This is a genomic window from Plantibacter flavus, from assembly GCF_900177615.1.
Lineage (GTDB): Bacteria > Actinomycetota > Actinomycetes > Actinomycetales > Microbacteriaceae > Plantibacter > Plantibacter flavus.
In genome coordinates this window covers 113,241-228,583 of record NZ_FXAP01000005.1, presented here as the reverse complement: position 1 = coordinate 228,583, position 115,343 = coordinate 113,241, and the positions used below count along the sequence as shown (strand labels likewise).

Below are 115,343 nucleotides of genomic sequence, written 5' to 3'. Positions count from 1 at the left end.
GCGGCCTGATCGTCGCCCCGCCGAAGGCCGGGAAGACCATCGTCCTGCAGCAGATCGCCAACGCGATCTCGATCAACAACCCTGAGGTCCACCTCATGGTCGTGCTGGTAGACGAGCGTCCCGAAGAGGTCACCGACATGCAGCGCACGGTGAAGGGTGAGGTCATCGCCTCTACCTTCGACCGTCCGGCCGAGGACCACACGACGGTCGCCGAACTCGCGATCGAGCGCGCCAAGCGTCTCGTCGAACTCGGCCACGACGTCGTCGTGCTGCTCGACTCGATCACGCGTCTCGGTCGTGCCTACAACCTGGCCGCACCCGCATCGGGTCGGATCCTCTCCGGTGGTGTCGACGCCGCGGCGCTGTACCCGCCGAAGCGCTTCTTCGGTGCCGCTCGCAACATCGAGAACGGCGGATCCCTCACGATCCTCGCGACCGCGCTCGTCGAGACCGGTTCCAAGATGGACGAGGTCATCTTCGAGGAGTTCAAGGGCACCGGCAACTCGGAGCTCCGGCTCTCGCGCCAGCTCGCCGACAAGCGGATCTTCCCGGCCGTGGACGTCAACGCGTCCTCGACCCGCCGCGAGGAGATGCTGCTCGCCCCCGACGAGGTCAAGGTCACCTGGAAGCTGCGTCGTGCCCTCGCCGGCCTCGACCAGCAGCAGGCCCTCGAGGTCGTCCTCGGCAAGCTGAAGGAGACCACGTCCAACGTGGAGTTCCTCGTCCAGATGCAGAAGTCGATGCCCGCACCGACCTCGCACAGCCACGGACACGAGAACAACCACCGCTAGCGGTCCCGACCGACCCCATCCGTACCCGCGCCGCACCGGCATCGGGAACGGGTGGGGTCGGTCCTGTTTCGCCCCCGGTGCCGCATGATGGTGATGAAGGAAGAGAACGATGTTCGAATCAGTTGAGACGCTCGTCGCCGAGCACAAGGATCTCCAGGATCAGCTCGCCGACCCGGCTGTCCACGCCGACCCCGCGCGGTCGAAGAAGATCAACCGCCGCTACGCCGAGCTGTCGAAGATCATCGCGGCCTACCACACCTGGCAGGCGACGCAGGAGGACCTCGACGCCGCTCGCGAGCTCGCCAAGGAGGACGAGGCGTTCGCGGAGGAGGTGCCGGTGCTCGAAGAGCTGCTGGTGACCAACCAGGAGAAGCTCCGCCGGCTGCTCATCCCGCGCGACCCCGACGACGGCCGCGACGTCATCATGGAGATCAAGGGTGGCGAGGGTGGCGCCGAGAGCGCGCTCTTCGCCGCCGACCTGCTCCGGATGTACTTGCACTACGCGGAGTCCAAGGGGTGGAAGACCGAGCTCCTCGAACGCACCGAGAGCGACCTCGGCGGCTACAAGGACGTCCAGGTGGCGATCAAGTCGAACGCGACCGACCCGTCGCAGGGTGTCTGGGCGCACCTCAAGTACGAGGGCGGCGTGCACCGCGTGCAGCGCGTCCCGGCCACCGAGTCCCAGGGCCGCATCCACACCTCCACCACGGGTGTCCTCGTCTTCCCCGAGGTCGATGAGCCGGAGGAGGTCGAGATCAGCCAGAACGACCTGAAGATCGACGTCTACCGGTCGAGCGGCCCCGGCGGTCAGTCGGTCAACACCACGGACTCCGCGGTGCGCATCACCCACATGCCGACCGGCATCGTGGTGTCGATGCAGAACGAGAAGAGCCAGCTGCAGAACCGCGAGGCCGGTATGCGCGTGCTCCGCGCCCGCATCCTCGCGCGTCAGCAGGAGGAGCAGGCCGCTCTCGACAGCGCTGCCCGCAAGACGCAGATCCGTACGATGGACCGTTCCGAGCGCATCCGCACCTACAACTTCCCCGAGAACCGCATCGCCGACCACCGGACCGGGTACAAGGCCTACAACCTCGACGGCGTCATGAACGGCGCGCTCGGCCCGATCATCGAGTCGGCGATCACCGCCGATGAGGAGGCGCGCCTGGCCGACATCGGCGACCAGGACTAGGACTCGAGAGCGCAGTCGTGGTCGTCATTCCTCTCGGATGACGACCACGACTGCGCTTTCGTCGTTCAGCCGATGCGCAGTCGCTTCGTCGCGACCTTGTCGGCGAAGAACCGGTCGTGGCTGACCACGACGATGGCGCCGGGGAAGTGCACGAGTGCGCGCTCCATCACCTGCGTGCTCGCGAGGTCCAGGTGGTTCGTCGGCTCGTCGAGGAGGAGCACCGACGCTCCGGAGAGCAGGCACTGGGCCATGGCGACGCGGGCGCGCTGCCCACCCGAGAGCATGCCGATCTTCTGCTTGAGGTCGGCGTCGGAGAACTGGAACATGCCGAGGAAGCGGTTCACCGACTTCTTCGTCGCCGCGAAGGCGAGGCTGTCGGGCATGGCGCCGACGGCGTGCGCGACCGTGTCGGTGAGGTCCAGCTCGTCGACCATCTGGTTGTAGGACGCGTAACGGACCCCGCCGGTCCAGGTGACGTGACCGGCGTCGGGGCGTTCGTCGCCCTCGAGGATCCGGAGGAACGTGGACTTGCCCGCGCCGTTCGGTCCGTGGACGACGATGCGCTCGCGGCGGCCGATCTCGAGGTCGAGTCCGTCGAACAGCGTGTGCTCGCCGTAGGCCTTCGTGAGCCCCTGGATCCGGCAGAGCGTGTCCTTGATGTGCAGGCCGCCATAGATGTCGGTGATGATGTCGTCGACCGGACGCGGCGGTCTTGCCTTCTTGATCTTCGCCAGCTGCGAGGAGAGGTCCTTCTTCCCGGCGGCCTTGGCCGCCTCGCGACGGTCCGAGATACCCTCGGCCTCGAAAGCGAGCAGCTCGGACTCGTGGACGAACTGCGCCTCGAGGCTTTTGAGCCGGAACTGCTTCTGGACGACGTACTCGTCGAAGCTGCCGGGGTACTCGTGGAGGTGGAAGTTCTCGACCTCGACGATGCGCGTGACCACGGCGTCGAGGAAGGTCCGGTCGTGCGAGACGACGATCGCCGCGCCGCGGAACGAACCGAACCAGGATTCGAGCCACTCGACCCCCGCGACGTCGAGGAAGTTCGTCGGCTCGTCGAGGAGCAGGACGTCCGGGCGCTCGAGGAGGATCTTCGCGAGCGCCGCGCGGTTGCGCCAACCACCGGAGAGCGAGTCGATGGGGAGCACGCGGCGCGCGGCATCGAAGCCGAGCGTGGTGAGGGCGGTGTCGATGTGGCGCTGGTAGTCCCAGCCGTCCTGGCGCTCCATCTCCTCGAAGAGCTCGGCCTGCCGTTCGATGAGCTTCGTCATCCCGTCGAGGTCGTTCGGGTCGGCGGCGATCGCGGCGTCGATGGATGCGAGTTCCGCCTCGATGGCGTGGATGTGACCGAAGAGTCCTTCGAGGACCTCGGTGATGGTGGCGCTGCCGTCGAGCTCCGAGAACTGCGAGAAGTACCCGATCCGCGTCCCGTCCTCGATGGTCACGGCGCCCGAGTCCGGCTGGAGCTGGTCGAGCGCGAGCTTCAGGAGGGTGGACTTGCCGGAGCCGTTCCGGCCGATGAGCCCGACCCGGTCGCCCGGCTCGAGCCGGAAGAAGACGTCGCGGAGCACCGGGCGCTCCTCGAACCGGACGGTGACGTCGTGCAGGCGGATGAGACTCATGGGGACCTCTCGAGGAGCGGGGATGCGGGTGGGATGCGGGAGATGGTCGTCCGGGGGAGGCGTGGACGACGGGTCGCCTCACCTCGCCTCGCGCGGATCAGATGTGGTACTCGGGATCGAGCAACGCGAGACCGTGCGCGCCGCTCCCGCGCGGGCGCTCGACCGCGGGGACGCCGAGCAGCAGGCTGCGGGGTGGGCACGCCTTGGTGACGACGGCGTTCGCGCCGACGATGGTCCCCGCACCGATCAGGATGGGCCCGAGGATCTTCGCCCCGGCACCGACGGCGACGCCGTCACCGATGGTCGGGTGGCGCTTGCCGACGCCGCGGCTCTTCCCGCCGAGGGTCACGCCGTGGAAGATCATGACGTCGTCGCCCACCTCGGCCGTCTCGCCGATGACGACGCCCATGCCGTGGTCGATGAAGAACCGCCTGCCGATCCGGGCCCCGGGGTGGATCTCGATCCCGGTGAGGAACCGGGTGAACTGGGAGCCGAACCGGGCGAGGGTGCGGAAGCCGCGCCGCCACAGGCGATGGTGCAGCCGGTACGCCCAGACGGCGTGCAGACCGGAGTAGCTGAGCGCGATCTCGATGGTGCCGCGGGCCGCCGGATCGTGTGCGCGTGCGGCACCGACGTCCTCGCGGACCCGCGACAGCATTCCCATGCGTCGAGCCTAGTCGCGCAGATCGTCGTACATCGTCGTCGACAGGTAGCGCTCGCCCGCGTCGGGGATGATGACGACGATGGTCTTGCCGGCCATTTCCGGCCGGCGTCCGACCTCGAGGGCCGCCCACACCGCGGCGCCGGAGGACATGCCGCCGATGATGCCGTCGTCGGTCGCGAGGCGTCGTGCGGTCGCGTAGGCCGTGTCGGTCTCGACCGGGATGATCTCGCTGAACAAGGAGGTGTCGAGGATGTCGGGCACGAAGTTCGGTCCGATGCCCTGGATCTTGTGTCCACCGGCGCGACCCTCGCTGAGCAGCGGGGAGTCCGCGGGCTCCACGGCGATGATCTGCACATCCGGGTTGTGCTCGCGGAGCCAGCCGCCGACGCCGGTGATCGTCCCGCCCGTCCCGATGCCCGCGACGAACGCGTCGACCGTGCCGGCGGTGTCCTCCCAGATCTCGGGTGCGGTCGTCCGCCGGTGGATGGCGGGGTTCGCCTCGTTCTCGAACTGCCTGACCCAGACGGCGCCGGGGTTCTCAGCGACGATGCGCTGCGCCTCCTGGACGGCGTTCGCCATCCCCTTGGTCGGATCGGTGAGGACGAGCTCGGCACCGTAGGCGCGGAGGAGGGTCCGGCGTTCCTTGCTCATGGAGGCCGGCATCGTGAGGATGACCCGGTAGCCCCGCGCGGCTCCCACGAGGGCAAGCGCGATGCCGGTGTTCCCGCTCGTCGACTCGACGATGGTCCCTCCGGGCTGCAGCTGGCCCGAGGCCTCCGCCGCATCGACGAGCGCGATGCCCAGGCGGTCCTTGACGCTCGATCCGGGGTTGTAGAACTCCAGTTTCGCCAAGACGGTCGCGCCGACGCCCTCCGCGATGCGGTTCAGGCGGACGAGCGGGGTGCGGCCGTAGGCCTGGGTGATGTCGGTGTAGACGGTGCCGGTCACGGTGTTCCTCTTCCTCGAACGGGGCTCGGTTCAGCCTACGACCTGGTCGATCGGCGGTGTCCCGTGTGACGACGAGGGTTGCCGGCCCGCGGCCGCACCGAGGCGGTGGGGTAGGCTCGGTGCGGCCCATCCGACCAGGCCGCCCCAGATGATGATCTCGCTCATGCCCAGCACCCCTTCCGCCGCCGCCGCAGACACCCCGTCCGCCGGCCACCCTGCGACCGTCGAACTCGCGCGCCAACACGCCGTCGAGGTCCTCACCCGCGCAGCCGTGCCGTCACCCGACGTCGACGCGGAGCTCCTCCTCGGACACGTGCTCGGCCTCGGTCGTGGTGCCGTGCAGGCCGCGGCGATCACCGGTCGTGTGCTCGACGCCGAAGAGCGCACCGTGTTCGCCGAGCTGGTCGAGCGTCGGGCCGCGCGCGAACCGCTCCAGCACATCACGGGTCGTGCCGCGTTCCGTTCGATGGAACTCGCGGTCGGACCAGGCGTCTTCGTCCCGCGCCCCGAGACCGAGTCGGTCGTGCAGTTCGCGATCGACGCGCTCCGAGCCGTTCCGATCCCTCGGCCCATCGGCGTCGACCTCGGCACCGGCAGTGGAGCGATCGCGCTGGCGATGGCGACCGAGGTGCCGAACGCGGCGATCTACGCGACCGAGAACTCGGTCGAGGCGTTCATCTGGGCGAGACGGAACTTCGCCGAGTCCGGTGCCGACAACGCCACCGTCGTCTTCGAGCACCTCGCCGACGCCTTCCACGAGCTCGACGGCTCGGTGGACGTCGTGATCTCGAACCCTCCGTACGTCCCGGACGACGCGATCCCGCGCGATCCCGAGGTGCGTCTCCACGACCCCTCGGCCGCACTGTACGGCGGACCGGACGGTCTCGACGTGGTGCGTCACGTGTCCGTGACCGCGCAACGACTGCTCCACCGGGGCGGCACGCTCATCATCGAGCACGGTGAACTCCAGGGGCAGGCCATCCGAGAGCTGCTCACGGCCGACGGCTGGCACGCGGCCGCGACGCACCGCGACCTCACCACCCGCGACCGCACCACCATCGCGATCCGCTGACCCGTCGCGCCGTCGCGAGCCCGCGCTCCTCCGGTCCGTAGGCCCCTCTTCCGGTCCCTGAGCCTGTCGAAGGGCGGCCCTGCCCGTGGATCCGCCGCCCTTCGACAAGCTCAGGGACCGATGGGTCGGCTCAGGGACCGATGGGTCGGCTCAGGGACCGATGGGTCGGCTCAGGGACCGGTGGTCCGGTTCGGTGGCCGGTGGGACGCATCGGCCGGTGGGCCGAGTCAGGGCGTGGCCGCCACGAAGGCGTCGACCGCGGCGTCGAGTCCGGCGACGTCGAAGGCGCCTGAGGCGTCCTTGGTCAGCTGGAACGCGTGCATCCCCACGGCCTCGGCGCCCGCGCAGTTCGCCGCGGAGTCGTCGATGAGCATGGTGCGGCCGGGTGCGACACCGTACCGGCTGAGCGCGCGGGTGTAGACACGGGGCTCGGGCTTCTCCGCTCCGAGGACGGCGGACACGAGGTCGTTCTCGCCGAGGAGGGCTGCGGCCTCGGGAGCCAGCTGCGTGAAGGAGTCCCGGAACGGGATCGGATTGTTCGACAGCAGGGAGACCGTGCCGAGGGTCGAGGCACGGGCGAGGGTGGCCAGGACGCCGGGAACCGGGGTCATCGCCGCCGCACGGGCTTCGCGCCACTCCTCGAGGGACAGCGGGTACCCGGTGACCTCGGCGAACACCGCCAGATAGTCATCGCTCGTCGGGTACTCGCCGATGTTGGCCGCGGCCTCGTGGCCGCCGACCCACCATTGCTTCGCGAGCCGGTACTGGCTCACGCCCGTCAACCGCGAGAGCGCCGGGAGGCGTTTCCGGAAGTCGTAGTCGTACAGGGTCTTGTCGCAGTCGAAGAAGAACACACGCTCTGGCACCACTCCAGTATGCGGCCCCGGACTCCCAGGACCGGACGCGGGCAGCACGTAGACTGACCAGGCGCGTCGGGCCCACGTCCGTCGTGCCTCGGCGGTGCCGTCCCCGCCGCCGGAGAGGGTGAACCGTGGACCGTCCTGTGACCGCCTGCATCGTCATGTACCGGAACGATCGCGACAAGCTGCGTGCGGCCATCGACTCGACCCTCGGCAGCCCGCTCGTCGAGACGCTCTACCTCGTCGACAACTCGCCGACGGACGAGCTCCGCGACCTCGCGGACGACCCGCGGGTCGAATACCTGCACAACCCCTCGAACCCCGGCTTCGGCGCCGCCCACAACCTCGCGATCGCGAAGATCCTCGGTCGCTCGAAGTTCCACATGGTGGTCAACCCGGACGTGTACTTCGAGCCGGAGGCGGTCGAGGAGCTCCACGAGTTCATGCTCGAGCACCCCGAGGTCGGGCACGTCATGCCGAAGGTGCTGTACCCCGACGGCTCCCTCCAGTACCTGGTGAAGCGGAACCCCTCCGTCTTCGACCTCTTCGCCCGCCGATTCCTGCCCGGTCCGCTGAAGCCGCTCGTCGCGAAGCGCATGGCCCGCTACGAGTACCGCGACATCGACGAGAACCCGGCGCACGACTACAGCAAGACGATGTTCGACGTGCCCTACCTCTCGGGCTGCTTCATGTTCCTGCGGACCTCGACCCTGCACCGTGTCGGCTTCTTCGACGAGCGGATCTTCATGTACATCGAGGACGCCGACCTCACCCGACGCTTCCTCCAGGTGTCCCGGACCGCGTACTACCCGGGGGCGACGATCCACCACCACTTCGCGAAGGGCTCGCATCACAACCGGAAGCTGATGTGGTACTCGATCCAGGGGGCCTTCGTGTACTTCCGTACATGGGGATGGTTCGGACGATGAGCCGGGTGCTCGTGACCGGTGCGACCGGCTTCATCGGGACGAACCTCGTCCCCGTCCTCGAGGCGGCCGGCCACGAGGTCGTGCCGTTCTCGTTGCGCGGGTGGACGGGGGAGGCCTTCCCGGCGGACGTCGACGTCGTGGTGAACCTCGCCGGGAAGGCGCACGACCTCGACGGTACCGCCTCTCCCGAGGTGTACCGCCGGATCAACACCGACCTCGCCGAACGCGCGTACGTCGCCTTCCTGGCGTCGGACGCCACCACCTTCATCCAGCTGAGCAGCGTCGCCGCGGTGAACGAGGCGACGGTCGACGGAGTGCTCGACGAGTCCGCCGAGCCCCGCCCGGTGACCCCGTACGGGAAGTCGAAGCTCGCGGCCGAGCGGCTCCTGCTCGCCGTCGAACCCCCTGCCGGTCGACGGACGATCGTCCTTCGCCCGACGATGGTGCACGGGCCGGGGGACAAGGGCAACCTGCGTCTCCTGTTCGGTCTGCTGTCCCGCGGCATCCCGTACCCGCTCGACGCCTTCCGCAACGAGCGCAGCTTCGTGTCGATCCAGAACCTCACGTGGGCGATCACGAGCATCATCGACACGCCCGCCGTCACGACGGGTGTCTACCTCGTCGCCGACGACGAGCCCGTGTCGACGGGGCACCTCGTCAGCCTCATCGCCGAGGTCACCGGTCGCCGGGTCCGTCGCCTGGCCCTGCCGCCGGCACTCGTCCGGCTGGCGGCAGCCCTCGGCGATCGCGTCCCCGCCGTGCCGCTCAACTCCGGGCGTCTCGCGAAGCTCACCGAGGACTACCGCGTCTCCGGTGCCCGACTGCTCGGCGCGCTCGGGCACGAGCGTATGCCGACGGCGACGGACGACGGTCTCCGGTCCTCGATCGCAGCCCTCGCCGCGGAGCGGGGTGCGTCCGGCCCCGACGCGCAGTCCGTGCGCAGCCAACGCGAAGCCGGCGATCGGTAGGATCGACACGTTATGACCTCCACGCTCCCCGACGCCCCCCGTAGATGGACGCAGGCGCCCGGTCCTCGTTTCGCCGCGAAGACCGCCCTCGACGCACTGTGCTGGGTGCTCGCGATCGTGGTCGCCCAGCTCGTCCGCTTCGAGCTCGAGTACGAGCGCGTGGCTCTCGTCGGGACGGTCCTCCTGTGCGTCATCGCCGTGGTCGCCCAGCTCGTCGTGGCCTACCTGTGGAGCTACTACCACGGCCTGCACAGCTTCGGCAGCTTCTACGAGGCGAAACAGCTCATCGTCGTCGCGCTCATCGTCACCGCGATCCTCATCGCGGTCAACGCGGTGTTCGGCGTCGCGTGGGGGGTTCCACGGTCCACCACGGTGATCGCGTTCCCGTTCGCGATCGTCTTCATGGGCATCACGCGCTACGTCAAGCGACTCTTCGTCGACAGCCGCAGCCGGCCCATCGAGGCGCAGCGTGTCCTCGTCTACGGAGCCGGTGCGCTGGGGATGTCGATCATCCCTCGACTCATGCGCGACCCGCAGTCGCCCTACCTCCCCGTGGGCGTCATCGACGACGACCCCTCGAAGCGCAACTTCCGCATCGCCTCCGTCGCGGTGGTCGGCACGGGAGCCGACCTGGTGGCGGCCGTCAAGCGCACCGGGGCGCAGGCGCTCATCATCAGCATCGCGGACGTCGACAACGACTTCATCCGCCAGGTCAGTGAGCGAGCCGACGAGGCGAAGCTCCGAGTGCTCGTCGTGCCGCCCATCGACACGATGCTGGCTCCCGGGACGGGCGAGAGCGCACCGAGCCTGCGCGACCTCAACGTCGAAGACTTCATCGGCCGCAACACCGTCGACCTGCAGGTCGAGAGCATCGCGGGGTACCTCACCGGCAAGCGCGTGCTCGTCACCGGTGCAGGCGGATCCATCGGCTCCGAGATCGCCCGGCAGGTCAACCAGTTCGGCCCGGCGGAGCTCGTCCTGCTCGACCGCGACGAGACGGGGCTCCACACCACACAGCTCTCGATCTCGGGACACGGCCTGCTCGACACCAAGGAGGTCGTGCTCGCCGACATCCGCGACCTCCCGTCACTCATGGAGATCTTCGAGGACCGCCGTCCCGACGTCGTGTTCCATGCGGCGGCACTGAAGCACGCTCCGATGCTGGAGCAGTACCCCGACGAGGCCTGGAAGAACAACGTCCTCGGCACCCTGAACGTCCTGAACGCGGCGCGGGCCGTGGGCGTCGGCACCTTCGTCAACATCTCGACCGACAAGGCCGCGAACCCGACGACCGTCCTCGGGTACAGCAAGCGCATCGCCGAGAAGCTCACCGCGTGGATGAGCGCCCAGGAGACCGACGCACGATACCTCTCGGTCCGGTTCGGCAACGTCATCGGCAGCCGCGGCTCCGCCATCCCGGCGTTCACCGCCCAGATCGAGGCCGGTGGCCCGGTCACGGTCACGCACCCCGACGTCACCCGCTTCTTCATGACGATCCCCGAAGCGTCGAAGCTCGTCATCCAGGCCGGCGCGATCGGCGACCCGGGCGAGGTCCTCATCCTCGACATGGGCCGTCCGGTCCGCATCCTCGACGTCGCCAAGCGCATGATCGCCGCGTCCGGCAAGGACGTCGAGATCGTGTACACCGGTCTCCGGCACGGCGAGAAGCTGCACGAGGTCCTCATCGACACGGACGAGATCGCCGACCGCTCGAAGCACCCGAAGGTCTCGCACACGCGGATCCAGCCGCTCGACCCGGCACTCCTCGACATCGCCGTCTGGCGGGAGACCATCGCCGACGAGGGCGCCGGCACCCACCACCTGGTGCAATGACGGTTGCCATCCTGGCGGGGGTGCTCGCGCTCGTCGTGAGCCTGCTGTCCCAGCTCGCCATCCGCCCGATCCTCATCCGTCGGGCGGTCGTCGACACCCCGAACCACCGATCCATGCACGTCACCCCGACGATCCGCGGTGGAGGGATCGGCGTCGCGCTCGCGGTCGCCGTCGGTCTCGGTACGGCCGCGGTCCTGCTCCACAGCCTGCCGCTCTGGATCGTCGCCGCCGTGTCGATCGTGAACGCGGCCATCGGAGCCGTGGAGGACGTCCGCGGACTCCCCGTCCGGGTGCGCTTCGGCTTGCAGGTCGTGCTCGGACTCGTGGCGACCTGGGTGCTCGTCGTCTCGATGGCCGCGAGTTTCTGGTGGATCCCGCTCGGGATCGTGGCGCTCGTCGCCTACACGAACATCGCGAACTTCATGGACGGCGTCAACGGCATCTCCTCGATGCACGGCACGGTCGTCGGCGGGTTCTACGCCGGTCTCGGCGCCGTGGCCGGTCTCCCGGGCGTCACGGCAGCCGGCCTCGTCGTGGCGTCCGCGTTCCTCGGGTTCCTGCCGTGGAACCTCGCTCGGCGCCGGATGTTCCTGGGCGACGTCGGCAGCTACCTGCTCGGCGGCTCCCTCGTCGCGGTCGCCATCTACGCGGCCTTCAGCGGCATCTCCTTCGTCGCGCTGATCGGCCCGGTCCTCGTGTACGTCGCCGACACCGGCACGACGATCATCGCGCGCTGGCGGCGGGGGGAGCCGCTGCACGAGGCGCATCGCAGCCACGTGTACCAGCGTCTCGCCGCCGGCGGACTCGGTCACCTCGGGTCCACCGCCGTCGTCAGCGTCGCGACCCTCGCCACCGGGCTCCTCGGGGTGGGCGTCGCGACGGGCGCCTGGCCCGTCCAGATCCTCGCCGTCCTCGGCATCCTGCTCGTCCTCGCCGTCTACCTGTGCCTGCCCAGACTGCTCGGAAGACGCCCGAGGCTATGATTGAGCGTCGTCACCCCGATCATCCGGCCGACTGATCACCGATCGGCGGCCCCGTTCAGCCAGGACCCACCACATGCCGCAGACCTTCGATTGCCAGGATCACGCGCAGCTGCTCGCCGGGATGCGCCTGGCACGGACGGCCCTGGCGAGGGGTGAGCTGGTCGTGCTCCCGACCGACACGGTCTACGGGGTGGCCGCCGACGCGTTCTCGCCGGCCGCGGTGCAGCGCCTGCTCGACGCGAAGGGACGGACCCGGCAGTCACCGCCGCCCGTCCTCGTCTCCGGTGTGAACACGCTCGAGGCCCTGGCGGCGTCCGTCCCCGATGCCGTGCACCGGCTCGTCGAGGCGTTCTGGCCCGGCGGCCTGACCATCGTGCTCGAGGCCCAGCCGTCGCTCGCCTGGGACCTCGGCGAGACCGCGGGCACGGTCGCGCTCCGGATGCCGTCGAACCCGGTGACCCTCGAGCTCCTGCAGGACACCGGGCCGCTCGCGGTCTCCTCGGCGAACCTCACCGGCCGACCGGCCGCCACGTCCGCCGCTGCCGCGCTCGAGATGCTCGGCGATTCGGTCTCGGTCTACCTCGACGGCGGCGAGAGCGGCGAGCAGTCGTCGACGATCATCGACGCGACCCGACTCGGCACGGCCGACGAACGGATCGTCGTCCTGCGCGACGGAGCCGTCTCCCGGGAGGCGATCCGCGACGTGGTGGGCGATCTGCTCCCCGAACCGCGCGAACCATGAACCAGTTCTCCGGGTACCTCATCGTGCTCGTCGTGAGCGCGGGCATCACCTTCGGCTTCGCCCACCTCGCGCGGCGGGTCGGCGTGAAGTACGGTCTCCACCCGCCGATCCGCGAACGCGACGTCCACCAGACGCCGACGCCGCGGCTCGGTGGGGTCGCGATGTTCATCGGCATCCTGGTCGCGTTCGGCGTGGCCTGGCAGCTGCCGTTCTTCGACCTCGTGTTCGCCGATCCGGAGCCGGTGCTGGCGATCCTCGGTGCCGCCCTGTTCATCGTCGGGATCGGCGTCGCCGACGACCTGTGGGACCTCGACTGGATGATCAAGCTCGCCGCGCAGTTCATGGCGGCAGGGCTCGTCGCCTGGCTCGGTGTGCAGATCTACTCCTTGCCCATCGGTGGCCTGACGGTCGGCTCGTCCTGGGTGTCCTTCTCGATGACGGTCTTCGCCATCGTGCTCGTGATGAATGCGATCAACTTCGTCGACGGGCTCGACGGGCTCGTCGCCGGTGTCGCCGTCATCGCGAACACCGTGTTCTTCGTCTACACCCAGCTGCTCGTGACCTCCACCGGGGCGAGCGACTACTTCAACCTCGCCTCGCTGATCGCCGCGATCCTCGTCGGTGCCTGCATCGGCTTCCTCCCGCTCAACTGGCACCCCGCCCGATTGTTCATGGGCGACGCCGGTGCCCTGCTCGTCGGGCTGCTCATGGCGACCTCCGCTGCCGCCGTGACCGGCCAGGTCGACCCGGCCGCCCTCGGCCGCACGCAACTGTTACCCGCGTTCATCCCGATCCTGCTGCCGTTCGCCATCCTGGTCGTGCCGCTCGCCGACTTCGTCCTCGCCGTCCTCCGTCGTCTCCGCGCCGGCAAGTCACCGTTCAGCGCCGACCGGATGCACCTGCACCACCGGCTGCTCGACCTCGGTCACAGCCAGGTGCACGCCGTCCTCATCTTCTACGGCTGGACGGTCGTCATCTCCGTGGGATGCCTGGCGTTCTTCGCGGCCCCGACGTGGCTCGCCGTACTCTTCGTCTCCGTGGGGGTCGTCACCTGCACGGCGTTCACCCTCCTGCCGATCGGTCGCCGCAGGCGGGCCGACCGGCTCGCGCAGCGCGTGGCCGCCGGCACGGAGGGGGCTCCCGGGTCGGCGCTGTACGATCGGCTCGACGAGGCCTCCGGGCAGCGCGACCCCGAGACGCCCGTGAGCGGCGACACCCTCGACACCCTCGACTCTCTCGCCAAGAAGGACCAGCACCCATGACTCCTCCCGCCCAGGCCGGCTCGCACGCGAGCGCCAACCGGGTCTTCCGCACGGCACTCCGGTACAGCGCGCTCCTCGCGCTCGTGATCGCCGTCGTCGGGGGAGTGGTCGGCTGGAGCGTCGACGGCTCCCGCGGCCTCACGAGTGCGCTCATCGGCACCGCCATGGCGCTCGTGTTCCTCGGCATCACCTCGGTGAGCATCCTCTTCGCCAACCGCTGGTCCGGCCAGGAGTTCTTCGTCGGCATCCTGTTCGGGGTGGTGATGGGCAGCTGGCTCGTGAAGTTCGTCATCTTCCTCGTCCTGGGCTTCATCCTGAAGGACCAGCCCTGGGTCAACGCACCGATCCTGTTCGGGAGCGTCATCGTCGGCGTCGTCGGCTCGCTCGTGATCGACGCCGTCGTGGCGGCGAAGGTGCGGGTGCCCTACGTCTCGGACGACATCCTCCCGAAGGCGTCGCCGCAGGACTCCGACCAGGGCTGACGCTGCGGACGCGACGTGGTCGCGCGGGAGCATGCCGGAACCGGTATCCAGGGCGCAGCCGAGGTCGCGGCTCGGAATATAGCCGTGGAATACCACCCCTGGGTTCGTCGGGGCCCGGTTTCCTTGCTAGACTCGTCAACGAATCCTCCCACTAGCACCGCTTCGGCGTGCGGCGAGGAGACATCCCCCCTGTTCGTCGCCGCGAGAGCTCTGCTCCACGCCCCCGAAACTGGAGATACGTGCTGTTCGCTAACGCCGTGCACCTGATCGCACCGATGGCCGCCGAAGATGGCGAGTTCCACGGTCCGTCGATCGACGAGTTCTTCCCCGACATCATCCTCTTCGAGGGCACGCCCTTCGCGATCAACCGGGTCATCCTGATCCGGTTCATCGCGGTGATCGCGCTCCTCCTGTTCTTCTGGCTGTCGACGCGCAAGATGCGCCTCGTCCCCGGTCGCGCACAGAGCCTCGCCGAGATGGGGCTCGGCTTCGTCCGCGTCAACATCGCGGAGGACCTGCTCGGCAAGAAGGACGGCCTCCGGTTCCTGCCGATCCTGACGACCATCTTCTTCATGGTCCTCGCGATGAACCTGACGGGCATCATCCCCGGGCTGAACCTGGCCGGTACCTCGGTCATCGGCGTCCCGCTCGTGCTCGCGCTGGTGTCCTACGTCACCTTCATCTACGCCGGTATCAAGAAGAGTCCGGGCAAGTTCTTCAAGAACTCCCTCTTCCCCTCCGGGGTGCCGTGGCCGGTGTACATCATCGTCACGCCGATCGAGCTCATCTCGACCTTCGTCATCCGCCCGCTCACGCTGACGCTCCGACTCCTCATGAACATGATCGTCGGGCACCTGCTCCTCGTCCTGTTCTTCGCGGCGACCCAGTTCTTCATCGTGAACCTCGGCGGATGGTTCGCCCTCATGGGTGTCGGGACGCTGGCCTTCGGCCTCGTCTTCACCCTCTTCGAGCTCCTGGTCGCAGTCCTCCAGGCCTACGTCTTCACCCTCCTCACCGCGGTCTACATCCAGCTCGCGGTCGCAGAAGAGCACTAACCGAGCCCGGCACCCGCCAGGTCTCACCCAACGGAAGGAAACAAACGTGGACGCAACTACCGTTCTCGCCGCCCTTGAAGGAAACATCGCGACGGTCGGTTACGGTCTCGCAGCCATCGGCCCCGCCATCGGTGTGGGTATCGTCGTCGGCAAGACGATCGAAGGCACCGCGCGTCAGCCCGAGCTGGGTGGTCGTCTCCAGGTCCTCATGTGGATCGGTATCGCCTTCACCGAGGCGCTCGCCTTCATCGGCATCGCGACCTACTTCATCTTCGTCTAAGCCCCCTTTCACATCTCCGAAGGAGGCAAGATGTTTGATGCAGTGATCATCGCTGCTGAAGAGGGCGCTCCGACGAACCCTCTCATCCCAGCGGTCTACGACATCGTCTGGTCTGCCGTCGTCTTCATCATCATCCTCGGCTTCTTCTGGAAGCTGGTCCTGCCCAAGGTGCAGAAGCTCCTCGACGACCGCGCAGCGGCCATCGAGGGCAACATCGCCAAGGCCGATGAAGCGCAGAAGCAGGCCGAAGCGGCGCTCGAGCAGTACAACGCTCAGCTCGCCGAAGCCCGTCAGGAAGCCGGCCGCATCCGCGAGCAGGCTCGTGTCGAGGGTCAGACGATCCTCGCCGAGCTCAAGGAGCAGGCCACGGTCGAAGCCGCTCGCGTCACCGCGAGCGCTCAGGCACAGATCGAAGCCGAGCGTCAGGCGGCCGTCGTGTCGCTGCGTGCCGAGGTCGGCACGCTCGCACTCGACCTCGCCAGTGGCGTCATCGGCGAGACGCTGAACGACGACGCGAAGGCCACGGCGGTCGTCGACCGGTTCCTCGCGGACCTCGAAGCGTCGGAGAAGGCAGCCAAGTAATGGGAAGCGCGACCAGAGAAGCACTCGCCTCGTCGAAGGAGGCCCTCGCCGCCCTCGGCGCCGGGGCCGATCTGGCCACCGCGGACGGACTGTTCGCAGCGGGCCGGGCCATCGGCGGCTCGAGTCACCTGAGCGCAGCGCTCAGCGACCCCGCAGCCGACGCCGGTGCCAAGCGCACCGTCGTCGAGCGGATCTTCGGCTCCCAGCTGAGCGCCCAGGCGCTCGGCCTGCTGCAGACCGTCGTCTCCGGCCGCTGGTCCAGCGAAGCCGACCTGCTCGCGGGCATCGAGGAGCTCGGCCTCCGGGCCGCCTCGATCTCCGCCGGCGCTCAGGGCGACATCGAGGCCGAGCTGTTCGAGTTCGGGAAGCTCGTGTCGAGCAACCACGAGCTCGAGCTCGCCCTCAGCAGCAAGCTCGGCTCGTCCGCTGCGAAGGGCGCCCTCGCGGCATCCCTCCTCGCGGGCAAGGCGAGCCCGCAGACCGTCAGCATCGTCGGTCAGCTCGTGCAGCAGCCGCGAGACCGTCGGATCGGAGAACTGCTCCGGTACGCATCAGGCATCGTCGCCGACCAGCAGGGCCTCGCGGTCGCCACGGTCACGGCAGCCGCACCGATCGAGGCGTCGCAGCTCCAGCGCCTCGAGCGCCACCTCGCCACGGCCTACGGCCGTCAGGTGAAGATCAACCAGGTGATCGACCCCGCCGTCGTCGGTGGACTGCGCGTGCAGCTCGGGGACGACGTCATCGACGGCAGCCTCGCTGCCCGACTGAACGACCTCCGTCTGCAACTGGCCGGATAGCGGCCCGTGCAGCGCGGGGACCGGCCCGACGGTCTCCACAACTCAAGACGTTGATCCTGACGGATCGCACCTCTCGGAACCCCCGGGTTCCACAACCAAAAGGAACATGATGGCAGAACTCACGATCAGCCCAGACGAGATCCGGGATGCTCTCAAGGACTTCGTCAAGGCCTACGAGCCCGGCACCGCCGCGGCCACCGAGGTCGGACGCGTGATCGATGCCGCTGACGGCATCGCCCACGTCGAGGGCCTCCCGGGCGCCATGGCGAACGAGCTCCTCCGCTTCGCGAACGGCACCCTGGGCCTCGCGCTCAACCTCGACGAGCACGAGATCGGCGTCGTCGTCCTCGGTGAGTTCGACGAGATCGTCGAAGGCATGGACGTCACCCGCACGGGCGAGGTCCTCTCGGTCCCCGTCGGCGACGGCTACCTCGGCCGTGTCGTCGACACGCTCGGCAACCCGATCGACGGCCTCGGCGAGATCGCCAGCACCGGCCGCCGCGCGCTGGAGCTCCAGGCTCCGGGCGTCATGCAGCGCAAGTCGGTGCACGAGCCGCTCCAGACCGGCATCAAGGCGATCGACGCCATGATCCCGGTCGGCCGCGGCCAGCGTCAGCTGATCATCGGCGACCGCCAAACCGGCAAGACCGCGATCGCGATCGACACCATCATCAACCAGAAGGCCAACTGGGACTCGGGCGACGTCAACAAGCAGGTCCGCTGCATCTACGTCGCCATCGGCCAGAAGGGCTCGACCATCGCCTCCGTCAAGGGTGCGCTGGAAGAGGCTGGCGCGCTCGAGTACACGACGATCGTCGCCTCGCCTGCGTCCGACCCGGCCGGCTTCAAGTACCTCGCCCCCTACACCGGTTCGGCCATCGGCCAGCACTGGATGTACGAGGGCAAGCACGTCCTGATCATCTTCGACGACCTGTCGAAGCAGGCCGAGGCCTACCGTGCCGTCTCCCTCCTCCTCCGCCGTCCGCCGGGACGCGAGGCCTACCCTGGTGACGTCTTCTACCTCCACTCCCGTCTGCTGGAGCGTTGCGCGAAGCTGTCCGACGAGCTCGGCGCCGGTTCGATGACGGGTCTGCCCATCATCGAGACCAAGGCGAACGACGTCTCGGCGTACATCCCGACCAACGTGATCTCCATCACCGACGGCCAGATCTTCCTGCAGTCCGACCTCTTCAACTCCAACCAGCGCCCCGCGGTCGACGTCGGTATCTCCGTCTCGCGCGTCGGTGGCGATGCTCAGGTGAAGAGCATCAAGAAGGTCTCCGGAACGCTGAAGCTCGAGCTCGCGCAGTACCGCTCGCTCGAGGCGTTCGCGATGTTCGCATCCGACCTCGACGCGGCCAGCCGCCGTCAGCTCGCCCGTGGCGCCCGCCTCACCGAGCTGCTCAAGCAGCCGCAGTACTCGCCGTACCCCGTCGAGGAGCAGGTCGTCTCGATCTGGGCCGGAACCAAGGGCAAGCTGGACGACGTCCCGGTCGAGGACGTCCTCCGCTTCGAGCGCGAACTGCTCGACTACCTGGGTCGGAACACCGAGGTCCTCACCACGCTGCGCGACACGAACGTGCTCGACGACGACACCGTCTCGAAGCTCGATGCCGCTGTCGACCAGTTCAAGCTCGAGTTCCAGACGGGCGAGGGCGCTGCCCTCGGTTCGGAGCAGGTCGAGGAGCTCCCGGTTGAAGACGTCAACCAGGAGAAGATCGTGAAGGGTCGCCGCTAGTCCATGGGCGCTCAACTCCGGGTCTACACGCAGAAGATCAAGTCTGCGCAGACGACCAAGAAGATCACGAAGGCGATGGAGCTCATCGCCGCGTCGCGCATCCAGAAGGCGCAGGCGCGGGTGGCGGCATCCGGACCCTATTCTCGTGCGATCACTCGTGCCGTGTCCGCCGTCGCGACGTACTCCAACGTCGACCACGTGCTCACGACCGAGCCGGAGAAGGTTGAGCGGGCTGCGGTCGTCGTGTTCGCATCCGACCGAGGCCTCGCCGGCGCCTTCAACTCGCAGGTCCTCCGTGAGGCCGCCGAGCTGACCGAGCTCCTCCGCAGCCAGGGCAAGGACGTCACGCACTACCTCGTGGGCCGCAAGGCCGTCGCCTACTTCACGTTCCGACGGATGCAGGCTGCAGGGGAGTGGGTCGGCAACACGGAGAACCCCGACTTCGCCACGGCGCAGGAGATCAGCGAGTCCATCCTCAAGGCGTTCCTCACGGACGCCTCCGAGGGTGGCGTCGACGAGATCCACATCGTCTACAACCGCCTCGTGAGCATGATGACGCAGACCCCCGAGGTCGTCCGTCTCATGCCGCTCGAGGTCGTCGAAGGCGTCGAGGAGCCCACGGACACCGCTGTGCTGCCGCTGTACGAGTTCGAGCCGGATGCGGAGAGCGTGCTCGATGCACTGCTTCCGAACTACATCGAGAGCCGGATCTTCAACGCGCTGTTGCAGTCCTCCGCCGCGAAGCACGCCGCGACGCAGAAGGCGATGAAGTCGGCCAGCGACAACGCCGACAAGCTCATCACCGACTACACCCGCCTCCGCAACAACGCGAGGCAGGCCGAGATCACCCAGCAGATTTCCGAAATCGTTGGCGGCGCAGACGCGCTCTCGTCCTAGTCATCGCAACACGCACACGTATCTGTAGAGACAGAGAAGAGAAGAACATGACTCCCACCGCAACTGCCGAGCAGGGCGCTGCAGAGGTGAAGGCCGGCGCCGTCGGCCGCATCTCCCGCGTCACCGGCCCGGTCGTCGACATCGAGTTCCCGCACGACGCGATCCCGGGCATCTACAACGCCCTGAAGACCAGCGTCGTGATCGGCGAGCAGACGATGGTCCTCACGCTCGAGGTCGCACAGCACCTCGGTGACGACCTCGTCCGCGCCATCGCCCTGAACCCCACGGACGGCCTCGTCCGCGGCCAGGAGGTCACCGACACGGGTTCGCCCATCTCGGTGCCCGTCGGCGACGTCACCAAGGGCAAGGTCTTCAACGTCATCGGCGAGGTGCTCAACGCCGAGCCCGGCGAGCAGATCGAGATCACCGAGCGCTGGCCGATCCACCGTCAGCCGCCGCCCTTCGACCAGCTCGAGTCGAAGACGCAGCTGTTCGAGACCGGCATCAAGGTCATCGACCTCCTGACGCCGTACGTCCTCGGTGGCAAGATCGGTCTCTTCGGTGGTGCCGGTGTCGGCAAGACCGTCCTCATCCAGGAGATGATCCAGCGCGTCGCGCAGGACCACGGCGGTGTGTCGGTGTTCGCCGGTGTCGGCGAGCGTACCCGTGAGGGCAACGACCTCATCCACGAGATGGAAGAGGCGGGCGTCTTCGAGAAGACGGCCCTCGTGTTCGGCCAGATGGACGAGCCGCCGGGAACGCGTCTGCGCGTCGCCCTCTCCGCGCTGACGATGGCGGAGTACTTCCGCGACGTCCAGAAGCAGGACGTGCTGCTCTTCATCGACAACATCTTCCGCTTCACCCAGGCCGGTTCCGAGGTGTCGACCCTGCTCGGTCGCATGCCGTCCGCCGTGGGTTACCAGCCGAACCTCGCCGACGAGATGGGCCTCCTCCAGGAGCGCATCACCTCGACGCGTGGGCACTCGATCACCTCGCTGCAGGCGATCTACGTCCCCGCCGACGACTACACCGACCCGGCTCCCGCGACGACGTTCGCGCACCTCGACGCGACGACCGAGCTCTCCCGTGAGATCGCGTCGAAGGGCCTGTACCCGGCCGTCGACCCGCTGACGTCGACGAGCCGTATCCTCGACCCCCGCTACCTGGGTGCCGACCACTACCGCGTCGCCACCACGGTCAAGCAGATCCTCCAGAAGAACAAGGAACTGCAGGAGATCATCGCCATCCTGGGTGTCGACGAGCTCTCCGAGGAAGACAAGATCACGGTGTCGCGTGCGCGCCGGATCCAGCAGTTCCTCTCGCAGAACACCTACATGGCGAAGAAGTTCACCGGTGTCGAGGGCTCGACCGTCCCGCTGAAGGACACCATCGAGTCGTTCGACGCCATCGCCAAGGGTGAGTTCGACCACGTCGCCGAGCAGGCCTTCTTCAACGTCGGTTCCATCACCGACGTCGAAGAGAAGTGGGCGCAGATCCAGAAGGACAACGGCTGAGCATGGCTTCCGCTCCTCTGACCGTGAGCGTCGTCGCGGCCGACCACGAAGTGTGGTCCGGCCCGGCACGCCAGCTGATCGCGAAGACCGTCGACGGCGAGATCGGTATCCTGCCCGGCCACGAGCCGATGCTGGCCATCCTCGCCGCCGGTGAGGTCCGTGTCACGCTCGAAGACGGCTCGAAGATCGTCGCGAACGCTGAAGACGGCTTCCTGTCGGTCGAGAACAACACCGTCACCGTCGTGGCCGGCAACGCCACGCTCGTGACCAGCTCCTGATTCAGTGCTGATCCTCCTTCCCCCTTCGGAGACGAAGCGGGACGGCGGCGACGGACGAGCCCTGGACACCGCCCTGCTGCGGTTTCCAGGGCTCTCCTCGTCCCGGAACGATTGCCTAGGCGCCCTGGTGTCGCTCGCTGCCGACGAGGCCGCGACGGTGAAGGCCCTGAAGCTCGGCCCCAAGCAGCTCGGTGAGGTCCAGCGCAACCGCGTGGCGGCGACGTCCGCGACGATGCCGGCGATCGACCGGTACACGGGGGTGCTGTACGACGCGCTCGATGCGACCACGCTCCCACCGGACGCGCGACGGTTCGCCGCTGAGCACCTGGTCGTGCACTCGGCGTTGCTCGGCCCGGTCGGCGCGCTCGATCCCATTCCGGCGTATCGGCTCTCCCACGACTCCAGGCTCCCCGGGTTCGTCCTGAAACGTCACTGGGCGGTGCCGGTCGCGCGCGAACTGGACGCCGTCCAGGGTGTCGTGTTGGACCTGCGCTCGGAAGGCTACGCGGCGCTCGGGCCGTTGCCGGATCGCGTGGGTGCCGTCTACCTGCGTGTGCTCACGGTCGGCGACGATGGCCGCCGTCGCGCGCTCAACCACTTCAACAAGCAGGGCAAGGGCCGGTTCACCCGCGCGCTGCTGGAGGCCGGTGTCGACCACCCTGATGTCGACTCGTTGCTCGACTGGGCACGATCGACCGGATGGATGCTCGACGTCCACGCCCGTGCCGACGACGGTCGGGTGACCGAGCTCGCCCTCGTCGTCTGACCGCTCGGGGTCAGGGAGCGCTCTCGGAGCGCCAGCAGCCGACGAGGTGGTCATCGACGAGGCCTCCGGACTGCATGAGGGCGTACATCGTCGTCGGGCCGACGAACCGGTAGCCGCGCTTCCGCAGGTGGGCGCTGAGCGCGGTGGACTCGGGTGTCACCGCGGGGACCTCGGTCCACTGGGCGAACCGCACGGGCCGCGGCGGGGGAGCGAAGCTCCAGAGGAGCTCGTCCAAGTCGTCGCCCAGCTCGAGGGCGGTGCGGGCATTGCCGATGACCGCGTTGATCTTCCCGCGGTGCCGGATGATCCGGGCGTCGTCGAGGAGGCTCTCGACATCAGCCTCCGTCATCGCCGCGACGGCGTCGAGGTCGAAGCCGTGGAACCGTTCGCGGAAGGCCGGTCGCTTCCGGAGGATCGTGATCCAGGACAGCCCGGCCTGGAACCCTTCGAGACTGATCTTCTCGAAGACCTTCCGCTGCCCGTGGAGCGGTACGCCCCACTCTTCGTCGTGATAACGCTGGTACTCCTCGTCCGTCCCGGCCCAGGCGCAGCGGGTCAGGCCGTCGGTGCCGACGATGGTCGGGGTGGCTGGACTCATCGGCGGTACGGGATCCCTTCGTGGTCGAGGAGCCAGCGTTTGGTGGCCGGTCCGTCTCCGCCAGAATAGCCCGTCACGATCCGCCCGGTTCCGAGGACGCGATGACAGGGGATGAGGAGCGCGATGGTGTTCGCCCGAACCGCCTGGCCGGCCGCCCGGCCGCCCTGCGGGGCACCGGCCGCGGCCGCAAGGGCGCCGTACCCGATGGAGTCGCCGAACGGAACCTCGCCGAGCGCCGACCAGACCGCCTGCTGGAACGGCGTGCCGGTCGTGACGAGCGGGAGGTCGAACACGGTGCGTCGTCCGCGGAAGTACTCGTCGATCTGCTCCGCGGCGTCGAGGAGGACCGCGGAGGGGCGTTCGTCGACTCCGTCGAGAGGGAGTCGCCCGTGGTGCTCGAAGCGTACGGCTGAGACCGCGTCGTCGACGGATCGGAGCTCGATCCGCCCCACCGGCGTCGGCATCCGGAGGAAGCCCTCGGCGGCCGGGTCGGCGATGGCGGAGCAGGGGAGTACGGGATCGGTGATGGTGAGGTGTGTGGTCATGCACCGAGCGTAGGAAGCACGTTATCGGCGCGATGCGTCACGTGGGCCTGGCCGCGGCGTCGGGGGCCGACGGGTGCCTGTGGAGGACGGTCGGGCTAGCCTGGATGCATGTCTGATCTCAGCTATCGCCCACTCGGTCGCAGCGGCCTCCTCGTCTCAGCGGTCGGCATCGGCTGCAACAACTTCGGACGCGAGGGCACGGTCACCGAGAGCCTGGACGGCACCCGAGCCGTCGTCGACGCGGCCATCGACGCCGGGGTCACCCTCTTCGACACCGCCGACATCTACGGCCGGGAGTACGGGCTGAGCGAACGACTCCTCGGGCAGGCGATCGCCGGGCGGCGGGATGAGATCGTGCTCGCGACCAAGTTCGGCCATGTGGACTACGAGAGCCCGATCCCGAACTGGGGTGCCAAGGGCTCCCGTCGCTACATCCGGCTCGCGGTCGAGGGTTCGCTCCGCCGCCTGGGCACCGACTGGATCGACCTGTACCAGCTGCACACCCCAGACCCGTTCACGCCCATCGAGGAGACGATCGCTGCCCTCGACGAACTCGTCCACGAGGGGAAGATCCGCTACGCCGGCCACTCGAACTTCGCCGGTTGGCAGCTGACCGAGGCGGACTGGGCGGCTCGCACCGCCGGCCACCCCGCCTTCATATCGGCCCAGAACGAGTACAGCCTGCTCGTCCGGGGTGCGGAGCGCGAGCTGTTCCCGGCCATGCGCGCCGCCGGCGTCGGCTTCCTCCCGTACTTCCCGCTCTACAACGGCCTGTTCACGGGGAAGTTCTCCCGCGACGGCGGGCCGGCGGACAGCCGCATCATGCGCCAGCGCAAGCACCTGCTCGACACGGCACCCTGGGACGCGATCGAGGCCTACCAGGCCTTCTGCGACGAGCGCGGCATCTCCATGCTCGAGGCGACGTTCGGGTGGTTGCTCGTCCAGGACGGGCTCTCGAGTGTCATCGCCGGTGCGACCACTCCGGAACAGATCCGCGCGAACGCCGCGGCCGGTTCGGCGTGGTCGCCGACCGCCGAGGAAGCGGCTTGGATCTCGGACCGCTTCCCCGTCGGTTGAGCCGCGCGGTCAGTCCTTCGAGCGGCGCTGCTCCGGGTCCTGCTGCTGCGGGTCCGTGGACGCGGCCGATGATCCCGGGGTGTCCGGGGACGCGAGCTGCCGGAGGTCGAGCTGGGCGGTCATCGTGCCGAAGTGCTCCGTGACCTGCTCCGAGACCTGATCGGACAGCTGTTCGCTCACGTCGGCTGAGACGCTCTCGGTGAGCTCGGCGGCGAACAGGCGGCGCTTCGCCCGCTGCTCCCGTCGCACCTCGATACCGAACGCCTTGAAGGACGAGATGCACATGAGGATGATCACGACGCTGAACGGGAGCGCCGTGATGATGGCCGCCGTCTGCATCGACGCGAGACCACCCGCGATGAGCAGCGAGATGGCCAGGAGGCTCGTCACGAGCGCCCAAGCGATCCGAACCCGGTTCCGCGGCTCCGTGCCGCCGGTCGTGAGCATGCCCATCACGAGTGATCCCGAGTCGGCCGAGGTCACGAAGAACAAGAGGATGAGCAGCAGGGCACCGACGGTCGCGATCGATCCACCGGGGAGGCCGGCGAGCATGTTGAACAGGGCGGTGTTGAGGTCCACGGGACCGTCCGCACCGCTGAAGTCACGGCCCTCCAGCGACTGCATGATGGCGGTGCCCCCGAGTACGGCGAACCAGAGGAAGGTCACGAGGGTCGGGACGAGCAGGACACCGAGCACGAACTGCCGCACCGTGCGCCCCTTCGAGATACGGGCGATGAAGACGCCGACGAAGGGTGCCCACGACATCCACCAGCCCCAGTAGAAGGTCGTCCACGAGGACTGCCAGGCCTCGCCGGCAGCACCCTGGTACGCGGAGACGTTGAAGGTGAGTCCGACAACGTTCTGGAGGTACGCGCCCATCGACTGCACCCACTCGCGCAACAGGAACAGCGTCGGGCCGGCGAACAGGACGAAGAACAGCAGCAGCGCCGCGAGGACGAGGTTGGTGTTCGAGATCCACTTCATACCCTTGTGCACCCCGGAGACGAGGGAGAAGATCGTGACACCGGTGATCACGAGGATGAGGATGACCTGCGTGACGATGTTCGGTTCGGCGATGCCCGTGTACCCGAGTCCTGCGGAGATCTGGAGGACGCCGAGTCCGAGCGAGGTCGCGACGCCGAACACGGTCCCGATGACGGCGATCGCGTCGATCGCATTGCCCCAGCCGCCCTGCACGCGCTTGCCGAGCAACGGCTCGATCGACCACCGGATCGACATCGGGCGTCCCTTGCGATGGACGGCGTACGCCAGCGCCACACCCACGACCGCGTAGATCGACCAGGCGTGGAGTCCCCAGTGGAGATAGGTCTGACTCATGGCCTGCTGGGCCAGCGACTGCTGGGAGCCCGTGACCCCGGGGCGCGGCTCGAGGAAGTGTGTGAGTGGCTCACCGACACCGTAGAAGACCAGACCGATCCCCATCCCGGCGGCGAACAGCATGGAGAACCAGGACAGGAGCGAGAACTCCGGTTCGTCGTCGTCCTTGCCGAGCTTGATGTCGCCGAACTTCGAGACGGCGAAGACGATCGCCACGATGACGAACCCGGCGACGAGGAGGACGTAGTACCATCCGAGGCCACCGATGATGCCGGACTGGATGGCGTTGAAGACGGATTCGGCCTGCTTCGGGAGCAGGATCGAGAACAGCGCGACGCCGAGGATGACCACGAGGGCCGGCCCGAGCACCCAGGGGATGACCTTCGCGGGGGCGTCACCTGCCGCCGCGTCGGAGGTGGGAATGGTCTTCGTGCTCACGTGTGCGCTCCTCGGGCCGTGGGGCGACCCTGCGTCGCCCCGATCATCAAGGGTAGGGAGCCACGGCGATCCGGACAACGTTGCGGTGGGGGCCTTGGTGTGCAGTCCCAGTGGCGTGTCGCTGGCGGAGCTCGGCGAGTCCCCGGGCCGTCCGTGCGGCCACTGAGCGAATCCGTCCCCCACTCGGGGCACGGATTCACGGGAATCGGCACCGTGGCGAGGCTTTGTCGGGCACAATTGCGGATGACCAAGCAGGAGGATCCGTGCCGAGAACGCCCCGCGACCGACGACGTACCCGGACGGCCGTCGCCCTCGGCGTCGTCGCCGTCCTCCTCGCCGGCGGTGCGCTCGCGGTGTCGCTCGTGAGCCGCGTCCCGAACGCCGCCGCCGGTCCGTTCGACGGAGCGCAGTTGTACGTCGATCCGTCCTCGCTGGCCGCCCGCGCCGCCGCGGCCGATCCGGCGGCCGCGGCCGAGGAACCGACGAGTTCCGCCACGGCCGGGACGAGCGGCGGTTCGAACGGCGACCCGAGCGACGTCGCCCAACAGCTCGCAGCGGCGGAGCGGCTCGCAGCGGAGCCGACCGCGATCTGGCTCGTGCCGGAGCGCTACCCGATCGCAACCGTCCGGAACACCGTCTCCGAGGTCGTCCGGTCCGCCGAGCGCTCCGGTTCCATGCCGGTCTTCACGGTCTACGGCATCCCGGAGCGGGACTGCGGCAACCAGTCCGCCGGTGGGTTGTCGAGCGACGAGTACCAGGACTGGGTCGCCGAGATCGTCGCCGCCCTCGCGGATCACCGCGTCGCCGTCATCCTCGAACCGGATGCCGTCGCGCTCGCGCCGGACTGCGGTGACCGCACCGCGCGGATGCGGCAACTGGCAGCCGCGACCGAGCAGTTCGCGGACGCATCCGTCCCCGTGTACCTCGACGGCGGACACTCCGACTGGCGACCGCCCGCCGAGATGGCCGAGCTCCTCCGGGAGGCCGGTGTCGCCGACGCCACGGGCTTCGCCACCAACGTCTCCAACTACAACACGACCGAGGACGAGATCGCCTATGCGGAGGAACTGAGCGGCCTCCTCGACGGCGCCCACTACGTGATCGACACCTCTCGGAACGGCAGCGGCTCGAACGGCGAATGGTGCAACCCGTCCGGCCGGACGGTGGGGCAGCAGCCCCTCACCGCGCGGGCCGAACACCTCGACGCGAACCTCTGGGTGAAAGCCCCCGGCGAGAGCGACGGAGCGTGCAACGGTGGCCCCCTTGCTGGGGTATGGTGGCCGGAGCAGGCCGTGCAACTGGCCAAGGGATTCAGCGCGTGGTGAGTCGGGAACGGCCACATCCGGCACGTCGCTGACGGGTGGAACGGGTAGGGGCATCGTGACCGAAGAGCTGAGCGAACGTCGGACCGCGGTCGTCATCGAAGACGACGCGGACATCCGCCAACTGCTCGAGACCGTCCTCGAGCAGGCCGGCTTCGAGACGGTGTCCGCCGCGAACGGTCTCGACGGCGTCGAGGCGGTGCGGACGCACAACCCCCTCGTCACGACCCTCGACGTCAGCATGCCGGGTATCGACGGCTTCGAGGCTGCCAAGCGCATCCGCGCCATCAGCTCCACCTACATCGTCATGCTGACCGCACGGGGCGACGAGATCGACACCCTGCAGGGCCTCGACTCCGGCGCCGACGACTACATGACCAAGCCCTTCCGTCCGCGCGAGCTCCGTGCCCGCATCGAGGCGATGCTCCGTCGGCCTCGCGCGAACGGTGATGCTCCGGCCGTCGCGGCGGCGGCACCGGCACAACCCGCTCCGACCGCGGTCGCGCCGGGTCCCGTCACTCAGGTCGTGCAGGCCCAGGTCGCCGCGCCGCCACTGCAGCAGCAGGTGTCGTCGCCCGACCCCACGATCGTCCACGAGACCGTCGCGCGTCATGCCGCTCCCGTCGGTCAGTCGGTCGTCCCGATCATCATGCAACCGGCCGCCGCAGCATCCGACGACGGCGAGGGATGGCTCGTCCACCGTGGTCTGAAGCTCAGCTCGGCGACTCGCATCGTCGAGGTCGACGGCACCGAGGTGGACCTCACACGGAGCGAGTTCGACCTGTTGCAGGCACTGATGGAGTCCCGCCGTCGGGTGCGCAGCAAGGCGGACCTCGCGCTCATGCTCCGTGGCGAGAGTTACATCACGGCCTACTACGTCAGTGAAGCCGACAAACGGGCGATCGAGGTGCATCTCGCCAACCTGCGACGGAAGCTCGCCGACAGCACGGTGGCCCCGCGGTTCATCGAGACGGTGCGCGGCGTCGGCTACCGCATGACCTCCGACGACTGAGACCGCCGCGGTCGCGACCGCGACGGAGCCTCGTCGGCGATGAACGACGCCTGGCGGTCGGAACTCAGGATTCCGCAGCGTCCGCCGCGTCGAGTTCGAGCAGCCGCTCGCAGCTGCGACGGCCGACCTCCTGAAGGGCGGTGTGGATCTCGCGCGCGCGTTCGAGACGCCCCAGCTCGATCGCCTGGAGACCGGCACTCGCCAGTCCGGCCACCCCGACGACGCCCAGCATCACGCTGGAGGAGCGGATGCTGAGGAGGACGACCTTGGACTCGTCGGTGTCGTCGGCGTCGAGTGCCGCTCCCAGACGCGCCAGACGAGTCGGCCACATCTCGACATAGGTCTGGACGAACCGACGACGACTGCGCAGGTCGCCCGAGAGTTCTCGGAGCAACCTGCGCAGTTCGTCGGCGTCGACCGTGCCCGGGTCGGGGGAGGTCACACCCGGTAGCCGCGCTGACGACGGATGAGCTTGCCGAACATGCTGAGTGTCTGCAGCACGGTGATGACCCCGAGGACCGGCCAGCCCGCCCAGAGGATCGTGGACTGGACGACGGGGGAGAGCTGGGTCCAAGCGGCGACGATCGCGATGATGGCGGCGAGGACGAACAGGAGTGGTGCGAGGTGCGCGTTGCCCGAGCCTCGTTCGGCCTTCGCCTGCTCGGCCCAGTTGTCGACCTTCTTGTTCGAGGCGAACTTCGACCACGCACGGATGAAGTGGCCCATGCGGATCCACATGTAGAACTCGGCCGGGAAGATGAGGACCGCGAAGAGGATGTCGCGCACGTTCCGCTTCTTCATCGACAGCGCGATGCGCAGGTTGAGGAAGATGGCGATCAGCGGTGGGATGAGCCACACCGGGCTGAACACGAACGCGTGGATCGACAGCGAGCCGGCGAGCAGCACGACGAAGAGGATGCGCGTGACCATGTTGAGGAGCATCTCCGCGTTCTCGAGCCACCGCAGTCGGAGGTTCGGGTGGAGCGGCTGCCCCTTGGTGTCGCCGCGCTGGCCGGGCCACATGAGCTCGATCGCGCCGTAGTTCCACTTGACCTGCTGGGCGTCGAGCGACCGGACGGTGGTCATCCCACCGACGTCGGCGCGGGCGCGGGCGCTGATCTTCGTGAGGTAGCCGGCGCTCTTGATCTGCAGCGACAGGAGCGAGTCCTCCACCTCGGAGTCCTTGACCCACGGGGTGGACTGGTGGTTCTGCTCCATGGCGTCGCGCAGGGCTTGGACCGAGAAGATCGAGTACTGTCCGCCGAGCACGGCCATGTTGCGGCCTCGGAGCATGTTCTGCATGTTGAACGCGGCGAACTGCGTGCGCTGGCCGGCGATGAGGAACGCCGGGACGAGCTGCTTCTTGAACGGCTCGTCGTCGATCGAGAAGATCGCGGAGATGCCGCCGATGCGACTGTCCGAGACGATCTCGGCTTCGAGCGACTCGATCGCGGTCGGGTCGGCGACCGTGTCACCGTCGACTCCGAGCAGGTAGTCGTAGCCCTCGACGAGCGTGAAGCCGTAGTTGAGCGCGCCCACCTTCTTGTCGGGGTTCTTCCCGATGTCGTGGATGAACACCTCGGTGAACTGCTCGTAGCCGTCCTCGTCGACCCGGGAGTGCGGGCCGGCGTAGGGCGCGGCGACGTCGACCGACCGGTCCGTGGTGTTGTTGATGACCACGTGGATCACGTCGGGCATCCGCGTCTGCTCGAGGAGGGACGCGAGCACTGCCGGCAGCGACTCCTCCTCGTTGTAGGCGGGGATGATGCACCCGATGGTCGCGCGGTACTCGGGGAGCGAGTTGACCGAGTCGATGAATTCGTTGGCGTACGCTTCAAGTTCGGGCGCGAGAAGCGGCTGCGTCTGAATGTACCGAGGGTCAGGCTGCTGGGCGTTGGGCCGAGAGCTGTCCGGTCGCGCTTCGAGTTCTGACATCAGGGGTCCTGTTCCGAGTGGGTCGAGTGCAGCGGGTCGCGCTGCAGTTGCAACTCTGCCGCGTTGGGCGCGGCTTTCGCGCGTGAATGCGATAGCGTCGGCTCAGGATTTCCTCAAGATTCGCGCTGGCCCCAGTTCGTGGGTCATGCGGACCCTCGAGGGTCACTCGATCATCCCTCCGACACCCGCCAGGAGCCTCATGTCGAACCACCCAAGCCCGGTCCGGAACCGGCACGTCAGGCACGCCCTCCAGGCTGTGACCGCCGCGGCGATCGTCCTCGGGCTGAGCGCCTGCGGGACGCCTCCGTGGGAGGAGCCGGGCGCGCAGCCGACCAGCTCGCCGCGCGTGTCGAAGACGCCGAGGCCGACGGTGAGTGCGATCACCAACGAACTCGCGAGCGGGAGTGCCAAGCACACGCTCACGGCGGGCTCCGCCACCCTCACGGTCGACTACTGGTCCACCCTGTCGATGGACGCGTGGACCGCGGACGTCAACAAGCCGGTGAGCTTCTCGCTCAGCGGTGTGCTCAACCCCGACGACCTCCAGGCGCTCTACCTGTCGCGGGTGACGCTCACCACGACGGTCCACGGGCCGAAGGGGCAGCTGGAGTCGCCTGCGCCGTTCACCGACCAGTCGACGGTGGCACCGGGGTACCTCATCAAGGCGCCGTACAGCTACAGCCAGACGTTCGTCCTCCCCGAGGTGGACAGCGCCGCGACCGGCGTCACCTTGACGATCACCTACGAGCTGCTGGTGCAGGCGACGCCGACGTCCGCCGAGTATGCGAAGCAGACTGCGGTGGACACCCTCACGATCGCGATCGCCCCGCAGGCCTGACCGAGCTCGATCCGATCCGTCAGCGGCCCGTCGGCGCCGACGAGGCGAGGACCGTGCGGTTCCCGCCGGCCGCTGCGGCACGCAGGCTGGCGTCGCTGGCGGCACGCGTGAGGACGGCGACGTCGTACCCGAGGTAGTCGGTCAGAGCGATCCCGATGCTGGCCGTCGGGCGCAGGCGCGGTGTGGTCTCGACAGGGTGGTCGAGCAGGCCGTCCTGGATGCCCTTGGCCGCCTGGAGCGCGACGTCGGCGTCCACCGCGGGTGTCGCGATCAGGAGACACCCGGCGCCGTCCTCGCCGATGTCGGAGAGCGTCGGACCGTACCGACGGACCGAGGAGATGAACCCCGCGGCGACCTCGCTGCTGAACGCCGCTCCGAACGCCGTCTTCATCTCATCGAGGTCGTCGAGCCGGACGTGGAGGATCGCGAGCTGCTCGTCATGGAAGTTGGCCCGTTCCAGCCAGTCGTCGACGATCCGGACGAAGGATTCCTGGAGGAGGACGTCGTCACCCGTGTACGCGACGATGCTCCCGTGCCGCCGGCTGGCGGGTGCGGCGCGCTCGGCCCGCAGGACGGAGAGCACCACGGTCGCGACGATGAGGAGCGCGATGAGCAGCAGTGAGGCGGCCACGGTCCCGAAGAGCGTCGTGAACAACGAACCGTCCGGCCCCTCCACGAGGAGTGCGATCAGCCGAGCGGCGAAGAACAGGGACGCGATGCCGAGCACGATGGTGAAGCCACGGGTGGTCGGGTTGTCCCGCATCGCACCGACGAGCGTCTCACCGGTGCCGAGGCCCGCGAAGAGGGCGATGCACAGGAACGTCGCGGGCGCGCCCGCCCAGGGCCCTCCCGAGGGCCCGGCGGCGAGCGCGGCGACGATCGTGACCGCCGTCCCGATGAGCGAGACCCAGAGCAGACTCGATTTGCCGTTGAAGAGCCGTGCGCCGGACCACAGGGCGGCGATGCTCAGCACGTATCCACCGTTCCCGGCGGCTATCGCCCACCAGGCCCCCTGGCTGAGGGCGCTGACGACGTAGGAGAAGCTGGTGAACATCCCGGCCATGTAGGACACGGACCACACCCGCCCGCTCGCGTCGTCCTTCCGCATGAAGGTGTTGACGATGAACGTCGCGCCGCAGACGAAGATCACGAGCGCGTTGATCACCGCGACGGTCTGGCTGTCGAAGATCATTCGGTCCCGCCTCTCGGAATACGGACGACCGCGGTCGTGCCCTCACCGAGCACACTGTGGACGGTGAGGTCGCCGCCGTGCAGGCGGACGATGTCCCGACTGATCGCGAGGCCGAGGCCGCTGCCGTGCACCGTGGAGTTGCGGACGAGGTCGGAGCGGAAGAACCGTTCGAAGAGCTTCGGTTGGTCCTCCTCGGAGATGCCGATGCCGGTGTCCCGCACGATGACCCAGGCGGTGTCGCCCTCCGAGGTGACACCGACGCTCAGCTCGCCGCCGTCCCGGTTGTACTTGATGCCGTTCGAGAGCAGATTGTCGACGACCTGGCGGAGGCGGAACGGGTCGGCGAACAGCGGCACGGCCTCCTCGTCGTGGCGCACGATGGTGATGCTCCGTTCGGCGGCCACGTGCGCCAACGACTCGACCGAGCGGTCGACGATCTCCCGGAGCTCGCACTCGGAGCGTTCGAGCACCATGGTCCGGTTCACGTCGCGGGAGGCGGCGAGGATGTCCGCGATGAGTTCGAGGAGCCGATCGCCGTTCGTCTGGGCGATCGTGAGCTGCTTCGCGACCCGCGGTGGGAGCCCCGGGTCGTCGAGCGCGAGGTCGAGGTACCCGAGGATCGACGTCAGCGGCGTCCGGAGCTCGTGCGAGACGGAGGCCACGAGGTCGTCCCTGGCGCGGATCGCGTTGATCTCGCTCGTGACGTTGCGCGAGACGAGCACCGTGCCGTCGTAGCCGCCCTCGTGGTCGTAGAGGCGGCGGGAGGTGAGGGCGAGGGCGATCCGCTCGGTGCCGGGGGCGCCGAGCCACACCGTGAGGTTCTCGAACTCCTCACCACGACGTGCGCGGATGTACGGCTTGTCCTGCGGCTGGAGGAGGGTCAGTCCGTCCTCGGCCCACACCGGGAGGGCGGGATTGACGTCGGACAGCTCGCCGACCTCGTCCTGCAGCCGCGTCTGGAACCGGTTGACCATCGCCCGGGCTCCGATGCGGTCGAAGCGGACGACGCCGAAGTTCACGGCGTTCAGGATCTCCGCGAGGCGGCTCTCCTGGTCCTGGGCGCGCCCCAGGGCGGTCTCGAGCTGGCCGGCCTGCTTGTTCAGCAGCACGCGCTGCGCCTCCGTCCGCTTCGCCGTCATCGCGGTGGAGACGGCCACGAACGCGAGGACCGTCGGCAGGATGACGAGCGCCGGCAGATTGGCGATGGTGATGTCCCCCGGGGTCATCGCCAGGGATGACCAGCTGGACGTGCAGACGAGCACGATGGCGGTCACGGCACCTGCGAGGCCGAAGGCCGTCGCCATCCAGATGGTCGGGAAGACCCAGAGGAGTCCCGCGCCGATCAGGGGCTCGCCTTGCCGGATGAGCGCGATGGCGATGATGTCGAGGATCGGGAGGGCGATGAGGAGTCGCGGAACCTGGTGCCAGGGCACGATCGGCGCGAGCGCCGTCGCGATGAACGCCAGGATCACCCCGATGTAGAACAGGACGGAGTTGTCGTCGACGCCCTGGAACAGGAGCGTGGCGAAGAGGATCGCGACGACCGCCAGGCCGAAGAGCAGCTGTGGGAAGGCGCTGTAGCCGGTCATCCGGCCGACGCGTCGTGGGACCTCGACCGCGTGCGGGCCCGTTCTCGTGGGCCCGGTGTCAGCGAGACCGGGCGCCGAGGCGGTGTCACCCGACGCCGACGGGCCGGACGGGGGAGTCCGTTCTCCGATCGGCTTCGCGGGCATGGGTTGAGCGTACCTCTGTCGGGGGTGGCGGAGCGTGATACGAGGGACGGCTTGCGCCGGCGAGGGAATCCCCTCTAGCGGGTGCCCCAGTCGTAGAGCTGCTTGTGCAGGCGCAGGTAGACGAAGGTCTCGGTTCCGGAGACACCGTCGACGGTGCGGATCTCGTCGTTCAGCAGCGCGATCAGTTCCTCGTCGTCCTCGCAGACCACTTCGACCAGCAGGTCGAAGGAGCCGGCGGTCAGGACGACGTAGTCGACGGCCGACAACGCGGACAGGCGATCAGCGACCACGCGGGTGTCACCGGTCACCCGGACACCGATCATCGCCTGCCGGGTGAAGCCCAGCTGCATCGGGTCGGTCACCGCGACGATCTGGATGACGCCGGACTCCGTGAGCTTCTGCACCCGTTGCCGCACGGCGGCCTCGCTGAGCCCGACGGCCTTCCCGATCTCGGCGTAGGACCGGCGTCCGTCGGTCTGGAGCTGCTCGATGATCGCTTTCGAGGTGTCGTCGGGCGGCGCCGCCTTCGCCGGTGGATCGGAGCTCGCTCGAGTCATACGTCGATCATGACAGTGCGGACGGGTCGCGGCAAGCGGATCCGCAGGACCGACCGGCCGCGGCGTCCGGATCCGTCGTCGCCGATCCACGGACGTCATCCGCCGAGCCGGGTGGGGCGGTCCTGCGGTCGGCCGGTACCGTACTATCGTCGAGGGTGCATCAGCCACCGCCAGCCGTATTAGAGGAGCAGACGTGACCGAGCACGGGCAACGGATCGTCACGCTGCCCGGCGGGCGTCGAGTCTCACTCGCGTGGGCCGGCATGACCGATGTCGGCAAGCGGCGCGAGTTGAACGAGGACGCCTTCGTGGCGCTCCCTCCCGTGTTCGCCGTGGCCGACGGCATGGGTGGGCACTCCGCCGGCGAGGTCGCGAGTGCCGCGGTCGCGCACCGCCTGACCAAGGCCACCGAGGGAGCCGAGATCCTCACCGTCGACGGCCTCGTCGACGCGCTGCGCATGGCCGTCGCGGACATGATCGACACCGCGGAGGAGGGCGAACTCGGCATGGGCACCACCGTCACCGGTGTCGTACTCACGGCCGACGAGGGCGAGGGTCGCGTCGCGGTCTTCAACATCGGCGACTCCCGGGTGTACCGGTTGCAGGAGGGCGAGCTGGTCCAGGTCACCGAAGACCACTCGATCGTCCAGGAGCTGATCCGCGCGGGAGCGATCAGCCCGGAGGAAGCGGAGTTCCACCCGAACAGCAACATGATCACCCGGGCCGTCGGACCGTCGGACGACCCCGTACCTGACGTCGAGCTCTTCCCGATCGAGACCGGTGCCCGATGGCTCGTCTGCTCGGACGGGCTCACGAAGGAACTCACCGACCACGGGATCTGGTACTTCCTGACGGAGGGGGCCACGCCGGTCGACGCGGCCGAACTCCTCCTGCGTGCCGCCCTCGACAACGGCGGACGCGACAACGTCTCGGTCATCGTGCTCGACATCGCGGCGGTCGGCGAGGCCGTGGACGAGGGCGTCGAGCAGCCCGCCTCCTGAGCCCGCTCCACAGCCGCTGCTCGCGCGGGCTTCCTTCCCGGTCGGACCGTCCCGCCAGCCGGTGAGGGCCGCAGGGTGCTCCACTGGAGCCATGAGCCCTTCGGACGTGACGCCCTCCGCGACCACCTCGCACCGGCCCGCGACGAGGCCGGCCCGCCTCCGTGCGCCCAGCCCGCCGGCAGAGCCGCCCACCGGGTCGCTCCCGATCCTCGCAAGCCTCGCCCCGGTCATCGGGTCGGTCGCCTTGTTCGCGATCACGGGCTCACCCGTGACGCTCGTCTTCGCCGCGCTCGGCCCCCTCATCGCCGTCGCCGGCTTCATCGACGCGCGCTGGACCAGACGGCGGCGCGGACGGCGGGCGCGCGTGGCGTATGACGCTGCGGCGCAGGAGCTGGAGCAGGACATCGCGCGAGCACACGCCGAGGAACGCGAGGAACTGCGAGCGCTCCACCCTGCCGGTCGGCTCCTCGAGGTCATCGATGGACCCGACCGTGCCAGGTGGCGGGTACCGGAGGCCCGCCGCACGCTCGTCTGCATCGGGCGAGGGGAGACGAGGAGTGCCGTGCGGGTGGACGCGGGTGCCGACGACGACCGGTGGCAGTGGGTCGCACGGCTGTCCGAGGCGCCGGTCGTGGTCGACGCGGTCGAGGGGATCGGCATCGTCGGTGGGAAGGTGTTCGCGCGCGCGGTGGCCCGCAGCATCCTCCTGCAGCTCGCCCGACAGCTCCCGCCGCAGGCAGCGCAGTTCTCCGGTGAGCCCGCGGCTCCCGACGACCGCGGCTGGGCGTTCCTCGAGGACCTCCCGCACCGTGCGGTCTCGGACCCCGCCGACGCGATGCCCGGTGGGCGAACGGCGGAGCCGACCCTCGTCTCGGTCGTCGAACGCTGGGAAGCGGTCGGGTCCGCCTCAGGGCGCTCGGGAGGACGCCCGCCGACCGGCGGTGTGCTCGTCGCCCTGTCCGACACCGTCGAACTCATCCCCACCCGCTGCCGACACCTGCTCGTCCTCGGTGCCGACGGGCAGACCGTCCTCGCCGACGGTACCGGCGCCTCCTCGTCCGTGCCGGTGTCGCCAACCCTGCTCGCGGAAGCCGAGGCGGAACACGTCGTCGGGGCGCTCACCGCCGCCGCGCTCACGACGGGGGAGTCCCCGACCCTCTCGAGTCTGCCGACCGACGTCGCCTTCGCGCAGGTGCATCCGGTGCGGGGCCGTCGCCCGCCGGCGGGATCCGACTGGCGGCCCGATGCGCTCCGGGTCGCCGTCGGCACCGGCGTCGAGGGCGTGCAGCTGCTGGACCTCGGGGCGGACGGACCCCATGCACTGGTCGGAGGCACGACCGGGAGCGGCAAGAGCGAGCTGCTCATCACCTGGATCACGGCTCTCGCCGCGCAGTGCTCGCCGCAAGAGCTGTCCCTGCTCCTCGTCGACTGCAAGGGCGGCGCCTCCTTCCAAGCGGTGGAGACCCTGCCGCACGTGGTCGGGATGGTGACCGACCTCGAACCGGGAGCGGCGGACCGCGTCGTGTCGAGCCTGCGAGCCGAGCTCCGCCACCGCGAGCGCGTGCTCGCCGGACACGGGGCGCGGCACCTGCTCGACCCCGTGCTCCTGCCGGAACACCGCCCGGCTCGGCTCGTCGTCGTCGTCGACGAGTTCCAGGCGCTGCTCGACGCGAGCCCGCACCTCCATCAGGTGTTCGCCGACCTCGCTGCCCGCGGGCGATCACTCGGCCTGCACCTGATCCTCTGCAGTCAGCGTCCGGCGGCGGTCGCCGCCGACGCCATCCTCGCGAACTGCACGCTTCGCCTCTCGCTCCGGGTGACCTCGCGCCCCGACAGCGCCGCGATCCTCGGTGTGCCCGATGCGGCCGCTATCCCGGCCGGAACGCCGGGCCGCTGCATCGTCTGGAACGGCGACCGACGACTCGTGTTCCAGTCCGCGGTCACGACGTCCGACGACATCCTCGCGGTCCGTGAGCGCTGGCGCGACGCGCCAGCACCTCGGCGACCATGGCTCGACCCCCTGCCGGCACGTCTGGCCCTGAGCGCCGTCTCGGCGAGCGAGGCGGGACGTACCGGAGGCTCGGAGCGCACCGGTGTCGACTGTCCTCCCGGGGAGGGCATCGTGTTCGGCCTCGCAGACCTCCCCGAGGAGCAGGCACAACGCCCCGCGGTGTGGTGTCCGGAGCACGACGGCTCGCTGCTGGTGCTCGGCACCGGACGTTCCGGTCGAACGACCCTGCTGGACACGCTCGAGGTCGGCGCGCGCGATCGCTTCCGCGTGGAGCGCGTCGGCCAGGATGCCGAGCAGGCCTGGGACACGGTCATGGCACTGTCGGATCCGCTCCGCCCGACCGAGCGCACCCTCCTCCTCGTCGACGACGTGGAGTCGCTCCTCGCCACCGCCGGGGACGAGCACGGCGCCGCCCTCCGCGACGCACTGCTCGGCCTGCTTCGAGACGGCGGCCGCCGCGGGATCAGCGTCATCCTCGTCGCCTCCCGGCTCGGCGGTGCGGTCCACCGGTTCTCGGCTCAGCTGGGCAGCACGCTCGTCCTCCGCCTCGCTGATCGGCAGGATCATCTCGTCGCCGGCGCACCCGCTTCCTGCTTCGATCAGCGCCGACCCGCCGGCCGCGCCCACTGGCAGGACTCGGAGGTGCAGATCGCACTCGCTCCACCGTCGCCGGCGCCACCGTCCTCTGCGCCCGCGGTCCACCGCTGGCGGCCGAGCCCGGCACACGCGACCGTCATCGTCACGCGCGCCACCGGAGCGGTCCGGGCGATGCTGCAGCGCCCGAACGGGACGGAGCAACGGGTGAGGCTCATCGAACCGGCCGCGCACCTGTTCCCGTCCGCACCGCTCGCGGGTGTCGCCGGCATCGAGAGCGACATCCCGGAGGACGACGCCGCGATCGTCGTCCTCGTCGACCCCGAGACGTGGCTGTCGGGCCGGTTGGTCATCGGGCGAGACCTTCCGCCGAGCATCGCCCGTGCCGACCTGGTGGTCCACGGCTGCTCCGCCGCCGACTTCCGGCAGGTGACGAGGAGCCGTGAACTCCCACCGCTCCTCGGCTATGCGAGCGGCCGTGCCTGGCGGTGGCGGGCCGGACAGGAGGCGATGCGTGTGGACCTGCTCGGCTCCTGACCCGAAGCCGCCGAAGCTGTCCGCCGGGCGGTCAGACCGCGGTGACGGCGATCCGTCCGACGACGGCGGCTCCACCGTGGATGGCCAGGTCGAGTTCCGGTTCGAGGGCGTCGACGGCGGCCGCATCGAGCGCTCCGACCGAGACGAGCAGCCGGAGGGCGACGATCGTCGAGGCCCGGAGCGAGCCGTCGAGGACCTTGAGCGCGACGGTCGCGCCACCGGGTGCCGACATGACCATCACGCCTTCCGCACCGAGCTTCGCGAACAGGCCGAGGCGTTCGATGACGAGCGTGTTCGCCCGACCTGGTCCGTCGAGTGCCCAGCCGTTGGCGAGCACCGCCGCCGTGAGCAGCCCGGCGTTCCGGTACAGGGCGAACGGCGAGGTGGGGGAGGAGTTGACGACGCGCCCGATGCCACGTGCGAGTCCGGTCAGGGAGATCGCGTACACCGGCGCCCCGCAGCCGTCGACCCCGCTGGCGGCGGGCTTCTCGCCGGTGAAGCGCTCGACGGTGTCGCGGACGGCGAGCTGCAACGGATGGTCGGGCTCGAGGTACGTCGCCTGGTCCCACCCGTTCTGTGCGCAGGCGAGCAGCATGGCCGCGTGCTTCCCGGAGCAGTTCATGTACAGGGGGCTCGTGCCGAGGCCGTCCCGGACCAGCTCGTCGCGGGACGCGCGATCACCGGGCCAATCGGCCGGGCACTGCAACGCCGAGTCCTCGATCCGAGCGCGGCCGAGCATGCTCCGCACGACCTGGACGTGCTTGCGGGTGCCCGCATGGCTCGCGGTCGCGAGCACGGCCTGAGCGCCCTCGAGGGACACCCCGGCGTTCATGATCGTGATCGCCTGGAAGGGCTTGAGGCACGAGCGGGGGAAGACCGGTGCGTCCGGTGCTCCGAGGCTCGCGAGGACCTCGCCCTCCGGCCCGAGGACGATCGCCGATCCTGCGTGTCGTGACTCGATGAAGCCGCTGCGCTCGACGACGGCCAACTCCACGGCTTCCGCGACGCCGAACGTCTGGGGGGCCGACGTGCTCACAGTGCCGCGAGCGCCTGATCGATGACCGTCATCGCGTCCGCGATGAGCTCGTCGGAGACCGCGAGGCTCGGGAGGAAACGGAGGACGTTGCCGTAGGTGCCGGCCGTGAGGACGAGCACACCCTGCTGCGCGGCGGTTGCGGCGATGGCGCTGACGGCGGCGGCGTTGGGCTCCTTCGTCGTCGAGGCGGTACCCGGCTGGACGAGCTCCATCGCGATCATCGCGCCGATCCCGCGGACGTCGCCGATGATGTCGTACTTCCGCTGCAACTCGAGAAGGGCCGCGGTCAGCGTGGCACCGATGCGATCGGCCTCGGCCAGCAGACCACGGGACTCGATCGACTCGAAGACCGCGACCGACGCGGCACACGCGACCGGGTTGCCGCCGAAGGTGCCGCCGAGCCCGCCGGGCTGGCTCGCGTCCATGATCTCGGCGCGCCCCGTGACCGCAGCGAGCGGCAAACCGCCGGCGATACCCTTCGCGCTGAGCACGAGGTCGGGTACGAGGCCGAAGTGCGAGCTCGCGAAGTACTCGCCGGTGCGCGCCATGCCGCTCTGGATCTCGTCGGCGATGAACACGACGCCGTTGGCCGTGCACCACTCCTGGAGCGCGGGGAGGTAGCCCTCCGCGGGGACGACGAAGCCGCCCTCGCCCTGGATCGGCTCGACCACGAGGCACGCGAGGTCAGTGGCACCGATGCGCTTCTCAAGGTAGGCGATGGTGCGGGCCGCGGCCTCGGCTCCGGACAGGCCGTCGTGGTACGGGTAGGAATTGGGGGCGTGGTAGACGTCGCCGGCGAACGGACCGTAGCCGGTCGCGTACGGGGCGGCCTTGTAGTTCATCGCCATGGTCAGGTTGGTGCGACCGTGGTACCCGTGGTCGAGCACTGCGACCGCCCGTCGACCGGTGTACTTGCGAGCGATCTTCACACCGTTCTCGACCGCCTCGGCGCCCGAGTTCACGAGCACCGACTTCTTCGCGAAGTCGCCAGGGGTGTGCTCGGCGAGGAGTTCCGCGACGCGCACGTACTCCTCGTAGGGGGTGATCGTGAACAGGGTGTGCAGGACGTCGGCCGCCTGATCCTGGACGGCGCCGACCACGGAGGACTCCGTGTGGCCGATGGTGGTGACGCCGATACCGGCACCGAGGTCGATGAACTGGTTGCCGTCGACGTCGACGACGATCGCGCCGTGCGCGCGCTCGATGTACACCGGGAGGACACTCGACACGCCGTCGGACACGACGGCGGTCCGGCGGGCGTGCAGCGCCTGCGAGCGCGGGCCCGGGACGGCCGTCACGATGCGACGCTCCTGCGTCACGCTGGGGGCGGAGGCGGTCGTCTGGTCCGTGGTGTCGAGCGTGTCAGTCATAGTCCTCCAGCGTAGCGCGACCTCCCGACAGCGGGGCCGCGAACGCGGGCCGCGGTGGAGAGGCCAGTGGGATACTGGTGGCATGATCACGGGCCACCACGACTACACCATCGGCGTCCGCTGGGACGGAGACCTCGGGACGGGCACGAGCGGGTACCGGGACTACTCCCGGGAGCTCACCGTGACGGCCGCCGGGAAGCACGACCTCGAGGGCTCGGCCGACAAACCGTTCCGCGGCGACCCGGGTCGATGGAACCCTGAGGAGCTGCTCCTGGCGGCCCTCGCGCAATGCCATCTCCTGTCGTACCTGCACGTCGCCGTGACCCTCGGTGTCGTGGTGACGGCCTACACGGACGACGCCGTCGGGACCATGGTCGAGGACGGCGCGGGGAGCGGTGCGTTCACGGAGGTGGTCCTGCGTCCGCAGGTCACGGTCGCCGATGCATCGATGGTCGAGGCGGCGCGCGTAGGGCACGCCCGCGCGAACGAGCTGTGCTTCATCGCCAACTCGGTGAACTTCCCGGTCCGCCATGAGCCGACGATCGTGGTCGCGACGACCACCTGAGGAGTGGACCGACGCCGCGGCTCAGAGCCGTTCCGGGCGGAAGGCGCGCTTGATGCGCTCGACGGCGTCGGCGGGCGGCGATTCGTTGTAGGCGTTCGCGAGCTCCTGGCCGGTGAGGGCGTGGATCGCCGCCATGATCTCGTCCGTCGCCTTGCGTCTGGCGCGCCCTGAGGTCGCCGGGCCGTGGTGGCTCACGTCGATGGGTTCACCGAAGATCACCGTGACCGGTTTGAACTTGGGGATCGTCGTGCCGACCGGCATGAGGTCGTCGGTGCCGATGAGGCCCACCGGGACGACCGTCGCGCCCGTGGTGAGTGCCAGCCAGGCGACGCCGGTCCTGCCGCGGTACAACCGTCCGTCGAGCGACCGGGTGCCCTCGGGGTAGATGGCGAAGGCCTCACCGCTCTCGAGGATCCGGCGTCCCTGGTCGAGCGCCTCCTGCGCCGCCTGCCCGACGCCACGTTCGACCCCGACCGCGCCGATCGAGGTGAAGAAGGTGCGCGAGACCCAGCCCTTCAGGCCGCGTCCGGTGAAGTAGTCGGACTTCGCGAGGAACTGCACCCGGCGTGGGGCGCTGATCGGGATCGCGATGCTGTCGATGAAGGAGAGGTGGTTGCTCGCCAGGATGACCGGCCCGCGCTTCGGGACGTTCTTCCGGCCGATGATCTTGGGGCGGTAGAGCAGCTTGGCCGTCGTGTTCAGGACGGCTCGACCGAAGTAGTAGACGACACCGGGTTTCGAAGGCGTGGCCACTGCGGCGTCCGTCGACGGTTCGACCGTGGTCTGGTCGGAGGGTTCCTGGGCGCGTCGCTGCGTCTGCTCCTCATCGGCCATGCGCACGACTGTACCCGCCGACGCATGCGCGACTCGGCATACTGCCGCGTGCTGACGCACCGCGGATGTTCGGCGCGCTGTCAGCCAGCATGGAGCCTGGTGGGTGAAACTGGACCGACCCCTCAGCAACGACCGAAAGTTCCCCTGTGCGCAAGAGCCTCTGCCTTCTGGCCGTCATCGCGTCCCTCGTGTCGCTGACCGCGTGCAGTTCGGCGACGTCGCAGTCGCAAGCGCTGGCCAGCCCGGGGGAGTGCGCCGACACGAGTGCCGGCAAGGCCTCCAAGGCGATCAGCGTGAGTGGCGACTTCGGCTCGATCCCCAAGGTCACCTTCGCCAAGGGCACCCTCGCTGCAGACGCCACCGAGCGCACGATCGTGGCGAAGGGCGACGGCGAACAGGTCGATCCCGGCGACACGACGTTCGTCGAGATGTCGATCTACAACGCCGTCACCGGTTCGATCGTCGCGCAGACCGCCTATGGCGCGAGCCCGGCCACGGCGATCGTCGTCAACGACCAGAAGTACCTGAAGGGCCTCGTCCGAGCCGTCGAGTGCACGACCGTCGGATCCCGAATCGCGGCGTTCGTCACGGCGGGCGACGGGTTCGGTTCCGCTGGATCGAGCGACGGCACGGTCCAGGCCGACCAGCCGTTGGTGGTCGTGGCCGACGTGCTCAGCACGGTGCACAGCGACGCCAAGGCGGACGGCGTCCCGCAGGAACCCGTCGCCGGGATGCCCGCGGTCGAGCTCGACACCGCCGGACGACCCACGGTCACCATCCCCGAGGAGCCCGCTCCGGCCGATCTCCAGGTCGCCGTCCTCAAGCAGGGCGACGGAGCGGTGGTGCAGCCCGACGCCGAGGTCATCATCAACTATCAGGGTGTGAACTGGCGGACCGGCGAGGTCTTCGACGAGAGCTGGGGCAACGGACCGACCAACTTCCAGCTGTCCGCCGTGGTGAAGGGCTTCTCGAGCGCCATCGCCGGCCAGCACATCGGATCGCAGGTCATCGCCGTCATCCCGGCCGACCTCGGGTACGGGCCGAGCGGCGGCAACAGCCAGGCGGGTATCGAGGCCGACGACACCATCGTGTTCGTCATCGACATCCTCGACGCGAGCAGCACCACGGCTCCCGCCGCAGGCTGAGCGGCCCGCACCGCCGCCGACGTAGACTGACCGCCGTGAGACGCGTCATCATCCTCGGATCAACCGGCTCGATCGGCACGCAGGCACTCGACGTCATCCGGGGGGACCGCGACCGCTTCGAGGTCGTCGGCCTGACGGCCGGCTCGAACGCCGAGCTCCTCGCCGAGCAGGCCGCCGCCTTCCACGTCGACGACACAGCCCTGGGCGCGGCCGACGCCGAGCGGCTCATCCGCAGCGTCGACGCCGACGTGGTGCTGAACGGCATCACGGGCTCCATCGGGCTCGGCCCGACCCTCGCGGCGCTCGAGACGGGCCGGACGCTCGCGCTCGCGAACAAGGAGTCGCTCATCGTCGGTGGCGACCTCGTGCGACGGATCGCGGCACCCGGCCAGATCGTGCCCGTGGACTCCGAGCATTCCGCGATCGCCCAGGCCCTCCGATCCGGTACCGCCACCGAGGTGCGACGGCTCGTCCTGACCGCTTCGGGAGGGCCGTTCCGCGGACGGGACCGCGCGTCGCTCGCCGGCGTCACGCCGGCCGAGGCGCTCGCCCACCCCACCTGGGACATGGGTCTCGTCGTCACGACGAACTCGGCGACCCTCGTCAACAAGGGGCTCGAAGTGATCGAGGCGCACCTGCTGTTCGACGTCCCGTACGACCGCATCGAGGTGACGGTCCACCCGCAGTCGATCGTCCACTCGATGGTCGAGTTCATCGACGGTTCCACCATCGCCCAGGCTTCGCCTCCCGACATGCGGCTCCCCATCTCCCTCGGGCTCGACTGGCCCAACCGTGTCCCAGGCGTCGGCGTCCCGCTCGATTGGACCTCGCCTCAGCAGTGGACGTTCGAGCCCCTCGACCATGAGGCCTTCCCGGCGGTGCGACTGGCCAAGCTCGTGGGCGGACAGGGCCGCACCTATCCGGCCGTGTTCAACGCGGCGAACGAGGAGGCCGTTGCGGCCTTCCACGCGGGTCGGCTGGGCTACCTCGGCATCCTCGACACCGTCCGCGCGGTCGTGGACGACCACGAGGCGCCCGAGGGCGAGCTCACCCGGGAGGCGCTCGCGGAGGCGGAGCACTGGGCGCGGGCTCGCGCGCAGCAGCGCATCGGCTGACCTGCCCGTCCATCGTCGGAAGCTTCCGAGCGGCCGTACAGCCGGCGTGCAGCCGGTGACCCGACCGCGCGAGTAGGGTTACGCCGTGGAATCCGTCCTCCTCTACCTCCTCGGCATCGTGATCGTGCTCGTGGGCCTCATCGTGTCCATCGGGCTGCACGAGGTCGGTCACCTCGTGCCCGCGAAGCTGTTCGGCGTGCGGGTCACCCAGTACATGATCGGCTTCGGTCGCACCATCTGGTCGCGCCGCAAGGGCGAGACCGAGTACGGCGTCAAGATGATCCCGCTCGGCGGCTACATCTCGATGATCGGCATGTTCCCGCCCAAGCAGCCCGGCGGTGCCGCCCGGAACGCCAGCACCGGCTTCTTCGACACGCTGGTCCAGGACGCGCGGGAGGCGAGTGCCGACACGATCGGCGCCGGCGACGAGGAGCGCACCTTCTACCGGCTGCCCGTCTGGAAGCGGATCGTCGTCATGCTCGGCGGGCCGTTCATGAACCTCGTCCTCGCCGTCCTGTTCATCGGTATCGCCGTGTCGGGGTTCGGCGTCCCGCAGCAGAGCAGCACGCTGACCTCGGTGTACGAGTGCGTGTTGCCGTCCACCAGCGACCGCCAGAGCTGTGCAGCGGGGGATCCGCAGGGTCCAGCCGCCGCCGCGGGCTTGAAGCCGGGCGACACGATCCTCTCGATCGACGGCACCCCGATCTCCACCTTCGCCGAGATCTCCGCGGCCGTGCAGGATTCGCCGGGCAAGCCGTTGGCCCTCGAGGTCGCCCGCGGAGAGCAGCGACTCGACCTCACCCTGACGCCGTTGCTGCTCGAGCGGGACGTCGTCGACGCCGAGACCGGCAAGATCGTGACGAACGCCGACGGCTCGGCGAAGACCCATGAGGTCGGCTTCGTCGGCATCACCCCGCAGCAGCAGATGGTGGCGCAGCCCGTCACCACGATCCTGCCGACCGTCGGCGACACGATCGCCCGGACCGCCAACATCATCCTGAACCTGCCCCAGCGACTCATCGACGTCGGGCAGGCAGCGTTCGGATCCGGCGAGCGCGACCCCAACGGGCCGATGAGCGTCGTGGGCGTCGGACGGGTCGTGGGCGAGGTGGTCAGCCTCGACGAGATCCCCGTCGCGTCGAAGGCGGCGACCGTGTTCGGCATCCTCGGGTCGCTCAACGTCGCACTCTTCGTCTTCAACCTCATCCCCTTGCTGCCCCTCGACGGCGGGCACGTCGCAGCAGCGCTCTGGGAGGCGATCCGTCGACGCTTCGCGAAGATCTTCCGACGTCGTGACCCGGGGCCGGTGGACGCAGCGAAACTCATCCCGCTCACCTTCGGCGTGGTGATCGTCCTCGGCGGCATGAGCGCGCTCCTCGTGTACGCCGACATCGTCAAGCCGGTCAACCTCTTCGGCTAGGCCGAGGAGAACGGAGCCCGCGGGGCCGTCCCATCTCGGTACAGCCGTACTCCCCGGAGAGTACGGCGGAGGCTCCGTGCGGGCGACGCGGCGGCTCCGACCCGCGAGTAGCATGCAGGGATGGCATCGGTCGAAACGGGTTCGGCACCCTGGATGACGACAGGCGATCGCCGACCAGGACGCCCCGTCTGGCGCCTCTGGGCGCCGGTGGTGGTGTCCTTCCTCGTCCAGGTGCCCGCGACCGCGGTGCTCGCCCTCCACGGTTCCTTCGGCCCGGGTGCCGGCGCCTCGGGGTGGTCCCGTTCCTCAGCCGTCCTCCTGGCACTCGCCGGCGTGCTCTGCCTGCTCGCGGCCAGACGGTCGCCCGGGCCGACGGTCGCGGCGGTCGCCGTGCTGTCGGCCGCCGCGATGCTGACGGGTCCCACCTGGGGCCCTCCCGCCGTGGCGCTGGCGTTCGCTGCGGGTTCCGGCATCGCCCGTGGGGCGCGCGGCTGGACCTATGCGTCGCTGGGAGTCGGGTGGGCGCTCGCGCTGACCGTCGCGCTCGGGCTCGGTTGGAACGTGTCGGGGTTCCGCGTCGGGGCCACGACCGCCCTCGTCATCGTCGCCGTCCTCCTCGCCGAGGGACTCCGCACCCGACGCGAACAGCTCGACGCGGATCGCCGGCGTCAGGGCGAACGTCGGGCGTCCGCCGCCCAGGAGGAGCGCGTGCGCATCGCCCGTGAGCTGCACGACGTGGTCGCCCACTCGCTCGCGCAGATCACCGTCCAGGCCGGCATGGGCCTGCATCTCATGGACACCCAGCCAGAACGTGCCAGGGAGGCTCTGACGAACATCAAGGGGTCGAGCAAGGCGTCGCTCGACGAGGTCCGTGGCCTCCTCGACGTCCTCCGTGGTGCCGATGCGGCCCAGGATCCCACGACCGGCGCGCCGCGGCGGCCGGGGCCGGATCTCGAGGCACTGCCAGTCCTCGTCCAGTCCCTCCGAGACCAGGGCGTCGACGCGGTACTCGAGCTGCGCCTCGTCTCCACGCCCGGCGCGGCCGTGCAGCAGGCGCTGTACCGCATCGCGCAGGAGAGCGTCACGAACGTCCTCCGGCACGCGCAGGCCGGACGGGTCTCCGTCGAGCTCGTCGAGGTCGACGGCACCTACCGGTTGCTCGTGGAGGACGACGGAGTCGGTGCCCCACCCGGACCCGCGGAGCACGGCAACGGCCTCCTCGGCATGACCGAGCGCGCCGAGCTCCTCGGTGGCACCCTCGAGACCGGGCGGAGTCCGCTCGGCGGCTTCCGTGTCACGGCCCGGGTGCCGGTCCGAGGCGTCGCATGATCCGCGTGGTCGTCGCCGACGACCAGGCACTCATCCGCGGCGGGTTCCGCGCCCTCCTCGACGCGGAGCCCGACATCGCGGTCGTCGGTGAGGCGGCCGGTGGGGACGAGGCGCTCGTCGTCGTCCGTCGGGAACGGCCGGACGTGGTGCTCATGGACATCAGGATGCCCGGAGGCGACGGCCTGGCCGCCACCGAGGCCATCGTCGCGGATCCGGCGCTCGAGGCCACCCGCATCATCGTCGTCACCACCTTCGAACTCGACGAGTACGTCGCGCAGGCGATCCGGGCAGGCGCGAGCGGCTTCCTCGTGAAGGACACCGAGCCGGCCGAGCTCATCCGGGCCGTCCGCGTGGTCGCGTCGGGTGACGCCCTGCTGTCGCCCGGGGTCACGAGGCGGCTGCTCACCCAGGTCGCCGGAGCGATCGCGGCGCCGCTCGACGACGCCGTGATCGCCGGGCTCACCGAGCGCGAACGCGAGGTGCTGGGTCTCGTCGGACGCGGACTCACCAACGAGGAGATCGGAGGGGCGCTGTTCCTCAGTCCGCTCACGGCGAAGACCCACGTGTCGCGCATCATGTCGAAGCTCGCCGCGCGCGACCGGGTCCGCCTCGTCGTCATCGCCTACGAGACCGGGCTCGTCAGTCCCGGCGTGTGAGCGCCGGGTCGCCGTACTCCCGGGGGAGTGCGGTGATCCGTCCCGTCGTCGGATGCCCTCGGCCACCATCCGGAGGAGGCTCGGGGTCGTGATGCGGACGACGGTCGTCGTCCGCCCGACGAACGGAGTCCTCCATGTCCACCTCCCTGATCGTGCTCGCCGCGACCGCCATGCATCCCGGCGGTCCCGGGCCGGGCTTCCATCTCCTCTGGCTGCTCCTCATCCCCGCGTTCTGGATCGCCGTGATCGTCCTCATCGTCGCGCTCGTCGGTCGGCGGTGGCGTCGCCGAGCCTGGTCCGGGGCGACACCGGACGGCCACCAGGGCCCGCCGTGGGCCTGGCGCCAGGACGGGTCGCGGAGCGCCGAGCAGACGCTCGCGGAGCGCTTCGCCCAGGGCGACATCGACGAGGTCGAGTACCGGGAACGGCTCGGCGTCCTGCGTGCGAATCGCGAGGCACCGCCAGCCCGTTGACCGTGGATCGCGACGTCCCAGCAGGCATTCAGCTCACGGGGAGCCTGCGGGGCGTCGCGCGCGTAAGCTGAGGCTCGTGGTAGCTATCAATCTGGGTCTTCCGTCGGTTCCCGAGACGCTCAGCCCGCGGCGCAAGTCGCGACAGATCAAGGTCGGCAAGGTGCTCGTCGGCGGCGACGCCCCGGTGAGCGTCCAGTCGATGACGACGACCCAGACGACCAACATCAACGCGACCCTCCAGCAGATCGCCGAGCTCACGGCCTCGGGCTGCGACATCGTCCGCGTGGCCGTCCCGACCCGCGACGACGCCGAGGTGCTACCGATCATCGCGAAGAAGAGCCAGATCCCGGTGATCGCCGACATCCACTTCCAGCCCGCCTACGTCTACGCCGCGATCGACGCGGGGTGCGCGGCCGTCCGGGTCAACCCCGGCAACATCCGGAAGTTCGACGACCAGGTCGGCGAGATCGCCCGGCGCGCGAAGGCCGCCGGCGTCTCCCTCCGCATCGGGGTCAACGCCGGTTCCCTCGACCCGCGGCTGCTGCAGAAGTACGGCAAGGCGACCCCGGAAGCGCTCGTCGAGAGCGCCGTCTGGGAGGCGAGCCTCTTCGAGGAGCACGACTTCCACGACTTCAAGATCTCCGTCAAGCACAACGACCCGGTCGTCATGGTGAAGGCCTACCGGCTGCTCGCCGAGCGCGGCGACTGGCCCCTGCACCTCGGCGTGACGGAGGCCGGTCCCTCCTTCCAAGGCACCATCAAGAGCGCGACCGCCTTCGGCATCCTGCTCTCCGAGGGCATCGGCGACACCATCCGTGTCTCGCTCTCCGCGCCGCCGGCTGAGGAGATCAAGGTCGGGCTGCAGATCCTGCAGTCGCTGAACCTCCGCGAGCGCAAGCTCGAGATCGTCTCCTGCCCGAGCTGCGGGCGCGCCCAGGTCGACGTCTACAAGCTCGCGAACGACGTGACCGACGGCCTCGAGGGGATGAGCGTCCCCCTGCGCGTCGCCGTCATGGGCTGCGTCGTGAACGGCCCCGGAGAGGCTCGTGAGGCCGACCTGGGCGTCGCGAGCGGCAACGGCAAGGGCCAGATCTTCGTCAAGGGCGAGGTCATCAAGACCGTGCCGGAGTCCGAGATCGTCGCGACGCTCATCCAGGAGGCCAACCGCCTCGCGGCCGAGATGCCCGCCGACGACACCTCCACGGGCGCACCGGTGGTGACGGTCGGCTCCAACTGAGCCTGGAGCGCCGCCCGACCGGTCTCCGGTCGAGCGGCGCTTCCGTCAGCGGGCCGTGCGGTGACGAGCCCCGTGCGGAGCGCGCACCGGCGTCTCCGTCTCGATCGGCGCGAGCCGACGGGAGGGGATCGGTCGGCGCTCGGCCGGCTGGACGCCACGAGCGCGACGGACCAGACGGCGGGCGATCTGCAGTGGCCGTCCGATGACGAAGGCGACCGTGCCCAGCGCGCTCGTGTCAGCCCGCCCGAACGCCCGACGACGCTCCCAACCGGTGCGGAGCATGCCGCCGCGACTCTGTCGTGCCCGAGGACGGATCGGCAGGGTCCCGAGATCGCGCGCGGCGAACGCCTCCTCCGACCGCTGGATCCAGTCGTCCTCCGGGGTGGGGTGGAAGTAGTTCTGCTGCAGCCAGTCCGGGTTCGGGTGCCGGAACCGGGCGGCCATGAGGTCGTCCTTGGAAGCCAGCAGCCCGCTGCCCTCGAAGACGGTGTTGATGAGCGCCGGGTCCACACCGAAGTCGTCGAGCAGGATGACCGGCACCCCGGCGGCGATGGCCTCGATCGCGGCGGTGGAACTCACGGTGACGAGCCCTGCCGCGTGGCCGAGGTGGACCGCCATCGACCCGGTGGCGACCCGCAGGTTGTCGGGTGTCGGACCGGTCAGGAGGGTGTCGAATGGGTAGTGCTCGTGATGGGTCTGCGGGTCGCCGGCGAGGCCGCGCACCTTGATCACGACGTCGAGGTCGCGGTGCCGGTTGGCGAGGGTCCGCAGCCAGGAGAGGATCCGGAGCCGGTCGCCGCGATCGGCCGGGACGGTGGCCTGGGCGGCGAAGACGACCCTGGTGCGCGGGGCGGGCTCGGCCGGTGACTCGGTCGCCGTGTCCGTCAGGAACGGCAGGGTCGCGAGCGCGAACGCCGGCTCGACACCGTGCGTCAGCGCGAGTTCACGGTAGGCGGCGACCTCCCGGTGGCTGTGCAGGACGAAGACGTCCGCCTGCGCGCGGAGGAAGATCCCCTTCCACTTCGCCGGGATCGAGATGCCGGGGAGACCGGTGAGCAGCACCGGGCGGGTGGCGCGCCCGAGCGCGAGGAGTTCCGAGATGACGACCTCGGCGACCGGCCCACGCGTGGAGACGAACACGCCGTCCGGCTGCTCGGTCCGGATGAGGTCGACGAGTCGTCGGAGCGACAGGCGACGAACGGTCTGACCCTCGAACGCCGTGTGGAGCAGCGCGATGTCCACCTGCCGGTCCGTGGCGGACACGTCGCTCTCGATGAGGACGAGGTCGACGTCCCAGCCGGTCGCGCGGGACAGGGTGGCGGCGCCCCACTTCACGAAGGAGTCGGAGTCCACCACCCCGATCACCCGCCGGCGGGGCCCACGATCAGGCATCGACCCTGCGCAGCTTCGCGAGCGGAGCGAGTTCGCCGGGGAAGATGCGCTTGACGCCGTCACCCATGGCGGTCTCGATGACCCGGATGTCGCGGACGAGGTTCGAGAAGCCGTGCGGTTCGAGCGACGCGGCGTGGTCCGAGCCCCACATGGCCCGGTCGAGCGTGATGTGGCGTTCCACCATCGTGGCGCCGAGGGCGACCGCGGCGAGGGAGATCTGCAGACCGGTCTCGTGGCCGGAGTACCCGATGGGCACGCCGGGGTACCGGGCGGCGAGGCTGTCGATCATCCGGAGGTTCGCCTCTTCGGCGGGCAAGGGGTAGGTGGAGGTCGCGTGCAGGATGACCAGCGGCGAGCCCCGGAGGATCTCGACCGCACGGTCGATCTGCTCGAGTGTCGACATGCCGGTCGAGAGGATGATCGGCTTCCCGGTCGCGGCGAGACGGGTCAGGAGGCCCGAGTCGGTCACCGAGGCGGACGCGACCTTGTGTGCGCTGACGCCCAGGTCCTCGAGGAAGTCGACCGACGGTTCGTCCCAGGGGGAGGCGAACCAGCTGAGGCCGCGCAGGGTGGCGTGGTCGCCGATCTCGATGTACTGCTCACGGTCGAACTCGACCCGGTAGCGGTACTCGAGGTAGCTCATCTCACCCCACGGCGTCTGCCGCGGGACGTCGCGCATGTGCGCCGGCGTCGAGATCTCCGGCGTGCGCTTCTGGAACTTGACGGCCTGCGCGCCGGCGTCGGCGGCCACGTCGATGAGCCGCTTCGCGAGCTCCACGTCGCCGTTGTGGTTGAGACCGATCTCCCCGATGACGTACGCGGGGGCGCCGCCGCCGACGGGGATGCCGTCGATGCGCACGGGAGACGGCTGCGTCCGGCCGTCGAGGTCGGTGGTGTCGTTCGCGTCCTGGTGGATGCTCATGGTCGTGCTCCGTTCGATTGCAGCGTGGACAGCTTCAGGGGGTCGAGGGCCGCGCGTGCGGCGAGGACGAGGTCGGCGAGTTCGCGGACGGCGCCGTCGCCGCCTCGGCGTTCCAGGACGAGCCGGGAGACGGCACGCGCCTCCGGGTGGGCATCGGCGACGACGACCGGCCAGCCGACGATCTCGAGGGCCGGGATGTCGTTGACGTCGTTGCCGAGGTACGCGATGCGGTCGAGTGAGACGCCCTTCGCCGTGGCCCAGTCGCGGAGCGCGGTCGCCTTGTCGGCGGAGTCGTACACGACGTCGACGCCGAGTTTGGCCGCGCGTGCGGCGACGATCGGGACCCGCTCGGTCGACAGGATCAGGAACGGCAGCCCGGCCTCGCGCAGCTGACGGACGCCGAGGCCGTCACCGCGATGGACGCTCACCCGTTCGACCCCGTCGGCGTCGATGCTGGCGCGGTCGTCGGTGTGGACCCCGTCGAAGTCGGTGACGACGGCGTCGACGTCGAGGTGGTGCTCCGAACGCTCCGAGCCCGACGGGATGCCCAGCTGCCGTTCGGCGAGTCCGGCGATCGCCTCGGCGACGAGCAGATCCTCCGGCTCGTCGATGTCGAGTGCGGCGAACGACCTGGTGACGGCCGGCGCGATCCGGCCGAAGAAGCGGTGCCGGGCCTCGAGGAAGCCGTCCGTGTCGAAGACGTAGAACGAGCCGGTCTCGCGGTACTGCGGCGCGCGGTCCTGCCTCCGGGGACGCTCGCGGTGGTCGTGACCGATCCCTCGGGCGCCCTTCGTCTTCTCCGTCCAGAGGAATCCGTGGTCGAGTACCGCGGCGAAGACGGAGTCCGCCCGCCCGGAGGAGACCAGGGTGACGGCGTCGTCGAGTGCTTCCACGTCGAGGAAGGGCGACGTCGCCTGCGCGAAGACCGTCACCGGGGTCAGCTCGCCGCGCTCCGCGAGGACGCCGAGCGCGTGGAGGAGCGCGGCCTCGGAGGAAGTGCTGTCCTCGGCGAGTTCGGCTGGCCGGTCGATGACCTCGGCACCGGCGGCGACGGCGGCGGCGGCGAGGTCCGGGTGATCGGTCGTGACGACCACGCGCGAGACGCCACCCGACCGCAGTAGCCCTTCGACCGATCGCGCGATCAGGGTGCTCCCGCGGACCGTCCTGAGGTTCTTGCGGTGGATCCCCTTCGAACCGCCCCTGACCGGGACGATCGCCGTCGCGCCGTCGGTCTCCCGGTGCCTCCCGTGCGCTGCAGATGTCATCGATCCACGGTAGGAAGCGGCGGTGGACGCGAGGGGGACGGTGGGCGAACGGCGACCGACGCCCTGGTGGCCATCCGGTGGCCGGCGCGTCGAACCCTCGTTCCCCTGCCCGAGCACCCCCAGACCGGTGCGCGACTTGACCCTGTGGACAGCGTGCCGGACCGCCGAGGTACACCCGTAGACTGTCCTGACCGCCGGACACCGCGCCGCACATTCGTGCACGACGACCGTCGGCCGAATCGCCCGCCTTGCCAGGGAGACCAGTTGACCGTGACGCCGAGCACCCCCATCGCGCCAGCCGAGCTGCAGCGGGCCCGCAGCATCCTCTCCGAGATCGTCGGTGCCTACGATGCGAAGGTGGTCGGCCAGCAGGGCCTGCGCACCACCCTGCTCGCGGCACTCGTCTCGGGCGGACACGTCCTGCTCGAGAGTGTCCCAGGACTCGCGAAGACGACCGCCGCGGAATCGATCGCCCAAGCGGTGAACGCGTCGTTCAAGCGCATCCAGTGCACCCCCGACCTGTTGCCGAGCGACATCATCGGCACGCAGATCTACGATGCCCGCACCGGCGCGTTCCAGACCCAGCTCGGGCCAGTGCACGCGAACTTCGTGCTCCTCGACGAGGTCAACCGGTCGAGCGCGAAGACCCAGAGCGCGATGCTCGAGGCGATGCAGGAGCGCCAGACGTCCATCGGCGGCACGCACTATCCGTTGCCCAAGCCGTTCTTCGTGCTCGCCACGCAGAACCCCATCGAGCAGGAGGGCACGTACCACCTGCCCGAGGCGCAGCTCGACCGCTTCCTCCTCAAGGAGGTGCTCGACTACCCGACGATCGGCGAGGAGGCTGAGATCGTCCGTCGGGTGAACTCCGGGCTCTACGAGACCGACCAGGACCGCCCGGGGGTGAGCCTCGAGGACGTCCTGTTCCTGCAGTCCCTCGCCAAGCGGGTCTACCTCGACGCATCGATCCTCAACTACATCGTCCAGACGGTCTACGTCACCCGCCATGCGAGCGACTACCTGCCGCCGAAGCTCGCGAGCTACATCGAGTACGGGGCGAGCCCCCGTGCCAGCATCGCGTTCAGCACCGTCGCGCGGGCGCTCGCGATCCTCGCCGGGCGTGACCACGTCATCCCCGAGGACGTCAAGGGCTACCGCCACCAGGTGCTGCGGCACCGCATCATCCTGAACTTCGAAGCCGCGGCCGACGACGTCTCGCCCGAGACGATCATCGACGCCGTCTTCGGAGCGGTCCAGGCACCGTAGGCCCGTGTCGGCCCCGCTGCTCCACCGGGTGAAGTCCAAACTCTTCATCCACGCCCACCGCCGCGTGCGGGGGATGCTCGACGGCGAGTACCGTTCGGTGTTCCAGGGCAGGAGCCTCGACTTCGACGACCTCCGCGAGTACACCCCGGGCGACGAGATCAAGGACATCGACTGGAAGGCGACGGCCAGACACGGCGCTCCGCTCGTGAAGCGATTCATCGCCACGCGGAAGCACCAGGTGCTGTTCGTCGTCGACACGGGTCGTGATCTCGCGGCGCTCGCCGAGGGTGGGAGCACCAAACGCGAGGTCGCCATCCTCGCGGTCGGCATCCTGGGGTACCTCGCGATCCGGCACGGCGACCTCGTCGGTCTCGTCGCCGGCGACGCCGCCGCACCGGAACTCGTCCGACCCGCTGGCACCGAATCGGCACTCGAACGCCTGCTGCAGCACATCGACCGGCGTGCATCGCTCGCGGCGCCCCAGAGCGGTCTCGACGAGCTGCTCGGCTACGCGGCGCGGTCGGTCAAGCAGCGCTGTCTGCTCGTGATCGTCTCGGACGACGAGGAGATCACGCCGAAGCGGTCGGAGATCCTCCGTCGCCTGCACGTCCAGCACGAGGTGCTCTGGATCTCGGTCGGGGACGCCGACCTCATGCGCGCGGAGTACACCGGTCGGGCGATGGTCGACGTCGCCGACGAGCGGTCCCTGCCGGCCTTCATCCGGTCGGACGACGCGCTCCGTCGCGAGTTCACCGAGGCCGTCACCAGCGCGACCGCCAGACACCTCGACCAGCTCGAGGAACTCGGCATCAGCGGTCAGCGCGTGACCGGGGCCGACGACGTCGTCCCCGTCCTCTTCCACCTCCTCGAGGCCCACCGACATGCCCGGCGATAACGGCTACTACGCACCGGTCCAGTACACGCTGCTCTGGCCGGTGCTCGGACTCGTGCTCATCGCGCTCGTGATCGGGTGGTACGTCTGGATGCTCGCCCACGTGCGCCGTCGCGCGCGCGGGAGCGCTCCGCGCCCGGCGCCGCAGCCGTCGCCGACCGTCCTGCGCGACCGCTACCTCGCACTCATCGGCGAGATCGAGCGCGAGCACGGGGACGGCGCCCTGAGTACGCGGCGCGCCCACCAACGGCTCGGCGCGATCCTCCGGATGTACGCGCACGAGTCCAGCGGCGTCCGCGCCCAGGTCATGACCCTCGCAGACCTCGATCGCGCCGGACTCGCGCCACTCAGTCGTGCCGTGTCGGCCTACTACCCCGTCGAATTCCGCGAGGCCGAGACGGGCAGCGTCGCCGAGGCCGCCACGCTCGCCCGCCAGGTGGTGACGACGTGGAGCTGATCTACTGGTGGATGCCGCTCGTCTGGCTCCTCGCCGTGGCCGCGGTGGTCGCTGCCGTCGTCCTCGTGGCCCGCACCGGGCGGCGCCGGAAAGCGAACGCCGAGCCGCTGTGGGTCGCGCACTCCGAACGGCTCACCGCGCTCCCCGGATACCGTCGCGCGCTGTCGCGGTACCGGCGCCTCATCATCGCGACGATCGCCGCGCTCGGGGTGCTGCTGCTCGCCGGCACGGCCCTCGGGTCCCGCGTGGTGAGCACGACGGTGTTCCAGCCCGAACTGCGTAACCGCGACATCGTGCTCTGCCTCGACGTGTCCGGGTCGATGACGGAGTACGACGCCGCGCTGGTCGGGGTGTTCGAGAAGCTCGTGCAGCGGTTCGACGGTGAGAGGATCGCGCTCGTCCTGTTCAACGCGTCCGCGACCACGTACTTCCCGCTGACGAGCGACTACGACTACGTGGCCGCGCAGCTCGACCACCTCGTCGAGGACCTCACCTCGCCGGAGAGTGACTACGAGTACTGGAACGGCACCGATCTCGGGAACGGGTCGTCCCTCATCGGCGACGGTCTCGGGTCCTGCGTCATGCGGTTCGACCAGGTCGGCGAGGAACGGTCGCGCTCGATCGTGCTCGCGACCGACAACTACGTCGCCGGCGAGCCGATCCTCACGCTCGAGGAGGCCGGCGCGTACGCGAAGGCGCAGGACGTGACGGTGTACGGGATCAACCCCGGCGACGTCTCCAGTAAGGACTACCTCGACGACCTCGCCGCGGAGATGGACGAGGTCGTGACGTCCACCGGCGGGGACTACTACGCGCTCTCCGACCCCGGCGCGGTCGGCGGCATCGTCCAGCAGATCACGGCGGAGCAGACGAAGACGCTGAAGGGCGCCAAACAGCTCGTGCAGGTCGACGAGCCGTTCGTGTTCGTGCTGGCGGCGTTCGGCGGCCTCACGGCGCTCATGCTGCTCGCCTGGAGGTTGCGCCGATGACCATCAACCCCGTTCTGCCGATCTGGGCCGTCGTCGTGCTCGGCACCGTCCTCGCGGCCTTCGCCGTCTGGCAGTTCCTCGCCGGGGTGCGGCGGCCAGGAGCCTGGCACTGGATCGCCCGACTGGCCATGGTCGTCGTGCTCGTGATCATCGCCCTCCGACCGACCATCCCCGGCAACCATCGCCCGCCGTCCGCGATGGGCGACCTCGACGTCTACTTCGTCGTGGACACGACGAGCTCGATGGCCGCCGAGGACTGGTCGGACGAGACCGCATCGGGGACGGACGAGAACGGCGCCCCGAAGCCGCCGACCCGACTCGACGGTGCGAAGGCCGACATCACCGGTATCGCCGACCGGCTGGCCGGTGCCCGCTACGCGCTCGTGACGTTCGACGCCGTGGCCGTCCAGCGCATGCCCCTCACGACCGACGCGACGGCGCTCCGGTCGGCTGCGGAGGCGATGACGCAGGAGATCACCACCTACTCCCGCGGCAGCAGCATCGACGCACCGGTGGAGTTCATGACCACGCTGCTGACGCAGGCCGAGGAGCAGGAGCCTGGTCGGAACCGGATCATGTTCTACCTCGGTGACGGCGAACAGACGAGTGGCGCGGCCCCCGGGTCGTTCGAGAGCATCGCACCGCTCATCGGCGGCGGCGGCGTGCTCGGCTACGGGACCGAGGCCGGTGGGACCATGCGCGAGTTCTCCGGGTACCAGGACGGCAGCGTCCGCTACATCCAGGACTACTCGACCGGTGAGCCCGCCGTGTCCCGGCTGGATCCGGGCGCACTCGAGACGATCGCGTCACAGCTCGGCGTCGAGGCGGAGATCAGGACACCGGGTGCGTCGCTCGACGACGCACTCGACGGCCTCGCCGTCGGCGGCGTCACCGTCGAGGACGAGGTGGACATCCGGCGCACTGATGAGCTGTACTGGGTGTTCGCGCTCGGGTTCGGTGTGCTGCTGCTCACCGAGCTCCCCGGCCTGGTCGGCGCGCTGGGCGAGCTCCGACGGACGAAGGGTGGGCAGGCATGACCCTCTTCGACGATCGGACCCGGACCGACCGGCCCGACGATGCGCCGCGCAGCCCGGAGCCACGGCCACGGCTCGAGGAACCGCGGCGTCCGCCGCTGGCCCCGGCCGAGGTCACCCGGTTGCGCCGTCGGCTGTTCTGGTGGTCCCTTCCGCTGGTCCTCGTCGCGCTCGTCGTCGGGGTCAAGTTCGTGAGCTTGCCGGTCGTCGCGCAGTCGGCGATCGCCGAGTACCGCGCCGAGGACTACTCCGGGGCGCAGTTGAGCGCGGGGCACCTCTTCACAGCGAACGTCGTCGAGCCGTGGATCGCCTGGTTCGACCGGGGCACCGCAGCTGCGGCCGGACAGGACTGGGTGCAGGGGACCGACGACCTCGGCAAGGCGCTCGAGCTCGCCCCGACGGAGGAGACCGCCTGCATCGTGCGGGTCAACCTGGCGCGCGCGTACGAGACCCAGGCCGACGAGTACGTGAAGGGCCAGTTCTTCCAGGGCGCCATCAACCTCTACGACACCGCGAAGCGCATCGTCGACGAGGGCGAGGACTGTTTCGAGGGCGAGTCCCAGGAGCAGAACGAGGACCAGCAGGACCAGCAGGACCAGCAGGACCAGGGTGGCCAGGGGGATGAGGGCGATCAAGGTGGTCAGGGAGGTCAAGACGACCAGGGCGACCAAGGGGCCCCGGGCGATCAAGGCGGCCAGGGCAACCAAGGGGACCAGGGCGACCAGGGCGACCAGGGCGGCCAGGGGGACCAGGGTGACCAAGGGGACCAGGGCGATCAGGGCGACCAGGGCGACCAGGGGGACCAGGGTGACCAAGGTGACCAGGGCGATCAGGGCGGAACCGGGCAGCAGCCCGACGCGATCGACCCCAAGGGGACGCCTGGCGAGAACCTGCAGGACACCGGCGATCGTATCGACCGCAAACGTCAGGATGCGACGGACCAGCGCGACCGGTCTGGCGGGCAGGGCCAGCGGGATCCTTCGAACGGGGGACAGGGCGACGGCGACTCGAGCGGCTCGAGCGGTACCGGTGACAGCGAGGTCGACGGGAAGGTCGACAAGTTGAAGGACGCCGGACAGGACGCCCAGCAGGACAAGTCGACCGAGGACGCCAAGAACCGCGGTCGGAACAACGACAACGGGAACTTCGCCGATCGCCCCTGGTAGCGGTTCCGGGCTGCCTGCGTGTGACGGACTAGCATGGACAGGTGGTTACGCGCCTTTCGAATTACTTCCTCCGCACGCTCCGTGAAGACCCCTCCGACGCGGAGGTGACGAGTCACCGCCTGCTGGTGCGGGCGGGGTACATCCGCCGCCAGGCGCCGGGTGTCTTCGCCTGGTTGCCGCTCGGGTTGCGGGTGAAGAACAAGATCGAGGCGATCGTCCGCGAGGAGATGGCGAACGCCGGCGCGTTCGAGGTGCACTTCCCCGCGCTCCTGCCGCGGGAGCCCTACGAGGTCACCGGCCGGTGGGAGGAGTACGGCGACGCCCTCTTCCGCCTGCACGACCGCAAGGGTGCCGACTACCTGCTGGCGCCGACGCACGAGGAGGTCTTCACCCTGCTCGTGAAAGACCTGTACTCCTCCTACAAGGACCTGCCCCTCTCGATCTACCAGATCCAGGACAAGTACCGCGACGAGGCCCGTCCCCGGGCAGGCCTCCTGCGCGGTCGTGAGTTCACGATGAAGGACGCCTACTCGTTCGACGTGTCCGACGCCGGGCTCGACGCGAGCTACCAGGCGCAGCGCGACGCCTACGAGCGCATCTTCACGCGGCTCGGCCTGGAGTACGAGATCGTGCAGGCCGATGCCGGCGCGATGGGCGGTTCGCGGAGCGAGGAGTTCCTGCACCCCACCGCGGTCGGTGAGGACACCTTCGTGCGCTCGGCCGGCGGGTACGCCGCCAACGTCGAGGCTTACACCACCGAGGTCCCGGAAGCCCGCCCCATCGAGGGTCTGGCACCCGCGACGGTCTTCGATTCGCCGAACACCCCGACGATCTCGACGCTCGTCGACCTCGCCAACGAGCGGCACCCGCGCGACGACGGACGCGCCTGGACGGCCGCCGACACCCTCAAGAACGTCGTGCTGGCGCTGCAGCACCTCGACGGCTCGCGCGAGCTGGTCGTCATCGGCCTCCCTGGCGACCGCGACGTCGACCTCAAGCGCGTCGAGGTGGCCTTCAGCCCCGCAGAGGTGGAGGCCGCGACCGAAGCGGACTTCGCCGCGAACGCCGGGCTCGTCAAGGGCTACATCGGACCGTGGTCCCCGCAGGGGCCCGTCCTCGGTGAGGAGTCGGCAACGGAGATCCGGTACTTCCTCGACCCCCGGGTCGTCGACGGCACCGAGTGGATCACCGGCGCGAACGTCGATCAGCAGCACGTCTTCGGCCTCGTCGCCGGGCGCGACTTCACCGCCGACGGCTTCGTCGAGGCGGCGGAGGTCCGCGCCGGCGACCCCGCGCCCGACGGCTCCGGGCCGGTCGAGCTCGCTCGAGGCATGGAGATCGGACACGTCTTCCAGCTCGGGCGCAAGTACGCCGAGGCGCTCGGACTCAAGGTGCTCGACGAGAACGGCAAGCTCGTCACGGTGACCATGGGCTCCTACGGCATCGGGATCACCCGCATCCTCGCGATCATCGCCGAGGGCAACAACGACGAGCGCGGTCTCATCTGGCCGAAGGCCGTCGCCCCGTTCGACGTGCACGTCGTCGCAGCAGGACGTGACGCGGCGATCTTCGAGGTGGCCGAGGAACTCGTGGCCTCCCTCGAGGCGAGCGGGAAGGACGTCCTCTACGACGACCGCACCGGCAAGGTGTCCCCGGGCGTCAAGTTCGGTGACGCCGAGCTGATCGGTGTGCCCGTCGTGGTAGTCGTCGGTCGCGAGGCCACCGAGGGCTTCGTCGAGCTCTGGGACCGGGCCGCCGGCACGAAGGACCGGGTCGCGATCGCCGACCTCGCCCTCTGAGCCGCGAGAGCGCAGTAACGGTCGTCATCCGCAGGGAATGACGACCGCTACTGCGCTCTCGCTGCGTGGAGCTGCCGGATCCTCCGGATGAACTGTTGGCGGCGGACGAAGAGGTCGTCGGCGGTGACGCGGATCACCCGCCACCCTGCGTCTTCAAGCAGTTCCCGCCGATGGATGTCGTTCCGGAACCGGTGGCGCTCGGTCCGGTGGTAGTCGCCCTCGTATTCGTACAAGAGTCGCGCGCAGATGTCCGCGAGGTCCGGGTGAAGCGTCAAGCCCCCGTGATCGACGACGACGGGGTGTCCGACGAGCGGCTCGGGAAGCCCCGCTTCGACGACGGCGAGGCGGAGGAGTGATTCGGGACGGGAGTCGACGCCGGTCCTGACCCGCGCCGCGGCCCATCTGAGCGCAGCTGCCCCGCGTCGTCCTCGGTGCTCGAGGGCCGCCTGCCGGAGATCGGCGACGGAGGCGAGCACGTCGGTCCGATCCGTCCCAATCCGCACGCCGGACACGATGCGGTCCCCGACGGCGACGAGCTCCTCCTGTGGCAGGACATCCGCGAGCGAACGCCAGGTGTCGAGGGCGGCGGTCACCGGGTGCCCATGGGCGAAGGCGACGACGGTGTCAGGAGCCAGGCGATGGCCGACGATGCCGCGCGCTCGGGGAGGCGTCGTCCCGTCGCGTGCGCCGACATGGAGCTCCGGCGCGGAGGCGACCCGCGGTGGGAGGGGCAGGTCGAGGAGGAGTGCGGCGGTGGCGTGGCTGAAGACCCGCGAGCGTCCCAGGAGCGGTTCGTACGCACGGCACCGTCCGCGCACGGAATCGAGATCGATGCCGACGGTCCGCACGCCGCGATACGGCGACGACAGGTCACGTCCTCGGAGACGTCCGACCGACTGTCCGTGCAGTCCGACGTCGTCGGTCGTGAACGCGCGGTCGGCGAGGTGGGCGGGCAGAGGTCGAGGGGGTCGCATCCCCATACCTTCGCAAGCCGGCGGAATCCTGCCCCAGCGTTGTCCACAGCCGCGCGCGAGAGCGCAGTAACGGTCGTCATCCGCAGGGAATGACGACCGCTACTGCGCTCTCGTGCTGAGTCGGTAGCCGGCTCCGCGGACCGTCGCGATGGCGTCCTTGCCGATCTTGTTCCGGAGGTACCGCACGTAGACGTCGACGACGTTCGAACCGGGATCGAAGTCGTAGCCCCAGACCCGGCTGAGGAGTTCCTCACGGCTGAGGATCTGGTCCGGGTGGCGGAAGAACTCCTCGGCGAGGGCGAACTCGCGGGTGGACAGCTCGACCGGCACACCGTCGACGAGGACGCGCCGTTCGCGCAGCTCGAGCTCCAGATGCCCGACCGACAGCCGTTCCTGGACGGCGGTGGTCGACGTCGGTGCCCGCTCGGCCAGGCGTCGGCGGATCCTGGCCAGGAGCTCCTCGAACCGGAAGGGCTTCGACATGTAGTCGTTCGCCCCGCCGTCGAGGCCCGCCACGAGGTCCCGGGCCGAATCGCGGGCGGTCAGGATGATGACGGGGAGCTCGCTGCCGTCGTCGCGCAGCTGCCTGAGCACCTCGAAGCCGTCGACACCGGGCAGACCGATGTCGAGGACGAGCAGGTCGAAGTCGCCGCTCTCCGCCAGCTCGACGACCTGCGAGCCGTCGACCGTCACGTCCGCCGTGTGCCCGGCGGCACGCAGGCCCTTGCTCACGAACGCGGAGATCCGCGTCTCGTCCTCGGCGACCAGGATCCGGCTCATGCGTGGTCCTCCGGCGCACTCCGCCGAGCCGAGGTGTCGACGAGGTCCGGGAAGTCGTCCTCAGGGGACGGTGCTCGCGAGCGTGGTGGTGCGTCGATCGTGGGGCGAGCATCGCCGGGTGTCGGTCCGGCCTGCATCGCCGCGGTCGTCTGCGCCTCAGCGGCTTCCTGAGCCGCCTGCGCCTCTCGCAGTGCGATCGCCTGGGCCATCGCGCTGCGGGGGATCGCCGCGGTCTCGTCCGGGTCGAGGTCGAGGTCCGCGTCGGACCCCTCGTCGTCGTCCGCCACCGCGAGCGGCAGTCGGATGCTGAAGAGGGAGCCGGCCTGCTGCGTGTCCTCGACCTCGGCCCACCCGCCGTGTGCCGCGGCGATCGCCTGCACGATCGAGAGGCCGAGGCCGGAGCCGGCGACGCCCCGTCCACCGCTCACCCGGGTGAACCGGTCGAAGATGCGTTCGCGGAGCGCCTCCGGTACCCCGGGCCCGTCGTCGGCGACGGAGAGCACGAGCGCCGGGTCGTCCGACTCGTCGAACCGGCTCGAGATCACGATCGTCGACCCGGCCGGGGAGTACTTCGCGGCGTTGTCCGCGAGCTGCAGCCAGGCCTGGGCCAGGCGCCCGGCGTCGACGTCCGCGGTGAGCGCGGCCTGCTCGCCCAGGGTCCACTCGTGTTCGGTCGAGATCGCCGTGGCCTTCTCGTGGACCGAGGCGGTGAACGCCTCGATGTCGACCGGTTCCCGGTCGAGGGTCGACGCGAGTCCGGCTGTCGAGAGCTCCGTGATGTCGGCGACGAGGGAGCTCATCCGATCGAGTTCGTCGAGGGCGAGGTCCCGGGTGGCGGCCACTTCCGCGGGGTCGGACGGATCGAGGAGCTCGAGGTGTCCGCGCACGATGGTCAGCGGCGTCTTCAGCTCGTGGCCGACGTCGTCGAGCAGCTGGCGTTGACTGGTGAAGGCCTCGTCGAGCCGGTCCAGCATGCCGTTCACGGTCGTGGTGAGCTCGGAGACGTCGTCGCGACCGACGACCGGGATCCGCTCGTCGAGGTCCGACTCGGTGATGCGGGCCGCAGCGTCCCGCAGCAGTCGGATGGGGTGGAGTAGTCCACCCGCGAGCTGCCAGCCGACGAGGCCGAGCAGGAGCAGGCACACCACGGCGACGACGATCTCGACGGCGAGGATGCCTCGGGACTCCGCGAGTGCCGCGTGCACGTCGGTGGCGATGACGACGTGGGCCACACTCGGGTCGCCGACGACCTGCACCGGGATGATCGCGTACCGCACGCTGCGGTCACCGGTGGCCTCGCCCGTGACGACGCCGCGGGACGACCGGGCCGTGATGGTGTCGAGCAGCTGCAAGTCGTCGTCGAGGCGGAAGGCGGACGGGGCGCTGGGCGCGACCGTCGAGCCGTCGGCGCGCACACCGATGGCGGTCTCGTCCTCGGCGAAGATCCAGCGTCGCATCACCGCGTCGACGGCCGCGTCGCTCGTCGCCGGGGCGTCGGCGGAGTCGCCTGAACCGACCACCATGAAGGCGATGAGCTCGGCGCTGTGCTCCAGGCGGGCGTCGATGGTCGCGAGTGTCTGCTGCCGGCCGAGCGTGTAGGTGGAGACGCCCACGAGCGTCATCGAGAGCGTCGTCGCGAGCAGGATCGCGACGAGGATCCTCACCCTCGTGCTCCGCATGACGTTCCGCAGCTCGCCCAAGACCATTGGCCAATCATGTCACCCGCCCCGAGACGCGGTCGAGCCGGGGGCGGGACCCTCGAGGACGCGCGGGGGCCTCCCAGCTGGGTGGATGACGTACCCCTCTGCATCCGGTACCGTAGACAGACGGGTTCGGCAGCACGGCAGCAGCATGCCCGTCGTGCCGCTGCACGTCTTGCCGCGGCACCACCAGTTGAATAGAGGAGGCCATCGATGGACATCGATCTCGGTTTGTTGAAGTCGATCGAACGCGAGAAGGAGATCCCGTTCGAGGAGCTCGTCGTGATCATCGAGCAGGCCATCCTGAGTGCGTACCTGAAGAGCACCGAGGGTACCGACACCACCGCGCGCGGCGACGTCCCGGCGGCCCGTGTCCAGCTCGACCGCAAGACCGGCCACGTCGGGGTGTTCGTGCCCGAGTTCGACGACGAGGGCGTCCTGATCGGGGAGGCCGAGAGCACGCCGGACGACTTCGGTCGCATCGCCGCCTTCGCCGCGAAGCAGGTCATCTTCCAGCGGCTCCGCGACATCCAGGACGACGCCGTCCTCGGTGAGTTCAAGGGCCGCGAGGGCGACATCATCGCGGGCGTCATCCAGCAGGGCCCGAACCCGCGCATGATCCACGTCGACCTCGGCACCATCGAGGCGATCCTTCCGCCCGAGGAGCAGGTGGCCGGCGAGGAGTACCCGCACGGTGCACGCATCCGCGTGTACGTGACGAGCGTGACGAAGGGCCTCAAGGGTCCGCAGATCACCGTCTCGCGCACCCACCCCGGACTCGTACGGAAGCTGTTCGCGTTGGAGGTCCCGGAGATCGCATCCGGCATCGTCGAGATCGTCTCACTCGCTCGCGAGGCCGGACACCGGACCAAGATCGCGGTGAAGGCGAACGACCCGAGCATCAACGCCAAGGGCGCCTGCATCGGTGAGCTCGGGCGTCGTGTCCGCGCAGTCACCGACGAGCTGGGTGCCGAGAAGATCGACATCGTCGACTACTCGCCCGACCTGCCGACGTTCGTCGCGAACGCGCTCTCGCCGGCCAAGGTCACGAGCTCGTACGTCATCGACCAGTCACTCAAGGCCGTCCGGGCGCTCGTGCCCGACTACCAGCTGTCGCTCGCGATCGGCAAGGAGGGGCAGAACGCCCGTCTCGCCGCCAAGCTCACGGGCGCCAAGATCGACATCCAGCCGGACTCGATCCTCGAATCGGACTGAACCGGATGGAACCGGTGCGGACCTGCGTCGGCTGTCGCCGTCGCGAGCCGCGCTCGGCACTGCTGCGCGTCGTCGCGGTCGAGGGGGCGCTCATCCCCGACGCCGCGGCGCGCCTGCCGGGTCGCGGATCCTGGGTGCACCCGACGTCGGCGTGCGTCGACCAGGCGGTGCAGCGTCGAGCGTTCACGAGGGCGCTCAGATTGAATGCGGGACCCGACGCGTCGGCAGTCCGGGTCTTCGTGTCGACGGAACCGGCCGCCCCGACGGCTGAATGACGTCGTCGGGCTCGAACGACCCGCTCACGATCCGGTGGTGAGCCCGCACCCAGGGTCGGGGTGTACGATGGTGACTGCACGCGAGAGCGCTCCGGCGCACACCGTGCTTCCCACCGCAGGTATCAGGCCCGGATCCCGGGCCTCCATCCTGCTGCCGCCCCACCCGGGTGCGGCATTCCGAGAGAACAGGCTGAACGGCTAATGGACAACTCATGAGCGGCTCGAAATGAGCACCGTCCACCACTAACGCTTGCCCCTGCCTGGGTGCAAGCTCAGACAGGAGAATTGTGGCTGCAAAACCACGTGTACACGAGATCGCATCCGAACTCGGAGTAGACAGCAAGATCGCCATGGCGAAGCTCAAGGAATTGGGCGAGTTCGTCAAGGGACCGTCTTCCAGTATCGAACCACCGGTGGCCCGCAAGCTGCGCGCCGCCCTCGAGGCCGAGGGTGCGAAGGCGTCAGCCGCCCCCGCCGCCCCGGCGAAGCGACCGGCCACGCCCGGCGCTCCCACCCCTGGTCCCGCCGCACCCAAGGCTCCGGCCCCCGCGGCACCCGCCCCCAAGGCTGAGGCGCCCGCTGCGCCTGCGCCGAAGCAGGCGTCCCCAGGCCCGAAGGCTCCCGCCGCCCCCGCCCCTGCGGCGGAGGCACCCGCGGCCGCTGCCCCGGCGGCACCGTCCGCACCCGCGGCTCCGGCCGCCGGCGACTCGCCCTCCGGCGACGCCGCGAAGCCGGGCGGCCCCCGTCCCGGTGCTCCGCGTCCGGGGAACAACCCGTTCGCGTCCTCGCAGGGCATGGGCCAGCGCCCGACCGGCACGCCGCGTCCGGGGAACAACCCGTTCGCAGCGGCTCAGGGCATGGGTCAGCGTCCGAACCCCAGCAACATCCCGCGTCCGCAGGCTCCGCGCCCCGGCTCGCCCCGTCCGGGCGTCGGCCAGGGTCAGCGTCCCGGTGGCCCCGGTCGTCCGGGTGGCGCAGGTCGTCCCGCCGGCGGCGGCGGCTTCCGTCCCGGTGGCGCCGGTGGCGGCTTCCGTCCCGGTGGTGCCCCCGGTGGTGCACCCGCCGGTGGATTCGCCGGTCGCCCTGGTGGCGGCGGCGGTCGTGGTCGCGGACCCGGCGGTGGTACCGCAGGTGCCTTCGGTCGCGGTGGCGGCAAGAGCAAGGCACGCAAGTCGAAGCGGACGAAGAGGGCCGAATTCGAGCTGCGGGAAGCCCCGTCGCTCGGCGGCGTGAGCGTCCCCCGCGGCGACGGCAACACCATCATCCGTCTGCGTCGTGGCGCGTCCATCTCGGACTTCGCCGACAAGATCGACGCCAGCCCCGGCAACCTCGTCACCGTGCTGTTCCACCTCGGTGAGATGGCGACGGCGACGGAGTCGCTCGACGAGGCGACCTTCGACGTGCTCGGTTCCGAGCTCGGCTACAAGATCCAGATGGTCTCGCCCGAGGACGAGGACCGGGAGCTCCTCGAGGGCTTCGACATCGACCTCGACCAGGAGCTGGAAGACGAGTCCGACGAGGACCTCGCCATCCGTCCTCCCGTGGTCACCGTCATGGGTCACGTCGACCACGGTAAGACGCGCCTCCTCGACGCCATCCGCAACGCGAACGTCGTCGCCGGCGAGGCCGGTGGCATCACGCAGCACATCGGTGCGTACCAGGTCGTCGCGGAGCACGAGGGCATCGAGCGTCCGATCACCTTCATCGACACCCCGGGTCACGAGGCGTTCACCGCCATGCGTGCTCGTGGTGCGCAGGTCACCGACATCGCGATCCTCGTGGTCGCTGCCGACGACGGCATCATGCCGCAGACGGTGGAGGCCTTGAACCACGCGCAGGCGGCCAACGTGCCGATCGTCGTCGCGGTCAACAAGGTGGACAAGCCCGACGCCAACCCGGCCAAGGTGCGCCAGCAGCTGACCGAGTACGGCCTCGTCGCCGAGGAGTACGGCGGAGACGTCATGTTCGTCGACGTCTCGGCTCGTGCCGGCACCGGCATCAAGGACCTCCTCGACGCCGTGCTGCTCACCGCGGACGCCGGTCTCGACCTGCGCGCCAACCCGAACAAGGATGCACGCGGTGTGGCCATCGAGGCCAAGCTCGACAAGGGCCGCGGTTCCGTCGCGACCGTCCTCATCCAGTCGGGTACGCTCCGCGTCGGTGACGCGATCGTCGCCGGTACGGCCTACGGCCGCGTCCGTGCGATGGTCGACGAGAACGGCGACACCGTCGCCGAGGCGGGTCCCTCGCGTCCCGTCCAGGTGCAGGGCCTCTCGAGTGTTCCTCGGGCCGGCGACACCTTCCTCGTCACCGAGGAGGACCGCACCGCGCGTCAGATCGCCGAGAAGCGTGAAGCCGCGGAGCGCAACGCCGCTCTGGCCAAGGCTCGCAAGCGCATCTCGCTCGAGGACTTCACCCGTGCACTCGAAGAGGGCAAGGTCGAGTCGCTCAACCTCATCATCAAGGGTGACGTCTCCGGTGCCGTCGAGGCACTCGAGGAGTCGCTGCTCAAGATCGACGTCGACGACAGCGTCCAGCTGCGGATCATCCACCGCGGTGTCGGTGCGGTCACCGAGTCCGACGTCAACCTCGCCACGATCGACAACGCGATCATCATCGGGTTCAACGTGCGCCCCGACCCGAAGGCCCGCGAGCGTGCGGCCCGTGAGGGTGTGGACGTCCGGTTCTACTCGGTCATCTACAACGCACTCGAGGACGTCGAGCAGAGCCTCACCGGCATGCTCAAGCCCGAGTACGAAGAGGTCCAGTCCGGTGTCGCAGAGATCCGCGAGGTGTTCCGTTCCTCCAAGTTCGGCAACATCGCGGGTGTCATCGTCCGCTCGGGCACGATCACGAGGAACGCCAAGGCGCGGGTCATCCGCGACGGCGTCGTGGTCGGCGACAGCCTGGCGATCGAATCGCTGCGTCGGTTCAAGGACGACGTCACCGAGGTGCGTACGGACTTCGAGGCCGGTATCGGTCTCGGCAAGTTCAACGACATCCAGATCGGTGACGAGATCGAGACGATCGAAATGAAGGAGAAGCCGCGCGGCTAGTCCGCTCGGCCGGTCCCCGTCGTCCTCCTCCGGGAGGGCGGCGGGGATTCCTGCTTGTATTGTGTGTGCAGCATCCGTCTGGCGGCCCTCCGCCCGACGGTCATCAGAGGAGGACGAGATGGCAGAGAACCCCAGGGCCCGCAAGTTGGCGGACCGCATCAAGGAAGTCATCGCCAAACGGCTCGACAAGGGCATCCGCGACCCGCGGCTCGGCTTCGTGACGATCACCGACGTACAGGTGACCGGCGACCTCCAGCACGCGAACGTGTTCTACACGGTGTACGGCTCCGACGAGGAACGCGCCGACACCTCGGCCGCGCTCGAGTCCGCCAAGGGCCTGTTGCGTGCCGAGATCGGCCGCAACATCAACACCCGGCTGACCCCGAGCCTCGACTTCTTCCTGGACGCGATCCCGGAGAACGCGCAGCACATCGAAGACCTGCTGCGCGAGGCGAAGAACCGCGACACCGAGGTGGCCGGGCTTGCCGCCGGCGCCGCCTACGCTGGCGACGAGGACCCCTACGTCAAGCCGCGCGACGTCGACGCCGAGGATTAGACGCCTCGCACCACCCTTCGACAGGCTCAGGGACCGGGATTCCGTCATCCGGTCACTGAGCCTGTCGAGGTGGGGATTCCGTCATCCGGTCACTGAGCCTGGCGACGGGTGGATTGTTACGTCCGGTCACTGAGCCTGTCGACGTGGGGATTCCTTCATCCGGTCACTGAGCCCGTCGACGGGTGGATTGTTGCGTTCGGTCACTGAGCCTGTCGAAGTGCGCCCTTCGACAAGCTCAGGGACCGGGTTAAGGCTCAGGGGCCGCGTAGGGCTCAGGGACCGCGTGGGGCTGGGGGACCGGGTGGGGCTGAGGACCGGGTGGGCTCAGGGACCGGGTGGGGCTGAGGGACCGGTCAGTCGTGGGGGAGGGCGTACCCGCCGTCGACGCGAACCGCGAGGCGGTCGGCGACCAGTCCTGCGAGTGCGCGGTCGAACTGCTCGCCGTCGGGCCAGAGCGCCCGGAGCTCTTCGTCCGTCAGTGAGCGGTGGGTCGAGCGGAGCTCGGCCATGATGATGCCCCGGACCTGTCGGTCGCTGCCCGCGAACTGCTTCTGCTTCGTCTTGACCGGTCCGTCGTAGGCCGGGTATCCCGCTGCGCGCCAAGCGCACACCTCGCGGAGCGGACACTCCTCGCACCGCGGTGCTCGCGCTGTGCAGACCACCGCGCCGATCTCCATCAGCCCGGCGTTGAAGACGGCTGCCTCCGAGCGGGACTCCGGCAGGAGCGCCGCCATGGCGGGGAGGTCCGCCTTGGCGTTCGGTGGGCCGGGCTCGCCTTGGCCGCGAACGGATCGGGCGATGACCCGTCGGGTGTTCGTGTCCACCACCGGGTGCCGGTCGCCGTAGGCGAAGACGGCGACGGCGCGAGCGGTGTAGGCACCGATGCCGGTGAGCGCCAGGAGCTGGTCCACGTCCGACGGGACGATGCCGTCGTGCCGTTCGGCGATCTGGGTGGCCGCCGCATGGAGCCAGAGCGCTCGGCGCGGATAGCCGAGTCGGCCCCAGGCACGGACGGCTTCGGCCGGTGGTTCGGCCGCCAGGTCGGCGGGCGTCGGCCAGCGCCCGAGCCACTCCTCGAGCCGCGGGATCACCCGGCTGACCTGCGTCTGCTGGAGCATGAACTCCGACACGAGCGTGCCCCAGGCAGGGAACCCAGGGCGTCGCCACGGGAGGTCGCGCGCGTTGGTGCGGAACCATCCCGTCACGAGCGGGGCGAGGTCGGAGGGTTCGGGCGGCACCGCACCAGCCTACGATCCGCGCGGGTAGGCTCGGCGCCATGAAGCTCGTCACGACACCACGGATCGAGTTGCTCCGGCAACTGCGAGACCAGTTCCAGCGGGACTACCCACGCGGCCGCACCCTCATCGCGGTGGACGGCGTCAGCGGGTCCGGGACGGCGGCGTTCGCCGATGGATTGGCCGAGGTGTTCGACGAGGCCGGACGCGCGGTGTTCCGCGCCTCGATCGACGACTTCCACCGTCCTCGCGAGGAACGGTACGCGCGGGGGCGGGACTCGGCCGAGGGCTACTGGCTCGACTCGTTCGACTACTCGCTGTTTCGCCGGGTGCTCGTCGAGCCCTTCCGCCTGGCTGGCAGCGCCGGTTTCCAACTCGTCGGGTTCGATGAGCAGCGCGACGTCGGCGCTCCCTTGCGTTGGACGACCGGCCCGCAGGACGCCGTCCTCATCGTCGACGGCGTCTTCCTGAACCGTCCTGAGCTCCGCGGCCTCTGGCATGCGTCGGTCTGGCTCGACGTCCCGGTGGTGACGGCCTACGAGCGGCTGCACGAGCGCCTCGGCGTCGACGCCGACCCGATGGCGCCGTCCAACGTGCGCTACGTGGGCGGGCAGGCGCTCTACCGCAAGGACGACGACCCGACCGCGCGGGCGACCGCCCTCGTGGACAACACGGACGAGCGGCACCCACGGCGGATCTTCGCCGACTTCTGCTGAGCACCGCCGCCCAGGGGTGCTCCGGCCGCCCGGCGGTGCCGACCGCCGCTGGTACCGTTGCAGGGTGGTCGAGAACAGCACAGCAGCACCCGGGTCGGCGTCCGCCCGTCCCGGTATCCTCCTCATCGACAAGCCGCAGGGGCACACCTCCCACGACGCGGTCGCCCGGGTGCGACGGCTCGCCGGCACGCGCAAGGTGGGGCATGCGGGAACGCTCGACCCCATGGCCACCGGTCTGCTCGTGTTGGGCACGCGCTCGTCGACCCGACTGCTGACGTTCATCGTCGGTCTCGACAAGGAGTACACGGCGACCATCCGCCTCGGCGAGGCGACCTCCACCGACGACGCCGAAGGTGAGGTCACCGAGCGCGCCGACCAGGCCGCGGTGGCTGCCGTGGACGACGACGCGATCATCGCCGCGATCCGTCCGCTGACGGGCGACATCGAGCAGGTGCCGAGCACGGTGAGCGCCATCAAGGTGGGCGGGAAGCGCGCCTACGCCCTGGCCCGCGAGGGGATCGAGGTGGAGCTGAAGTCCCGTGCGGTCACCGTGAGCGCGTTCGACGTGCTGGCCATCCGTCGGGATGGTGCGGCCGTCGACGTCGACGTCCGGGTCGTCTGCTCCTCCGGCACCTACATCCGCGCCCTCGCCCGTGACCTGGGGGCATCCCTCGGCGTCGGCGGCCATCTCACCGCGCTTCGCCGGACCCGGATCGGACCCTTCGACGTCACGGACGCGTCGACGATCGACGACCTCGACGTGGAGACGGCTCTGTTGCACCCGGCCGACGTCGCGAAGCGCCTGTTCGGTGCCCTCGAGCTCACGGAGCAGGAGGCGGTCGACCTCGGCCACGGGAAGCGGCTCGAACGCGAGCTGCCGGCCGGCCACACCGGTCCGATCGCCGCCGTCGCGCCGGACGGCCGACTGGTGGGGCTCGTCGAGCGCCGTGGCGGCTCGCTCAAGTCGGTCGTGAACTTCCCGGCGGAGGAACCGGCATGATCGAGTGGTTCACCCTCGCCCAGATCGCGGTCGCGGTCGTGGCCGGGCTCCTCTGCATCGTGCTCGGGTTCGCCGGGCGTGCGCCGAACGACCTGACGATGGGGGCGACGGCACTCGTGGAGGTCCTCCTCATCGCGCAGCTGGTGGTGGCGATCGCCGCGCCCGCATTCGGGAACACCGCCACGGGGAGTGTGCCCGAGTTCTACACCTACCTCGTCTCCGCGATGATCCTGCCGATCGCCGGCGGGTTCTGGGCGCTCGTCGAGCGCACCCGATGGTCGACGGTCGTGCTCGGCGTCGTCTGTCTCGCGATCGCGGTGATGCTCTACCGCATGGAGCAGATCTGGACCGTCCAGCTCGGCTGACCGTCGGCGCACCGACGGCGGTGGAAGACGACGGCACCGCAGCTCGCGTGACCGTCGCGTAGTGCCTGGGCGAGGGCCTGCGTCGCATAGAATCGTCGGGTCATGCCTCTCCCCACCATCGCTCCAGCCCGTCCACGCGTCCGTGGTGTCGGGGTCGTGCTCGTCGCCGTCTACGGCATCCTGGCGCTCGCCGCCACCGGCCGGTCCGTGGTGCAGATCACGACCAAGTTCGACGAGGCGCCCCTGGCCTATCTGCTCTCGGCCGTCGCCGCGGTGGTGTACATCCTGGCGACCGTCTCGCTCGTCGCTCCAGGCGCCGTCTGGCGGCGGATCGCCTGGGCCACGATCTCCTTCGAGCTCGCCGGGGTCCTGATCGTCGGCTTGCTGAGCCTGCTCGATCCCGAGCTCTTCCCCCACGACACGGTCTGGTCTGTCTTCGGTCGCGGGTACGTCTTCATCCCGCTCGTCCTCCCGATTCTCGGACTGTGGTGGTTGGCCGGACATCGGCGTACCGGCAAATGATCACGTTCACCGAGCTCGACCAGGTCCCCGACGCCTTCGGACCGTCGGCCGTCACCATCGGCAAGTTCGACGGCGTCCACACGGGTCACCGCGCGGTCGTCGCCGCGCTCCTCGAGGAGGCCTCGGCCGCCGGTCTCAGCTCCGTCGCCGTCACCTTCGACCGCAACCCGCTGAGTCTCATCAACCCCGACCGTTGCCCGGCATCGCTCGTGAGCAACGAGCAGAAGCTCGGTCTCCTGGCGGCCGCCGGGGTCGACGCCGCCTTGCTGCTGCGCTTCGACCAGACACTGGCCCAGCTCACGCCCGAGGAGTTCGTCACCTCGATCCTCGTCGGAGCGTTGCACGCCAGGACGGTGCTCGTCGGCGAGGACTTCCGTTTCGGCCATCGCGGCCTCGGCACGGTCGCCACGCTGGAGTCGTTCGGCGAGGTCTACGGGTTCTCCGTGCGCGTCGTCGACGACGTCCGTCCCGGCGGCGGGCGTCGGGTGTCGTCCACCTGGATCCGCGAACTCCTCGAGGAGGGTGACGTCCGCGAGGCGTCGCGACTCCTCGGTCGTCCGCCCGGCGTGCGGGGCGTCGTCGTCCACGGTGCCAAGCGTGGCCGGGAACTCGGCTTCCCGACCGCCAACCTGTCTCCGGATTCGCAGGGTCTCATCCCCGCAGACGGTGTGTTTGCGGGTTGGTTGTTCTGGCGAGGACGTCGGTATCCGGCGGCGATCTCGGTCGGGAACAACCCGACCTTCGACGGCGTCCCGCAGAAGCAGGTCGAGGCCTACGTCCTCGACGAGACCGATCTCGACCTCTACGACGACGAGGTCGAGGTGCAATTCGTCGAGCGCATCCGCGGCATGGTCGCGTTCACCGGGATCGAGCCGCTCATCGTGCAGATGACCGACGACGTCGAGCGCGCGCGCCGGATGCTGTCCTAGTGGGTCCGCGTCCCCTGTGGCGGGGGAGGGCCCTCGCACTCGTCGGTATCGTGCTGGTCGCGGCGAACCTCCGCACGGCCGTCACCTCGCTGTCGCCGATCTTCGCCGAGATCGACGGCGACATCGGCGTGGGGTCGGTCGGGCTGGGGCTCCTCGGGATGCTGCCGCCACTGTGCTTCGCCCTCTTCGGCGTCTTCACCCCGCGACTCGTGCGTCGGCTGCACCTCGAGCCGGTGCTGCTCATCGCGCTCGGCTCGATCGTCGCCGGGCACCTGATGCGCTCGCTCGCCCCCGACTTCGCCGTCCTCGCCATCGGGAGTGCGCTCTGCTTCGCCGGGATCGGCATCGGCAACGTCGTGCTGCCGCCGCTGGTCAAGAAGTACTTCCCCGACCGCGTCGGCCTGGTCACCTCCCTCTACGCGACGGTCCTGTCGGTCAGCACGTTCATCCCGCCGCTGATCGCCGTGCCGGTCGCCGATGCCGCGGGGTGGCAGGTGTCGCTTGGCGTGTGGTCCATCGTCGCCATGCTCGCCGTGCTGCCCTGGATCGCGCTCATCGTCCGGGAGCGTCGGGATGCCCGGGCCGCCGCGGCGACGGACCCCGAGATCGAGGAGGTGCCCCGCGCCGGTCGCGTCCTCGTCCACCGCTCGCCGATCGCGTGGGCCATCGCTGCGGTGTTCGCCACCTCGTCGCTGAACGCCTACGCGATGTTCACCTGGCTCCCCACCATCGTCGGTGACGTCGCCGGCGTCACCCCGGCCCAGGGTGGCCTGCTGCTCTCACTCTTCTCCGCGATGGGTGTCCCGGCGAGCCTGATCGTCCCGATGCTCGTCGCGAGGCTGCGGAACGTCGCCGTCCTCGTCTACGTCGCGAGCGCGTGCTTCGTGCTCGGCTATCTCGGCCTGCTCCTGTGGCCGGCGACGCTCACGTGGCTGTGGGTGCTGCTCGCCGGGCTCGGCCCGCTCCTGTTCCCGCTCGCCCTCGTGCTCATCAACCTGCGGACGGCGACGCACGAGGGCGCGGTCGCCCTGAGCGGCTTCGTGCAGAGCGTCGGCTACACCCTCGGCGCACTCGGCCCCCTGGTCGTGAGCCTGCTGCACGCCGTGACCGGATCGTGGACCGTCCCGTTGCTGCTCCTGCTGGCGACCGGCGCGCTGTGCGCCATCGCCGGCCGTATCACCGGCCGACCGACGACGATCGAGGCCGACCTCGCAGCACGAGGTCGTTGACCGGTTTGTTCCGGATCTCCTGACAGATCCCCGGCGACGATGCGCATCGGCGTATCGCCCCCTGCTCATCTGAGCATGGGCGCCAACAGACGTTGTCCGGGTGGTGGTGGCGTCCTAGGCTGGAGACGATCCGGAGGAGGCCCGAGGTGATCGAAAGTGACGAGCTGCTCGCGGTGCGCGCCGCGGAGCTGTACTACGACGAGACGAAGACCCAGGACGAGATCGGCGCGCTGCTCGGCATCACGCGGTGGAAGGTCGGCCGGCTCCTCGCCCAGGCCCGCGAACTCGGCTACATCCGCATCGAGATCGTGCACCCGCGCGCACGCCGTCTCCCACTCGAACGGGCGCTCCGCGAGCGCTTCGGACTCGCGGACGCGGTCGTCGTGCCGAGCCCGAGCGACAGTGCCGACCTCCACGAACGCGTCGCTCGCGCGGCGGCCGACTACCTCGGCGCCATGCGACCGGTGCCGCGGACGCTCGGCGTGAGCTGGGGGAGGACGCTGCGCGACATCGCCGACCACCTGTCCGACGGCTGGGCGACGGGGCTCTCCGTGGTGCAGATCAACGGCGGCGTGAGCCTCAACCAGCGCGTCGGCACCGCGGCCGCCACGGCTGCACGGATCGCCGAGAAGGGCCGTGGCGACGTCACCCTGCTCCCGAGCCCGGCGATCTTCGAGCGCTTGGAGACGAAGCTGAGCATCGAGTCGGACCGCACGGTCGCGGAGGTGCTCCGCACGGCCGCAGCGGCCGACACCTACCTGTACGGTGCCGGCGTGGCCGGACCCGACTCCGCCCTCGTCCACAGCGGATACCTCACGGCCGCAGACGTCGACGTCCTGGTCGCACGCGGTGCCGTCGGGGACGTCGTCGGCCGCTACATCGACGCCGAGGGCATGATCGTCGACCCCACACTCGACGAGCGCACGGTCGGGCTCGGACTCGAAGCGCTCCGGCGTGCCGGTCGCAGCATCGCGGTCATCGCCGGAGCGCAGAAGCACGCCGTCGCGAGAGCCGTCGTCAGCAGCGGCCTCTGCACCGTGCTCGTCACCGACGAGGCGACCGCGACGGCGCTCCTCGCCGACCACGAACCATCATCCGCCAAGCAGCACACCCCGGAGCAGGAACTGCTCGGAAGGAACGCACCATGACCACTCCACCAGGCGACCTCGTGGCGAAGCCGACGGCGCTCGAACTCGTCGACGGCCCCGTCACCGACGCCAGCCTCAGACGCTACCTCGACGGCCTCGCTGGCGTCGACGCCGTCGGGCTCGAACAGCGCGCAGCGGACCTCGGCACGCGCTCGATCAAGACGACGTCGAAGGCGTGGGCCCTCGACCGCATCATCGAACTCATCGACCTCACCACCCTCGAGGGCGCCGACACCCCCGGCAAGGTGCGCTCCCTCGTGGCCAAGGCCATCACCCCGGACGCCGGCGATCCGTCCACTCCGCGCGTCGCCGCGGTCTGCGTCTACGGCGACATGGTGCCGTACGCTGTCGAGGCGCTCGGTGCGGCGCACACGCAGCCGGGTGCGGCACACGACGCCGGCGGGATCAACGTCGCGGCGGTTGCGACGGCCTTCCCGAGCGGACGCGCCTCCCTCGCAGTCAAGCTGGCCGACACGGCCGATGCCGTCGACGCCGGAGCGGACGAGATCGACATGGTCATCGACCGGGGTGCGTTCCTCTCCGGCCGGTACGGCCAGGTCTTCGACGAGATCGTCGCGGTCAAGGAGGCCTGCCGTCGGAGCGACGGCACCTCGGCGCACCTCAAGGTCATCCTCGAGACCGGCGAGCTGAACACCTACGACAACGTCAAGCGCGCCTCCTGGCTCGCCATCCTCGCGGGTGGCGACTTCATCAAGACGTCCACCGGCAAGGTCGCGCCCGCGGCCACCCTCCCGGTCACCCTCCTCATGCTCGAGGTCGTCCGGGACTGGCACCGCCTCACCGGTGAGCAGATCGGTGTGAAGCCCGCCGGCGGCATCCGTTCCTCGAAGGACGCGATCAAGTACCTCGTGACCGTCGCGGAGACGGTCGGCGAGGAGTGGCTCCAGCCGCACCTGTTCCGCTTCGGCGCCTCGAGCCTCCTCAACGACGTGCTCCTGCAGCGTCAGAAACTCACCACCGGCCACTACTCCGGCCCCGACTACGTCACCATCGACTAGGACATCATGAGCTTCCTCGAATACGCACCAGCCCCGGAGTCCACCTCCGTCCTCCACCTCCGTTCCGAGTACGGCCTCTTCATCGACGGCGAGTTCACCGAGGGTACGGGTGGGACCTTCCAGACGATCTCCCCGAGCACCGAGCAGTCGATCGCGACGATCTCCGCGGCGAGTGACGCCGACGTCGATCGCGCCGTCGTCGCCGCGCGGCGTGCCTACGACCGCGTGTGGTCGAAGCTGTCGGGCGCCGACCGCGGCAAGTACCTCTTCCGGATCGCGCGCCTCGTCCAGGAGCGCGCCCGCGAGCTCGCCGTGGCGGAGAGCCTCGACAACGGCAAGCCGATCAAGGAGTCCCGCGACGTCGACGTCCCGCTCGTCGCCGCCTGGTTCTTCTACTACGCCGGTTGGGCCGACAAGCTCGACTACGCGGGCCTCGGCGCGAACCCTCGTGCCCTCGGGGTGGCCGGGCAGGTCATCCCGTGGAACTTCCCGCTCCTCATGCTCGCGTGGAAGGTCGCACCGGCGCTCGCCGCCGGCAACACGGTCGTCATCAAGCCGGCCGAGACCACCCCGCTCACGGCACTCATCTTCGCCGAGATCCTCCAGCAGGCCGAGCTGCCGGCCGGTGTCGTGAACATCGTCACGGGTGCCGGAGCGACCGGGGCGGCGATCGTGCGCCACCCCGACGTCGACAAGGTCGCCTTCACCGGATCGACCGCCGTCGGGCGCGAGATCGCGAAGACCATCGCCGGCAGCGACAAGCGCCTGACGCTCGAGCTCGGTGGCAAGGCGGCGAACATCGTGTTCGACGACGCACCGATCGACCAGGCCATCGAAGGCATCGTCAACGGCATCTTCTTCAACCAGGGTCACGTCTGCTGCGCCGGATCCCGGCTCCTCGTCCAGGAGAGCATCCACGACGAGGTCGTCGACCGCTTGAAGAGCCGTCTGCAGACGCTGCGCGTCGGCGACCCGCTCGACAAGAACACGGACGTCGGCGCGATCAACTCGGCCGAGCAGTTGGCCCGCATCCGTGAGCTCTCGGACATCGGCGAGCTCGAAGGCGCCGAACGGTGGAGCCCGGACTGCGAGCTGCCCGAGAACGGGTTCTGGTTCGCGCCGACCATCTTCACGAACGTGTCCACCAGCCACCGGATCGCCCGCGAGGAGATCTTCGGGCCGGTCCTCTCGGTGATGTCCTTCCGGACGCCCGCGGAGGCCATCGCGAAGGCGAACAACACCCCGTACGGACTGTCGGCCGGGATCTGGAGCGACAAGGGCAGCCGGATCCTCGCGGTCGCGGACAAGCTCCGCGCCGGCGTCATCTGGGCGAACACCTTCAACCGCTTCGATCCCGCCAGCCCGTTCGGCGGGTACCAGGAGTCGGGGTACGGCCGCGAGGGTGGCCGCCACGGGCTCGGTGCCTACCTCGCGCCGGCCGGTTCCGCAGTGTCCGCCCCCACCGCAGCTCCCAAGGCTGCCAAGAAGGGAGCCCAGCGATGAGCCGGCTCACCATCCCGAAGACCTACAAGCTCGCCATCGGCGGCAAGTTCCCACGCAGCGAATCCGGAAGGACGTACGAGGTGACGAATGCCAAGGGGGAGTTCCTCGCGAACGCATCGCTCGCCTCGCGGAAGGACGCCCGCGACGCGGTGGTCGCCGCACGATCGGCACTCGCCGGTTGGTCGGGTGCCACCGCCTACAACCGCGGGCAGGTGCTGTACCGCATCGCCGAGCTGCTCGAGGGTCGGCGGGCGCAGTTCATCGAGGAGATCGTCCAGGCCGAGGGCGTCTCGCAGGCGAAGGCCGCAGCACAGGTCGACGAGGCCATCGACCTCTGGGTCTGGTACGCGGGCTGGGCGGACAAGTACGTCCAGGTGGTCGGGGGAGCGAACCCCGTCTCCGGTCCGTACTTCAATCTCTCGGTTCCGGAGCCGACGGGCGTCGTCGCGCTCATCGCGCCGCAGGACACGTCGCTCCTCGGATTCGTGAGCGTCGTCGCTCCAGCGCTGGTCGCCGGGAACACGGTCGTCGTGATCGCGAGCGAGCGCCTGCCGCTCTCGTCGATCAGCCTCGCCGAGGTGCTCGCCACGAGTGACGTCCCCGGCGGCGTCGTGAACGTGCTGACCGGATCGCCGGCTGAGATGGCTCCGTGGCTCGCATCGCACGCCGACGTCAACGCGATCGACCTCGCCGGCGCCGGTGAGCTCGACTGGATCGAGCTCGAGGTCCTCGCGGCCGAGACGCTCAAACGGGTGGTCCGCCCGAACGGTTCCCGGGGCTCGGTCCCCGCGAGTCTCGACCGGATCACCGCGTTCACCGAGGTGAAGACCGTCTGGCACACGAAGGCGCTCCTGTAGCGACTCGTGGCACCCGCGTGGTGCTTGCACAGCGGCGCCCGGCTGTACAGCCGGGCGCCGCTGTCGTCGACGGGTCGTAACGTTGCACCCATGACCGAATCATCGACTCCGAAGCGCGTGCTCGTCACGGGTGCCACCGGCTACATCGGCGGGCGGCTCGTGCCGCGGCTGCTGGAGGCCGGGTACACGGTCCGAGTGCTCGTGCGCTCGCCGCAGAAGCTCACCGACGTGCCCTGGCGCGATCAGGTGGAGGTCGTCGAGGGTGATCTCGGTGACGCGGCTCAGGTCGCATCGGCCTGCGTGGACGTCGACGTCGTCTACTACCTCGTGCATTCGATGGGCGGCAAGGGCGACTTCGAGCAGACGGAGCTCGACGCTGCGGAACACGTGGCCGCCGGCGCTGCCGCGGCAGGGGTGTCGCGCATCGTCTACCTCGGTGGACTGCACCCCGAGGGTGTCGAGCTGTCGAAGCACCTGCGGTCACGCACCGAGGTCGGACGGATCCTGCTCGCCTCGGGTGTTCCGACGATCGTCCTGCAGGCCGGCGTGGTCATCGGCTCCGGATCGACCTCGTTCGAGATGATCCGCCACCTGACGGACATCCTGCCGTACATGCCGGCGCCGCGCTGGGTGCGGAACTTCATCCAGCCGATCGCGGTCCGCGACGTCCTGCACTACCTGTTGGCGAGCGCCGAGGTCGACCGCGACGTGAACCGGGCGTTCGACATCGGTGGTCCCGACGTCCTCCGCTACGGGCAGATGATGAACGGCTACGCGGTGGAGGCGGGTCTCGCGCAGCGTCCGATCGCGCCGCTCCCGGTCCTCACCCCCTGGTTGGCCTCGCAGTGGGTGAACCTCGTGACCCCGATCCCGCGTCGGCTCGCGTCGCCGATCATCGAGTCGTTGCTGGTCGACTGCATCATGGGCGACCACGACATCGACGCGGTCATCCCGCCGCCTGAGGGTGGCCTGACCGGCTACCGGCGCGCGGTCCGACTGGCGCTCCAGCGGATGAAGGACGGGGAGGTCGAGACCTCCTGGCGGAACGCGACCGTGGACGGCGCGCCGAGCGACCCGCTGCCGAGTGACCCGGACTGGGCCGGTCACACCGTCTACATCGATCTCAAGGAACGGAAGACCTCCGCGAGCGCCGACCGGCTCTTCTCGGTGATCGAGTCCATCGGCGGCGAGAACGGCTGGTACTCGTTCCCGCTGGCCTGGGCGGTCCGCGGCTGGATGGACAAGCTCGTCGGGGGCGTCGGCCTCCGTCGTGGGCGCGACGATCCGCAGCACCTCAGCGTGGGGGACGCTCTCGACTTCTGGCGCGTGGAGTACCTCGAACGTGGTCGGATGCTTCGCCTGCGCGCCGAGATGCGCGTGCCCGGTCTCGCGTGGCTGGAGATGAGCGCGACCCCGGTCGGCGACGGCTCGGTCTACCGGCAGCGCGCCGTCTTCTTCCCGAAGGGGCTCGGCGGACGCCTCTACTGGTTCGCGATCCTGCCGTTCCACGGGATCATCTTCAACGGGATGGCGAACCGCATCACGGAGGCGGCCGTCGCGCTGCCGTCCGAGTCCTCGGCCCAACGCAAGAGCCGGGTGGGGCCGGTGTCTCCGGAGGAGCACGAGGCGGTCGACTCCGCCGAGGCGGACATGCAGGCCTCACGACCCACCCCGGAGGTCGCGGAGTAGGACCACGCCTCACCCGGCGGAGTAGCGTGGGCGCATGAGTGAACCCACCGTCGTCACCGTCACCGGAGCCGGAGGCCAGATCGGCTACTCCCTGCTCTTCCGCATCGCGTCCGGTCAGCTGCTGGGGCCGGACCGCCCCGTGCTCCTGCGCCTGTTGGAGATCCCGCAGGGGCTCGGGGCGGCCGAAGGGACCGCACTCGAGCTGCAGGACGGTGCCTTCCCGCTGCTGGCCGGTGTCGAGACGACTACGGAGGCGTCGCGCGCCTTCGAGGGGGTGAATGTCGCGCTCCTCGTGGGAGCCCGCCCCAGGGGTCCTGGGATGGAACGAGGCGACCTGCTCGCGGCGAACGGCGGGATCTTCGCACCGCAGGGCGCGGCGATCGGAGCCGGTGCGGCCGACGACGTGCGCGTCCTGGTGGTCGGCAACCCGGCCAACACGAACGCACTCATCGCGCAGTCGGCGGCAGCCGGGGTGCCGGCCGAACGGTTCACCGCCCTGACCCGACTCGACCACAACCGTGCCGTCGCGCAGCTGGCCGCCAAGACCGGCGCACCCGTGTCCGAGATCGACGGCGTCGTGATCTGGGGCAACCACTCGGCGACGCAGGTTCCGGACCTCTCCCACGCGACGGTCGGTGGTCGTCCGGCCCCCGATCTCGTCGACGAGGAATGGATCGCCGACGAGTTCATCCCTCGGGTGGCGAAGCGCGGGGCGGAGATCATCGCGGTGCGGGGGTCGTCGTCGGCAGCGTCCGCTGCGTCCGCCGCGATCGACCACGTGTCCGACTGGGTGAACGGTACGGGTATTCCTGACCGGCCGGAGCGGTGGACGTCCGTGGCGCTTCCCTCGGAGGGTTGGTACGGCGTCCCGGAGGGCCTCGTCAGCTCGTTCCCGGCGCGATCCGTCGATGGACGCTGGGAGGTCGTCGAGGGTCTCGACGTCGCGCCTGAGTGGCAGGCACGTATCGACGTCTCGATCGCCGAGCTCGAGGAGGAGCGCGAGGCCGTGCGGGCGCTCGGACTCCTCGGCTGACGCGGGTCCGGCCTCAGGACTCCCGCGGCCGAGTCGGGGACCGAGCCCGCACCTGGCGTCAATGCGCCTGTGGACAGCCGGTGTGATGAGGATGCCGGCGACTATGATATTCCACATGTCAGACGCATCCGGCGGGCGCATCGTCGAGCACTTCCCGATCGTCCCGCCGCCGGTCCCCACGTGGCGGGTGGATCCCGGCGGTTCGGCCGGCTGGGGGTTCGTCGACCCGCTGGCCCCGCCTCGGCGGGTGGTCGATGAAGCCGCCGAGGGGTGTGTGGCGAGCACTGACCGACCCGGCGCGACGCCGCTGCCGACGGGACCGATGATCGCGCCGCGTCCGATGCCGGTGGAGGTACTCGTCGACCGCCGCCCGCCCCCGGACTTCCCGCGGTGGTTGCGCGAGCCCGTCGAGCGGGTCACCGTGCCGATCGGGCGCTCGGTGTTGCGTTTCGGCCGCTCGAGGTTCGCGAACAGTCCGGCGATGTTCCTGCTGGTGTTCATGGCACTCGGTACAGCGATCTTCATCGCCACCCGGTGAGATCGCGCCCTCCTGGCGCGAGAGTGGTCGCTCAGCTCCCGACAGTCGGTTAATCGTCGGTGGTGTCGAGGTAGCGGGGTGGTTTCTGGGCTTTCGTCAGTGGGAGGCGGGGGAACGGTGGGGTGATGCGGTAGCGGCCGACGGGGATGGTGCTGCCGTCGCAGCGTTCACCCGAGCCGAAGGCGCCGTGTCCGTAGCCGCCATAGTTCCGATCGACGACGGTGTAGGTGCCGTCGTCATTGTCGGCGATGTCGAAGTAGCCGGTCGTTGCGGTGGCGCGATCGAAGAGACCGGTTGTGGTCGATTTGTCTTCTCGTGCGATCCAATCTGCGGAGTTCCCGCAGATGCGGAGGATGAGTCGCCGGTTGGTGTGCGTCGGAGGACGGGTTTCGATGCTGAGGGGGGTCCAGGCGGGTGGTCCGGGGAAGATGAAGGAGAAGCGGGGGCCGGTCTGTTGGATGTAGCCGCGGTAGTTCCGTTCGATGGTGTCGGTTTGCCAGGTCTGGTTGAGTTGGGCGAAGTCGAAGTTGCCGGTGTTCCAGGAGTAGGCGTCGGACGCACTGGCGGTTCGGGCGGCTTGGACGATCGGGTCGCTCTCCAACGGTGAGGACGGGGCGATGCCGTCCTCCCAGGCGACTGGCGGGAGCAGGATCGGAGGTTCGTCCTGGGGAGGGCTGCTGCAGCCGGCGAGGGTGGCGAGCCCGGTCAGGAGAACAGCGAGGCCGGTGCTACGGCGGGTGTTGGTCATCGCCTGTTCTCGCGGGTGGCGTTGCGGGCCGGGCGGCGCTGGTCGCGGGCGGCGTGGTGGGCGGGTTGGGTGTTCGGTGTGGGCATGGGTTCAGGGGTGTGTGGTGGGGGTGGGCAAGGTGAGTGGTGGGTGGGGGGCTTGGGTGATGGGGTGGTTGGGGAAGGGTGTGGGGTTGGGGAATCGGCCGATGGGGATGTCGTCGCCGTTGCAGGGTTCGCTGGCGCCGCGGAGGTGGTTGCCGGTGGCGTAGCTGGCGCCGGCGTTGAAGCGGGTGCCGTCTTCGCGGTGGCCGATGATCATGTAGCCGGTGCGGGCGAGTGCGGGGTCGAAGGCGCCGGTGTGGTCTGGGTCGGTTTGGGTTTGGAGCCAGAGGTTGTCGCCGGGGCCGCACCAGGTGATGAGGGTGAGGGTGATGTCGCCGGTGTAGTTGGTGGGTGGGTCGTTGGGTTCGATGCTGAGGGGTTGCCAGGGGTAGGGGCCGGGGAAGCGGGTGGTGGTGTCGGGGGTTTGGTCGAGGTAGTGCTGGTAGGCGTCGAAGATGCGTGGTTCGGGGAGGCCGGTGACGAGGGTGTCGAACGAGAAGTCGCCGGTGTTGTGGGCGTAGGCGTAGGCGAGGTCGATGGTGCGGGCGAAGGCGACGTCGGGGTCGGATTCGAGGGGAGAGGTGGGTTCGATGCCGTTGTCCCAGACGAGGTCTGGGAGGGTGACGTCTCTGGGTTCTTCGGTGGTGCAGGCGGTGAGGCCGAGTGCTGCGATCGCGGCGAGAGCGGCGAGGGCGGTCAGGCGGGCGGTGGTTCGTCGGCTGGGGCGCTGTGTTGAGGTCATAGTGGGTTCCTGGTGGCAGGGGTGTGATGGGTCAGTCGGCGGTGTCGAGGTAGCGGGGAGGTTTCTGGGCTTTCGTCACTGGGAGGCGGGGGAACGGTGGGGTGATGCGGTAGCGGCCGACGGGGATGGTGCTGCCGTCGCAGGGTTCACCCGAGCCGAAGGCGCCTTCGGGTCCGCCCGAACCATAGTCCCGATCGACGACGGTGTAGGTGCCGTCTTCGTTGTCTGTGATGGAGATGAATCCGGTGGTCGCGGTGGCGCGATCGAAGAGACCAGTTGTGGTCGGTTTATCTTCTCGTGCGATCCAATCTGCGGAGTTCCCGCAGATGCGAAGAATGATCCATGTGGGGGAATCGCCATTCGGATTGGCGTCGATGCTGAGGGGGGTCCAAGCCGGTGGTCCGGGGAAGATGAAGGAGAAGCGGGGGCCGGTCTGTTGGATATAGCCGCGGTAATTCCATTCGATGTCGTCGGTTTGCCAGGATTGGTTGAGTTGGGCGAAGTCGAAGTTGCCACTGTTCCAGGAGTAGGCGTCGGCGGCGGTGGCGGTTCGGGCGGCTTGGACGATCGGGTCGCTCTCCAAGGGTGAGGACGGGGCGATGCCGTCTTCCCAGGCCACTGGTGGGAGCAGGATCGGGGGCTCTTCCGGGGGAGGGCTGCTGCAGCCGGCGAGGGTGGTGAACCCGACGAGGAGGACGGCGAGGCTGATGGCGCGGCGGGTGCGGGGTGTCATTCGTCCTCACTTGCGGCGTTGAGCGCGAGGTCGAGCTGATCCCGATAGGTGCCGGTCGCCTGATGGATGCCTCGAACGGTGCCATCTGGGAGAGACCGTTCTGTGGTCTGCAACCAGTCCTTCACGGCATCGGTGAAGTCTTGAGCCCGGGTCTCCAGGTCGTCTGTGCCGAGGTCGGACCAGCTCGGCGGTTGTGGGCACGGAATCCCGTGCCTCTGGAGTTCCGCCGCGGTGAGTTCGACCTGGAACGAGGCGCTGAGTGGGTCCCTGCTGCTCTTGTTGCTCTCCACTAGCTTCCGCAGCCCCTCGACGCTCGCTTCGTCGAGGCCGTTAAACGCCTCACCTCGCAGGATCGATGCGATGACACTGACCGCTGGTCCACCCGGGAGGGGGACGATACCGAGCGCCGCGGCGAGGGTGTCTCGCTCGTGTTGGCCACGCTCCACGATCGCGGTGGCTGAGCGGATGGTCTCGCCGAGTGTGGAACCTCGCAGCAGGCCGGTGATCGCAGCGGCTCGAGCGTAAGCGTCCTTGATCGTATCGATATCGGTCGATTGCAGGGCCTGCGCGATCTCGCCCGTGGCCAAGAACTCGACGGCATCCACGAGGAGCGTCGCCGCGTCTTCGTGGCCGGCGAGTGCACCGATCAACCCCGCTAGAACGTCCTTCTCGATTACTGGCCGTCGATACTCCCCCTTCTCACCAAGCAGGGAATCTGTGGATCGCTGTGTGAATTCGGTGAGTGGAAAGAAGGTCAGATCATTGAGGTAGGGCAGGAGGGATTGGGCGAGGGACAGGGCGGCGTCATCGCTGAGGTGTTCTGAGGTGAAGCTCGGGTTAGAGGTGAGGGCGTTGGCGGCCTGGGCGATGAGGGCTGAGACGAGGTCGTTGGTGTCCAGGGTGAGGGGAGGCGCCAGCCTGCCGCCGTCTGCGCGTTGGGCGCCTTCCAGCAGTGCGGCGGGGCCGGTGAAGTGGTCTTCGAGTGACCAATCGCGCTCTCCGAACCAGTAGGCGACTCGGTCGGCGCCTGTGGTTGACGTTTTGCGGCTGCCGGGGTGGTCGGGATCCGGGATTTTAGTGACCTCACGGTCTGCGATGAAGGCGAGTGCGGCGTCCGGGTATTGTCCGAGCGTCTCGAAGATGCGACCGGCGAGGTCGTAGCCGGAATCGGTGTCGGAGTTTCCGCCGTAGGCGAGCAGGGTGTAGGACCAGTGTGGGGCGCGGGTGCCGTTGACGCGTTCGTACTGGTCGACATGGACGGCGGCGGCGGATGCGACGGTCGGGCCGAGGTAGGGGGGACCGGTGAACAGGAACGCGGCAGCGCCTCGGTGATCGTTCTCGAGCAGCTCCGTGGCGAATCGTTCGCCGGCGCCCTCATTCCACCTTGCGGACCCGGTCGCGAGCCCTTGGCGGATCAGGGTTGCGAGGGACATCACGGCGTCGTTTGGCAGGTCCTTGGTGTTCCGGCCGGTGCTGGTCAGGAGGTCGTTCAGTGTGTCGACGAGGTCGCCGGTCGTGTCGCCGCCGAGTGCGTTGAAGTAGTAGCTCATCGCTGCGGCGTCGGAGGCGTTCTGCTGGAGGAAGAAGCTGAGCGCGCTGACCTGTTCCGGGGTGAGGTCGCCGTCTTGGGTGGTGAGGTCTCTGGTGTAGTCGATGAGGGCGGGCATGAGCCTCGACGGCAGCATGTCCTTGGGGTCGGTGATGCCGATCGATCGGTAGTGCGCTGCCTCCTGGGCCCAGCCCTCGATCGCCGCGCTGACGGTGGTGGCGAGGGTGGTGTCTGCGCTGGTGCGTTCTTCGGCGAGCGAGGCGATGATCCCGGCGGCGGCGTTGATGTCGGTCTCGAACGCGGAGGCTTTGTCTCGGTACGACCTGCTCGGCGGACTCATGCCGCTCGGTAGGGTGCAGGTGACGCTTCCGGGCACCGATGACGTCCTGACGGCTTGGACGATGAAGCCGGCGCGCTGCGCTTCGGTGGTGAGGTCGGTGATGGTGTCGCGCTGGGTTTGAGCCCGTTCGGCGATCGACGCCACTGCTTCGATGTGGTCGGCGAGGGCGGAGCGCGCGGCGTCGCTCGACGTGGCGATCTGTTCGAGCCGGCTGATCTCCGCGCTCACCCCGGCCGCCCACATCGTCGCAGCGTCGCCTGACCAAGCCGCTTGTGCGCTGGTCTGGGATTGGGCGAGTGATTGGCGCAGGTCCTGAGCGGTGGTGGTCGTGGCGGCCAGCCCGTCGCGCATGGTCTCGAGTTCGGCGAGGTCGCCGGCCCCTGGGTCGTCCGGTGTCCAGTTGCTCATGTCGTCCGTCCCTCGCGCTCAGATCGTCCAGTGCCCGTAGGGGGACGCGTCGCGAGCCACCCGCTCGTCCGCTTCGCGCTGCACCCGTGCGGCCTCGTTGGCGCGCAAGCCCGCGATGGAGATGCCGTCCTCGCAGCGTGACCAAGCCGCGACCGCCCAATCAGCGAGATCACCGACCGCGCTGGTCACGACGTCGGAGCGACAGGCGCCGTCCTCGGACCAGCTCGGCCGCGGGATGGTGGCGACGTAGCCGTCCAGCGCGTTGCCGACTGCTGAAACGACGTTCGGATCGATAGCGTAGTCCGGCATGACCCACCTCTGGTTTGTAGAATTTGGTATTTCAGTCGACTATAGCGTGTCGGGACGCATCACAGAGCAGGCAGCGGAGCCTGAACCCAGCTGAACTCCCCGTCGCTGTAGAGGACGCCCCGCCCGCTCGGCGCTCGACCCAGGAACTCCCTCGGGATCGCCGTCCCGAAGGCATTGGTGCCGTGCGTCTGGTTCTGCGGGGACAGGATGAGCCCCACCTTGCCGAGTCGTGCTTCCTGCACGAGCGACTTGTACACGCCGAGTTCGTCCGCGAGCGCGACGACGATGCACGACAGGATCTCCAGATTCCCCAGGAGGGCCTGTTCGAGGGTCGTCCCGGACAGGAGTTCGACGTCATCGATGAGTACACAGATCGACCGAAGACCCTGTGCCTGCGCTTGTTCCTTCGCAGGTCTGAAGACTGCGACGAACTGCTCGCGGTCGAGATCGGCGGAGGTGACGAGCGGCAGGTGCAAGCGGCTCGCAGTCAGGCGTGCCGGTGAATCGCGCAACGCGACGACGATCGTCGGACGGTCGAGGGCGTACAACTGCTCAGCGATCATGGCGAGGGCGCTTGATCGTCCAGAGCGCCGTTCTCCCGCGATGAGGATGCCGCTGTCCGGCTTCGCCCGTCGTTGCGACAGTTCATCGCCGCCGACGCCCAGGAGTACGTCGTGGGGCTCGGCTGAATCAGCCAAGGGGAGGCGTGAGGCCTCGCGCACGCTGATGGCGTCGGGCAGCTCGTCCACCCGGAACGGTTTGGCCGGCCCACGGGCGGGTGTGGGCCCGCGGTCAGCCGTTGACTGACCGAATGTGGATGCCTGTTCAGCGCTCGATGTGCCGCCAGCCAGGAGGGCGAGTTGTGCCTCACGCAGCGGGGTGTCGAAGAAGGCTCGCCCCGGAGGGATATGAGCGGGGAGCGACGACGTCCGTATCCGGGCAAGCTGGTAGTCGCCTCGGTCCGTGAACGGGAGGGTGATCCGCTGATCGAAATACGCTTGGATCCGGTCGGCGTAGAAGGTTCGATCCGCGGTGATGACGACACGGACCCCGACGGCGGGGCCGTCTCGGAGGAGATCGACGAAGACGTCTCGCAACTCCCGAGCACCGTCGCCGGCGCTCGCGATCAAGCGTTCGTAGCCATCCACGACGACGACGACGAACGGCGGTGCGGTGCCGTCGGACCGGCTGACCATCGAGCGCAGTTCCACCAGGTCTCCGACACCTCGGCCGGCGAGCACACGCTGGCGCATCGCGATCTCGTCGCTCAGGCGGTTCAGGAAGCGCCCGAGACGGCCCGACTCGAGCGGCGTGACCACGGCACCGCAGTGGGGGAGGTCGGCCATCGGGGCGAGGGCGCCGTTGCCGTAGTCGATCGCGTGGAGGTGGAGGTCTTCGGGTGGGAACCGCTCCGCGAGCTGCGCCACCATCGTCCGCAGGATGGACGTGCGACCCGACCGGGCGCCACCGATGAAAGCGAGGTGGGAGTCCGTGACGACGCTCCATTCGAGGGTCCGCTGCGCCTGCTCGCTCGGGACGTCCTCGAGCCCGAGGACTATGGCTCCCTGCCCATGCGCCGGCGGGATGTCGTCGAGCGTCAGTAGCTCGGGGAGCGGATCGAGCCACGGGGACGGGTTCTTGGTGATGCCGAGGCGGTCGGTCGCCCTGGTGATGACGTCGACGATCGCCCGCAGGTCGGTGTCGTCGTGGTCGACCGGCGTGGTCGGTGCAGCGTTTGCGGGGAACCGCACCGGCGCGCCGAGATCACGCCACCCTCGCCGCAGGACCGCTGGGGGAGCCGCCACCGTGTGCGCGACACCGGGTCGACGTCCGGCGACACGGGCCGTCTGGAATGCGGCGGGTGCCGCTCCGGGACCACGTCGCGCGTACCCGCGACCCGGCGTGCTGGCGGCGATCGACGCGGCTTCCGGCGAGCCGAGGATGTCCGTCGAATCCGCCTTGTCCGTCACGCGCAAGGCGACGCGGAGGTTGGTGTTCGACTGCATCTCCGGCGTGATCGCGCCGGACGGACGTTGCGTCGCAAGGATCAGGTGGACCCCGAGCGACCGGCCGACCCGCGCGATGCGGACGAGCCCGGAGACGAAGTCCGGTAGCTCCGACTTGAGTTCGGCGAACTCGTCGATCACCAGGACGAGGCGGGCGAGCCCCCGAGCCGCAGCGGCCTCAGGATCCTTCTCCCAGGCGGTGTCGGCGTCCTTCGCCCCGAGGTCGACGAGGACGCGCTCGCGCCGTTTGAGCTCCGCATCGAGCGACTCGAGAGCCCGCTCCGTCTCGCGCCCGTCGAGGTTCGTGACGAGGCCGACCGTGTGCGGCAGCCGTTCGCAGTCGGCGAACGCGGAACCGCCCTTGTAGTCGACGAGCACGAAGGTGAGGGCGTCGGGCCGGTTGGCGAGGGCGAGCGAGACGACGAGGGTCTGCAGGAACTCCGACTTGCCGGCACCCGTCGTCCCGGCGACGAGACCGTGCGGGCCGTCGGCGGCGAGGTCGAGGGCGAACGCCCCGTCCTGCCCTGCGCCGACGACGCCTCGGGTCTCGCGAGGTCGATAGAGCCACGAGGTGATGATCGCCTCCGGGTCGTCCAGATCGAGTGACACCAGGTCGACGAAGCGCACACTCCGCGGCAGCATCGTGTCGTCGCCGGCACCACCGACGTGCACGACGGGAGCCAGGGCCCGCGCGATCGTCTCCGCCTGTCGTGCGGTCGTGACGTCGAAGAGGATCCGGATCGCCCGCGCGCTCGTGGACTCGACGGATCCCATCGTCGGATCGAGCGGATCGACGAGGACTTCGGTCGCGGACTCCTCGGGGAGCCTCGCCCGGTCCTCCTCGAGCGCGATGACGAAGATCCCGACGCCCGGCCCGTGCTCGAGGAGCGAGACCATGCCGGGGAGCGTGCGCCACGCCCTGGCCTCGTCGATCACGACGACGACGTGGGCGTCGAAGGCGGTCCGGCTGCTGGTCGACCGGGCAGCCCGCCGCGACTCGAGCACCGCCGTCAGTTCCCGGATGCGCGTGAGCCGGGAGTCGTCGGTGTTGCCGACGAGCTTCAGGGCTGCCTGACCACCGTCGGCGTGGGGGAGCCATCGGAACCACGACCAGTCGGCGGCCGCCTCCTCGCCGCAGAGGAGGACGAGACGGAGGTCCCGCGGGGATCGGGTGACGGCGAGCGCGGTCACCATCGAACGGGCGATGCCGAGCGCGACCTTCCTCGAGCCGGCAATGCCGACGACGCCGGCCGTGAGGTCGACGCTCATCGGGACCGGTGAGACACCGATCGTGATCGGTTCGCCGTCCGCCCGTGCGCGGCGGCCCTCGTAGCGGACGTCGAGGTCCATCTCGCCCACGCCGACCCGGACGAGCGCGGCGTCGTCGTCTCCGAGCCGCCGCTCCCAGAGCCGGGCCGTCGGGGTGGTCGCGACGTCCGCGATCGACACCGGATCGAGGTTCGTGCGCCAGGACCGGATCCGCTGCGTCCGGCGGATGCGCTCGATCGTCTCGCCGGTCTCGGTGACCTCCGCCGCCCACGTCTCGAGCGTGCGCCGGCCGGTCCGTTTCGCGAGTTTCCGACTCGTCAGGTAGGACGCGACCACCATCAGCGGCGAGGCGGCGGCCATGAGCAACATGAACGGCCGGCCGAATGCGAGGGCGCTGCCCACACCGATGACGACCGGGACGAGCGCCGAGAGCCAGGGGAGCGGTGCGCGATCCGACGAGGTCGGTCGTTCGCCGGGGAGCTTGACGGTGGGTTGCTGCGCGGGCGGGCGGATCCGAGCGGCCCGGTTGAACGCCGTGGTCCCCAGCGCGTCCGGCATCGTGTCGGCATCGGACCGAGGTTGTCGCCCGAGCCGGACGATGCTCGCGCCGATCTGCACGAGGTCGTCGGCACCGAGCTCGGTGGTCTCGGCGATCGGCGCCCCGTTGACGAGGGTCCGACCGTGTTCGCTGCGTGGCTCGATCGTCACGGGCGGGATCGACGTCGACGCCGACTCCCGCCGAGGGTCGGCGGCGTCCGGGAGGCTGCCGGCGCGGGGGACCTGGATGGTCGCGTGCTGGTCGTCGACCGCGGGGTCGAGGAGGCGCAGGTGCGCGCCGACCGCTTGCCCGACCGAGATCGACACGCCCGCGGGCAGTGCGACCGTCTCACCGGCGAACGGGCCGGCGACGAACTCCAACCGCAGGGTGCCGACGGGCAGTCGCTCGCCCACGACGCGCGGGAGCACCGCCCCGTTGCGGACGTCGGTGGTCGCGAGTTCGTGCTCGGGATCGACGTCGGGGGCGATGACCTCCGGCGCGAGGTCGAGTGCCGCGGCGACCTCGCCGACCGTGACCTGCTCGTCGACCTCCAGGAGGACGTCGTCCTGCCCGCTCGGCGCCGGGTGGTCGGCACCCGGACGTCGGTTCGTCGAGGGGATCGTCAGGGAGAGGCGCATGGTTGGTCCGATTCTGCGTGCGGTGGATCGCCGGATCAGGACCGAGGAACGGTGATCCTGGTGAGGGCCTGGCGGAGGTGGTCGAGGACGCCGACGACGTCCGCGGACGGGTCGGCTCGCGGTGGGGTGAAGGGAGCGGTCATCTCGCCGGCCTCCGGCAGGTCGACGACGGTCGTCGGGTCCATGCCGATCCCGACGACGACCGAGCCGACGGCCTGGTCGCCGGTCGAGCTCGTCACGAGGTGGTAGGCGAACTCGTCGACCCCGATGAAACCGGGATCCGGGGTGTACACGAAGCTGCCGTCGGGTGAGCAGCGCACCGTCCCGTTCGCCGCCTCGCTGCAGCTGTCGAGCTCGGTCTCGACCTCGGGCTCCTGGATGTCGTCGCGGAGGGCGTTGCCGTGCGCCTCCTCGTCCGGGCCGACGGCCACGGCGTTCGGCGTGATGGACGGCGCGTGGCTCCGCCCGGCCACCACCGAGACCGGGATGCGCGCCCGGGCGGTCTCCTGGCCGGTCGGGTCGCGGACGCGGAAGGAGAGCGTCGCCGTGCCGGTGAAGTCGGGTGACGGTGCGAAGACGAGCCCGAGCCCGGAGAACGTCGCACGACCGGCTGCAGGGGGGTCGACGTGCGCGGCGAAGTAGGTCGGTCCCGTGTCCGTGCAGGCTGCGCACGAGGCTGCGAGCTCGATGAACGGGATCGTCACCGGGGTCCCCTGGGCGAGCGGGAATCCGTACGGGGTGCTCGCAGGCCCGTCGAGGCGCGGGAAGCCGAGCGTCACCTCGTAGCTCAGGACGTGGTCGGACCCGTCCACCGCGAAGGCGACGTCGACGGTCTGCGCCGCCGAGTCGGCGACGTAGCCGGTGGCGGTGAACCGGATGCGCTGACCGGTGCAGCTCAGGTGGACGAGGTTCGGCGGTGCCCCGACGGGGCACTCGGTTACCTCCCAATCGGCGGGGATGGTGCGATCCGCCGTGCCGAGGTAGGGGATCTCGACCGCGAGCTGCGACGGCATCTCGGGGGTTGCAGCAGCGGGGAGCGGGGCGAGGGACCCCCACGCGGCCGTCGCGATCGCCGCGCCGATCAGCGTGCGCCGGAGCCGGCGTTCACCACCACGGCGGCAGATATTCCACATTTCACTTACTGTAGTACGCGGCGGCTTCCGCTGCGCCTGCCGTATCGGCGGCGAACGCACCGATCAACAGGAGTCGACGTGACCGAGGAAACCGTCGTTCGAGACCCTCGATGGGACCCGAAACGTCCCGTCCCCCTCGGTGCCGTGGTGCGCGATGGCCGGGTCGAGTCGCCGCGCCCCGGTGGCTCGATGCCTGGGGCCGATCGCCCGTCGGCTGGGGTGGTCGTCCAGTCGCTCGTCGGCCAGGCGACCGGTCCGTCCGTGGAGCCCGTGCGGACCCTGACGCCCGCCGCGCCGGTCCAGCGGGTGGGCGCACCGCCCGCTGCGATTCCGGAGGATGCCGCGTCCGTCGCGACGACCGCTCCTCGGCGTGGTCGACGGGCCGCACCCTCGGAGCCTGCGACGGTTGCACTGCAGCTGGGATCCCGCGAACGCGTGCCGCCGCGACACGGCGTCCATCGCGATGCGCCGGCCGTCGCACCGCCTCCCGCGTCTCGAGCGGTCGTCGAGCCCGTGGTGCTGCCGGAGCCGCCCGCCGAGCGATTGCGTGCCGTGCTGTCCCAGCTGGTCGTCGGCGGCGAGGAGGAAAGGCTCCAGCTCCTCGACCTCGGGTGGGGGAGCCTCGTCGGGGTCAAGGAGTCCCTCGAGCGGGAGCGGGCGGTCCTTCCGGAACTCGAGGAGCCGCCGCAGCCCAAGCCGCTCCGCCGGCAGCCCGCGTTCATCGTCGCGCTGTCGGCCACGGCGGCCGCCCTCGTCACCTTCGTGGCGATCGTGGTGGTCCAGCTGGTGGTCCAGGCGCCCACCCGCGTGGAAGCGGTCCATCTGACCGACCTCGGCGACAACCTCCTCCTGCAGTGGGATGGTCCGGATGTGCCGTACGCCGTCGCCATGACCGGCGGCGACATCGACGGAGCAGTCGATCTCAGCGCCATGATCAAGGGCGGACGTGAGGTGTGGGTGCCGAAGCGCACGGCCGCCGTCAGCACCGACGCCTGTTTCGTGGTGCTCGACCGCGCCGTCTCGGAGCGGGAGCAGCTGGTGTCGGACACCGAGCGGCTCGCCGAGGCGGGCGGGGCGCGGATCTGCGTGAGCGAAGCCGAGCGCGGCTGATGCGGACGAACGGTGTCAGCGGGTTCCGGCGAGGAGCCGTCGCCCTCGTCGTCCTCGCCGCCTCGGTGGGGCTGACGGCGTGCTCCGCCGGTGCCGCATCCGACCCCGCCCCGAAACCGACCGCGTCGGATGCCGCCGACGGCGGTATCGCCGGGCTCGACGCGGACGACGCCGTCGCCCGGGTCCTCGAGGCGACGAGGCGCACGTCGACCGTGCATGTCGTCGGCACCTACGTGGCACCCGGGGTCGAGGGTGAGGGCGGTGCCGAGTCGGGGGACGCTGTGACGCAGCCGGGCAATGAGATGACGATCGACCTCTCCGGTGCGCGTGAGCGGTTCACCGCCGTGCTGACGGTCGACGGCGCCGTCTCCGAGTGGCGCAGGATCGACGGCGAGGTGTTCGTGCACGGCGACCTCGCGGCCGAGGCGTTGCTCGGCCTCCGCGGAGTGTCCACCGGGTTCGTCGGGCTGCGTGCCGACGACGTGCGCATCGTCGACTGGCTCACCCTCCTCGATGTCGAAGCCGTGCTCCAGTCGGTGCTCGATCCGGGACTGGACGACGTCGTCGTCACGGTCGGTGCTGCCGGTGCGGACACTCCCTCGACGATCCAGCTCGCGGTGACCGCTGCGGGGAGCCTCATCGGGACGGTCGTCGTGGACGGGGCGGGGGCCGCACTGCCGCTCTCACTGACCGTCTCGGACGCGGCCGGGAGTGGTGATTTCACCTTCTCCGACTGGGGTGTCACTGCGCCAGTGGAGCGCCCGACCGTCCTCGCGGAACCATGATTCGATCGCAATCAAGAGAAATACCAGAATTGCATATGCGAGTCGGGTCCGCTACGAATGGTCAAGTGGGACGACCGTCCCGTGCATCGAACACGTCAGAAATGAGTCCACCAATGGCGAACATCAAGGTCTCCTCCGAGAACCTCGCGTCGGTCTCCACCCAGCTGTCGAGCGGCGCGAACGAACTGCAGGGTACCCTCTCGCAGCTCCGCGGCCTCGTCGACAGCATGGGCGGCGAATGGGAGGGGGCCGGCTCCACCGCGTTCTCCGAGCTCTACGCCGAGTTCAACACGGCAGGCGCACAGCTCAACGAGTCGCTCGTCGGGATCTCGACGATGCTCGGCAAAGCCGCCGGCTACTACGCGGAGTCCGAGACGAACGTCGCGAACGCGTTCCGTATCTGAACGCTCGCCGTACCCGCAGGCACGGCCCGCGAGGGTGCTCGACCGCCCGGCCTGGGGTGATCCTCGGCCGGGCGGCCGATGCGCCGGGAGATTCCACCAGGGGACCATGAAGGAACACATCACGCACACGCTCGACTGGGTCGACGCCGTGACGTTGGACGTCGTCGGCGATCGCGTCGACCCGCTCGCCTGGTCGATGCACGAACGCGCCGCTGGGATGGTGAGGATCGCAATCGGTTCCCGCCGTTCGTTGCGCATCACGACGCTCACCGGGTCGCGGATCATCGACGGGGCGAGCCTGTCGGCCGCCTCGGTGGACGGTGTGCTCTCCTGCGCTTCCGCTCTCGACGCGGTCGAGGTGCCCTCGCGGTCCGACTCGCCCGAGGAGACCGTGTTCCGTCCGGCATCGTCACAGGAGCCCTGGGCGTGGACCGTCGACCCGGACGAGACCGTCTTCAGTGCGGTCGCAGGCGCAGCTGGCCTGGCCCTCGATGACGATCCTCCCGCGCCGATGCGCGTCACCCTCCACGACCTGCACGGTGCCACGGCGTACGAGGTGCGCGAAACGCTCGTCGTCGGACGAGCTCCGGAACCGCAACCCGGCATCCCTCTGCAGCGGCAGGGACTGATCGTCGTCTCCGCCCCCGGCGGAGCCGTGTCGTCGAGTCACCTCAGCATCACCCCCGGGATCGGACACCTCGTCGTGCGCGACCTCTGGACCACCAACGGAACCACCCTGCGCTCCGGATCCGCTGCACCCTTCCGGATCGGTCGCGGTGAGGAGATCCCCGTCGCGGCGGGTTCGGCTCTGGATCTGGGTGACGACGTCGTCCTCGTCGTCAGTACCGGCGACGAGTCGGCCGGTGCTGCGCATGGTGCGTAGGCTGCCGACGTCCCCTCCACGCATCGCGGGCTGCACGGCGCTCCACCCGCTCGGATCCGGAGGGTTCGCCGACGTCTTCCTCTACCGGCAGAGCATGCCCCAGCGCGACGTGGCGGTGAAGGTCCTGCTACCGGACCTCACCGAGGTCGACGTCCGCGAGCAGTTCCTGGCGGAGACCGCCATCATGGCCGAGCTCTCGGCGCATCCCTCGGTGCTCACCGTCTACGAGGCCGGGATCGCCGACGATGGACGACCGTATCTCATGATGGAGCGCTGCCGGCCGGATCTGGCGGAGCGTTTCCGGACGGCCGCGATCCCCGTCGAGGAGGTGCTCGCGGTCGCGGTGGCGATCGGCGGTGCGCTCGAGACCGCGCATCGGGCCGGCGTGCTGCATCGCGACGTGAAGCCGTCCAACATCCTCACGACCCGCTACGGGCGTCCGGTGCTCGCGGACTTCGGGATAGCCACGACCATGCTCGCGGTCGACCACGGCGATCGCATCGCACACTCGGTGCCGTGGGCGGCTCCCGAGGTCCTGGCGGGGACGACGAGCGGAACGGTGCGGACCGAGGTCTGGTCCTTCGCCGCGACGTTGTACACCCTCCTGAGCGGCCGGACACCGTTCGAGAGTCCGGGATCGGACAACGGCCGAGCAGCCCTGGCCGACCGCATCACCGGACGGGGCAGACCGACGCCCATCGGCCGTCCGGATCTGCCGCAGGACGTCGAGGCGGTGATCCTCCGCGGACTCGCGAAACGTCCCGAGGCACGACCGTCGAGCGTCGTCGAACTCGTCAGAGGCCTGCAACTCGCCGAGCAACGGCTGGGGCTGCGGCCGACGCCACTCGACGTCGAGGAGCGACGCATCGTCGTCCAGCCGACGTCGGTCGTCGAGCGAGCCGGATCGTCGCAGCACGGAGCCACGCGTCGCCGCCGGACCGCGGGCACGACGGGCGGCACCTCCTCGAGCGGGCGGTCCGGGTCCGGTGCTTCTTCGCGCGCCGAGGGGTCGTTCGACGCCACCGTCAGGCGTGACGTCGGCCAGGTGCGCCACGCCGGGGCGTCCGCGCGTGTACGGCTGACGCTCATCGGTGCCGTGGTCGTCGGGGCGCTGGTCGTCTCCGGGGCCGCGGCGGCCCTCTGGAGCACGAGCGCGGCGGTCCCGACAGTGCAGGAGGTGCGCTCCGAGCCGTCCGGCGGTCGCGTGGTCTTCAGTTGGGATGCGTCGGGAGACGAGCGCGACCGATACCTCGTCGAGGTCGACGGCGCCGCGGGGGCGCCGCAACGGGCTCGGTCGGTGGCGGTCGACGCGACTGGTGGGCGGGTCTGCGTCACGGTCACCGTCGTGCGTGACGGGACGTCCGGTGAGCCGAGCGAACCGGCGTGCGCAGGATGAGGGCGACCGGAGGTCGCTCCCGAGCCGAACGCCGGTCGAAGCGTCGCACCCTCGTGACCGCCTGTGCGGCGGTCGCGGTACTCGTCGCGACGCTCGCGGTGGTCTCCGACGGCTTCGACGAACAGCGCGTCGTCCTCGACGGTGCCGCGGTCTGGGTACCGAAGCACGACGCCGGTCTCGTGGGGCTCGCGAGCACCTCCATCGCCCAGGTGTCGACCGCGTTCGACGCCGGGAGCAATCGTCCGGAGCCGCTGCAGGATGCGAACCACCTGGTGCTCCACGACCCGGACGCGAACACGCTCAGCGTCGTCGATCCGGCGCTCGCCAGCATCACGGAGACCGTCCCGCTTCCGGACGGCTCGCCGACGGTGTCAGCGGCAGGTGCGTCGATCGCCATCGTCGACGGCGCGGACGGCGAGGTCTGGATGACGGACTTCGACCACGTGGCCTCCTTCGCCGCCGGACGCGAACCCGATCTCACGTTCGGGGCCCCGATCGTCTTCTCGCTCGGTGCCGGAGGACGGTATGCGGCGTATTCCGTGACGGCCGGTGAACTCACGACGGGTGTCATCGGTTCGGACCAGCGGCAGACGACGAACCCGGCGTTCACCGAGACGCCGGAGGCGCCGCAGGTGTCGCTCGTCGACGGGCATGCGGTCGTCCTCGACCCTGCATCGGGTGAGGTGGCCACGGAGGACGCGATCGTCCCGCTCGCGGCGCTCGTCGACGACCCGGCGACGCTCCGGCTCCCGTCCCCGCAGGCGGAGGGGGACCGGATCCTGCTCGCCCACGCGAACGGTGCGGTCGAGGTCTCCGTCGGCGGTGGCACGGCGCGTGCCCGAGGGGAGACCGGATCAGGGGTCCCGGCCGCCCCCGTCCAGGTGGACGGCTGCGACTTCCTCGCCTGGTCGGACGGTACCGTGCTCCGGGGGTGCGACGGTCGGGCGCCGCAGCGGCTCGACCTGGGCGCGGTCGAGCCCGGCACCGCCCTGACCTTCCTCGTCAACGACCGCACCGTCGTCGCGAACGATCCGGTGCGCGGCACGAGCTGGGCCGTGCAGCGCGACGGCGAGCTCATCGACGACTGGGAAGCCTTCCTCGCCGACGACTCCTCCGTCGTGTCCGAGGAGGATGAACGGGACGTCCCGCCCGACCTCGAGCAACAGCAGGTCGCTCCGGTCGCGGTGCCGGACGTGCTCGGCGCCCGCGCGGGTCGTGCCAACCTCCTCCCCGTGTTGGTCAACGACAACGATGCCAACGGAGACCCGCTGCTCATCGCCGAGGTGACCGACATCCCGGCGGAGCTCGGCCGGCTCGAGATCGTGGAGAACGGACAACGCCTGCAGTTCGTGGCGACGCCTGAAGCCGTCGGCGTGGTCGTGTTCCGGTACACCGTCACCGACGGGCATGGGAGCTCGGCCTCGGCTGACGTCTCGGTGACGATGCGGTCACCGGAGGAGAACGCCCCGCCGGAGCAGGTCCGCCCATCCCGCACAACGGTCTCGTCCGGCGGGGCCGCCCAGGTCCCGACCCTCGCCGACTGGGTCGACCCGGACGCCGACCCGATCTACCTCGCAAACGCGGCCGTCGCCTCGCCCAGTCGGCTCTCCTTCGGGCCGGAGGGGATCCTCGCGCTCACGGCCGAGGAGGCCGCCGGGACCATCGGCACGGTCGCGTTGACGGTGTCGGACGGTTCGGCCTCCGGCGAAGGGACGGTGGCCGTCACCGTCGGCGCCCCGGGAGAGGTGCCGGTGATCGCCGAGTCCTTCACCCTGACCGCCTTCGCCTCCCAGGAGACCCCCTTCGCTCCGCTCGGCGCGGTGCGGGGCGGGACCGGACCGGTGTCGCTGTCCGGGCTGACCGCGATCGACCCGACGGCGCCCCTGCGCCTCTCCGCCGAGTACGGCGCTGGCACGGCGACCGTGACGAGCGACACACCGGGCACGTTCTTCGTGAGCTACTCGGCGACCGACGGCGTCCAGACCGCGACGGCGACGATCCGTCTCGACGTGGCTCCGGCACCCGAGACGAGCACGCCCACCACCACGCCGGTGACCGCGTTCCTCGCCCTGCAGGACACCCGCCTCGTCGACGTGCTCGCTTCCGCCGTCGATCCGGCCGGCGGCGTGTTGAGCATCGTGTCCGTGACGGCTCCTCCGCCGTCGCAGGGGGTACTCGTCGAGACCCTCGAACACGGTGTCCTCCGCGTGACGCTGACCGGGCAGCTGCCGGACGGCCCGGTCGTGGTCGAGTACACGGTCTCCAACGGTCAGGCGACCGCGACCGGGCTGCTCACGGTCGTCGAGGTTCCGGCTCCGGTGAAACTGCAGCCGCCGGTCGCGAACGACGACGCCGCGACCGTCCGGGCGGGGCAGATCGTCGACGTCGCCGTGCTCGCGAACGACGAGCAGCCCGACGGGAAACCGATCCTGCTCGACCAGGACCTGGTGAGCGACGTACCGGAAGACGGTGGGACCGCGTTCGTGTCCGGCGACCTCGTGCGGTACCTCGCACCCGAGGTGCCGGGCACCTATCAGGTGGGCTACCGCATCACCAGCACCGACGGGCAGTGGGCTGCGGCGACCGTCGACTTCACCGTGCGTGAGGTCGACGCAGCGAGCAATCAGGCACCCCTGCCCGAGCCGGTGGTCGCGAGGGTCGGCAGTGGTGGCACGGTCTCCATCCCCATCCCGGTGAACGGTCTGGATCCGGACGGCGACGGCGTCACCCTGCTCGGCCCGCTGCGCGCACCGGGGCTCGGCGCGATCGTCCGGTCGGGGCCGTCGACGCTCCTGTACACCGCCGGCCCCTACGCGGTGGGCACCGAGACGATCGACTACGCCGTGGTCGACGCGCTCGGGGCGATCGGCACCGGCGTCATCCGCGTGGGCATCACACCACGCGACACCGCGGCGGCACCACCGGTGGCGAAGGACGACCTGGTGGTCACCCGCCCGAACACCACCGTGCACGTCTCCGTGCTCGACAACGACTCCGATCCCGACCAGGGCGAGCTCAGGCTGACCGCCGTCGAGACGGGGGACACCGAGCTGACCACGGCCTTCACGAACCGCGAGCTGACGATCGAGGCTCCCACGGCGCAGGGCGGCTCTGCCGTGCTCTACACGATCGCCAACCCGAGGGGCGGCACCAGCAGTGCCTGGGTCTACCTCCAGGTGGCCGAGGACGCTCCGCTGGCCCGGCCTGCTGCGGCCGACGTCGTGCTGTCCCTCCAGGACATCGACGGCTCCGACACCGTCGACGTCGACGTCCTCGCTCGGACGCGCTTCTCAGAGGGTTCCGCTTCGGAGCTGTCCGTCTCCGTGGCCGACGCCGCCGACGCGACCGTCGACCGTTCGGGCACCGTCTCGGTCGTCGTCGGCGAGCGCACCCGGATCCTGCCGTTCACCGTCGCCCGGGCCGATGCACCGGAACTGCGGTCGACGGCGTTCATCACCGTGCCGGGCACCTTGGACGCCCCGCCCGAGCGCCGACGACAAGCCCCGGAGCTCGTCGTCGAGACCGGAGAACGGCTGACCATCCCGCTCGGGGAACAGGTGATCGCGGCGGACGGGCGGACCGCGCGCGTCGTGGACAGCGCAGCGGTCTCCGCGACCGCGGCCGGCCGGTCGGCGCTCGTCGTCGACGACCGGACGCTGCAGTACCAGTCCACGGACGACTACTGGGGACCCGCGTCCCTGACCGTGACCGTCACGGACGCGCCCGTGGGGGAGCGCGGCAACGAGGCGACCATCACCCTGCCGATCACGGTCGTCCCCAAGGAGGGCCAGCCTCCGGCGCTCGACGGCGTCGACATCCGGCTCGAAGCCGGGGGTGAGACACGGATCGATCTCCTGTCACTGACCGATTTCCCGTACCCCGACCGTCGCTCCGATCTCCGGTACAGCGTCGTCGCCGCAGACGAGTCCGTGGCGACGGCGACGGTCTCCGGCGGCTCGATGACCGCACGGGCCGTCGACGGGGCGGCGGTCGGGGCGACCGCATCGCTCGCCGTACAGGTCGCCGACGGCAAACGGCAGGGTCGAGCCGGCGTCATCGCCCTCACGATCGTCCGCTCGACGAGACCGCTGGTCTCACCGCAGAACGATCCCGTCGTCGTGCGGCGCGGCACGTCGACCACGATCGACGTGCTCGTGAACGACGAGCCGACGAACCCGTTCCCCGGGCACCCGCTGTCGGTGGTCGACGTCGACACGGGCGCGGTCCCCGCCGGGGTGTCCGTCCAGCCGAGTGCCGACCGAAGCCGCCTGACGGTCGAGGTCGCACCGACGAGCCCGACGGGCGACGTCACGGTGCCGTACCGGGTGGCGGACGTCACCGGCGACCGCGACCGGTTCCGCACGGGCACCGCCTCGATCCGCATCCAGGACGTCCCAGACGCACCTCCCGGTGCCGCGACGATCGTGTCGCAGGACGACGAGCGGGGATCGGTGACGCTCGCGATCCCGCACGCCTTCCCCAACGCCTCGGAGATATCCGGGTACGTGGTGCGCTCCACCGACGGCACCGTGCAGGTGCAGTGCACGGACCCGGACGCCTGCGTCGTCGCACCCCTCGCTTTCGGGAAGAGCTATGCGTTCGTGGCGAGCGCGGTGAACGAGGTCGGTCGTGGCGCGCCGTCTCCCGCGAGCGCCGCCCTCGTGGTCGACACGACGCCCGCCGCACCCAGGACCGTCACGGTTGCAGGCTCGAACGCGGATGCCGAGGGTCACGCCGTCCGGGTGTCCTGGAGTGCGGTCACCTCCGCGACGGGGACGCCCGTGTCCACCTACGAGGTCACCGCGAGCGGGCCGTCCGGCGTCGTCGCGCAGGCGACGGTCCCCTCGTCGCAGACGGACGTCACCCTCACGGGCGTGGGCATCGTCCCCGGTCAGCCGGTCACCGTGGTGGTCGCCGCGCGCAATCAGACCAATCTCGGGCCGGGTGCGTCCGGCTCCGGCACGGCGGTGGGTCCACCGTCGATCGCCGCCACCCGGGCGACGGTGACCGGCTCCGGAGGGGCCGGCGGTGCGCTCCGCGTCGTCGTCGACTGGGAGGGCGTGTCCGGCGGCGGTGCACCGGTGCGGTTCGCCGTGTCGCCTGCGAACGGCTCGGTCCAGCCGGTGTGCGATGTGGCGTCCTTCTCGTCCAACCTGCCGTCCGGATCCTCCTGGACGGACACCTCGCCGACGGCCGATCGGCAGTACGTCGTGGCGGTGAGCAACGGCCTCTTCTGCCGCCAGTTCGTCACGGGACCGGTCCAGCTGAGGCCGACCCTGACCGGAGGAGCCGCACACCTCGGCGACGCGGCGAGTGGTTCGGTCGACATCGTCGTCGACGGCCTGGCCTCGTCGAGTTCGACCGGCCACCACTTCGAGGTGAGCGTCGTCGCCGCGGGATCCGGCGCCGGGCCCTGGGTCACGAGCGGCGGGGGTGTCGTCTCCGCCGGTGGCGGGTACGGACGAGCCCTCGACGTCTGGGCGCGGTCGTGCGCTGCGGCGTCCGCTGCGACGTGCGGCGATGCGCAGCGGATCGGCTCGAGCCTGACCCCGTTGCGTGTCCGGGCGACGGTCGTCGGTTGCCCGGTGGATGGACGTCCACCGACGGTCACCGCACCCGACAACAACGGTCTCGCATCCGTGGTCGAGCTCAAGTACCTCGCGATCGCGCCGAACGGGTCGCGGAGCGACCTCACGGGATGGTCACCCGTCACCCAGCCGCCACCGGCTGCGCCTCCGGGCTCGGCGGTCGCGGTCGTCACGAGGGTGCAGATCGCCGGCGGGACCTACGAGGCGCCGGGTGACTCGGCGGTCGTGTGCCGGTGACCGCCTCCGGTGTCGCGTCCGCGCCGTCGGATCCCACCCCCACCTGCAGCCCACCCGCATCCCGACGAGGAGATCCATGACACCGCGACAGCACACCGAGACCATGACCGAGGAACAGGCGGTGTGGTTCGCCGAGGTGTTCGCTTCCCTCGTCGACAACGTCGAGCTCGTCGTCCTCGGCAAGACGCGGATCGTGCAGCTCGCGATCACGACCCTCGTCAGCGAGGGGCATCTGTTGCTCGAGGACGCACCGGGCACGGGGAAGACCTCGCTCGCACGGGCTATCGCGCAGACGATCGACGGGTCGAGCGGGCGCATCCAGTTCACTCCCGACCTGCTTCCGGGGGACGTGACCGGCATGAGCATCTACGACCAGCAGCGCGGTGTCTTCGAGTTCCATCCCGGGCCGGTCTTCTCGAACGTGCTGCTCGCCGACGAGATCAACCGCGCGAGCCCGAAGACGCAGTCCGCGCTTCTGGAGGTCATGGAGGAGTCGCGCGTGACCGTCGACGGGGTGACGCACGCCGTCCCCGCTCCGTTCATGACCATCGCGACGCAGAACCCGGTCGAACAGGCCGGCACCTACCGGCTCCCCGAGGCGCAGCTCGATCGCTTCCTCATGAAGACCTCCCTCGGGTATCCGGACGCGCTCTCCACGCGGAGGATCCTCGAGGGGGTCCGGGTGAGCGCGCATCAGCGGACGATCCCGGCGGTGCTGTCCCTGTCACACCTCGACTCCCTGGTCGCCGTGTCGAAGTTGCCGCACACGGATCCGACGATCCTCGACTACGTCGCGAGGCTCGTCGACGCGACCCGCGCGGCGCCGGAGGTCCGTCTCGGTTCGAGCATCCGTGGTGCGCTGGCGCTCCTGCGCAGCTCGATGACCTGGGCGGCGTCGCAGGGCCGGACGTTTGTGCTGCCCGACGACGTCAAGCAGCTCGCCGAGCCGGTGCTCGCGCACCGGCTCGTCCTCGAACCGGAGGCGGAGTTCGACGGGGTGACCGCGTCGAGTGTCCTGGCGCAGGTGGTCCTGGACGTCGAGCCACCTGCTGAACGGCTTCCGGAGTGAGCGATCACCCGCGGCCCGCCGGCATCGGCGGCTCGGCTTCGACGGCGCGGTCCGGCCTCGGTGCGACAGCCAAGCGGGCGGCGACCGGTCGGACCGCTCGCACCGCCGTACCGGGCCGACCGGGCCGTTCACTCGCCCGCTCGCTCGAGGCGGGGCGGGCGGTCGGTGCTCGATCGATCGCTGGATGGACCGTGCTCCGGGGGACGATCCGCTCCGTGACCACGCCGCTCGGCGGAGCCGGTGTGGTCGGCGCCATCGGGGCCACCGTCATCGGTGTGGCTGTGGGCTGGGACGAGTTCGCGGTCGGCGGGACGATGCTGGCGGTCCTGGTGATGTCGTCGGCGGGGTTCCTTGTCGGCCGCGGCGATCTCGTGGTGACCCTCGCGCTCGCCGAATCGAGCACGTCGGTGGGTCGGTCGGTGGCTGCCGCCGTCGACGTCTCGCGCGCACGTCGTGGGGCACCGGCGCGGACGGTGGTCGAGGTGCCCGTCGGCGCGGACCTCGTCGAGCTCCGGGTGAAGCCGAGTGGTGCCGACGCACACCGGGGCACGGTCGAGATCCCCGCGAGGAGGCGCGGTGTCGTCCGGGTCGGACCGGCTCGGACGCTGCGCGCGGATCCCATCGGACTCTTCAGACGCGAGCTGGTCTGGACGGACGTGCACGAACTCCGGGTCCATCCGGAGACGGTCGCGCTACCCGGCATGGGCACCGGCCTCGTGCGCGACCTCGAGGGAGAGGCGAGCCGTGACCTCACGGCCGACGACCTCTCCTTCCACGCCTTGCGCGACTACCGGGCGGGTGACGACCGCCGCCACATCCACTGGAAGAGCACCGCGAGGACGGGCAGCCTCACGGTGCGGCAGTTCGAGGAGACGAGACGGAGTCGGGTGGCCGTCGTGTTCAGCCGGGCGACCGAGGACTTCGCGGACGACGAGGAGTTCGAGCTCGTGGTCAGCGCGGTGGCGTCGATCGCCTCCTGCGCACTGCGTGAGGGGCGCGACGTCACCGTCCTGACGAGTCCCGACGGCTCGCCGTCACACCGCGGACCACGACGCCGTCCTCGGGTGGTCCCGACGTCGGGGAGGGTGCGGATGCTCGACGTCCTGAGCGAGGTCGGGACGGGCGACGACCTCATCCCCCTGGAGCAGTTGGCGGCGCTCGTGGGCAGTGTCGCCCGGGAGGTCACGACCGTGTTCGTGGTCACGGGGACGATCGCGGGGATGCGCGAGCTGCGTTCCTGGTCCTCGGAGCTGCCCGCCGGAACCCAGACGATCGCCGTCCGCTGCGGACCGGAGGAACGTCCGGGCCTGCACCGGACGAACGCCTTGACCGTGCTGACCATCGGCTATCTCGACGACCTCCGCCGCTCCTTCGCCAGGGCGGTCGCGGAATGACCGGGGTGTTGCGGGCTCGTCCCGCGCGGGGGCGTGCGCCGCGGGGCGGATCCTCCGACGGCGTGTGGACCATCGTCGTCCGACGGCTGCCGGTCCTCGGGGTCTTCCTCGCGGCGCTGGGCTTCGCGATGCTGCCCCTGTGGTCGACGTTCGGGACCGCGGCCTTCCCGCTGGCCTGCGGGGGAGGCCTGCTGCTGGGAGCGGCCGTGGCGGTGGTCGGACTCGTGCTGCGGCTGGCGTGGTGGAGTCTGCCGGTGCTCGGTGCGCTCGCGTTCCTCGGCTTCGGGGTCCCGTTCGCGGTCCCGTCCGCGTCAGTGCTCGGCGTGCTGCCGAGCTGGGACGGCGAACGGCAGCTCATCGAGGCGGTCGTCGTCTCCTGGAAGCAGCTGTTGACGATCGAACCGCCCTTCGGTGAGTACGGTGCGCTCCTCGTCCCGCCGTTCCTCCTCCTCCTCGCGGTCGCGGGGGTCGGTGTCACCATCCTGCTGCGTCCGGCCAGGTACGCGGGTTGGCTCGGCCTGCTCCCGGTGACCGTGCTCGGGTTCGCGATCGCGTTCGGCTCCGGTCGGCCGTTCCTGCCCGCGGTGAGCGCGGTCGGCGTGACCGTGTGCGTGCTGCTCCTCGTCGGGATGACGACGGACCGGCGACCGCGCACGGCCGGGTCGCGACGGTTCTGGCCGGCGGTCGCGCTCCTGGCGGTCTGCGCGAGCGTCGGAGTCGTCCTGCATCCGCCCGTCGGACACCGTGACGTCCTCCGCGAGGTCGTCGAGCCGCCGGTGTCGCTCGAACGCACCGTGAGTCCGCTCGCCGCCTTCCGAGCGGAGGTGGTCGCGCCCGGAGCCGACCGGGAACGGTTCACGGTCTCGGGGCTGCCCGGCGGTGCGCGCATCCGGACGGCTGCGCTCGACCGCTACGACGGCCAGGTGTTCACGGCCGGCGGCGGAGCGACAGGGGACTTCGCCCGGGTGCCCTCGACGCTTCCGGGGCAGACCGGCGAGCGCAGCGTCACCGCCGACGTCGCCATCACCGTCCGCGAGGGGACCGGGCTGTGGCTCCCGATGCCCGGCGCGCTGCGTTCGATCGCCTTCTCCGGTTCCGATGCCCGACGGGCTGCGGACTCGTTCGCCTACGATCGCCGCTCGTCGACCGCGGTGGTGACGTCGGGCGTGCGCAGTGGACTCGGCTACCGGGTGTCGGTCCTCATCGGGGACGAATCGGAGGCGGATGCACTCGACGACGTCACACCTGGCCCGGCGACCCAGACCGAGCTGACCGGTCTGCCGGAGGCTCTGCTCGATGCGGCAGCGCGCCGGACCGATCCCGCGGATCCACCGGGGGTCCGGCTTGCGACGCTCGTGGACTGGCTGCGGTCGGGATACGTGAGCCATGGGGCCTCGGGCGAACCGGACAGTCGGGCCGGGCACAGTGCCGAGCGCCTCGATCGACTGGTCACGGCGAGCCCGATGCTCGGGGACGAGGAGCAGTACGCCGCCGCCCTGACCATTCTCGCTCGGGGCCTCGGGTTCCCGTCGCGGGTCGTGGTGGGGTTCCGTCCGGAGGGTGATCGACGCACGGTCACCGGGGCCGACAGCACGGTCTGGACCGAGGTGCAGATCCAGGACGGCCGGTGGATCGTCCTGGATCCGACGCCGGAGCCGCGACCGGTCCCCGAGCAGACCGAGACGTCCCGGGAATCCGTCGCCCATCCCCAGACGGTCCTTCCGCCGCCCGCTCCGGACCGCGACCAGTCTCCGCCCGGACCGGGAGACGAGGACGGCGATGTCCCCGAGGTGCCGCCGGCACCTGCCTGGCTCACCCTGCTCCTGGCGGTCGGAACGATCGTCGGCTGGGGGCTCGGCGCGATGCTCCTGCTGACGTCACCGGTCTGGGGCCTGGCGCTTGCCCGTGCGCTTCGACGCCGCGCCCGGCATCGGAGCGACCTTCGGCGGACGGTGCTGACGGGGGCCTGGCGGGAGCTCGAGGATGCGGCCGCCGACCGGGGGATCGTGACCGTGCGCGGAGCGACGCGGCTCGAGCTGGCGTCGACGACGGGCGGCGAGGCGGTCCTGACCCTCGCTGAACTCGTCGACCGGACGGTATTCGGTGCGACTGCGCCGGACTCGCAGGCGGTCGACCGTGCGTGGCAGCAGCTCGCCGCGGCGTTGGCCGAGGTGGACACCGGATCCCGAGGCCAGCGGTGGCGCCGACGACTGCGTCCGGGTTCCCTGGTGACCGGTCTGCGCCGGACGTGGTCGGTGTTCGCCACGCGTCACCGAGCGACGACGCCGTGTGGAGGGACGACGGACGAGATGGAGGTCACGGGATGAGCGGAACGAGGATCGAACTGTGGTTCGACGACGGGCGGGTCGTCGTCGCCGACGGGTTCGGGGTGGTCGGACGTGATCCGGACACCCACCGCGTCGGCGAGGAACTCGACCACGACCAGCACCCGAGGCGCGTGCGGGTCCCGGATCCCGGGAAGACGGTGTCGCGTGCGCATCTGATCTACGGCCGGTTCGAGGGTGCGTTCTGGGTGGCGGACCTCGGCTCACGGAATCGGACCGGTGTGGTGGACCGCACGGGCACCCGCCACGTCCTGCAACCGCGGATCCGCACCGCCATCGGTGACGGTGACACCGTGCTCTTCGGCGATCACTCCTTCCGCGTCGTGCGCGCTGGCTGATCTGGCCGGGTCGTTGCGATCCGATGGCTTGTTCCATATACCCCTGGGGGGTACACTGGGAACTCATCGTCCCAAGGAGACCCCATGTCCGATCCGGCCGCAACCACCACCTACCGCGTCGACGGCATGACCTGCGCGCACTGCGTGTCCGCCGTCACGACCGAGCTCTCCGCGATGCCCGGCGTGGACGAGGTCGCCGTGGATCTCGACGCGGGGACGGTCACGGTCTCGGGCGCCTCGTCGGCCGACGAGGCGGCGATCGGTGCCGGCGTCCAGGAGGCCGGCTACACCCTCGTGGGTGGTCGCTGATGAGCGGGCCATTCCTCCAGCTCGACCTCGACATCGAGGGCATGACCTGCGCGAGCTGCGTGGCACGCGTCGAGAAGCGGCTGACCGCGCTCGACGGTGTCGAGGCGCAGGTCAACCTCGCGACCGAACGGGCTACGGTGATCGCGCCCTCCACCGTCACCGCGGACGAGCTGGTCGCGGCCGTCGCGAAGGCCGGCTACACGGCGACGGTGCGTCCGCCCGCTGACGAACGCGCCGCTGCGAACCGGGAGAAGGCTCCGACGTCGGGAACGACGTCCGACCCGTCGGCGACCGTGACGACGCTCCGCACCCGCCTCGTCGTCAGTGCGGTGCTGGCGTTGCCCGTCGTGCTGCTCGCGATGATCCCCGCCTGGCAGTTCGACCACTGGCAGTGGCTCTCGCTGACCCTCGCGACGCCGGTCGTCTTCTGGGGTGGGTACCCGTTCCATCGGGCGACGTTCGCGACGCTGCGGCACGGCTCGGTGACGATGGACACCCTCATCACGCTCGGGACGGGGGCCGCGTACCTGTGGTCCGTCTGGGCGCTCTTCTTCGGCATGGCCGGGATGACGGGCATGCGGCACGAGTTCACCTTCTTCGCACCCGACGCCGACCCGTCGAGCGCGCTGTACCTCGAGGTGGCCGCCGGCGTGACCGTCTTCCTGCTCGCCGGCCGCCTCATCGAGCAGCGGTCGAAGCGTGCGGCCGGCGAGGCGCTCCGGGACCTCATGACGCTGGGCGCCTCCGAGGTCTCCGTGCTCCGGCACCGTGCGGCGGACCCCGCTGACCTCATGGCGCCCACCCGCACCGAGGAACGGATCCCGATCGAGCAGCTGCTCGTCGGAGACCACTTCCTCGTGCGTCCCGGCGAGTCCGTCGCCACCGACGGAGTCGTCGTCGAAGGGGCGGCGAGTGTCGACGAGAGTCTCGTCACGGGGGAGTCCGTCCCGGTCGAGCTCGTAGCCGGCTCGCGGGTCATCGGTGGCACGATCGCACGCGGCGGCAGTCTCGTCGTGCGGGCGACGGCCGTCGGCGCCGAGACACAGCTGGCGCGCATGGCTCAAGCGGTCGAGGCGGCGCAGCTCGGGAAGAGCCGGGTCCAACGGCTCGCCGACCGCGTCTCGAGCGTGTTCGTCCCGGTCGTCCTGGTGATCGCCCTCGGCACCGCCATCGTGTGGGCGCTCACCGGCTCGACCATGGAGGCGGCGTTCACCGCCGCGGTCGCCGTCCTCATCATCGCCTGCCCGTGTGCGCTGGGGCTCGCGACCCCGGTGGCCCTCCTCGTCGGGACGGGGCGTGGTGCGCAGCTCGGCATCCTCATCGCCGGACCGGAGGCGCTCGAGCGGGCGAGTGGCATCGACCGCATCCTGCTCGACAAGACGGGGACCGTCACGTCCGGGCGGATGAGCGTCACGGAGGTCTGGGCGGCCGGTGCGACGGACGAGGTACTCGCCCTCGGTGCGGCGCTCGAAGCGGCCTCCGAGCACCCCATCGCCGAGGCGATCGTCGCGGAAGCGACCCGCCGCGATGCAGCCCTTCCGGTGGTCTCGGACTTCGCGAGCCTCGAGGGTCTCGGCGTCACCGGCACGATCAACGGAGGAACCGTGCTGGCCGGACGTCCCGCCTTCGCGGAGGACCAGGGCTTCCGCACCGGACCGGACGCGGCGAGCGCCCTGGCTTCCGCCGCGGAGCGTGCCAGCACCGTGGTGGTGGTCGCCTGGGACGGCGAGGTCCGCGGCGTCGTCGAGGTCGCCGACACCGTGAAGCCGGAGGCCCGCGCCGCCATCGGACGCGCCGTGTCCCTGGGGATGACACCGGTGCTCCTCACCGGCGACAACGCGGCCGTCGCAGCGCGGGTCGCGGGCGAGGTCGGGATCACCGAGGTGATCGCCGACGCGAGCCCCTCCGACAAGGTCGCCGCCGTCGAGCGGCTCCAGGCGGCCGGTCGCCGCGTCGCGATGATCGGCGACGGGATGAACGACGCCGCGGCGATCGCCACGGCCGATCTCGGGATCGCCATGGGGACGGGTACGGATGCGGCCAAGGGCGCGGCCGACCTCAGCATCGTCTCCGGTTCCCTCGCCACGGCGATCGACGCCGTGCGGCTCTCCCGACGGACGCTCGGGATCATCCGCGGCAACCTGTTCTGGGCGTTCGCGTACAACGTGGCGGCGATCCCGCTCGCCGCCCTCGGCCTCCTCAACCCGATGATCGCGGGTGCGGCGATGGCGTTCTCCAGCGTGTTCGTCGTGCTCAACAGCCTGCGCCTCCGCCGGTTCCGTCCGGCCGCCTGAGGTTACCCGTCGACCGTCGGGCTGCGGCGGATACACTGTCCGCAGAACCGGTCGACGTGGATGGGTGGTGGTGAGGTGTCCAGTCCGTGGCTGGCGGCCCCGGCGCGTGCCGAAGCGCAGCGCGGACTCGTCCGACGGCTCGTCCGCGAGTCATGGGAACGGTCGATGGGCCGTCACCTCGACCCGGACAACCTCATGCCGGAGCTCGCCTTCGACGAGGACGAGTTGCGCGACCACCGGCTCGGACACCCGCTCGCCGGCGTCCTCCCGGTGATCACCAAGCTGCTGGTCAACGACGCGGACGACGACTCCGGCATGCTCGTCGCGGTGGGCGACGCCATGGGCAGACTGCTCTGGGTGGACGGCGACCGTCATCTCCGGCGACGGGCGGAGGGCATGCTGTTCGTCGAGGGTGCCGGGTGGTCGGAGCGGGAGGTGGGGACGAGCGCGCCGGGCACCGCGCTCGAACTCGACCACGGCATCCAGATCCACGCGGCCGAGCACTTCAACCGTCTCGTGCACCCGTGGAGCTGCACGGCGGTCCCGGTGCACGATCCCGAGACCCGGCAGATCATCGGCGTGATCGACATCACCGGTGGCCCGCAGGCGGTCGCCTCGCATGCACTGCCACTCATGGAGGCGACCGCCGCCGCCGTCGAGTCCGAGATCATGGTGCAGCGGCTGCGCGCGGTCGCCGACCGTCGGTTCGCCGGTCGCGCGCGAACGGACGCGCCCCGCCGGACGACGACGGTGCGGCCCGGCCTGCAGGTGCTCGGTCGTGACACCGGCCTGCTGGTCGGACACGGGGCGAGCCGCCCGACCGAGCTCAGCCGACGGCACGCCGAGATCCTGACGCTGCTGGCCTGGCACCACCAGGGCCTCAGCGCCGACGCGCTCGCCGGGCTGCTCTACGACGCGGACGAGGCGGCGGTCACCCTCCGGGCGGAGCTCGTCCGGCTGCGGAAGGTGCTCGGCGGGACCGCACCGACACTCGTGCCGGCCTCGCGGCCGTACCGGCTCACCACCCCGCTCCAGCTCGACGCCCACCAGGTGCTGTCCCTCCTCGACCGCGGTGCCCACCGCGCAGCGCTCGCCGCGTACCCGGGTCCGCTCCTGCCCGACTCCACCGCCCCCGGCGTCGTCGACCTCCGCGACCGGGTCGCGACGCGCCTCCGCGAGGCGATGCTGACCGACGCCTCGGCGGACCTGCTGCACGACTACATCCGGACCGCGGCCGCGCCCGACGACGTCGAGGTCCTGCACGCCTGCCTCCGACTGCTACCGCCGCGGTCACCGAAGCGCGCGGGCCTCGTCGCCCGCATCGAGGCGATCGACGCCGAACTCTCGGCGTCCTGACGTCCGATCCGGTCCGCGGTCCTCGGCGCAACCTCCTGCAACCTCCGGCCGACTAGCGTCGGCGGCACGCACCTGAGTGGTGCGGACACCGACAACGTCGTCGACAAGGAGTGACATGACCGTCTACGCCAATCCGGGTACCGAAGGTGCCGTGTTCAGCTACGCCCCCCGCTACGACCACTTCATCGGGGGCGAGTACGTCCCGCCCGCGAACGGGCAGTACTTCGAGAACCAGACCCCGGTCACCGGAGCCGTGTTCACCGAGATCGCCCGAGGCACCGCGGCCGACGTGGACCGAGCGGTCGAGGCGGGATGGAAGGCGTTCCCCGCCTGGTCGAAGACGAGCGTCGCCGAGCGCGCGGTGATCCTCAACCGCATCGCCGACCGCATGGAGGAGCACCTCGAGGAGATCGCCGTCGCCGAGAGCTGGGAGAACGGCAAGCCGGTCCGCGAGACCTTGGCCGCCGACATCCCCTTGGCGATCGACCACTTCCGGTACTTCGCCGGGGCGATCCGCGCTCAGGAGGGCGGCATCTCGGAACTCGACCACGACACGGTCGCCTACCACTTCCACGAACCGCTCGGCGTCGTCGGCCAGATCATCCCCTGGAACTTCCCGATCCTCATGGCCGTGTGGAAACTCGCACCGGCGCTCGCCGCAGGCAACTGCGTCGTGCTGAAGCCGGCCGAGCAGACCCCGGCGTCGATCCACCTCATCGTGGACCTCGTGAAGGACCTGCTGCCGGCCGGCGTGCTCAACGTCGTCAACGGCTTCGGCATCGAGGCCGGCGCCCCGCTGGCCTCCCATCCGCGGATCCGGAAGATCGCGTTCACCGGTGAGACCACGACCGGTCGCCTGATCATGCAGTACGCGAGCGAGAACCTCATCCCGGTGACGCTGGAGCTCGGCGGCAAGAGCCCGAACGTGTTCTTCGAGGACGTGGCGCGCGAGCACGACCAGTACTACGAGAAGGCGCAGGAGGGCTTCAGCATGTTCGCCCTCAACCAGGGCGAGGTCTGCACCTGCCCGAGTCGGGCGCTCGTCCAGCGCTCCATCTACGACGGCTTCGTGGGCGACGCGCTGACCCGCATCGGCAAGATCAAGCAGGGCAACCCGCTCGACACGGACACCATGATCGGTGCCCAGGCGTCGAACGACCAGCTCGAGAAGATCCTCTCCTACATGGACATCGGCAAGCAGGGCGGCGCGAAGCTGCTCATCGGCGGCGAGCGAGCCGACCTCGGCGGTGAGTTGAGCGGCGGGTTCTACGTCCAGCCGACCGTCTTCGAGGGGACGAACGACATGCGGATCTTCCAGGAGGAGATCTTCGGGCCCGTGCTCGCGCTCACGAGCTTCGCCGACTATGACGAGGCGATCTCCATCGCGAACGACACCCTCTACGGTCTCGGTGCCGGTGTGTGGAGCCGTGAGGCGACGACGCTGTACCGGGCCGGGCGGGCGATCGAGGCGGGACGCGTCTGGTCGAACACCTACCACCAGTACCCGGCGCACGCGGCGTTCGGCGGGTACAAGCAGTCGGGCATCGGCCGTGAGAACCACAAGATGATGCTCGACCACTACCAGCAGACGAAGAACCTGCTCGTGAGCTACGCGGAGGGGCCGATGGGCTTCTTCTGATCGACATACCGGTCCCTGAG

General features: G+C 69.8%; 101 protein-coding genes (1 of these 101 only partly in view). 71 read left to right on the top strand and 30 right to left on the bottom strand.

Features of this window, described 5'->3' with window-relative positions:
- Nucleotides 1–791, top strand: the 3' end of a protein-coding gene (rho, locus tag B9Y95_RS15840) for a transcription termination factor Rho (RefSeq protein WP_085513258.1). 1,429 nt of this gene lie to the left of the window's left edge; 791 of the gene's 2,220 nt are visible here — the last part of the coding sequence; the start codon falls outside the window, past its left edge; it ends in the stop codon at nt 789–791.
- A 109-nt stretch (nt 792–900) separates the two neighbouring features.
- On the top strand, nt 901–1,980 hold the full coding sequence (gene prfA, locus B9Y95_RS15835; RefSeq protein ID WP_085513256.1) for a peptide chain release factor 1: 1,080 nt from the start codon (nt 901–903) through the stop codon (nt 1,978–1,980).
- Between the two features lie 65 nt (nt 1,981–2,045).
- On the opposite strand, the gene B9Y95_RS15830 is transcribed toward prfA, so the two are convergent.
- From B9Y95_RS15830 to B9Y95_RS21125, 4 genes are all read right to left on the bottom strand, one after another.
- On the bottom strand, nt 2,046–3,602 hold the full coding sequence (locus tag B9Y95_RS15830; RefSeq protein ID WP_085513254.1) for an ABC-F family ATP-binding cassette domain-containing protein: 1,557 nt from the start codon (nt 3,600–3,602) through the stop codon (nt 2,046–2,048).
- A gap of 97 nt (nt 3,603–3,699) precedes the next feature.
- Nucleotides 3,700–4,266, bottom strand: coding sequence for a serine O-acetyltransferase EpsC (gene epsC, locus B9Y95_RS15825; protein WP_085513252.1), 567 nt, complete (start codon nt 4,264–4,266; stop codon nt 3,700–3,702).
- A gap of 9 nt (nt 4,267–4,275) precedes the next feature.
- Nucleotides 4,276–5,214 (bottom strand): cysteine synthase A, encoded by a 939-nt coding sequence (gene cysK, locus B9Y95_RS15820; protein WP_064295302.1) that lies wholly within the window; start codon nt 5,212–5,214, stop codon nt 4,276–4,278.
- 30 nt (nt 5,215–5,244) lie between these two features.
- Complete coding sequence (locus B9Y95_RS21125) at nt 5,245–5,379, bottom strand: hypothetical protein (RefSeq protein ID WP_268808587.1); 135 nt, start codon at nt 5,377–5,379, stop codon at nt 5,245–5,247.
- Here B9Y95_RS21125 and prmC point away from each other — a divergent pair.
- Nucleotides 5,378–6,286 carry a peptide chain release factor N(5)-glutamine methyltransferase gene (gene prmC / locus B9Y95_RS15815; protein ID WP_234994138.1) on the top strand — a complete coding sequence of 303 codons (909 nt, stop codon included), beginning with the start codon at nt 5,378–5,380 and terminating at the stop codon, nt 6,284–6,286. The genes B9Y95_RS21125 and prmC overlap by 2 nt on opposite strands.
- Before the next feature lie 227 nt (nt 6,287–6,513).
- On the opposite strand, the gene B9Y95_RS15810 is transcribed toward prmC, so the two are convergent.
- Nucleotides 6,514–7,152, bottom strand: coding sequence for an HAD-IA family hydrolase (locus B9Y95_RS15810; RefSeq protein ID WP_234994137.1), 639 nt, complete (start codon nt 7,150–7,152; stop codon nt 6,514–6,516).
- A 125-nt stretch (nt 7,153–7,277) separates the two neighbouring features.
- Here B9Y95_RS15810 and B9Y95_RS15805 point away from each other — a divergent pair, with 125 nt between their 5' ends.
- The 16 genes from B9Y95_RS15805 (at nt 7,278) to B9Y95_RS15730 (ending at nt 22,252) form a co-directional block, all read left to right on the top strand.
- Nucleotides 7,278–8,075 (top strand): glycosyltransferase family 2 protein, encoded by a 798-nt coding sequence (locus B9Y95_RS15805; RefSeq protein ID WP_123539731.1) that lies wholly within the window; start codon nt 7,278–7,280, stop codon nt 8,073–8,075.
- Entirely contained in the window at nt 8,072–9,043 is a 972-nt protein-coding gene (locus B9Y95_RS15800) for an NAD-dependent epimerase/dehydratase family protein (RefSeq protein WP_159453430.1), read from the top strand. Before B9Y95_RS15805 ends, B9Y95_RS15800 begins: the two co-directional genes overlap by 4 nt.
- 12 nt (nt 9,044–9,055) lie before the next feature.
- Nucleotides 9,056–10,876: a polysaccharide biosynthesis protein gene (locus B9Y95_RS15795; RefSeq protein WP_079002758.1), complete on the top strand. Its 1,821-nt coding sequence runs from the start codon at nt 9,056–9,058 to the stop codon at nt 10,874–10,876.
- Entirely contained in the window at nt 10,873–11,859 is a 987-nt protein-coding gene (locus B9Y95_RS15790; protein ID WP_085513242.1) for an MraY family glycosyltransferase, read from the top strand. The genes B9Y95_RS15795 and B9Y95_RS15790 overlap by 4 nt, the downstream gene beginning before the upstream one ends.
- A 73-nt stretch (nt 11,860–11,932) precedes the next feature.
- Complete coding sequence (locus tag B9Y95_RS15785; protein ID WP_085513240.1) at nt 11,933–12,601, top strand: L-threonylcarbamoyladenylate synthase; 669 nt, start codon at nt 11,933–11,935, stop codon at nt 12,599–12,601.
- Nucleotides 12,598–13,863: an MraY family glycosyltransferase gene (locus B9Y95_RS15780; RefSeq protein ID WP_085513237.1), complete on the top strand. Its 1,266-nt coding sequence runs from the start codon at nt 12,598–12,600 to the stop codon at nt 13,861–13,863. Before B9Y95_RS15785 ends, B9Y95_RS15780 begins: the two co-directional genes overlap by 4 nt.
- Complete coding sequence (locus B9Y95_RS20905) at nt 13,860–14,345, top strand: Cg1360 family ATP-synthase-associated protein (RefSeq protein ID WP_085513235.1); 486 nt, start codon at nt 13,860–13,862, stop codon at nt 14,343–14,345. Before B9Y95_RS15780 ends, B9Y95_RS20905 begins: the two co-directional genes overlap by 4 nt.
- A gap of 275 nt (nt 14,346–14,620) precedes the next feature.
- Nucleotides 14,621–15,400, top strand: coding sequence for a F0F1 ATP synthase subunit A (gene atpB / locus B9Y95_RS15770; RefSeq protein WP_175117868.1), 780 nt, complete (start codon nt 14,621–14,623; stop codon nt 15,398–15,400).
- 46 nt (nt 15,401–15,446) lie between these two features.
- Nucleotides 15,447–15,680, top strand: coding sequence for an ATP synthase F0 subunit C (atpE, locus tag B9Y95_RS15765; protein ID WP_064295310.1), 234 nt, complete (start codon nt 15,447–15,449; stop codon nt 15,678–15,680).
- 30 nt (nt 15,681–15,710) lie between these two features.
- Nucleotides 15,711–16,262, top strand: coding sequence for a F0F1 ATP synthase subunit B (locus B9Y95_RS15760; protein ID WP_064295311.1), 552 nt, complete (start codon nt 15,711–15,713; stop codon nt 16,260–16,262).
- Nucleotides 16,262–17,059, top strand: coding sequence for a F0F1 ATP synthase subunit delta (locus B9Y95_RS15755; protein ID WP_085513233.1), 798 nt, complete (start codon nt 16,262–16,264; stop codon nt 17,057–17,059). Before B9Y95_RS15760 ends, B9Y95_RS15755 begins: the two co-directional genes overlap by 1 nt.
- A gap of 109 nt (nt 17,060–17,168) precedes the next feature.
- The gene (atpA, locus tag B9Y95_RS15750) at nt 17,169–18,797 is read left to right on the top strand and encodes a F0F1 ATP synthase subunit alpha (protein ID WP_079707189.1); all 1,629 of its coding nucleotides are present in this window, start codon (nt 17,169–17,171) and stop codon (nt 18,795–18,797) included.
- 3 nt (nt 18,798–18,800) lie between these two features.
- Nucleotides 18,801–19,694, top strand: a complete 894-nt coding sequence (locus B9Y95_RS15745) for a F0F1 ATP synthase subunit gamma (protein WP_085513231.1) — start codon at nt 18,801–18,803, stop codon at nt 19,692–19,694.
- 47 nt (nt 19,695–19,741) lie between these two features.
- Complete coding sequence (gene atpD, locus B9Y95_RS15740) at nt 19,742–21,208, top strand: F0F1 ATP synthase subunit beta (protein ID WP_079707188.1); 1,467 nt, start codon at nt 19,742–19,744, stop codon at nt 21,206–21,208.
- 2 nt (nt 21,209–21,210) lie between these two features.
- Complete coding sequence (locus tag B9Y95_RS15735; protein WP_064295316.1) at nt 21,211–21,486, top strand: F0F1 ATP synthase subunit epsilon; 276 nt, start codon at nt 21,211–21,213, stop codon at nt 21,484–21,486.
- 4 nt (nt 21,487–21,490) lie between these two features.
- Nucleotides 21,491–22,252, top strand: coding sequence for a YaaA family protein (locus tag B9Y95_RS15730; protein ID WP_085513229.1), 762 nt, complete (start codon nt 21,491–21,493; stop codon nt 22,250–22,252).
- 10 nt (nt 22,253–22,262) lie between these two features.
- Here the strand turns inward: B9Y95_RS15730 and B9Y95_RS15725 are convergent, their stop codons facing one another.
- Nucleotides 22,263–22,850 (bottom strand): DNA-3-methyladenine glycosylase I, encoded by a 588-nt coding sequence (locus B9Y95_RS15725; RefSeq protein ID WP_085513227.1) that lies wholly within the window; start codon nt 22,848–22,850, stop codon nt 22,263–22,265.
- Nucleotides 22,847–23,395, bottom strand: coding sequence for a methylated-DNA--[protein]-cysteine S-methyltransferase (locus B9Y95_RS15720; protein ID WP_234994136.1), 549 nt, complete (start codon nt 23,393–23,395; stop codon nt 22,847–22,849). Before B9Y95_RS15720 ends, B9Y95_RS15725 begins: the two co-directional genes overlap by 4 nt.
- Nucleotides 23,396–23,503: 108 nt before the next feature.
- Between B9Y95_RS15720 and B9Y95_RS15715 the strand changes: the two genes are divergently transcribed.
- Nucleotides 23,504–24,472 carry an aldo/keto reductase gene (locus B9Y95_RS15715; protein ID WP_085513225.1) on the top strand — a complete coding sequence of 323 codons (969 nt, stop codon included), beginning with the start codon at nt 23,504–23,506 and terminating at the stop codon, nt 24,470–24,472.
- Between the two features lie 9 nt (nt 24,473–24,481).
- On the opposite strand, the gene B9Y95_RS15710 is transcribed toward B9Y95_RS15715, so the two are convergent.
- Nucleotides 24,482–26,248: a BCCT family transporter gene (locus B9Y95_RS15710; RefSeq protein ID WP_085513223.1), complete on the bottom strand. Its 1,767-nt coding sequence runs from the start codon at nt 26,246–26,248 to the stop codon at nt 24,482–24,484.
- 263 nt (nt 26,249–26,511) lie between these two features.
- On the opposite strand from B9Y95_RS15710, the gene B9Y95_RS15705 reads away from it, so the two are divergent.
- Together B9Y95_RS15705 and B9Y95_RS15700 are read left to right on the top strand one after the other, a co-directional pair.
- Nucleotides 26,512–27,573 carry a glycoside hydrolase family 6 protein gene (locus tag B9Y95_RS15705; RefSeq protein ID WP_085513221.1) on the top strand — a complete coding sequence of 354 codons (1,062 nt, stop codon included), beginning with the start codon at nt 26,512–26,514 and terminating at the stop codon, nt 27,571–27,573.
- A 55-nt stretch (nt 27,574–27,628) separates the two neighbouring features.
- Nucleotides 27,629–28,582 carry a response regulator transcription factor gene (locus B9Y95_RS15700; protein WP_327083103.1) on the top strand — a complete coding sequence of 318 codons (954 nt, stop codon included), beginning with the start codon at nt 27,629–27,631 and terminating at the stop codon, nt 28,580–28,582.
- A gap of 64 nt (nt 28,583–28,646) precedes the next feature.
- On the opposite strand, the gene B9Y95_RS15695 is transcribed toward B9Y95_RS15700, so the two are convergent.
- Nucleotides 28,647–29,024 carry an Hpt domain-containing protein gene (locus B9Y95_RS15695; RefSeq protein ID WP_085513220.1) on the bottom strand — a complete coding sequence of 126 codons (378 nt, stop codon included), beginning with the start codon at nt 29,022–29,024 and terminating at the stop codon, nt 28,647–28,649.
- On the bottom strand, nt 29,021–30,517 hold the full coding sequence (locus tag B9Y95_RS15690) for a glycosyltransferase family 2 protein (protein ID WP_085513218.1): 1,497 nt from the start codon (nt 30,515–30,517) through the stop codon (nt 29,021–29,023). Before B9Y95_RS15690 ends, B9Y95_RS15695 begins: the two co-directional genes overlap by 4 nt.
- Before the next feature lie 199 nt (nt 30,518–30,716).
- Here B9Y95_RS15690 and B9Y95_RS15685 point away from each other — a divergent pair, with 199 nt between their 5' ends.
- Nucleotides 30,717–31,355, top strand: coding sequence for a hypothetical protein (locus B9Y95_RS15685; protein WP_085513216.1), 639 nt, complete (start codon nt 30,717–30,719; stop codon nt 31,353–31,355).
- Nucleotides 31,356–31,374: 19 nt separating this feature from the next.
- Here the strand turns inward: B9Y95_RS15685 and B9Y95_RS15680 are convergent, their stop codons facing one another.
- The 3 genes from B9Y95_RS15680 to B9Y95_RS15670 form a co-directional block, all read right to left on the bottom strand.
- A complete protein-coding gene (locus tag B9Y95_RS15680) occupies nt 31,375–32,547 on the bottom strand; it encodes a diguanylate cyclase domain-containing protein (RefSeq protein WP_085513213.1) in 1,173 nt (390 codons plus the stop codon).
- Nucleotides 32,544–34,280: a sensor histidine kinase gene (locus tag B9Y95_RS15675; protein ID WP_085513210.1), complete on the bottom strand. Its 1,737-nt coding sequence runs from the start codon at nt 34,278–34,280 to the stop codon at nt 32,544–32,546. Before B9Y95_RS15675 ends, B9Y95_RS15680 begins: the two co-directional genes overlap by 4 nt.
- A 74-nt stretch (nt 34,281–34,354) precedes the next feature.
- Entirely contained in the window at nt 34,355–34,837 is a 483-nt protein-coding gene (locus B9Y95_RS15670) for an Lrp/AsnC family transcriptional regulator (RefSeq protein ID WP_085513208.1), read from the bottom strand.
- Nucleotides 34,838–35,030: 193 nt separating this feature from the next.
- Between B9Y95_RS15670 and B9Y95_RS15665 the strand changes: the two genes are divergently transcribed.
- Together B9Y95_RS15665 and B9Y95_RS15660 are read left to right on the top strand one after the other, a co-directional pair.
- Nucleotides 35,031–35,837 carry a PP2C family protein-serine/threonine phosphatase gene (locus B9Y95_RS15665; protein WP_085513206.1) on the top strand — a complete coding sequence of 269 codons (807 nt, stop codon included), beginning with the start codon at nt 35,031–35,033 and terminating at the stop codon, nt 35,835–35,837.
- A 91-nt stretch (nt 35,838–35,928) separates the two neighbouring features.
- Nucleotides 35,929–38,979: an FtsK/SpoIIIE domain-containing protein gene (locus B9Y95_RS15660; RefSeq protein WP_085513204.1), complete on the top strand. Its 3,051-nt coding sequence runs from the start codon at nt 35,929–35,931 to the stop codon at nt 38,977–38,979.
- A 31-nt stretch (nt 38,980–39,010) separates the two neighbouring features.
- Here the strand turns inward: B9Y95_RS15660 and B9Y95_RS15655 are convergent, their stop codons facing one another.
- Both B9Y95_RS15655 and gabT read right to left on the bottom strand, forming a co-directional pair.
- Nucleotides 39,011–40,015, bottom strand: coding sequence for an asparaginase (locus tag B9Y95_RS15655; protein ID WP_085513202.1), 1,005 nt, complete (start codon nt 40,013–40,015; stop codon nt 39,011–39,013).
- Complete coding sequence (gabT, locus tag B9Y95_RS15650; RefSeq protein WP_085513200.1) at nt 40,012–41,385, bottom strand: 4-aminobutyrate--2-oxoglutarate transaminase; 1,374 nt, start codon at nt 41,383–41,385, stop codon at nt 40,012–40,014. Before gabT ends, B9Y95_RS15655 begins: the two co-directional genes overlap by 4 nt.
- An 85-nt stretch (nt 41,386–41,470) precedes the next feature.
- Between gabT and B9Y95_RS15645 the strand changes: the two genes are divergently transcribed.
- The gene (locus B9Y95_RS15645; RefSeq protein ID WP_085513507.1) at nt 41,471–41,950 is read left to right on the top strand and encodes an OsmC family protein; all 480 of its coding nucleotides are present in this window, start codon (nt 41,471–41,473) and stop codon (nt 41,948–41,950) included.
- A gap of 21 nt (nt 41,951–41,971) precedes the next feature.
- On the opposite strand, the gene B9Y95_RS15640 is transcribed toward B9Y95_RS15645, so the two are convergent.
- Nucleotides 41,972–42,784, bottom strand: a complete 813-nt coding sequence (locus B9Y95_RS15640) for a lysophospholipid acyltransferase family protein (protein WP_085513198.1) — start codon at nt 42,782–42,784, stop codon at nt 41,972–41,974.
- 146 nt (nt 42,785–42,930) lie between these two features.
- Here B9Y95_RS15640 and B9Y95_RS15635 point away from each other — a divergent pair, with 146 nt between their 5' ends.
- The 7 genes from B9Y95_RS15635 to ispG all read left to right on the top strand — a co-directional run bounded on the left by B9Y95_RS15635 (nt 42,931) and on the right by ispG (nt 50,159).
- A complete protein-coding gene (locus B9Y95_RS15635) occupies nt 42,931–43,929 on the top strand; it encodes an FKBP-type peptidyl-prolyl cis-trans isomerase (RefSeq protein WP_085513196.1) in 999 nt (332 codons plus the stop codon).
- A 35-nt stretch (nt 43,930–43,964) separates the two neighbouring features.
- Nucleotides 43,965–45,044 (top strand): 1-deoxy-D-xylulose-5-phosphate reductoisomerase, encoded by a 1,080-nt coding sequence (locus B9Y95_RS15630; RefSeq protein WP_085513194.1) that lies wholly within the window; start codon nt 43,965–43,967, stop codon nt 45,042–45,044.
- A gap of 85 nt (nt 45,045–45,129) precedes the next feature.
- A complete protein-coding gene (locus B9Y95_RS15625) occupies nt 45,130–46,464 on the top strand; it encodes a M50 family metallopeptidase (protein ID WP_085513192.1) in 1,335 nt (444 codons plus the stop codon).
- Between the two features lie 120 nt (nt 46,465–46,584).
- Nucleotides 46,585–47,793 carry a sensor histidine kinase gene (locus B9Y95_RS15620; protein ID WP_085513190.1) on the top strand — a complete coding sequence of 403 codons (1,209 nt, stop codon included), beginning with the start codon at nt 46,585–46,587 and terminating at the stop codon, nt 47,791–47,793.
- Nucleotides 47,790–48,449, top strand: a complete 660-nt coding sequence (locus tag B9Y95_RS15615) for a response regulator (protein ID WP_085513188.1) — start codon at nt 47,790–47,792, stop codon at nt 48,447–48,449. The genes B9Y95_RS15620 and B9Y95_RS15615 overlap by 4 nt, the downstream gene beginning before the upstream one ends.
- A 134-nt stretch (nt 48,450–48,583) precedes the next feature.
- The gene (locus B9Y95_RS15610; RefSeq protein ID WP_085513187.1) at nt 48,584–48,922 is read left to right on the top strand and encodes an SHOCT domain-containing protein; all 339 of its coding nucleotides are present in this window, start codon (nt 48,584–48,586) and stop codon (nt 48,920–48,922) included.
- 76 nt (nt 48,923–48,998) lie between these two features.
- A complete protein-coding gene (ispG, locus tag B9Y95_RS15605; RefSeq protein ID WP_064295337.1) occupies nt 48,999–50,159 on the top strand; it encodes a flavodoxin-dependent (E)-4-hydroxy-3-methylbut-2-enyl-diphosphate synthase in 1,161 nt (386 codons plus the stop codon).
- A gap of 45 nt (nt 50,160–50,204) precedes the next feature.
- On the opposite strand, the gene B9Y95_RS15600 is transcribed toward ispG, so the two are convergent.
- Genes B9Y95_RS15600 through B9Y95_RS15590 form a run of 3 tightly spaced genes read right to left on the bottom strand, consistent with a single transcriptional unit; the run spans nt 50,205 to nt 53,738 of the window.
- Nucleotides 50,205–51,512 (bottom strand): DUF6716 putative glycosyltransferase, encoded by a 1,308-nt coding sequence (locus tag B9Y95_RS15600; protein ID WP_143736518.1) that lies wholly within the window; start codon nt 51,510–51,512, stop codon nt 50,205–50,207.
- 31 nt (nt 51,513–51,543) lie between these two features.
- Nucleotides 51,544–52,473, bottom strand: a complete 930-nt coding sequence (locus tag B9Y95_RS15595) for an N-acetylneuraminate synthase family protein (protein WP_085513182.1) — start codon at nt 52,471–52,473, stop codon at nt 51,544–51,546.
- Entirely contained in the window at nt 52,470–53,738 is a 1,269-nt protein-coding gene (locus tag B9Y95_RS15590; protein WP_085513180.1) for an acylneuraminate cytidylyltransferase, read from the bottom strand. Before B9Y95_RS15590 ends, B9Y95_RS15595 begins: the two co-directional genes overlap by 4 nt.
- A gap of 264 nt (nt 53,739–54,002) precedes the next feature.
- Here B9Y95_RS15590 and B9Y95_RS15585 point away from each other — a divergent pair, with 264 nt between their 5' ends.
- Genes B9Y95_RS15585 through B9Y95_RS15555 form a run of 7 tightly spaced genes read left to right on the top strand, consistent with a single transcriptional unit; the run spans nt 54,003 to nt 61,341 of the window.
- Entirely contained in the window at nt 54,003–55,004 is a 1,002-nt protein-coding gene (locus B9Y95_RS15585) for an AAA family ATPase (protein ID WP_064295340.1), read from the top strand.
- 4 nt (nt 55,005–55,008) lie between these two features.
- On the top strand, nt 55,009–55,899 hold the full coding sequence (locus tag B9Y95_RS15580; RefSeq protein WP_234994135.1) for a DUF58 domain-containing protein: 891 nt from the start codon (nt 55,009–55,011) through the stop codon (nt 55,897–55,899).
- Nucleotides 55,886–56,353, top strand: coding sequence for a hypothetical protein (locus B9Y95_RS15575; protein ID WP_079002737.1), 468 nt, complete (start codon nt 55,886–55,888; stop codon nt 56,351–56,353). The genes B9Y95_RS15580 and B9Y95_RS15575 overlap by 14 nt, the downstream gene beginning before the upstream one ends.
- Complete coding sequence (locus B9Y95_RS15570) at nt 56,344–57,342, top strand: vWA domain-containing protein (RefSeq protein ID WP_085513178.1); 999 nt, start codon at nt 56,344–56,346, stop codon at nt 57,340–57,342. Before B9Y95_RS15575 ends, B9Y95_RS15570 begins: the two co-directional genes overlap by 10 nt.
- Entirely contained in the window at nt 57,339–58,379 is a 1,041-nt protein-coding gene (locus tag B9Y95_RS15565) for a VWA domain-containing protein (protein ID WP_085513176.1), read from the top strand. The genes B9Y95_RS15570 and B9Y95_RS15565 overlap by 4 nt, the downstream gene beginning before the upstream one ends.
- Nucleotides 58,376–59,542, top strand: a complete 1,167-nt coding sequence (locus B9Y95_RS21035; protein ID WP_234994134.1) for a hypothetical protein — start codon at nt 58,376–58,378, stop codon at nt 59,540–59,542. Before B9Y95_RS15565 ends, B9Y95_RS21035 begins: the two co-directional genes overlap by 4 nt.
- Nucleotides 59,543–59,583: 41 nt before the next feature.
- Nucleotides 59,584–61,341, top strand: coding sequence for a proline--tRNA ligase (locus B9Y95_RS15555; protein WP_085513174.1), 1,758 nt, complete (start codon nt 59,584–59,586; stop codon nt 61,339–61,341).
- 47 nt (nt 61,342–61,388) lie between these two features.
- On the opposite strand, the gene B9Y95_RS15550 is transcribed toward B9Y95_RS15555, so the two are convergent.
- From B9Y95_RS15550 to B9Y95_RS15540, 3 genes are all read right to left on the bottom strand, one after another.
- Nucleotides 61,389–62,315, bottom strand: coding sequence for a hypothetical protein (locus tag B9Y95_RS15550; protein ID WP_143736516.1), 927 nt, complete (start codon nt 62,313–62,315; stop codon nt 61,389–61,391).
- Between the two features lie 99 nt (nt 62,316–62,414).
- Nucleotides 62,415–63,095: a response regulator transcription factor gene (locus B9Y95_RS15545; RefSeq protein ID WP_085513170.1), complete on the bottom strand. Its 681-nt coding sequence runs from the start codon at nt 63,093–63,095 to the stop codon at nt 62,415–62,417.
- Nucleotides 63,092–64,801 carry a sensor histidine kinase gene (locus B9Y95_RS15540; protein ID WP_085513168.1) on the bottom strand — a complete coding sequence of 570 codons (1,710 nt, stop codon included), beginning with the start codon at nt 64,799–64,801 and terminating at the stop codon, nt 63,092–63,094. Before B9Y95_RS15540 ends, B9Y95_RS15545 begins: the two co-directional genes overlap by 4 nt.
- A gap of 207 nt (nt 64,802–65,008) precedes the next feature.
- Here B9Y95_RS15540 and nusA point away from each other — a divergent pair, with 207 nt between their 5' ends.
- The 4 genes from nusA to rbfA all read left to right on the top strand — a co-directional run bounded on the left by nusA (nt 65,009) and on the right by rbfA (nt 69,897).
- Complete coding sequence (gene nusA, locus B9Y95_RS15535; protein ID WP_079707160.1) at nt 65,009–66,010, top strand: transcription termination factor NusA; 1,002 nt, start codon at nt 65,009–65,011, stop codon at nt 66,008–66,010.
- A gap of 5 nt (nt 66,011–66,015) precedes the next feature.
- Nucleotides 66,016–66,285 (top strand): YlxR family protein, encoded by a 270-nt coding sequence (locus B9Y95_RS15530; RefSeq protein ID WP_085513166.1) that lies wholly within the window; start codon nt 66,016–66,018, stop codon nt 66,283–66,285.
- A gap of 350 nt (nt 66,286–66,635) precedes the next feature.
- Nucleotides 66,636–69,341 (top strand): translation initiation factor IF-2, encoded by a 2,706-nt coding sequence (infB, locus tag B9Y95_RS15525; RefSeq protein WP_234994133.1) that lies wholly within the window; start codon nt 66,636–66,638, stop codon nt 69,339–69,341.
- A gap of 118 nt (nt 69,342–69,459) precedes the next feature.
- Nucleotides 69,460–69,897: a 30S ribosome-binding factor RbfA gene (gene rbfA / locus B9Y95_RS15520; protein WP_079707157.1), complete on the top strand. Its 438-nt coding sequence runs from the start codon at nt 69,460–69,462 to the stop codon at nt 69,895–69,897.
- Between the two features lie 353 nt (nt 69,898–70,250).
- Here the strand turns inward: rbfA and B9Y95_RS15515 are convergent, their stop codons facing one another.
- Nucleotides 70,251–71,135 (bottom strand): HhH-GPD family protein, encoded by an 885-nt coding sequence (locus B9Y95_RS15515; protein WP_234994132.1) that lies wholly within the window; start codon nt 71,133–71,135, stop codon nt 70,251–70,253.
- 38 nt (nt 71,136–71,173) lie between these two features.
- On the opposite strand from B9Y95_RS15515, the gene B9Y95_RS15510 reads away from it, so the two are divergent.
- From B9Y95_RS15510 to B9Y95_RS15450, 13 genes are all read left to right on the top strand, one after another.
- Entirely contained in the window at nt 71,174–71,848 is a 675-nt protein-coding gene (locus B9Y95_RS15510) for a nucleoside/nucleotide kinase family protein (RefSeq protein ID WP_085513160.1), read from the top strand.
- 64 nt (nt 71,849–71,912) lie between these two features.
- Nucleotides 71,913–72,848, top strand: coding sequence for a tRNA pseudouridine(55) synthase TruB (gene truB, locus B9Y95_RS15505; RefSeq protein WP_085513158.1), 936 nt, complete (start codon nt 71,913–71,915; stop codon nt 72,846–72,848).
- Complete coding sequence (locus tag B9Y95_RS15500) at nt 72,845–73,213, top strand: hypothetical protein (RefSeq protein WP_064294504.1); 369 nt, start codon at nt 72,845–72,847, stop codon at nt 73,211–73,213. The genes truB and B9Y95_RS15500 overlap by 4 nt, the downstream gene beginning before the upstream one ends.
- Nucleotides 73,214–73,315: 102 nt before the next feature.
- Nucleotides 73,316–73,735 carry a hypothetical protein gene (locus tag B9Y95_RS15495; RefSeq protein ID WP_085513157.1) on the top strand — a complete coding sequence of 140 codons (420 nt, stop codon included), beginning with the start codon at nt 73,316–73,318 and terminating at the stop codon, nt 73,733–73,735.
- On the top strand, nt 73,732–74,664 hold the full coding sequence (locus tag B9Y95_RS15490; protein ID WP_085513155.1) for a bifunctional riboflavin kinase/FAD synthetase: 933 nt from the start codon (nt 73,732–73,734) through the stop codon (nt 74,662–74,664). Before B9Y95_RS15495 ends, B9Y95_RS15490 begins: the two co-directional genes overlap by 4 nt.
- A complete protein-coding gene (locus tag B9Y95_RS15485; protein WP_085513152.1) occupies nt 74,664–75,893 on the top strand; it encodes an MFS transporter in 1,230 nt (409 codons plus the stop codon). The genes B9Y95_RS15490 and B9Y95_RS15485 overlap by 1 nt, the downstream gene beginning before the upstream one ends.
- A gap of 146 nt (nt 75,894–76,039) precedes the next feature.
- A complete protein-coding gene (locus tag B9Y95_RS15480) occupies nt 76,040–77,041 on the top strand; it encodes a sugar-binding transcriptional regulator (protein WP_083397443.1) in 1,002 nt (333 codons plus the stop codon).
- On the top strand, nt 77,038–78,060 hold the full coding sequence (gene deoC / locus B9Y95_RS15475; protein ID WP_071262338.1) for a deoxyribose-phosphate aldolase: 1,023 nt from the start codon (nt 77,038–77,040) through the stop codon (nt 78,058–78,060). Before B9Y95_RS15480 ends, deoC begins: the two co-directional genes overlap by 4 nt.
- Before the next feature lie 6 nt (nt 78,061–78,066).
- The gene (locus B9Y95_RS15470) at nt 78,067–79,563 is read left to right on the top strand and encodes an aldehyde dehydrogenase family protein (RefSeq protein WP_085513150.1); all 1,497 of its coding nucleotides are present in this window, start codon (nt 78,067–78,069) and stop codon (nt 79,561–79,563) included.
- Nucleotides 79,560–80,420 carry an aldehyde dehydrogenase family protein gene (locus B9Y95_RS15465; RefSeq protein WP_085513148.1) on the top strand — a complete coding sequence of 287 codons (861 nt, stop codon included), beginning with the start codon at nt 79,560–79,562 and terminating at the stop codon, nt 80,418–80,420. The genes B9Y95_RS15470 and B9Y95_RS15465 overlap by 4 nt, the downstream gene beginning before the upstream one ends.
- A 90-nt stretch (nt 80,421–80,510) precedes the next feature.
- Entirely contained in the window at nt 80,511–82,109 is a 1,599-nt protein-coding gene (locus B9Y95_RS15460) for an SDR family oxidoreductase (RefSeq protein ID WP_085513146.1), read from the top strand.
- Between the two features lie 34 nt (nt 82,110–82,143).
- Nucleotides 82,144–83,142, top strand: a complete 999-nt coding sequence (locus B9Y95_RS15455) for a malate dehydrogenase (RefSeq protein WP_085513144.1) — start codon at nt 82,144–82,146, stop codon at nt 83,140–83,142.
- A gap of 115 nt (nt 83,143–83,257) precedes the next feature.
- Nucleotides 83,258–83,680 carry a hypothetical protein gene (locus tag B9Y95_RS15450; RefSeq protein WP_085513142.1) on the top strand — a complete coding sequence of 141 codons (423 nt, stop codon included), beginning with the start codon at nt 83,258–83,260 and terminating at the stop codon, nt 83,678–83,680.
- A gap of 49 nt (nt 83,681–83,729) precedes the next feature.
- Here the strand turns inward: B9Y95_RS15450 and B9Y95_RS15445 are convergent, their stop codons facing one another.
- The 7 genes from B9Y95_RS15445 to B9Y95_RS15415 all read right to left on the bottom strand — a co-directional run bounded on the left by B9Y95_RS15445 (nt 83,730) and on the right by B9Y95_RS15415 (nt 94,176).
- Nucleotides 83,730–84,428: a hypothetical protein gene (locus tag B9Y95_RS15445; RefSeq protein ID WP_085513139.1), complete on the bottom strand. Its 699-nt coding sequence runs from the start codon at nt 84,426–84,428 to the stop codon at nt 83,730–83,732.
- Between the two features lie 90 nt (nt 84,429–84,518).
- Nucleotides 84,519–85,253: a hypothetical protein gene (locus B9Y95_RS15440; protein ID WP_085513137.1), complete on the bottom strand. Its 735-nt coding sequence runs from the start codon at nt 85,251–85,253 to the stop codon at nt 84,519–84,521.
- Nucleotides 85,254–85,284: 31 nt separating this feature from the next.
- Complete coding sequence (locus B9Y95_RS15435; protein WP_085513135.1) at nt 85,285–85,986, bottom strand: hypothetical protein; 702 nt, start codon at nt 85,984–85,986, stop codon at nt 85,285–85,287.
- Nucleotides 85,983–88,283 (bottom strand): DUF6571 family protein, encoded by a 2,301-nt coding sequence (locus tag B9Y95_RS15430; RefSeq protein ID WP_085513132.1) that lies wholly within the window; start codon nt 88,281–88,283, stop codon nt 85,983–85,985. The genes B9Y95_RS15435 and B9Y95_RS15430 overlap by 4 nt, the downstream gene beginning before the upstream one ends.
- An 18-nt stretch (nt 88,284–88,301) precedes the next feature.
- Nucleotides 88,302–88,592, bottom strand: coding sequence for a hypothetical protein (locus B9Y95_RS15425; RefSeq protein ID WP_085513130.1), 291 nt, complete (start codon nt 88,590–88,592; stop codon nt 88,302–88,304).
- 59 nt (nt 88,593–88,651) lie between these two features.
- Nucleotides 88,652–93,043 (bottom strand): FtsK/SpoIIIE domain-containing protein, encoded by a 4,392-nt coding sequence (locus B9Y95_RS15420; protein ID WP_085513128.1) that lies wholly within the window; start codon nt 93,041–93,043, stop codon nt 88,652–88,654.
- Nucleotides 93,044–93,078: 35 nt separating this feature from the next.
- Nucleotides 93,079–94,176: an Ig-like domain-containing protein gene (locus B9Y95_RS15415; RefSeq protein WP_085513126.1), complete on the bottom strand. Its 1,098-nt coding sequence runs from the start codon at nt 94,174–94,176 to the stop codon at nt 93,079–93,081.
- A 78-nt stretch (nt 94,177–94,254) separates the two neighbouring features.
- Here B9Y95_RS15415 and B9Y95_RS15410 point away from each other — a divergent pair, with 78 nt between their 5' ends.
- The 14 genes from B9Y95_RS15410 to exaC all read left to right on the top strand — a co-directional run bounded on the left by B9Y95_RS15410 (nt 94,255) and on the right by exaC (nt 115,323).
- A complete protein-coding gene (locus B9Y95_RS15410; RefSeq protein ID WP_143736514.1) occupies nt 94,255–95,286 on the top strand; it encodes a hypothetical protein in 1,032 nt (343 codons plus the stop codon).
- Nucleotides 95,286–96,071 carry a hypothetical protein gene (locus B9Y95_RS15405; protein WP_085513121.1) on the top strand — a complete coding sequence of 262 codons (786 nt, stop codon included), beginning with the start codon at nt 95,286–95,288 and terminating at the stop codon, nt 96,069–96,071. The genes B9Y95_RS15410 and B9Y95_RS15405 overlap by 1 nt, the downstream gene beginning before the upstream one ends.
- Nucleotides 96,072–96,184: 113 nt before the next feature.
- Nucleotides 96,185–96,475 carry a WXG100 family type VII secretion target gene (locus B9Y95_RS15400; protein WP_159453429.1) on the top strand — a complete coding sequence of 97 codons (291 nt, stop codon included), beginning with the start codon at nt 96,185–96,187 and terminating at the stop codon, nt 96,473–96,475.
- 106 nt (nt 96,476–96,581) lie between these two features.
- Nucleotides 96,582–97,358 (top strand): hypothetical protein, encoded by a 777-nt coding sequence (locus tag B9Y95_RS15395; RefSeq protein ID WP_085513117.1) that lies wholly within the window; start codon nt 96,582–96,584, stop codon nt 97,356–97,358.
- The gene (locus B9Y95_RS15390) at nt 97,348–98,754 is read left to right on the top strand and encodes a serine/threonine-protein kinase (protein ID WP_143736512.1); all 1,407 of its coding nucleotides are present in this window, start codon (nt 97,348–97,350) and stop codon (nt 98,752–98,754) included. Before B9Y95_RS15395 ends, B9Y95_RS15390 begins: the two co-directional genes overlap by 11 nt.
- Complete coding sequence (locus B9Y95_RS15385; RefSeq protein WP_085513113.1) at nt 98,751–104,579, top strand: Ig-like domain-containing protein; 5,829 nt, start codon at nt 98,751–98,753, stop codon at nt 104,577–104,579. The genes B9Y95_RS15390 and B9Y95_RS15385 overlap by 4 nt, the downstream gene beginning before the upstream one ends.
- A 76-nt stretch (nt 104,580–104,655) precedes the next feature.
- Nucleotides 104,656–105,648 carry an AAA family ATPase gene (locus B9Y95_RS15380; RefSeq protein WP_234994131.1) on the top strand — a complete coding sequence of 331 codons (993 nt, stop codon included), beginning with the start codon at nt 104,656–104,658 and terminating at the stop codon, nt 105,646–105,648.
- Nucleotides 105,645–107,042, top strand: a complete 1,398-nt coding sequence (locus tag B9Y95_RS15375) for a DUF58 domain-containing protein (RefSeq protein WP_085513111.1) — start codon at nt 105,645–105,647, stop codon at nt 107,040–107,042. The genes B9Y95_RS15380 and B9Y95_RS15375 overlap by 4 nt, the downstream gene beginning before the upstream one ends.
- Nucleotides 107,043–107,104: 62 nt before the next feature.
- On the top strand, nt 107,105–109,369 hold the full coding sequence (locus B9Y95_RS15370; RefSeq protein WP_085513109.1) for a transglutaminase TgpA family protein: 2,265 nt from the start codon (nt 107,105–107,107) through the stop codon (nt 109,367–109,369).
- A complete protein-coding gene (locus tag B9Y95_RS15365) occupies nt 109,366–109,725 on the top strand; it encodes an FHA domain-containing protein (protein WP_085513107.1) in 360 nt (119 codons plus the stop codon). Before B9Y95_RS15370 ends, B9Y95_RS15365 begins: the two co-directional genes overlap by 4 nt.
- 84 nt (nt 109,726–109,809) lie before the next feature.
- On the top strand, nt 109,810–110,034 hold the full coding sequence (locus B9Y95_RS15360; RefSeq protein WP_085513105.1) for a heavy-metal-associated domain-containing protein: 225 nt from the start codon (nt 109,810–109,812) through the stop codon (nt 110,032–110,034).
- Entirely contained in the window at nt 110,034–112,328 is a 2,295-nt protein-coding gene (locus B9Y95_RS15355; protein WP_085513103.1) for a heavy metal translocating P-type ATPase, read from the top strand. Before B9Y95_RS15360 ends, B9Y95_RS15355 begins: the two co-directional genes overlap by 1 nt.
- Nucleotides 112,329–112,403: 75 nt before the next feature.
- Nucleotides 112,404–113,684: a GAF domain-containing protein gene (locus B9Y95_RS15350; protein ID WP_159453428.1), complete on the top strand. Its 1,281-nt coding sequence runs from the start codon at nt 112,404–112,406 to the stop codon at nt 113,682–113,684.
- A gap of 115 nt (nt 113,685–113,799) precedes the next feature.
- Nucleotides 113,800–115,323, top strand: a complete 1,524-nt coding sequence (gene exaC / locus B9Y95_RS15345; protein WP_085513099.1) for an acetaldehyde dehydrogenase ExaC — start codon at nt 113,800–113,802, stop codon at nt 115,321–115,323.
- Nucleotides 115,324–115,343 lie beyond the last annotated feature (20 nt).

Bases quoted from the DNA above. Each gene is read 5' to 3' on its own strand.
- prfA (WP_085513256.1), top strand. From the start codon at position 901: ATGTTCGAATCAGTTGAGACGCTCGTCGCCGAGCACAAGGATCTCCAG.
- B9Y95_RS15830 (WP_085513254.1), bottom strand. From the start codon at position 3,602: ATGAGTCTCATCCGCCTGCACGACGTCACCGTCCGGTTCGAGGAGCGC.
- epsC (WP_085513252.1), bottom strand. From the start codon at position 4,266: ATGGGAATGCTGTCGCGGGTCCGCGAGGACGTCGGTGCCGCACGCGCA.
- prmC (WP_234994138.1), top strand. From the start codon at position 5,378: ATGCCCAGCACCCCTTCCGCCGCCGCCGCAGACACCCCGTCCGCCGGC.
- B9Y95_RS21125 (WP_268808587.1), bottom strand. From the start codon at position 5,379: ATGAGCGAGATCATCATCTGGGGCGGCCTGGTCGGATGGGCCGCACCG.
- B9Y95_RS15800 (WP_159453430.1), top strand. From the start codon at position 8,072: ATGAGCCGGGTGCTCGTGACCGGTGCGACCGGCTTCATCGGGACGAAC.
- B9Y95_RS15795 (WP_079002758.1), top strand. From the start codon at position 9,056: ATGACCTCCACGCTCCCCGACGCCCCCCGTAGATGGACGCAGGCGCCC.
- B9Y95_RS15790 (WP_085513242.1), top strand. From the start codon at position 10,873: ATGACGGTTGCCATCCTGGCGGGGGTGCTCGCGCTCGTCGTGAGCCTG.
- B9Y95_RS15785 (WP_085513240.1), top strand. From the start codon at position 11,933: ATGCCGCAGACCTTCGATTGCCAGGATCACGCGCAGCTGCTCGCCGGG.
- B9Y95_RS15780 (WP_085513237.1), top strand. From the start codon at position 12,598: ATGAACCAGTTCTCCGGGTACCTCATCGTGCTCGTCGTGAGCGCGGGC.
- B9Y95_RS20905 (WP_085513235.1), top strand. From the start codon at position 13,860: ATGACTCCTCCCGCCCAGGCCGGCTCGCACGCGAGCGCCAACCGGGTC.
- atpB (WP_175117868.1), top strand. From the start codon at position 14,621: ATGGCCGCCGAAGATGGCGAGTTCCACGGTCCGTCGATCGACGAGTTC.
- B9Y95_RS15760 (WP_064295311.1), top strand. From the start codon at position 15,711: ATGTTTGATGCAGTGATCATCGCTGCTGAAGAGGGCGCTCCGACGAAC.
- B9Y95_RS15755 (WP_085513233.1), top strand. From the start codon at position 16,262: ATGGGAAGCGCGACCAGAGAAGCACTCGCCTCGTCGAAGGAGGCCCTC.
- atpA (WP_079707189.1), top strand. From the start codon at position 17,169: ATGGCAGAACTCACGATCAGCCCAGACGAGATCCGGGATGCTCTCAAG.
- B9Y95_RS15745 (WP_085513231.1), top strand. From the start codon at position 18,801: ATGGGCGCTCAACTCCGGGTCTACACGCAGAAGATCAAGTCTGCGCAG.
- atpD (WP_079707188.1), top strand. From the start codon at position 19,742: ATGACTCCCACCGCAACTGCCGAGCAGGGCGCTGCAGAGGTGAAGGCC.
- B9Y95_RS15735 (WP_064295316.1), top strand. From the start codon at position 21,211: ATGGCTTCCGCTCCTCTGACCGTGAGCGTCGTCGCGGCCGACCACGAA.
- B9Y95_RS15725 (WP_085513227.1), bottom strand. From the start codon at position 22,850: ATGAGTCCAGCCACCCCGACCATCGTCGGCACCGACGGCCTGACCCGC.
- B9Y95_RS15720 (WP_234994136.1), bottom strand. From the start codon at position 23,395: ATGACCACACACCTCACCATCACCGATCCCGTACTCCCCTGCTCCGCC.
- B9Y95_RS15715 (WP_085513225.1), top strand. From the start codon at position 23,504: ATGTCTGATCTCAGCTATCGCCCACTCGGTCGCAGCGGCCTCCTCGTC.
- B9Y95_RS15690 (WP_085513218.1), bottom strand. From the start codon at position 30,517: ATGTCAGAACTCGAAGCGCGACCGGACAGCTCTCGGCCCAACGCCCAG.
- B9Y95_RS15685 (WP_085513216.1), top strand. From the start codon at position 30,717: ATGTCGAACCACCCAAGCCCGGTCCGGAACCGGCACGTCAGGCACGCC.
- B9Y95_RS15680 (WP_085513213.1), bottom strand. From the start codon at position 32,547: ATGATCTTCGACAGCCAGACCGTCGCGGTGATCAACGCGCTCGTGATC.
- B9Y95_RS15675 (WP_085513210.1), bottom strand. From the start codon at position 34,280: ATGCCCGCGAAGCCGATCGGAGAACGGACTCCCCCGTCCGGCCCGTCG.
- B9Y95_RS15670 (WP_085513208.1), bottom strand. From the start codon at position 34,837: ATGACTCGAGCGAGCTCCGATCCACCGGCGAAGGCGGCGCCGCCCGAC.
- B9Y95_RS15660 (WP_085513204.1), top strand. From the start codon at position 35,929: ATGAGCCCTTCGGACGTGACGCCCTCCGCGACCACCTCGCACCGGCCC.
- gabT (WP_085513200.1), bottom strand. From the start codon at position 41,385: ATGACTGACACGCTCGACACCACGGACCAGACGACCGCCTCCGCCCCC.
- B9Y95_RS15640 (WP_085513198.1), bottom strand. From the start codon at position 42,784: ATGGCCGATGAGGAGCAGACGCAGCGACGCGCCCAGGAACCCTCCGAC.
- B9Y95_RS15620 (WP_085513190.1), top strand. From the start codon at position 46,585: ATGGCATCGGTCGAAACGGGTTCGGCACCCTGGATGACGACAGGCGAT.
- B9Y95_RS15615 (WP_085513188.1), top strand. From the start codon at position 47,790: ATGATCCGCGTGGTCGTCGCCGACGACCAGGCACTCATCCGCGGCGGG.
- B9Y95_RS15610 (WP_085513187.1), top strand. From the start codon at position 48,584: ATGTCCACCTCCCTGATCGTGCTCGCCGCGACCGCCATGCATCCCGGC.
- B9Y95_RS15595 (WP_085513182.1), bottom strand. From the start codon at position 52,473: ATGAGCATCCACCAGGACGCGAACGACACCACCGACCTCGACGGCCGG.
- B9Y95_RS15590 (WP_085513180.1), bottom strand. From the start codon at position 53,738: ATGACATCTGCAGCGCACGGGAGGCACCGGGAGACCGACGGCGCGACG.
- B9Y95_RS15575 (WP_079002737.1), top strand. From the start codon at position 55,886: ATGCCCGGCGATAACGGCTACTACGCACCGGTCCAGTACACGCTGCTC.
- B9Y95_RS15565 (WP_085513176.1), top strand. From the start codon at position 57,339: ATGACCATCAACCCCGTTCTGCCGATCTGGGCCGTCGTCGTGCTCGGC.
- B9Y95_RS21035 (WP_234994134.1), top strand. From the start codon at position 58,376: ATGACCCTCTTCGACGATCGGACCCGGACCGACCGGCCCGACGATGCG.
- B9Y95_RS15550 (WP_143736516.1), bottom strand. From the start codon at position 62,315: ATGCGACCCCCTCGACCTCTGCCCGCCCACCTCGCCGACCGCGCGTTC.
- B9Y95_RS15545 (WP_085513170.1), bottom strand. From the start codon at position 63,095: ATGAGCCGGATCCTGGTCGCCGAGGACGAGACGCGGATCTCCGCGTTC.
- B9Y95_RS15540 (WP_085513168.1), bottom strand. From the start codon at position 64,801: ATGGTCTTGGGCGAGCTGCGGAACGTCATGCGGAGCACGAGGGTGAGG.
- nusA (WP_079707160.1), top strand. From the start codon at position 65,009: ATGGACATCGATCTCGGTTTGTTGAAGTCGATCGAACGCGAGAAGGAG.
- B9Y95_RS15530 (WP_085513166.1), top strand. From the start codon at position 66,016: ATGGAACCGGTGCGGACCTGCGTCGGCTGTCGCCGTCGCGAGCCGCGC.
- infB (WP_234994133.1), top strand. From the start codon at position 66,636: ATGGCGAAGCTCAAGGAATTGGGCGAGTTCGTCAAGGGACCGTCTTCC.
- rbfA (WP_079707157.1), top strand. From the start codon at position 69,460: ATGGCAGAGAACCCCAGGGCCCGCAAGTTGGCGGACCGCATCAAGGAA.
- B9Y95_RS15510 (WP_085513160.1), top strand. From the start codon at position 71,174: ATGAAGCTCGTCACGACACCACGGATCGAGTTGCTCCGGCAACTGCGA.
- B9Y95_RS15500 (WP_064294504.1), top strand. From the start codon at position 72,845: ATGATCGAGTGGTTCACCCTCGCCCAGATCGCGGTCGCGGTCGTGGCC.
- B9Y95_RS15495 (WP_085513157.1), top strand. From the start codon at position 73,316: ATGCCTCTCCCCACCATCGCTCCAGCCCGTCCACGCGTCCGTGGTGTC.
- B9Y95_RS15490 (WP_085513155.1), top strand. From the start codon at position 73,732: ATGATCACGTTCACCGAGCTCGACCAGGTCCCCGACGCCTTCGGACCG.
- deoC (WP_071262338.1), top strand. From the start codon at position 77,038: ATGACCACTCCACCAGGCGACCTCGTGGCGAAGCCGACGGCGCTCGAA.
- B9Y95_RS15470 (WP_085513150.1), top strand. From the start codon at position 78,067: ATGAGCTTCCTCGAATACGCACCAGCCCCGGAGTCCACCTCCGTCCTC.
- B9Y95_RS15465 (WP_085513148.1), top strand. From the start codon at position 79,560: ATGAGCCGGCTCACCATCCCGAAGACCTACAAGCTCGCCATCGGCGGC.
- B9Y95_RS15460 (WP_085513146.1), top strand. From the start codon at position 80,511: ATGACCGAATCATCGACTCCGAAGCGCGTGCTCGTCACGGGTGCCACC.
- B9Y95_RS15455 (WP_085513144.1), top strand. From the start codon at position 82,144: ATGAGTGAACCCACCGTCGTCACCGTCACCGGAGCCGGAGGCCAGATC.
- B9Y95_RS15450 (WP_085513142.1), top strand. From the start codon at position 83,258: ATGTCAGACGCATCCGGCGGGCGCATCGTCGAGCACTTCCCGATCGTC.
- B9Y95_RS15445 (WP_085513139.1), bottom strand. From the start codon at position 84,428: ATGACCAACACCCGCCGTAGCACCGGCCTCGCTGTTCTCCTGACCGGG.
- B9Y95_RS15440 (WP_085513137.1), bottom strand. From the start codon at position 85,253: ATGACCTCAACACAGCGCCCCAGCCGACGAACCACCGCCCGCCTGACC.
- B9Y95_RS15435 (WP_085513135.1), bottom strand. From the start codon at position 85,986: ATGACACCCCGCACCCGCCGCGCCATCAGCCTCGCCGTCCTCCTCGTC.
- B9Y95_RS15430 (WP_085513132.1), bottom strand. From the start codon at position 88,283: ATGAGCAACTGGACACCGGACGACCCAGGGGCCGGCGACCTCGCCGAA.
- B9Y95_RS15425 (WP_085513130.1), bottom strand. From the start codon at position 88,592: ATGCCGGACTACGCTATCGATCCGAACGTCGTTTCAGCAGTCGGCAAC.
- B9Y95_RS15420 (WP_085513128.1), bottom strand. From the start codon at position 93,043: ATGCGCCTCTCCCTGACGATCCCCTCGACGAACCGACGTCCGGGTGCC.
- B9Y95_RS15415 (WP_085513126.1), bottom strand. From the start codon at position 94,176: ATGTGGAATATCTGCCGCCGTGGTGGTGAACGCCGGCTCCGGCGCACG.
- B9Y95_RS15405 (WP_085513121.1), top strand. From the start codon at position 95,286: ATGCGGACGAACGGTGTCAGCGGGTTCCGGCGAGGAGCCGTCGCCCTC.
- B9Y95_RS15400 (WP_159453429.1), top strand. From the start codon at position 96,185: ATGGCGAACATCAAGGTCTCCTCCGAGAACCTCGCGTCGGTCTCCACC.
- B9Y95_RS15395 (WP_085513117.1), top strand. From the start codon at position 96,582: ATGAAGGAACACATCACGCACACGCTCGACTGGGTCGACGCCGTGACG.
- B9Y95_RS15390 (WP_143736512.1), top strand. From the start codon at position 97,348: ATGGTGCGTAGGCTGCCGACGTCCCCTCCACGCATCGCGGGCTGCACG.
- B9Y95_RS15385 (WP_085513113.1), top strand. From the start codon at position 98,751: ATGAGGGCGACCGGAGGTCGCTCCCGAGCCGAACGCCGGTCGAAGCGT.
- B9Y95_RS15380 (WP_234994131.1), top strand. From the start codon at position 104,656: ATGACACCGCGACAGCACACCGAGACCATGACCGAGGAACAGGCGGTG.
- B9Y95_RS15365 (WP_085513107.1), top strand. From the start codon at position 109,366: ATGAGCGGAACGAGGATCGAACTGTGGTTCGACGACGGGCGGGTCGTC.
- B9Y95_RS15360 (WP_085513105.1), top strand. From the start codon at position 109,810: ATGTCCGATCCGGCCGCAACCACCACCTACCGCGTCGACGGCATGACC.
- B9Y95_RS15355 (WP_085513103.1), top strand. From the start codon at position 110,034: ATGAGCGGGCCATTCCTCCAGCTCGACCTCGACATCGAGGGCATGACC.
- exaC (WP_085513099.1), top strand. From the start codon at position 113,800: ATGACCGTCTACGCCAATCCGGGTACCGAAGGTGCCGTGTTCAGCTAC.